Origin of the sequence: Vreelandella salicampi (assembly GCF_013415105.1) — a bacterium.
In the GTDB taxonomy this organism is placed as follows: Bacteria; Pseudomonadota; Gammaproteobacteria; order Pseudomonadales; family Halomonadaceae; genus Vreelandella; species Vreelandella salicampi.
On sequence record NZ_JACCDF010000004.1, the window covers coordinates 114,263 to 218,422 of the forward strand.

At 56.6% G+C, this 104,160-nt stretch carries 90 protein-coding genes, 4 tRNA genes and 1 pseudogene (1 of these 95 running past the window's edge); 35 read left to right on the forward strand and 60 right to left on the reverse strand.

Going from position 1 to position 104,160, the window contains the following annotated elements; genetic code table 11:
* A protein-coding gene (gene acnA, locus HZS81_RS06760) for an aconitate hydratase AcnA (RefSeq protein WP_179929797.1) crosses the window boundary here: on the forward strand, positions 1–748 show its end. 2,009 nt of this gene lie to the left of the window's left edge; only the last 748 of its 2,757 coding nucleotides appear in the window; the start codon falls outside the window, past its left edge; its stop codon occupies positions 746–748.
* 98 nt (positions 749–846) lie between these two features.
* Here the strand turns inward: acnA and HZS81_RS06765 are convergent, their stop codons facing one another.
* Positions 847–2,523, reverse strand: a complete 1,677-nt coding sequence (locus HZS81_RS06765; protein WP_179929798.1) for an NAD-dependent malic enzyme — start codon at positions 2,521–2,523, stop codon at positions 847–849.
* A gap of 224 nt (positions 2,524–2,747) precedes the next feature.
* Here HZS81_RS06765 and HZS81_RS06770 point away from each other — a divergent pair, with 224 nt between their 5' ends.
* From HZS81_RS06770 to HZS81_RS06790, 5 genes are all read left to right on the forward strand, one after another.
* The gene (locus HZS81_RS06770; protein WP_179929799.1) at positions 2,748–3,383 is read left to right on the forward strand and encodes a cyclic nucleotide-binding domain-containing protein; all 636 of its coding nucleotides are present in this window, start codon (positions 2,748–2,750) and stop codon (positions 3,381–3,383) included.
* A 90-nt stretch (positions 3,384–3,473) separates the two neighbouring features.
* Entirely contained in the window at positions 3,474–5,117 is a 1,644-nt protein-coding gene (locus tag HZS81_RS06775) for an HD domain-containing phosphohydrolase (protein ID WP_179929800.1), read from the forward strand.
* Positions 5,118–5,155: 38 nt separating this feature from the next.
* The gene (locus tag HZS81_RS06780; protein WP_179929801.1) at positions 5,156–5,929 is read left to right on the forward strand and encodes a 3',5'-cyclic-nucleotide phosphodiesterase; all 774 of its coding nucleotides are present in this window, start codon (positions 5,156–5,158) and stop codon (positions 5,927–5,929) included.
* A gap of 8 nt (positions 5,930–5,937) precedes the next feature.
* On the forward strand, positions 5,938–7,347 hold the full coding sequence (locus tag HZS81_RS06785) for a hypothetical protein (RefSeq protein ID WP_179929802.1): 1,410 nt from the start codon (positions 5,938–5,940) through the stop codon (positions 7,345–7,347).
* Positions 7,348–7,358: 11 nt separating this feature from the next.
* Entirely contained in the window at positions 7,359–11,111 is a 3,753-nt protein-coding gene (locus tag HZS81_RS06790; RefSeq protein ID WP_179929803.1) for a FecR family protein, read from the forward strand.
* A gap of 5 nt (positions 11,112–11,116) precedes the next feature.
* On the opposite strand, the gene HZS81_RS06795 is transcribed toward HZS81_RS06790, so the two are convergent.
* The 16 genes from HZS81_RS06795 to HZS81_RS06870 form a co-directional block, all read right to left on the reverse strand.
* Positions 11,117–12,124 (reverse strand): GlcNAc-transferase family protein, encoded by a 1,008-nt coding sequence (locus tag HZS81_RS06795; protein WP_179929804.1) that lies wholly within the window; start codon positions 12,122–12,124, stop codon positions 11,117–11,119.
* Positions 12,124–14,340, reverse strand: coding sequence for a CHASE2 domain-containing protein (locus HZS81_RS06800; RefSeq protein WP_338401822.1), 2,217 nt, complete (start codon positions 14,338–14,340; stop codon positions 12,124–12,126). Before HZS81_RS06800 ends, HZS81_RS06795 begins: the two co-directional genes overlap by 1 nt.
* Positions 14,341–14,498: 158 nt before the next feature.
* A complete protein-coding gene (locus tag HZS81_RS06805; protein ID WP_179929806.1) occupies positions 14,499–15,518 on the reverse strand; it encodes a tryptophan--tRNA ligase in 1,020 nt (339 codons plus the stop codon).
* 64 nt (positions 15,519–15,582) lie between these two features.
* Positions 15,583–17,970 carry a pilus assembly PilX family protein gene (locus HZS81_RS06810; protein ID WP_179929807.1) on the reverse strand — a complete coding sequence of 796 codons (2,388 nt, stop codon included), beginning with the start codon at positions 17,968–17,970 and terminating at the stop codon, positions 15,583–15,585.
* 30 nt (positions 17,971–18,000) lie between these two features.
* A complete protein-coding gene (locus HZS81_RS06815; RefSeq protein WP_179929808.1) occupies positions 18,001–18,633 on the reverse strand; it encodes a PilW family protein in 633 nt (210 codons plus the stop codon).
* A gap of 2 nt (positions 18,634–18,635) precedes the next feature.
* On the reverse strand, positions 18,636–19,094 hold the full coding sequence (gene pilV / locus HZS81_RS06820) for a type IV pilus modification protein PilV (RefSeq protein ID WP_241697402.1): 459 nt from the start codon (positions 19,092–19,094) through the stop codon (positions 18,636–18,638).
* A complete protein-coding gene (locus HZS81_RS06825) occupies positions 19,094–19,570 on the reverse strand; it encodes a GspH/FimT family pseudopilin (protein WP_179929809.1) in 477 nt (158 codons plus the stop codon). Before HZS81_RS06825 ends, pilV begins: the two co-directional genes overlap by 1 nt.
* A 115-nt stretch (positions 19,571–19,685) precedes the next feature.
* Positions 19,686–20,108: a type IV pilin protein gene (locus tag HZS81_RS06830; RefSeq protein ID WP_338401823.1), complete on the reverse strand. Its 423-nt coding sequence runs from the start codon at positions 20,106–20,108 to the stop codon at positions 19,686–19,688.
* Positions 20,109–20,172: 64 nt separating this feature from the next.
* Positions 20,173–21,192 carry a 4-hydroxy-3-methylbut-2-enyl diphosphate reductase gene (gene ispH, locus HZS81_RS06835; protein WP_179929810.1) on the reverse strand — a complete coding sequence of 340 codons (1,020 nt, stop codon included), beginning with the start codon at positions 21,190–21,192 and terminating at the stop codon, positions 20,173–20,175.
* Positions 21,193–21,256: 64 nt separating this feature from the next.
* On the reverse strand, positions 21,257–21,703 hold the full coding sequence (gene fkpB / locus HZS81_RS06840) for an FKBP-type peptidyl-prolyl cis-trans isomerase (protein ID WP_179929811.1): 447 nt from the start codon (positions 21,701–21,703) through the stop codon (positions 21,257–21,259).
* Between the two features lie 23 nt (positions 21,704–21,726).
* On the reverse strand, positions 21,727–22,221 hold the full coding sequence (lspA, locus tag HZS81_RS06845; RefSeq protein WP_179929885.1) for a signal peptidase II: 495 nt from the start codon (positions 22,219–22,221) through the stop codon (positions 21,727–21,729).
* Positions 22,222–22,288: 67 nt separating this feature from the next.
* Positions 22,289–25,120 carry an isoleucine--tRNA ligase gene (gene ileS / locus HZS81_RS06850; RefSeq protein ID WP_179929812.1) on the reverse strand — a complete coding sequence of 944 codons (2,832 nt, stop codon included), beginning with the start codon at positions 25,118–25,120 and terminating at the stop codon, positions 22,289–22,291.
* 7 nt (positions 25,121–25,127) lie between these two features.
* Complete coding sequence (gene ribF / locus HZS81_RS06855) at positions 25,128–26,177, reverse strand: bifunctional riboflavin kinase/FAD synthetase (RefSeq protein ID WP_179929813.1); 1,050 nt, start codon at positions 26,175–26,177, stop codon at positions 25,128–25,130.
* A gap of 214 nt (positions 26,178–26,391) precedes the next feature.
* Entirely contained in the window at positions 26,392–27,966 is a 1,575-nt protein-coding gene (gene murJ, locus HZS81_RS06860; RefSeq protein WP_179929814.1) for a murein biosynthesis integral membrane protein MurJ, read from the reverse strand.
* A 68-nt stretch (positions 27,967–28,034) separates the two neighbouring features.
* A complete protein-coding gene (gene rpsT / locus HZS81_RS06865) occupies positions 28,035–28,301 on the reverse strand; it encodes a 30S ribosomal protein S20 (protein ID WP_179929815.1) in 267 nt (88 codons plus the stop codon).
* Positions 28,302–28,617: 316 nt separating this feature from the next.
* The gene (locus HZS81_RS06870; RefSeq protein WP_179929816.1) at positions 28,618–29,286 is read right to left on the reverse strand and encodes a glutathione S-transferase; all 669 of its coding nucleotides are present in this window, start codon (positions 29,284–29,286) and stop codon (positions 28,618–28,620) included.
* A gap of 270 nt (positions 29,287–29,556) precedes the next feature.
* Between HZS81_RS06870 and HZS81_RS06875 the strand changes: the two genes are divergently transcribed.
* Positions 29,557–30,615 (forward strand): phytoene/squalene synthase family protein, encoded by a 1,059-nt coding sequence (locus HZS81_RS06875; RefSeq protein ID WP_179929817.1) that lies wholly within the window; start codon positions 29,557–29,559, stop codon positions 30,613–30,615.
* A gap of 90 nt (positions 30,616–30,705) precedes the next feature.
* Positions 30,706–32,883 (forward strand): cytochrome P450, encoded by a 2,178-nt coding sequence (locus tag HZS81_RS06880; protein ID WP_179929818.1) that lies wholly within the window; start codon positions 30,706–30,708, stop codon positions 32,881–32,883.
* Positions 32,884–32,890: 7 nt separating this feature from the next.
* Here HZS81_RS06880 and HZS81_RS06885 read toward each other — a convergent pair whose 3' ends face one another.
* Positions 32,891–33,112: a DUF2835 family protein gene (locus tag HZS81_RS06885; RefSeq protein WP_179929819.1), complete on the reverse strand. Its 222-nt coding sequence runs from the start codon at positions 33,110–33,112 to the stop codon at positions 32,891–32,893.
* Between the two features lie 151 nt (positions 33,113–33,263).
* On the opposite strand from HZS81_RS06885, the gene HZS81_RS06890 reads away from it, so the two are divergent.
* Positions 33,264–34,166, forward strand: coding sequence for a putative metalloprotease CJM1_0395 family protein (locus HZS81_RS06890; protein WP_241697403.1), 903 nt, complete (start codon positions 33,264–33,266; stop codon positions 34,164–34,166).
* 123 nt (positions 34,167–34,289) lie between these two features.
* Here HZS81_RS06890 and HZS81_RS06895 read toward each other — a convergent pair whose 3' ends face one another.
* From HZS81_RS06895 to HZS81_RS06915, 5 genes are all read right to left on the reverse strand, one after another.
* Positions 34,290–36,026 carry a putative bifunctional diguanylate cyclase/phosphodiesterase gene (locus HZS81_RS06895; RefSeq protein WP_179929820.1) on the reverse strand — a complete coding sequence of 579 codons (1,737 nt, stop codon included), beginning with the start codon at positions 36,024–36,026 and terminating at the stop codon, positions 34,290–34,292.
* Positions 36,027–36,096: 70 nt separating this feature from the next.
* A complete protein-coding gene (locus HZS81_RS06900) occupies positions 36,097–37,422 on the reverse strand; it encodes a sensor domain-containing diguanylate cyclase (protein WP_179929821.1) in 1,326 nt (441 codons plus the stop codon).
* A 447-nt stretch (positions 37,423–37,869) separates the two neighbouring features.
* Entirely contained in the window at positions 37,870–39,645 is a 1,776-nt protein-coding gene (locus tag HZS81_RS06905; protein ID WP_179929822.1) for a bifunctional diguanylate cyclase/phosphodiesterase, read from the reverse strand.
* A gap of 121 nt (positions 39,646–39,766) precedes the next feature.
* Positions 39,767–40,480 (reverse strand): protein-L-isoaspartate(D-aspartate) O-methyltransferase, encoded by a 714-nt coding sequence (locus HZS81_RS06910; protein WP_179929823.1) that lies wholly within the window; start codon positions 40,478–40,480, stop codon positions 39,767–39,769.
* A 107-nt stretch (positions 40,481–40,587) separates the two neighbouring features.
* Positions 40,588–42,525 carry a metallophosphoesterase family protein gene (locus tag HZS81_RS06915; protein ID WP_179929824.1) on the reverse strand — a complete coding sequence of 646 codons (1,938 nt, stop codon included), beginning with the start codon at positions 42,523–42,525 and terminating at the stop codon, positions 40,588–40,590.
* Positions 42,526–42,681: 156 nt separating this feature from the next.
* Here HZS81_RS06915 and HZS81_RS06920 point away from each other — a divergent pair, with 156 nt between their 5' ends.
* Positions 42,682–43,683 (forward strand): DUF1853 family protein, encoded by a 1,002-nt coding sequence (locus HZS81_RS06920; protein WP_241697404.1) that lies wholly within the window; start codon positions 42,682–42,684, stop codon positions 43,681–43,683.
* Between the two features lie 18 nt (positions 43,684–43,701).
* On the opposite strand, the gene proB is transcribed toward HZS81_RS06920, so the two are convergent.
* From proB to HZS81_RS06960, 8 genes are all read right to left on the reverse strand, one after another.
* Positions 43,702–44,835: a glutamate 5-kinase gene (proB, locus tag HZS81_RS06925; protein ID WP_179929825.1), complete on the reverse strand. Its 1,134-nt coding sequence runs from the start codon at positions 44,833–44,835 to the stop codon at positions 43,702–43,704.
* Positions 44,836–44,866: 31 nt separating this feature from the next.
* A complete protein-coding gene (gene cgtA, locus HZS81_RS06930) occupies positions 44,867–46,054 on the reverse strand; it encodes an Obg family GTPase CgtA (RefSeq protein ID WP_179929826.1) in 1,188 nt (395 codons plus the stop codon).
* Positions 46,055–46,195: 141 nt separating this feature from the next.
* Positions 46,196–46,453, reverse strand: coding sequence for a 50S ribosomal protein L27 (gene rpmA, locus HZS81_RS06935; protein ID WP_179929827.1), 258 nt, complete (start codon positions 46,451–46,453; stop codon positions 46,196–46,198).
* A 31-nt stretch (positions 46,454–46,484) separates the two neighbouring features.
* Positions 46,485–46,796, reverse strand: coding sequence for a 50S ribosomal protein L21 (gene rplU / locus HZS81_RS06940; RefSeq protein WP_179929828.1), 312 nt, complete (start codon positions 46,794–46,796; stop codon positions 46,485–46,487).
* Between the two features lie 208 nt (positions 46,797–47,004).
* Positions 47,005–48,288 (reverse strand): CsgG/HfaB family protein, encoded by a 1,284-nt coding sequence (locus tag HZS81_RS06945; RefSeq protein WP_179929829.1) that lies wholly within the window; start codon positions 48,286–48,288, stop codon positions 47,005–47,007.
* Complete coding sequence (locus tag HZS81_RS06950) at positions 48,288–49,679, reverse strand: DUF6844 domain-containing protein (protein ID WP_179929830.1); 1,392 nt, start codon at positions 49,677–49,679, stop codon at positions 48,288–48,290. Before HZS81_RS06950 ends, HZS81_RS06945 begins: the two co-directional genes overlap by 1 nt.
* 15 nt (positions 49,680–49,694) lie before the next feature.
* Positions 49,695–50,294, reverse strand: coding sequence for a penicillin-binding protein activator LpoB (gene lpoB / locus HZS81_RS06955; RefSeq protein WP_179929831.1), 600 nt, complete (start codon positions 50,292–50,294; stop codon positions 49,695–49,697).
* Positions 50,295–50,395: 101 nt separating this feature from the next.
* The gene (locus HZS81_RS06960) at positions 50,396–51,880 is read right to left on the reverse strand and encodes a COG3014 family protein (protein WP_206679541.1); all 1,485 of its coding nucleotides are present in this window, start codon (positions 51,878–51,880) and stop codon (positions 50,396–50,398) included.
* 324 nt (positions 51,881–52,204) lie between these two features.
* Here HZS81_RS06960 and ispB point away from each other — a divergent pair, with 324 nt between their 5' ends.
* Positions 52,205–53,209, forward strand: coding sequence for an octaprenyl diphosphate synthase (gene ispB, locus HZS81_RS06965; RefSeq protein WP_179929832.1), 1,005 nt, complete (start codon positions 52,205–52,207; stop codon positions 53,207–53,209).
* An 80-nt stretch (positions 53,210–53,289) separates the two neighbouring features.
* Positions 53,290–53,366: transfer RNA gene (locus HZS81_RS06970), tRNA-Pro, on the forward strand.
* A gap of 377 nt (positions 53,367–53,743) precedes the next feature.
* On the opposite strand, the gene HZS81_RS06975 is transcribed toward HZS81_RS06970, so the two are convergent.
* The 9 genes and pseudogenes from HZS81_RS06975 to HZS81_RS07015 all read right to left on the reverse strand — a co-directional run bounded on the left by HZS81_RS06975 (position 53,744) and on the right by HZS81_RS07015 (position 67,940).
* Positions 53,744–54,094: a hypothetical protein gene (locus tag HZS81_RS06975; RefSeq protein WP_179929833.1), complete on the reverse strand. Its 351-nt coding sequence runs from the start codon at positions 54,092–54,094 to the stop codon at positions 53,744–53,746.
* Between the two features lie 22 nt (positions 54,095–54,116).
* The gene (locus tag HZS81_RS06980) at positions 54,117–55,382 is read right to left on the reverse strand and encodes a PDDEXK-like family protein (RefSeq protein ID WP_179929834.1); all 1,266 of its coding nucleotides are present in this window, start codon (positions 55,380–55,382) and stop codon (positions 54,117–54,119) included.
* A 53-nt stretch (positions 55,383–55,435) separates the two neighbouring features.
* The gene (locus HZS81_RS18210; RefSeq protein WP_206679542.1) at positions 55,436–56,827 is read right to left on the reverse strand and encodes a restriction endonuclease subunit S; all 1,392 of its coding nucleotides are present in this window, start codon (positions 56,825–56,827) and stop codon (positions 55,436–55,438) included.
* A complete protein-coding gene (locus tag HZS81_RS06990; RefSeq protein WP_179929835.1) occupies positions 56,824–58,401 on the reverse strand; it encodes a class I SAM-dependent DNA methyltransferase in 1,578 nt (525 codons plus the stop codon). The genes HZS81_RS18210 and HZS81_RS06990 overlap by 4 nt, the downstream gene beginning before the upstream one ends.
* A gap of 18 nt (positions 58,402–58,419) precedes the next feature.
* Entirely contained in the window at positions 58,420–59,439 is a 1,020-nt protein-coding gene (locus HZS81_RS06995) for a Fic family protein (protein ID WP_338401824.1), read from the reverse strand.
* Positions 59,440–59,661: 222 nt separating this feature from the next.
* Positions 59,662–63,189, reverse strand: a complete 3,528-nt coding sequence (gene hsdR / locus HZS81_RS07000; protein WP_338401825.1) for a type I restriction-modification system endonuclease — start codon at positions 63,187–63,189, stop codon at positions 59,662–59,664.
* 190 nt (positions 63,190–63,379) lie between these two features.
* Positions 63,380–64,361: pseudogene (locus tag HZS81_RS18275) on the reverse strand (IS30 family transposase).
* Between the two features lie 294 nt (positions 64,362–64,655).
* Positions 64,656–66,860 (reverse strand): S8 family peptidase, encoded by a 2,205-nt coding sequence (locus HZS81_RS07010; protein ID WP_179929839.1) that lies wholly within the window; start codon positions 66,858–66,860, stop codon positions 64,656–64,658.
* A gap of 3 nt (positions 66,861–66,863) precedes the next feature.
* Entirely contained in the window at positions 66,864–67,940 is a 1,077-nt protein-coding gene (locus HZS81_RS07015) for an AAA family ATPase (protein WP_179929840.1), read from the reverse strand.
* Positions 67,941–68,446: 506 nt separating this feature from the next.
* Between HZS81_RS07015 and HZS81_RS07020 the strand changes: the two genes are divergently transcribed.
* From HZS81_RS07020 to HZS81_RS07035, 4 genes are all read left to right on the forward strand, one after another.
* Positions 68,447–68,638, forward strand: a complete 192-nt coding sequence (locus tag HZS81_RS07020) for a hypothetical protein (protein WP_179929841.1) — start codon at positions 68,447–68,449, stop codon at positions 68,636–68,638.
* Positions 68,639–69,552: 914 nt separating this feature from the next.
* Positions 69,553–69,780, forward strand: a complete 228-nt coding sequence (locus tag HZS81_RS07025) for a hypothetical protein (RefSeq protein ID WP_179929842.1) — start codon at positions 69,553–69,555, stop codon at positions 69,778–69,780.
* 219 nt (positions 69,781–69,999) lie between these two features.
* Positions 70,000–70,329 (forward strand): GrlR family regulatory protein, encoded by a 330-nt coding sequence (locus HZS81_RS07030; protein WP_179929843.1) that lies wholly within the window; start codon positions 70,000–70,002, stop codon positions 70,327–70,329.
* A 69-nt stretch (positions 70,330–70,398) separates the two neighbouring features.
* A complete protein-coding gene (locus HZS81_RS07035; protein WP_179929844.1) occupies positions 70,399–70,902 on the forward strand; it encodes a hypothetical protein in 504 nt (167 codons plus the stop codon).
* Positions 70,903–71,136: 234 nt separating this feature from the next.
* Here HZS81_RS07035 and HZS81_RS07040 read toward each other — a convergent pair.
* The 7 genes from HZS81_RS07040 to HZS81_RS07070 all read right to left on the reverse strand — a co-directional run bounded on the left by HZS81_RS07040 (position 71,137) and on the right by HZS81_RS07070 (position 75,835).
* Positions 71,137–71,212 (reverse strand) — tRNA-Thr (locus tag HZS81_RS07040).
* Positions 71,213–71,230: 18 nt separating this feature from the next.
* A tRNA-Gln gene (locus HZS81_RS07045) sits at positions 71,231–71,305 on the reverse strand.
* A 6-nt stretch (positions 71,306–71,311) separates the two neighbouring features.
* Positions 71,312–71,387 (reverse strand) — tRNA-Phe (locus HZS81_RS07050).
* A gap of 130 nt (positions 71,388–71,517) precedes the next feature.
* The gene (locus tag HZS81_RS07055) at positions 71,518–71,793 is read right to left on the reverse strand and encodes an oxidative damage protection protein (RefSeq protein WP_179929845.1); all 276 of its coding nucleotides are present in this window, start codon (positions 71,791–71,793) and stop codon (positions 71,518–71,520) included.
* Between the two features lie 42 nt (positions 71,794–71,835).
* Positions 71,836–72,972 (reverse strand): A/G-specific adenine glycosylase, encoded by a 1,137-nt coding sequence (gene mutY / locus HZS81_RS07060; protein ID WP_422141576.1) that lies wholly within the window; start codon positions 72,970–72,972, stop codon positions 71,836–71,838.
* A 62-nt stretch (positions 72,973–73,034) separates the two neighbouring features.
* A complete protein-coding gene (locus HZS81_RS07065) occupies positions 73,035–75,353 on the reverse strand; it encodes an AsmA family protein (RefSeq protein ID WP_179929846.1) in 2,319 nt (772 codons plus the stop codon).
* Positions 75,350–75,835 carry a GNAT family N-acetyltransferase gene (locus HZS81_RS07070; protein WP_179929847.1) on the reverse strand — a complete coding sequence of 162 codons (486 nt, stop codon included), beginning with the start codon at positions 75,833–75,835 and terminating at the stop codon, positions 75,350–75,352. The genes HZS81_RS07065 and HZS81_RS07070 overlap by 4 nt, the downstream gene beginning before the upstream one ends.
* 267 nt (positions 75,836–76,102) lie before the next feature.
* Here HZS81_RS07070 and hisB point away from each other — a divergent pair, with 267 nt between their 5' ends.
* The 4 genes from hisB to hisF are packed head-to-tail and all read left to right on the forward strand — an operon-like array spanning position 76,103 to position 78,900.
* Complete coding sequence (hisB, locus tag HZS81_RS07075; protein WP_179929848.1) at positions 76,103–76,696, forward strand: imidazoleglycerol-phosphate dehydratase HisB; 594 nt, start codon at positions 76,103–76,105, stop codon at positions 76,694–76,696.
* 10 nt (positions 76,697–76,706) lie between these two features.
* Positions 76,707–77,348 carry an imidazole glycerol phosphate synthase subunit HisH gene (hisH, locus tag HZS81_RS07080; protein ID WP_179929849.1) on the forward strand — a complete coding sequence of 214 codons (642 nt, stop codon included), beginning with the start codon at positions 76,707–76,709 and terminating at the stop codon, positions 77,346–77,348.
* Positions 77,349–77,377: 29 nt separating this feature from the next.
* Positions 77,378–78,130 (forward strand): 1-(5-phosphoribosyl)-5-[(5-phosphoribosylamino)methylideneamino]imidazole-4-carboxamide isomerase, encoded by a 753-nt coding sequence (hisA, locus tag HZS81_RS07085; RefSeq protein ID WP_179929850.1) that lies wholly within the window; start codon positions 77,378–77,380, stop codon positions 78,128–78,130.
* The gene (gene hisF, locus HZS81_RS07090) at positions 78,127–78,900 is read left to right on the forward strand and encodes an imidazole glycerol phosphate synthase subunit HisF (protein ID WP_179929851.1); all 774 of its coding nucleotides are present in this window, start codon (positions 78,127–78,129) and stop codon (positions 78,898–78,900) included. Before hisA ends, hisF begins: the two co-directional genes overlap by 4 nt.
* 14 nt (positions 78,901–78,914) lie before the next feature.
* Here hisF and HZS81_RS07095 read toward each other — a convergent pair whose 3' ends face one another.
* Positions 78,915–79,508 (reverse strand): YjaG family protein, encoded by a 594-nt coding sequence (locus HZS81_RS07095; RefSeq protein WP_179929852.1) that lies wholly within the window; start codon positions 79,506–79,508, stop codon positions 78,915–78,917.
* 123 nt (positions 79,509–79,631) lie between these two features.
* Here HZS81_RS07095 and HZS81_RS07100 point away from each other — a divergent pair, with 123 nt between their 5' ends.
* Positions 79,632–80,312: a type 1 glutamine amidotransferase gene (locus tag HZS81_RS07100; protein ID WP_179929853.1), complete on the forward strand. Its 681-nt coding sequence runs from the start codon at positions 79,632–79,634 to the stop codon at positions 80,310–80,312.
* Here the strand turns inward: HZS81_RS07100 and mnmH are convergent.
* The 4 genes from mnmH to HZS81_RS07120 form a co-directional block, all read right to left on the reverse strand.
* The gene (gene mnmH, locus HZS81_RS07105; RefSeq protein WP_179929891.1) at positions 80,286–81,431 is read right to left on the reverse strand and encodes a tRNA 2-selenouridine(34) synthase MnmH; all 1,146 of its coding nucleotides are present in this window, start codon (positions 81,429–81,431) and stop codon (positions 80,286–80,288) included. The genes HZS81_RS07100 and mnmH overlap by 27 nt on opposite strands.
* Positions 81,432–81,445: 14 nt before the next feature.
* Positions 81,446–82,483 carry a selenide, water dikinase SelD gene (selD, locus tag HZS81_RS07110; protein ID WP_179929854.1) on the reverse strand — a complete coding sequence of 346 codons (1,038 nt, stop codon included), beginning with the start codon at positions 82,481–82,483 and terminating at the stop codon, positions 81,446–81,448.
* Between the two features lie 56 nt (positions 82,484–82,539).
* The gene (gene radA, locus HZS81_RS07115) at positions 82,540–83,922 is read right to left on the reverse strand and encodes a DNA repair protein RadA (RefSeq protein WP_179929855.1); all 1,383 of its coding nucleotides are present in this window, start codon (positions 83,920–83,922) and stop codon (positions 82,540–82,542) included.
* A 175-nt stretch (positions 83,923–84,097) separates the two neighbouring features.
* Positions 84,098–84,550: a copper resistance protein NlpE N-terminal domain-containing protein gene (locus HZS81_RS07120; RefSeq protein ID WP_179929892.1), complete on the reverse strand. Its 453-nt coding sequence runs from the start codon at positions 84,548–84,550 to the stop codon at positions 84,098–84,100.
* Between the two features lie 195 nt (positions 84,551–84,745).
* Between HZS81_RS07120 and hisC the strand changes: the two genes are divergently transcribed.
* Positions 84,746–85,807 (forward strand): histidinol-phosphate transaminase, encoded by a 1,062-nt coding sequence (gene hisC, locus HZS81_RS07125; protein WP_179929856.1) that lies wholly within the window; start codon positions 84,746–84,748, stop codon positions 85,805–85,807.
* Here the strand turns inward: hisC and HZS81_RS07130 are convergent.
* A complete protein-coding gene (locus HZS81_RS07130) occupies positions 85,804–86,676 on the reverse strand; it encodes a LysR substrate-binding domain-containing protein (protein WP_179929857.1) in 873 nt (290 codons plus the stop codon). The two genes, hisC and HZS81_RS07130, sit on opposite strands and share 4 nt — an antisense overlap.
* A gap of 101 nt (positions 86,677–86,777) precedes the next feature.
* Between HZS81_RS07130 and HZS81_RS07135 the strand changes: the two genes are divergently transcribed.
* Positions 86,778–87,650, forward strand: a complete 873-nt coding sequence (locus HZS81_RS07135; RefSeq protein ID WP_179929858.1) for a DMT family transporter — start codon at positions 86,778–86,780, stop codon at positions 87,648–87,650.
* A gap of 104 nt (positions 87,651–87,754) precedes the next feature.
* A complete protein-coding gene (locus tag HZS81_RS07140) occupies positions 87,755–89,983 on the forward strand; it encodes a glycosyltransferase (RefSeq protein WP_179929859.1) in 2,229 nt (742 codons plus the stop codon).
* 17 nt (positions 89,984–90,000) lie between these two features.
* Here HZS81_RS07140 and HZS81_RS07145 read toward each other — a convergent pair whose 3' ends face one another.
* Complete coding sequence (locus tag HZS81_RS07145; RefSeq protein ID WP_179929860.1) at positions 90,001–90,948, reverse strand: GNAT family N-acetyltransferase; 948 nt, start codon at positions 90,946–90,948, stop codon at positions 90,001–90,003.
* 97 nt (positions 90,949–91,045) lie between these two features.
* Here HZS81_RS07145 and HZS81_RS07150 point away from each other — a divergent pair, with 97 nt between their 5' ends.
* On the forward strand, positions 91,046–92,008 hold the full coding sequence (locus tag HZS81_RS07150; protein WP_179929861.1) for a tetratricopeptide repeat protein: 963 nt from the start codon (positions 91,046–91,048) through the stop codon (positions 92,006–92,008).
* A 23-nt stretch (positions 92,009–92,031) separates the two neighbouring features.
* Here HZS81_RS07150 and HZS81_RS07155 read toward each other — a convergent pair whose 3' ends face one another.
* On the reverse strand, positions 92,032–93,429 hold the full coding sequence (locus tag HZS81_RS07155) for an aminotransferase-like domain-containing protein (protein ID WP_179929862.1): 1,398 nt from the start codon (positions 93,427–93,429) through the stop codon (positions 92,032–92,034).
* A gap of 98 nt (positions 93,430–93,527) precedes the next feature.
* Between HZS81_RS07155 and HZS81_RS07160 the strand changes: the two genes are divergently transcribed.
* Positions 93,528–94,133, forward strand: coding sequence for a LysE family translocator (locus HZS81_RS07160; RefSeq protein ID WP_179929863.1), 606 nt, complete (start codon positions 93,528–93,530; stop codon positions 94,131–94,133).
* Between the two features lie 26 nt (positions 94,134–94,159).
* On the opposite strand, the gene HZS81_RS07165 is transcribed toward HZS81_RS07160, so the two are convergent.
* Complete coding sequence (locus HZS81_RS07165; protein WP_179929864.1) at positions 94,160–95,317, reverse strand: MalY/PatB family protein; 1,158 nt, start codon at positions 95,315–95,317, stop codon at positions 94,160–94,162.
* A gap of 50 nt (positions 95,318–95,367) precedes the next feature.
* Here HZS81_RS07165 and HZS81_RS07170 point away from each other — a divergent pair, with 50 nt between their 5' ends.
* From HZS81_RS07170 to HZS81_RS07200, 7 genes are all read left to right on the forward strand, one after another.
* Positions 95,368–95,802, forward strand: a complete 435-nt coding sequence (locus HZS81_RS07170) for a hypothetical protein (RefSeq protein WP_179929865.1) — start codon at positions 95,368–95,370, stop codon at positions 95,800–95,802.
* 20 nt (positions 95,803–95,822) lie between these two features.
* The gene (locus tag HZS81_RS07175; protein WP_179929866.1) at positions 95,823–96,635 is read left to right on the forward strand and encodes a hypothetical protein; all 813 of its coding nucleotides are present in this window, start codon (positions 95,823–95,825) and stop codon (positions 96,633–96,635) included.
* A 118-nt stretch (positions 96,636–96,753) separates the two neighbouring features.
* Positions 96,754–97,155 (forward strand): acyl-CoA thioesterase, encoded by a 402-nt coding sequence (locus tag HZS81_RS07180; RefSeq protein WP_179929867.1) that lies wholly within the window; start codon positions 96,754–96,756, stop codon positions 97,153–97,155.
* A 34-nt stretch (positions 97,156–97,189) separates the two neighbouring features.
* Positions 97,190–97,483, forward strand: a complete 294-nt coding sequence (locus HZS81_RS07185) for a hypothetical protein (protein WP_179929868.1) — start codon at positions 97,190–97,192, stop codon at positions 97,481–97,483.
* A gap of 9 nt (positions 97,484–97,492) precedes the next feature.
* A complete protein-coding gene (locus HZS81_RS07190; protein WP_179929869.1) occupies positions 97,493–98,014 on the forward strand; it encodes a DUF501 domain-containing protein in 522 nt (173 codons plus the stop codon).
* Positions 98,015–98,052: 38 nt separating this feature from the next.
* Positions 98,053–98,595, forward strand: a complete 543-nt coding sequence (locus HZS81_RS07195; RefSeq protein ID WP_179929870.1) for an LOG family protein — start codon at positions 98,053–98,055, stop codon at positions 98,593–98,595.
* Positions 98,596–98,628: 33 nt separating this feature from the next.
* Positions 98,629–99,603, forward strand: coding sequence for an NAD(P)H-quinone oxidoreductase (locus HZS81_RS07200; RefSeq protein WP_179929871.1), 975 nt, complete (start codon positions 98,629–98,631; stop codon positions 99,601–99,603).
* 29 nt (positions 99,604–99,632) lie between these two features.
* Here HZS81_RS07200 and HZS81_RS07205 read toward each other — a convergent pair whose 3' ends face one another.
* On the reverse strand, positions 99,633–100,145 hold the full coding sequence (locus HZS81_RS07205) for a hypothetical protein (RefSeq protein WP_179929872.1): 513 nt from the start codon (positions 100,143–100,145) through the stop codon (positions 99,633–99,635).
* 80 nt (positions 100,146–100,225) lie between these two features.
* Positions 100,226–100,723: a tetratricopeptide repeat protein gene (locus HZS81_RS07210; protein WP_179929873.1), complete on the reverse strand. Its 498-nt coding sequence runs from the start codon at positions 100,721–100,723 to the stop codon at positions 100,226–100,228.
* Between the two features lie 218 nt (positions 100,724–100,941).
* Between HZS81_RS07210 and HZS81_RS07215 the strand changes: the two genes are divergently transcribed.
* The gene (locus HZS81_RS07215; RefSeq protein ID WP_179929874.1) at positions 100,942–101,973 is read left to right on the forward strand and encodes an NADP(H)-dependent aldo-keto reductase; all 1,032 of its coding nucleotides are present in this window, start codon (positions 100,942–100,944) and stop codon (positions 101,971–101,973) included.
* A 104-nt stretch (positions 101,974–102,077) separates the two neighbouring features.
* Entirely contained in the window at positions 102,078–102,863 is a 786-nt protein-coding gene (yaaA, locus tag HZS81_RS07220) for a peroxide stress protein YaaA (protein WP_179929875.1), read from the forward strand.
* A 3-nt stretch (positions 102,864–102,866) separates the two neighbouring features.
* On the opposite strand, the gene HZS81_RS07225 is transcribed toward yaaA, so the two are convergent.
* Positions 102,867–103,442 carry an isochorismatase family protein gene (locus tag HZS81_RS07225; RefSeq protein WP_179929876.1) on the reverse strand — a complete coding sequence of 192 codons (576 nt, stop codon included), beginning with the start codon at positions 103,440–103,442 and terminating at the stop codon, positions 102,867–102,869.
* 286 nt (positions 103,443–103,728) lie between these two features.
* Positions 103,729–103,926, reverse strand: a complete 198-nt coding sequence (locus HZS81_RS07230) for a hypothetical protein (protein WP_179929877.1) — start codon at positions 103,924–103,926, stop codon at positions 103,729–103,731.
* Positions 103,927–104,160 lie beyond the last annotated feature (234 nt).

The window sequence follows — 104,160 nt, forward strand, 5'->3', positions numbered from 1 at the left end:
TTTTGAAGGCATGGAACGTGAGCCCGACGCCATCGAAGACGTGAAAAATGCGCGTGTGCTAGCGATGCTGGGCGACTCGGTGACCACCGACCATATCTCGCCGGCCGGCGCCATCAAGCCCGACAGCCCGGCCGGGCGCTACCTTCAGGAGAAAGGCGTCAAGCCGGTCGATTTCAACTCCTACGGCTCGCGTCGCGGGAACCACGAAGTGATGATGCGCGGCACTTTCGCTAACGTGCGGATCAAAAACGAAATGCTCGACGGCGTGATCGGCGGCGAAACCCGCCACGTGCCAAGCGGCGAGCAAATGGCGATCTACGACGCGGCGATGAAGTACAAAGAGGAAGGCAAGCCGCTCGTCGTCATTGCTGGCAAAGAATACGGCACTGGCTCCTCGCGCGATTGGGCGGCCAAAGGCACGCGACTTCTCGGCGTGCGTGCGGTCCTCGCCGAATCGTTCGAGCGTATTCACCGCTCCAACCTGATCGGCATGGGCGTGGTACCGCTGCAGTTCCCTGAGGGCGAAAGCCGTCAAACGCTCGGTTTAACCGGCGATGAAGAAGTCTCGATTGAAGGGCTTTCCGAGCTAAGCCCGGGCGGCAACGTCAAAGTCAGAATCTTGAAAGCTGACGGCGAAGTGCACGATCTCGACGCCAAATGCCGAATCGATACCGTTAATGAGCTGGCGTACTACCGTCATGGTGGTATCCTTCATTATGTGCTGCGCAAGATGATTGGCGCAGCCTAGTCGGGTAACCGACCGATCCAATGCTTGCAGCCCCCACTACGGTGGGGGCTTTTTTTGCGCTCTTTTTTTGTAAACACTTTTTATACACACCTTTGAGATTAAAACGCGCGGCGGCGGTAAAGGCGGTACTCCGGCGACCAACAGTTGCGCTCGATAGCCTCGCGCAGCTTGGTACCATTCGTTTTTAGTGCAACGCCGTTTTGCTGCGCCTGAGCGGCGACCTCAAAGGCGATGGACGTGCTGATCTCATTAATGCGCGAAAGTGGCGGTAACAAGGCGCCTTTACCTTCTTTCACCAGCGGTGCTTCGCGCGCTAGCGCCCGAGAGGCACTCATCAGCATTTCATCGGTCACTCGCGAGGCATTAGCGGCGAGCACGCCAAGCCCAATGCCGGGGAAGATGTAGGCGTTATTACACTGCGCGATAGGGTAGGAGCGCCCGTTATGCACCACCGGCGCGAAGGGGCTACCGGTTGCCACCAGCGCCTTGCCGTCCGTCCAACGGATGACATCCTCCGGCACCGCTTCGGCGCGAGACGTGGGGTTGGAGAGCGGCATAATGACCGGGTGTTCACAGCCAGCGTGCATGGTGCGGATAACGTCTTCGGTAAAAATCCCTTGCTGACCGCACACGCCGATCAGCACGGTCGGCTTCACTTGCGCGATGGTCTCTTCCAAGGCCTGGCCGTTCCAGTCTTTTACCAACGTCGCGTCGTGGGCTAAGCGGCGCTGGAAATCGCGCTGCCATGTTTGATCCGAGGTCATCAACCCCTCGCGATCGACCATAAAGATGCGCGCGCGCGCCTCGGCTTCGCTTAAGCCTTCCGCCATCATCGATACCACTGCTTGCTCGGCGATGCCACAACCGGCTGACCCACCGCCGACAAACACCACACGCTGATCCGCGATGGTCTCTTCCCGCGCCTGGCAAGCCGCCATCAAGGTGCCAACCACAACGGATGCCGTCCCCTGCACGTCATCGTTGAAGCAACAAAGCTCGTCGCGATAGCGCTCTAACAGCGGGACCGCATTGGCTTGGGCGAAGTCTTCAAACTGCAGCAACACGTTCGGCCAACGGCGTTTTACCGCGGCCACAAAGTCGTCCATGAAAGCGTCATACTCTTCCTGACTAACCCGCTCGTGGCGCCAGCCCATATACATGGGGTCATCCAAAAGCGACTGGTTGTTGGTGCCCACGTCCAGCATGATGGGCAGCGTGTAGGCCGGGCTAATCCCCCCACAGGCGGTATACAGCGCAAGCTTACCAATCGGGATGCCCATGCCACCGATGCCCTGGTCTCCCAGACCCAAAATACGTTCGCCATCGGTGACCACGATGACCTTGACGTTGTCTTTGGTGGCACTGCGCAAAATGTCGTCCATGTACTCGCGATCCGGGTAGCCGATGAAAAGCCCCCGGTGATTGCGGTAAATATTGGAGAATTCTTGGCACGCCTTGCCCACGGTGGGGGTATAAATAATCGGCAGCATTTCTTCCAAGTGCTGAGAAACCAAGCGGAAGTAGAGCGTTTCGTTGTCATCCTGAATCGCGCGCAGGTGGATATGGCGCTCAAGATCGCTATGGCACTGCTGATACTGGCGATACGCACGCGCTAGCTGATCCTCAATGGTCTCGACCTTTTGCGGCAAGAGCCCAATCAAATTAAACTCCAGACGCTCCTGCTGGGAAAACGCGCTGCCTTTGTTGAGCAGCGGCATTTCCAACAGCGACGGGCCAGCATAAGGAATATACAGGGGACGTTTTTCGTGGGTCATGGGCACTCTCCGCTTTTTTATCTCAGATGGCTGCTGCGGTGCAATAAAACCAAGCACTTACGTTAGCATAGCCATAATGTAACACGGCCCTAAGGCAAACTCTTTACCTGTTGAGAGGACTTTGCGACCCTTTCTTGTAACATTAGATTACTCATACTTTATATTTTCTACGTACTTATACATTTTCAATCTTTTACCAACGTGCATAGCGCGATGGGGGTGATGTGCTCACAGTAGCGCTGTTTTTCTTTGCCAATATATTGTTTTGCTTAGCCTATATGGTCCGTGACATGGCGTATTTGCGCGCCATTACGATTCTTGCAGCAAGCAGCACGCTGCCTTATTTCTATTTTCAAGCGTCGCCTCTCTACTCTGCCATGGTGTGGCAGGTCGCTTTTATCGTCATCAATGCGTTTAACTTAACCGCGCTACTGCTCCAGCGGCGCCCCATTAAGCTCACTGAGCAGGAAACGTGGTTACAGCAAACCACGTTGCGCTTGCTGAAGCCCCGAAAAATGCGTCGTCTCCTCCGGCTCGCCGAAACGCATGAGATCGAAAAAGGCGAACTGCTTATCGAAAAAGGCCAAGAGCTAAATGCGCTGCTGCTTATTTTATCGGGCCATGCTCAGGTTGAAATCAACCAGCAGCAACGTGCCAACCTCTACCCGGGAGATTTTGCCGGTGAGATGAGTTTTATCAGTCACAAGCTCACCAGTGCCGACGTGGTTGCCGAAGAGCCAGTGCGCTATTTAGTCTGGCCCGCTCATACCCTTGAGCGCTTGTACTTGCGCGACCCCGACATGAAATACGCCCTGCAAGGCGCTATTGGTATGGATATGGCAAATAAGCTCGCCCGTTGATCCAAAAAACGGCCTAACGTTGGTAGTATTCCAGGCATTAACTCGATTCAGCTTATATGCTGAATAAAAATAAGTGCTATCAGGTGCCCTATGAGTCAAGCGGCTTGCGACGACGACATTACCCGTATTCGTCAACTCAACGAGATCGGCATTGCCCTTTCCTCCGAGCGTAACCATGACGCCTTGCTTGAGCGTATTCTTACCAGTGCCCGTGAATTAACCCAAGCAGACGCAGGCACGCTCTACACCGTCGACGCTGCAAAACAGCAACTCTCGTTCGCCATCGTGCAAAACGATACGCTAGGCATTCGCCTCGGGGGGCTCAGCGAGCCAGTAGGCGATCAGTTCCCCACAATTGAGTTGTATCAAAACGACGGCTCACCCAATCAACATTTGGTGGTGGCGTATACGGTGTTAAACGACTGCACCGTCAATATCGAAGACGCTTACACGGCGGAAGGCTTCGATTTCTCCGGCACACGCAAATTCGACCAGGCGACGGGGTATCGCTCGCGGGCGTTTCTCACCGTGCCCATGCACAACCACGAGGGCGATACGGTGGCGGTGCTGCAGCTTTTAAATAAGCGTACCGCCGACGGTATCGAAGGCACCTTCAGCCAGGCGGATCAACATATCGCCGAATCGCTTGCCTCGCAGGCCGCCGTTGCCATCACTAACCAACGCTTGATTGCGGAAATGCAGGCGCTGTTCGACAGTTTTACCCGCGTTATCGCCACCGCCATCGATGCCAAGTCCGCTCACACCGGCGCCCACTGCCGCCGCGTCCCTGACGCTACATTGTTGCTCGCTGAGGCGACGCACCGCTCAAGGCGCCCGGAAGTGGCCAACTTCACGCTGACGAACGACGACCGCTACGAACTCAAAACCGCCGCCTGGCTGCACGACTGCGGAAAAGTCGTCACCCCGCACCATGTCATGGAGAAGTCGACCAAGCTTGAAGGGCTGTTTGACCGCCTGCCTATGATTGAGGCGCGCTTCGCGGCCAAGCAACAAGCGCTTAACGCCGCGCAGCTGCGCGCCGAGCTCGATGCCTCCCGAAACGGTCAGCCACTGAGTGATACAAAACACGATGCTTTCGCGGCCGATCAGCAAGCCCTTCAAGCCTCTCTCAACCTAGTGCGCCGCTCCAATTCAGGCGGCGAGTTCATGCAAGATGACGATATCGAGCGACTTCACGCTATTGCGCAAGAGACATGGGAAGACGCCGAAGGCCATCAAAAGCCACTATTAACCGACGAAGAGCTCGAAAACCTGTGCATCCGCCGCGGCACGCTAAATCACGACGAGCGCAAAATCATTGAAGGGCATATGACCGCCACGCTCGATATGCTTGGCGAGCTACCGTTCCCGAAGCATTTACAGCGTGTGCCCGAATACGCAGGCGGCCATCACGAACGCATGGACGGCACCGGCTACCCCAATGGCTTAACCCGTGAACAGCTGTCGCTGCCGGCACGCATGATGGGCATTGCCGACGTTTTCGAAGCGCTCACTGCGCCGGATAGGCCTTACAAAGCGCCGATGAAGCTCTCTCAAGCGCTGACCATCATGGGGCGCATGGTCGAAGACAACCATTTGGACCCGGATTTATTCGCCGTGTTTGTCGAGGAAGGCGTGTATCTCGATTACGCCCGCCAGCACCTTGCCGATGACCAATTTGATACGGTGGATACCGCTTCGCTACCGGGGTTATACGACACATTATCCGCCTAGGTCTACGATTCACTTTTCGCAAAGATACTAACAACGCTATGCAAATACTCCCCCTTGGCGCAAGCGGCGGCCTAGAACCACAGCAAGGCACCAGCGCTTTTCACCTGCCGCCCCATACGCTTGTCGATGCAGGCACAGGGGCTTCACGGCTTAGTGACGCAGCGCTGTCGTCACTGAACAGCATTTTGCTGACGCACGCGCATCTTGACCATATCGCAAGCCTCCCGCTTCTCGTCGATACGCAGTTTGAAGCCCTTGCCGAACAACAGCGCGCCTTAAGCGTCTATGCGCTGCCGGAAGTGCTTGAAATACTTCAAACGCATATATTCAACGGGCATATTTGGCCTGATTTCACCCGTCTTCCCTCAGCGGACACACCCGTACTTCGCTTTGTGCCTATCACGTTTTGGCAACCATTTACGTTATCTGGGGAGTCGAATAGAACGCTTCAAGCGACACCGTTTCCTGTCACTCACGGCGTCCCCACCTGTGGCTACCGTATTAGCGATGGCACCACCCAGGTCGCCATCAGCGGCGATACCGGTCTGAGCGAGACAACCATTTCATCGCTTAACCGCTTAGGCGCGCTCGATCGTTTGGTTATCGAATGTGCCTTTAGCAACCACCTGGATGCGCTGGCAGAAGTCGCACACCACCTGACACCGCAACGTCTCACCGTACTACTCGATAGCCTGGATACACTGCCGGAAGAATTATGGATCACGCACTTGAAGCCCAAACAGCGTGACACTATTGCCATGGAGCTACGCCAACAGCTTCCCTCTACGCTGCGCTGGGAACTGCCATCATGAGGAACCCAATGCCGTTTAACGTCTCCCGACTCTCTTACTGCTGCCTTTTTGGCACGCTTTTGAGCGCGACGCTCGCGTCCTCTGCCTGGGGTTACCAAGCTGAACTCGAAAGTGCCCAACAAGCCCTCGCCCAAGACGATAACCAGGCCGCCTACGAGCAACTGCAAGCGCTTGAAATAGAACACAGCGGCGCCCCTGAGTTTGATTACTGGTTGGGCGTGGCCGCCCTTCGCGCGGGTGAGCCCAGTCACGCGCTGATTGCGTTGGACCGCGCGATTTTACGCCAACCCAACCACGCTGGCGCCCGCATGGAGCGGGTTGCCGCGTTACTACACCTTGACCAGCGCCGCGCTGCCGAGCGTGAAATCGAACAGCTGCAAGCGCTTTCGCCACCGCCCGAAGCACAAGAGGCCATTGCCCGGTTTCAAGCGGTGATTGAGCAGCGCCGTCAAGCGGAAAGCAGCCCGCAACACCAAGCCCGCTTAGGGGTGGATCTCGGCTATGACAGCAATCCGCAGCGGTTTCCTGACGAAATCGCCATCGACCCGCTGCAGCCTGATTTACGCCAAGTGTTTGACGAGCTTATCGAGATGGGCCTTGAACCCAATGGCGACCCATCGCAATTTGACGAACGGGTATTCAGCAGCGACGCCAGTACCTATCAGCGGCTACAAGGCAGCTACCAGGGTGTTTTCCCTATCGATGAACAGTCCCGCTGGCGTATTAGCACCACCGGCCAAGCGCAACGCTATACCGAAGAAGCAGCGCAAGATTACGATCTCACCCTCGCCCAAGCCCAAGTGGGCTATCAGCGTGATTTAGAAGCGCAACGCGTGTTGACGCTGCGCGGCTCGGCGCTACAGGGGTGGAGTGGTCAACAGCAAAGCCGCTTGCTCACCCGCTGGGGCACCGCCGCCGATCTACGCCAGCCCATCGGCTTAGACAGCGAACTCACCTGGCAGCTCGGCGCGCAGCATAACCGCTTTAGCGCTTCCAACAATGACTACAATGCAGGCCGCATTGGCGTTCAATGGAATACCAACCATTCTGATTTTCGCACCCGTTTAAGCGCGCAACTCGAACATGAATGGGCGGATGAAAGTCGCGACGGCGGTGACCTTATTCAAGTGCGCCTTGGCGCCGGCTTGGATTACCCAATTAATGACCAACATCTGATTCGCGCCGATCTCAACCACCGAGTCCGCACCTATCAAAACGACGGCTTCGCGCTCTACAACGACTTTGCTCCCACTGAGCGTCGCGACCGCATTTGGCAAGCGCGGCTGGCATGGCTTTACCAGCTCAATAGCGACTGGCTAGTGGAAGCCAGTGCCGATGCTGAACGCCGCCTCTCCTCGATCGAGTTCTTTGACACGCAGCGCTTTCAAACACAGTTAGGGCTTCGCTACCTTTTCTAATGGGGATTGTTATGGTCTGTTTTCACAAGCGCCCACTGGCTCGCTTCACCTCGCTAAGCTTGGGTAGCCTGGCGCTGCTACCCCTTCCCTCCTTTGCCGACACACCGGCCGGGCGGGTAATGTTTGTTCATGGCGACGCCTCTATCGAGCGCGACGGCGAACGCATTCCCGCCGAGCGCGGCGCGGACTTCTTCGCCGGCGATACGTTTCACACAGCGCAAGCCAGCACGCTGCAGCTGCGCTACAGCGACGGCGGCACCAAGGCCATTCGCCCGGGCAGTAGCTACACCCTTGAGCGCTACGAACTCGACGAAGACTCACCGGAAGATTCGGAACAAAGCGGTGAGCTGCTCCGCGGCGGCCTGCGCGCGATTACCGGCGCCATCGGCCGCAACGCGCCAGAAAATGTCTCGCACAGTACGCCCGTTGCCACCATGGGGATCCGCGGCACCAGCTTTCAAATGCTGCACGTACCCGAAGGCGGGAGCGACGCGCTACCCGGCGTCGGCACGGGCAGTTACCTCTACGTTGAAAGCGGCATGGTCGCCATGTCAACGGATGCGGGCGAAACCCTCATACGCCCCGGCCAAGTTTTTTTCACGCCATCAGCTAATGACGCACCCCGGTTGTTGCCTGACGGCGTAAACATCTTTGAGCAACTTGATGAAAACATGCCGCAAGGCGGCGAAGATGATAGCGACGAAGACGCGTCAGCAGAAACATCCCAAAGTGAAGCAGGTACTTCCCAAGGCAGCGATGACGAGACAGAAACGTCCCAAAGCGAAGCAAGTACCAACGATGGCGCGACAGAAACCACGGATGAGGCAGGCACGCCCCCCAATAACCAAGCCACTTCTGCCCCTCCAACGGCCTCCCCGACTCCTAGTTCAAACACCTCCACAGAAGGGACTTTTTTTGAAAATGCTGAACTCACATCCGTAGAAGACGATGGTGCAGTACAAAATACAATCAGCGAAAACCAAGCCGCAGAAGAGGCGACTGAAGCGCCCACACCAGAACCCACGGAAGAACCGACCGAAGAGCCCACTCAGGAACCCACAGAAGAACCGACCGAGGAGCCCACTCAGGAACCCACGGAAGAACCGACCGAGGAGCCCACCCAGGAACCCACGGAAGAACCGACCGAGGAGCCCACCCAGGAACCCACGGAAGAACCGACCGAGGAGCCCACTCAGGAACCCACCGAGGAACCAACCGAGGAGCCCACTCAGGAACCCACAGAAGAACCAACCGAGGAGCCCACTCAGGAACCCACGGAAGAGCCAACGGAAGAACAAGTGCTCAATGCGCGTATCGAAGAACAGCTCGGCTTCAATAACCTAGATGCACTGCGCGGGCGCGATACATCTGGGAACAATGTTTTAGGAGATGACTTCACCACAAGCTTTGTCGCCGTTGCTCTGGATCGCAACGACAGCAACCTGTCTGGCATCTCCGCTAACGCTACACGCTGGCGGGAAGACAATGGGGCAGCCTTGACGGGAATTAACCGCAGCTCTCAAGCGATCCATAGCGCAAAAAATGCCACCCCAGAACTGGCTGACAGGGTAGCGTTAAGTGAAGTGGAAAATGTTAGCCTTTACTGGGGTCGCTGGGCGGCAAGTGACTTGCGTCTTGTTGATGAAGAGGAAGGAACGTTAAGCCCACTTGAAGGTGACCTTCATTACATCGCAAGTAACGCCGTGTTAAGTAATATCAGTGAAGAGCAGCTCTCGGCGCTGTTTGCATCACCAGATGCGCTGGCAAACTCCACGATCCCATTTGACATCGCTGCCAGCACCGGGCTAAGCACCAATGGCCAGCCGCTACTGCTCGATACCGAAACTTCTCAGCTCACTATCAGCGCAGAAGATGGCGCCCTCTTTATTCGTGCCGACTTTTACCTGTCACCTGAAATTGATGCACCAGAAGACGAGCTGCCGCGCTACCACGCCAGCGGTCAGCTAGCACTGACAGAGTTTGCCGTCGCTGATGAAAACGGAAGCCGGAGCAATATTATGCTCACCGGCACCGACATCACGACCGGCAATTTCGGCGGACGTTTTGTCGGCCAAGAGAGTGCGACAGGCGCCATTGGCAACCTCTACGTTGAAGTTGCCACCGGTGATAACTACACCAGCGCCTACGGCAGCCTCGGCTTTAGCCGTGGTGAGCTGCAAACGCTTCCCCCTGCCCAGCAGCTCGGCTTCGAAAACACTGACGCCATGCTGACCCAGGGCGTGAGCGGCAGCGACGCTGGCTTTCTTGGCGGCACGGGCCAGCTCTTGCTCACCACCGGCGAAAACGGTGAGCAAGCGGTATCTCCCGATGCCACCCGCTGGAACGACAAACTGCGCTCAGCCACCCTCGATGAGGCACGCTTGCAGACCCAGGCCGGCGCCGAGCCAGCCAACTTCCAGGTGATCTCGCTTGGGGATCGCGAGGCAACTTCAGGTAGCGCCACCGCGATCTACTGGGGCCGTTGGGCCAGCGAGGACATCGCGCGCTTAAGCACAGACGGCACGGAGCTTTTAACCCCGCTGGGCAACGTGGGCGATCTCCATTATGTCGGCAGCAATCAGGTACTCGACGTGGACAACATGACAACCACCGAGGCCACTACGTTAATTGAGCAGCTAGCCAATCTCGACCCAGATACGCCTTTTGCACCTGGCAACCGCGTTGATTTTTCACTCGTCACCCCCGGCGAGCTCACTGTTAATGACGGCTCGCTAACGGTGCGCGATGACTCAACGTTCTCTCTCGCTTACCAAACGCGTGATACGATCACCCCCCTGCATGCCCAAGCTCAGTTCTATCTGGTCGATGAAACCGGCACGGTCTACCTGGCACAGTCCAGCGAGTGGCTGGAGAACTTCTTTTATGATGACGGAAGCGGCGCGCAGCGCTTGACGTTTGGCCAAGGCGGCGGCTCCATCCCCCCAGGCGTCACCCCCGTCAGCGGCGGTCACTTCTCCTCGCGCTTTACCGGCACGGATGACGGTACCGGCACTGGCGAGGTCGACGGCGTGATCGGCAACCTCTACGTCGAGATCGACGGCGGTGATCGCAGCGCTTACGGCAGCCTAGGCTTCGGGCGCGAGCCAGCACCTGAACAGTGGATTAACTTTGAGCCTACCCTCCAAAACAGTTTACTTAGTTACGGAGGCAGCGATTATATTAATGATCTTTATCAACAAAATATCTCGCCTTCGGATCAAGGGTCATACGCTTTCGGTAACGGTGAAATCGTCTGGGGGTATTGGGGAAGCGGTACAGAAATCCCTAGCAATACAGGCTTCACTGCCCCCATTCCGGCTTCTATCGCTTTCATTGCTACTTCCAATGATATCTCGGACTCTAGCTTAACGTTGAGTGATTCAGTCCTTATCGCTTTAAGCAACCAATTAACAACGAACGTGACATTTAATTGGGTCGACGGTACAGGCCTGGTGCCAAATGACGGCGGCGAGATTATCCCTATCCTAAGCGACAGCTCTATTGAGCTATCCAACGACGCCGGTGTAAGCGTTGAGATTCTATTGGATGGCTTCGGGAAGTTGAGCGGTAACAAGTTATCTGAAAACTTCTCGCTCGATAATATTTCGCTGGACGAAGTTGTATGTGGTGATAGTGGTTGCTTTGATGGCGGTACATTCAACGGCAAATATATCGGCGAAGACGCCGCCGCCATCATGAGTCTGATCGAAGCCTGGGGAGATTCGAGTAGCTATAGTGGAACAGGTCTTTTTGAGCGCGACTAATTATGCTAGGCACGAACTCTGATGGTAGGTGCTTGAGGTTTCTCGATGACAATGCCTGTGCGGTAATCAACGCCACTAAGCTCGGCGTAATCGGCCAAGGTGCGCGTGCTGCCTAAACCATACGGTTCAGGTAGCACGCCTTGAATCAACGACCGCAGCCGCTGTAATGCGCTTTGGCGGCGCTGCTGAAAACTGACGGTGCGCCGGGCTTCTAAGTCTTGGCGCCAATGATGTGACGCATAGACGTGCTTAGGCTGCTTGTACAAATGGGACAGCGGCACCCTGTCATAACGCCCGTGAAATATATCCCAGCCATGGGTGAATGCCCGCAGCGCTAGCGCCTGTTCTTCTCCATGAAAGTAAAAGTTAGCGTCGTAAGGCACTTCGTGAACAAAGCGTCCCAGCGTTAGCAGGAAACCACCGGCTATATAGCCTCCGCGCGCCACGTAGTCATAGTGTTGGTCGGGTAATGCCTGGTAGGCAACTTTGGCTTTTAACAAGGGTTGGTCAGCGGTAAACGTATCCGCGTTTTTGAACGCAAAAATACCGAGCCGCGGTATGTCGCGTAGCTTCTTAAACGGCTGGCTTTGTTCATCAAACTCAAACGGCGGAGGATAGATGCTTAAAATTGGCTTGTGACTCAGACGTGTCAGCATCTCAAACTGCTGCTCTAGGGCCGTATCCCACCCCGGATCAAGCCAAGTGTGCGAATCAATTTGCAAGTAGTAAGTTTCATCATCGAAAAGCGTTTGTGCCAAGTGACGCGCCCAACACACTCCGCGCGAGTGCAGTGGATTCACATGCAGATAACGAATTTGATCCGCATACGCCTGTTGTTCCACCCAAGCTTGCTGGCTATCAAAACTTTGATCCACGACACCGGCGACGATACGCTCTGGGTGATGCGCCGACTCAAAAAGACTCTTTAACGTAAAGCGCAACCAGGGGTCGCAAAAAGCAGCAATGCTGACAAAAAAGCGAGGTTTTGTTGACGTTTGCGTATCATGAGGCATCACTTCTCCGTATGCGTCCATACCCCGTCCCAATCGGACGGGGGTGGGTCTGCTTTGAACAGCTCAATCCGTTCAAGGTACATCTGCGTGGGAGCATCGTCCTGGTCGGGTAGCGCCTTAAAGGCACGCTCGGCGGATTCGAAATCCGCTGCATGATAAAGATCCATCGCCTGCTCGAAGGCGGTGTGCCATTCGCGCTGAGACTGGGTAAGCGATTCCCAGCGGCTAATCGGCTCTAAAATCCATAGCGGCGTGCTGCGCCCTTTCACGCGTACTTTATCGAGGCGGCGATAGCACCACCCGGGCGCTTGCTCGGTGGTGGTGTCGCTGACGATCACGCTCACGCCATAGGCTTTCGTCAGCCCTTCCAGGCGCGAGCCGAGATTGACGTTATCGCCCATCACCGTATACGCCATGCGAAAGCTTGAGCCCATGTTACCCACGCTCATCGGCCCGGTGTTGAGGCCAACGCCCATCGCCAGCGCGGGCTTGCCTTCGGCGGTAAACTCGCGGTTGATGTCTTCCAGGGCCGCTAGCATCGCGAAGGCGCCTTCAAGGGCGTGATCCGCGTGTTGCTCGTCGTGCAGCGGCGCGCCCCAGAACGCCATGATGGCATCCCCCATGTACTTATCGATGGTGCCATTGTGCTGATGAATGGCGCCGGTCAGCGGCGTCAACAGCCGGTTCATCACCTCGGTAAGCTCCGATGGCGGGATCGACTCAGAAAACGCGGTAAAGCCGCGCACGTCGGAGAACAGCACGGTGAGCTCGCGCTCTTCCCCTTCCAGACCAAAGCTTTCGCCGCTTTCGACCATATCCTCCACCAGCTGGGGCGGAATGTACTGGCCGAAGCGGTCGGCGACCCAGCGTTTCTGCTGCGTTTCACGCAGAAAGTTCATCGCCAAGTGCCATAGCATCTGCGCCACCAGCAGCAGCAATAACCCTGCAATAGGCAACGCCAGCCCCTGGAACCACGCCCAAAGATTACCGCCTACCGCTGTTGCAAGCAGTACGCCACTCACCACGAGCAAAAGCGGCGCATTTAAGTGGGGATACAGCAACACCATAAGAAGCCCAAGCGACCCCAAGCTCACCAGCTCAAAGCCCAGCACCCAGGGTGGCTGGGCTTTGATGCTCTGATGCAGCATCCCCGCCAGCAGGCTCAAGTTAATCTCCGGCCCAGGGTAAACCGCCCCGACGGGCGTTGAGCGTAGATCCATCAGCCCCGGGGCGGAGGCACCCAGAATCAGCGTTTTCCCCGCCAGCGCGCCCGGCTCAAGGCGCCCTTCCAAGACATCGGCCGCTGAATAGTAATCGAAGTGCCCACGCGGGCCGTACCAAGGCACCAGCGCCGCCCCTCGTGCATCAACCGGGACTTCGAAGCCGCCGACATCCAACGCTTCCAACTGAGAGACACCAGCACCTTCGCCAATCATTGGGGTGATTGATGGCTGCCCCAGCATGGTCAGTAGCATCGCCAGGGGCAAATTGGGGTACAGCTCGCCTTCCCATCGCTGCAGCATGGGGACACGGCGAAACACACCGTCGGCATCCACACGTGGATTATCAAAGTAGCCTGCACTCAATGCATTTTGCTGCAATACGGGCAGGTTAGCGGTAAAGCGTTCTGGCGTGGGGAAAGGGAGCGGCGTAGACTCTTCAACCCTGGCAGGCATGGGCAACTTCCCAACCGAAGGCGGGTCGCTCGGTTGGCGCGACGCCTGGAAGTAGTACCCTAGCACCACCGGGTAGTCCGCCAAGGTATCCGCCAACTGCTCGTCACCGTTAGCCGGCGGCGCCAAATCGTTTAATTGGGGGTGTTCGCGGGCAAGCTCTTCCCAGTGTTGCTGCCAAAGCGCGGTCTCCGGCTCGGCAAACACCACATCAATGCCCAAAAGCCCGGCGTCGTACTCGGTGAATAGCGTTTCCACCAGCTCCGCCACGGTAGCGCGTGGCCATGGCCACTGGCCTATTTCGTACAGGCTGCGCTCATCGATATCGATAATCGCCAATGATGGGTCGGCCTGCTCACTAAGCGTGCCGCGCACTTTCAGGTCATACGCTTGCCACTCCAGGCGTTCCAGAATGGGCAGTGGCACCCACCCCACTCTTTCCGCCAGCAACAAGAGCACAATCAGCGCACCACCGATGTATTGTAGCCAGCGCCAATAGCGGCTCTTTTGCGAAGGGTGCTGTTGAGAAGAGTCTGTCGCCACGCCAAGGGCCTCGTTACCAATGTAATGACAAACTAGCATGCACGGTGCGTTAAAACGAAAACGCCTTAATTAGCCCGGGCCTGCCGAGGAGAGCTTGTCGAAGGCCGAAGCATCGCTGCCAGACGCCCTTCGACAGGCTCAGGACGAATGGGGGCGCGTTAAATAAACCGCCCAAGGCCTACGGCATTACGCAGTTTTTCCATCGTCTCCGTCGCTTCTTCGCGGGCGCGTTCGGCGCCTTTTTGCAGCACAGCTTCAATATGGCCCGGGTCTTCCATCAGCGCGTTGTAGCGCTCACGGGGTTCGGCAAGGTGGGCGTTGAGGTATTCAAACACTTGTTTTTTCGCCTCGCCCCAGCCAATGCCGTCGGCGTACTGCACGCGCATGGCCTCGGTTTCATCGAGAGAGGCAAAAGCGGAATAGATCTGGAACAGCGTGCAAGTATCCGGGTCTTTCGGCTCGCCGGGTTCCAGCGAATTGGTTTTGATCTTGCGCACTAGCTTTTGCAGCTTCTTCTCGGAGACAAACAGCGGGATGGTGTTGTGGTAGCTCTTGGACATTTTGCGCCCGTCCAAACCGCGTAGCACTTCAACCTTCTCGTCCACCACCGCCTCCGGCAGGGTGAAGTACTGCCCCTTGTAGAGGTGGTTGAATCGCCCGGCAATATCGCGCGCCATCTCAATGTGCTGGATCTGATCGCGACCCACCGGCACTTTGTTGGCGTTAAACATGAGAATATCAGCGGCCATCAACACCGGGTAGCCGAAAAGCCCCATGGTGATGCCTTTATCCGGGTCTTGATTGCCCGCTTCTTCGTTCTCCGCCACGGCAGCCTTGTAGGCGTGGGCGCGGTTCATTAGTCCCTTGGCGCAAACGCAAGAGAGCATCCAAGTGAGCTCGGGGATTTCGCGAATATCCGATTGGCGGTAGAAGATGGCGTTATCGGTATCCAGCCCCAGCGCCAGCCAGGTCGCGGCGATCTCCAGGCGCGACTGCTGCACCTGTTTGGGGTCTTGGCATTTGATCAACGCGTGGTAGTCGGCCATAAAGTAGAACGACTGCACGCTAGGGTCTTGGCTTGCCTCAATCGCCGGCTTGATCGCGCCGACGTAGTTGCCAAGGTGAGGGGTGCCGGAGGTGGTAATGCCGGTGAGAACGCGGGTTTTGGACTGCTGCATAAGTACCTAAGCTCAAGGGAAATAAGCGCTATCATAACGCCACCGTTTCATGATGGCGAACCGCTTAGCGCCAATCAATCAGTTCCCAAACGCGCTCCTCATCACCAGAAGAATCACCTTCATCCTCGTCACCTCCGTCATCGTCATCTTCTTTTGAATCACTGCAGTCATTCTGCCAAGCATTTTTTGAATCATCATCAAGCAAGTCAAAGGCATCTTTTAGTACTTCAGCATCATGGATAAAGTCGTTACCCCCGCCCCCTTTAAACTCAATGTTAGCAGAAGTAAACTCATCACCATTACTGTAAGGCGCCACTAACAAAGCACCTATAAAGTTATCTCCACCACCACCGCTCTGATAATAATCGCCAAGCACAATCATTAACCCCTCATAAGCAGGGTTGCCCTTTATACTGGCATTACCATTCACAACCAAGATTCCCGCCCCGGTTAAGTTGTTACCTGACAAATTACCGTTTATAAATGTTATTTTTTTATCATCAGGTGTACCGAATGGATTGTTTTTTCCACCTAGGCTTCCCTGATTTTTTATATCATAACGTCCATCTTCCACTATATCAGCGGCTTGCCTTATTCTTTGTATAAAATCATCAAATTTCTCAGCATCATTGCCATTATCAAAAACACCTCCTAAAACGCCTTCGCGCGTTGTATCTGTTTCCCTTTCAGCATTATCTGCCTCGCTGCCATCGCCGTTTGCTACGGCCACATCAGGAACTAGATTCTTGCCATCGAAGGCAGCGTTGCTAGATGGTGGCTTAAAACTCGCAAGAGGGTGTACAACCGTCAAGGGCGATAGGTTAGAGAAAGAACACCAAAGGCCACCTTGCTCTTCAACATTAAATTCAGGAAGACCAAAGGCTTCATCGTAATATACATTCCCTCTCGTACCGACGTACAAGCTTCTTGAATAAATAGCGCCATAAAGGTTACTAGAGCCTAAAATATTTACATTAGAAAATGGCGCAAAAATTTCGCCGTAATAGTTTGAGTCTCCAGAAATTCTAACACCAGCACCTGCATCGTCCCCTTGGCTTGTATCATTATACAACGACACAAGCTTAATAACAGGTTCAACACTATCCGCTTGAGCATCTACAACCAGACTATCTTGGTTGCTTTCTATATCATTACTCTCTATTAGATTAAAATTCCCTCTTACCATAATTGTTAGCTGACTACCGTCTTCCACTACAAATTTTGTATTACCCGAGACTTCAAAATCTCCCTCTACTAGCATCACCAAGTTGACAGGCGAAGAAGACGTTCCAACTTGAAAGGAGCGACTTCCTGAAAGAGTAAAGTCATCAATACGAACAAAACTAACGCTATCAACCGTTTCAACTTCGACATTACTTCCTAAATAAGAACCTGTAAAACCAGACGCATCTAAGATGGCTGGCTGTGAAGCCCCACCCGTCAAAGATATATCGCCGGAAGATGACAACACAGATTCAGCCACATAATTATCGTACAGGCTTTTGACACCCAAAATATCGCAGCTTTCACTATCAGCTAATATATTTAACTCAGAACCACCGCTTCGTAATATCAAATCACCTAAAACATGATCTTCAGTATTGTGGCGTTTACCTTGTACAGACTCAGCGACAACATTACCTTTGACCTCAGAAGACCAGTTTCCAAATTCAATTTTATCATTAACGTACGCACTACCAATTACTTCAGTAGAGCTTGAAAAAATTATATCATTTGTCGAGGCAACATTGCCGTATATACGAGAATTGTTCTTAAAAAACACATCAGCATCAGCTCTACGAGTTATAAGAGGAGCATTTCTTAAATCTTGATAAAAACCAATACCATTCACCGAATGAAAGCTATTAAATTCTGTGCTGTTATCAACAGTTATGCCTTCACAGCCCACTATCCCCCTTTCATAACCCTGCTCACCCCCACCATTAAAAACTTTATACTTATATGTTGCACTGGAGCTTCGCCGAGCACTATTTCGCAAACCCTTATCACTTACAGTAATATTTACCGTTTGACTTTCTTTATCCGCATCAATATCAACTACTAAGCTTTCCAATAAGTTAGTGCGGATTTCGTTAACCTGATCTTGTGCATCAGGATCATTTTTCAAATCTTCAGGTATAAGTTCGTCTACAAATTCATGGAGAGAGCCTTGATAAAGCAAGTCTGCAATCTCATTTCCTCGCAATGATTCCGAACACTCTCTTTCCAAACACTCTTTAAGTCTCTTTTCACGATCAGCTTGGTTTTCATCACTTGCCAACGTTGACAATATACGTTCAGAGGTCATCTGTGCTTGAGCAGAGGCACGATAATTGCCCGCGAGCCGCTCGTCTATCAACGCTGAGTTCATGCCGGAAACACCAATCATCAACGAGCCGGTCAGGAGAGCAAGAACGATAACGAGTGCGGCGCCTTCCTGATGCTGTCTCATAATAAATCACCCATTTTTTTTGATACGAGATTATTTGCACTCATTAGGCTTACCCCCAGCTCCCCAAGGCGGACCACTGCAGCCGCCATCGCCGCCATCGCCGCCATCGCCGCCATCGCCGCCATCGCCGCCATCGCCGCCATCGCCGCCATCGCCGCCATCGCCGCCATCGCCGCCATCGCCGCCATCGCCGCCAAAGTATTCTGCTAGCACTTCATCACGATTCGCAACATGAAATTTAATTGGCTCACCTTCAGTTTCAATTGGAAGATTGACTTCGTAAAGGTAATCGTAATTATTTGACGACTCACTTGGATCTACTGGCCCACTAGCACACTGACCTTCTACCACATCCTTTTCAAAGCTCAGAATAGGCTGACTTTCTTCCACATCATCAATATCACATTTACATGCCTGCTCATCATCAGCCCATGTGCATTCAATGCTATAACCACTTCCGCCATCACCACTACGAACTCCATCAACAATAGAGCTTGCAAAAAATACTATTTTTTCCTGTTTGCGACTGATCTCTTCGACTTTCTGAAACGTCTGAAAGGTCGTTAAAAACAAATAGCCGGCACCGAGAATAATAATGGAACCAACCGCCATAGCGACCATTAACTCAACAAGGGTAAATCCTATTTGTCGTTGATAGAACATAACTAAGAACCAGATATATTAGGAAGGCGGAAGGTATAAGTGAATACATCATTATCTATATCACCAGGACCATCACCTAGATCAATAGTGATGGTGAAATCGCAGCTATCAGGTGGACTAACTATACCACTGGCGTCCCAATCCACATTTCGTAGTGGGTTCGAGGCATTGTCAGCCCTCCACCAGTCCTTCCACTGTTTCTCAATGCTTTCATCCTCAGACGGCAATGCCGCCTGAGGTTTAATGTTGGAACAGTTCTGTGTAGCTAGCGCTGCCCAAAACCTCTCCTGTGCATCCACGGCGGCGAGAGTGACAACCGACCGCTGATATCCAGCAGTTGCGCTTTGTAGTGCTTTAAGCTGCATGGCGGCGACACCTACGAGGCCGAGCGACAGCACCAGCAGCGCGATGAGCGCTTCAATCAGTGAAAATCCTCGTTGTCGCAACATTGACTGACCCATCAACTGCAATTCCTTTCATCACTTGGAAGGCTACGTACTCGCCCCAAAGAATTAATGCGAATGATTCGGCAGTCTTCTAACCTCGGATGGTCCAACCGAATTTCACAGTCACTACTGCCACAGTTCGTGGTTTTCCCAAGTCTCTCAAAGATAACGGTCACACCACTATTGAGGGTAATGGCATCACTGCCTGCGCCCTCTCTTTCTCTCACCACCGTATTATTTTTGTCTTCTGGCTCCACATTAAATTGCCAAGATTCACTACCTTGTTGCTCAATTGCAAAACTAACGTTGATGCGCTGTGTAATCGCCTGACTCCTTGCGTAATTCAAACCTGACAACACTTCATTGGCATCACTGGCAAGCTGCTGACGGGCAAGGAAGTTCGAAAACGACGGCACCGCTATCGTGGCGAAAATCGCCGCGATAGCCAATGTAACGAGTAACTCAATTAACGTGAAGCCGCGTTGTTTCATGGTACTCCGTCGTTGATATACCGCCACATTTGCCTTGCGGCAGGTTTCGGGTAGGAGCCCGATTTATCGGGCGAATTCCCCCACGTTCGCGCAATAAATTGCGCTCCTGCAGAGCTTACCAACACTCACTAGGGGTTCGTTGACCATCGCTGTGCAAAGCAATCGTTTTACAGCCATCTTTCACGCGGCCTGCTGGGGCTGTTGCACTGACCGTATAACTACCCGCATCGGCATCAATGCCAGCTTTTTGACCAGCAAATGCATATAAATCATTTGATTGATTGCCAAGATAGCTATTTGCCTTCGTGCAATCTTTATAGCTGTAATTATTGGTATAACAACGCTCTAAGATGCTTGCAGCTTCCATAAGCACGGTTGTGGCTTCGGCGCGCTGGCTTCGCTCCACATAGCGCGTGTAGCTGGGGTAGGCGATGGAGGCGATGATGCCGATGATCACGACTACGATCATCAGCTCGATCAGGGTGAAACCATGCTGGCGGCGCGGTAGGCCGCCGGGTAAACGAAAGAGTGAGGGCACAGCGGTGCTCCTGTTATCGGCTGCTCATACGTTTTCAGTATGTCGCAAGCCGATACACTTTGCATCAGCTGCTGGCGATTACCTGTTGACGCAGCTCACGGGGCATGGAGAAAGTGATGGTTTCTTCGCGGCCTTCTAGCTCTTCCGGTGTGGCGGCACCGAGTGACTTCAGCCGCTCGATCACGCCTTTCACTAGCACTTCGGGCGCGCTGGCCCCAGCGGTGACGCCGATGCGCTGCACGTTATCTAGCCAGCTTTCATCGATTTGCTCGGCATTGTCGATCAAATACGCCGGCGTACCCATGCTCTCGGAAAGCTCACGCAGGCGATTGGAGTTGGAGCTATTGGGGCTGCCCACCACCAGCACCAAATCGCTCTCGGCGGCTAGCTCGCGCACCGCGTCTTGGCGGTTTTGGGTGGCGTAGCAGATATCATCCGTGCGCGGGCCACTGATCTCGGGGAATTTTTCCTGTAGCGCCTCAATTACCTTGGCGGTGTCGTTCATAGAGAGCGTGGTCTGGGTCACGAACGCCAACTGCGTGGGATCTTTGACATCCAGATTGGCCGCGTCGTGCTCATCTTCGACCAGATAGATGCGGCCACCGTGGGAGGTGTCGTAGCGCCCCATGGTGCCTTCTACTTCGGGGTGCCCTTCGTGGCCAATCAGAATGCACTCTTGGCCGCGTTTGGCGTAGCGCAGCACCTCCATGTGAACTTTGGTAACTAGCGGGCAGGTGGCATCAAAAACTTTCAGCCCGCGCCGCTCGGCATCATCCTGCACCGCGCGCGAAACGCCATGGGCGGAAAAAATCACGATGACGTCATCCGGCACTTCATCCAGCTCTTCGACGAACACCGCACCGCGCTCGCGCAGTGTGTCGACCACAAAGCGGTTGTGGACGACCTCATGGCGCACGTAAATCGGCGGACCGAACACATCCAGTGCGCGATTGACGATATCGATCGCCCGGTCGACCCCGGCGCAAAAGCCGCGCGGGTTGGCCAGCTTGATCTGCACCGGGGTTTCGTTTGTCGTTTCCGGGAGCGTTTTGGAAGCTGTTTCAGTAGCTGTTTCGGAAGCCATGCTCACGCCTTGATGCCACTGCATCGCTAAAAAATGGAGAGTACCGTTACACTTAATGGCGCGTTTAATGGGTCAGCGCCGGCTTAACGTCGAGAACGTCGACCTCAAAGGTTAGGGTACGCCCTGCCAGCGGGTGGTTAAAGTCCACCTCGACCCGATCACCATCAATACTTTTGACCACGCCGGGCAATTCCGTTCCCGCTTTATCGGCAAACGAAAGCACCATGCCGAGTTCCGGCGTTTCTTCGCCGAAGTCGTCGCGCTTCAACGTCTGAATATTTTGCGGGTTATGCTGACCAAAGGCGTGCTCCGGCGTGATGGCAAAACTGTCACTCTGGCCGGCGGTCATGCCCTTGATCGGGTTTTCAAATCCCGGCGGCAAGTTACCATCGCCAAACTGAAACGTCGCCGGCGCTTTCTCTTTGGTGGAATCCACCACGGTGCCGTCTTCTAATTTCAGCGTGAAGTGCAGGGTGATTTCCATGCCTTCGTTAATCTGGTATTCGCTCATTGCTTGTACCCGTCGTTTAAAAATTAGCCTGCTGGCGATTGCTTCCTGCGCCGGCGTTCGCCGAAGAACGATTCCCAGATCAATCCAGCAGCGCCTAGGGTAATGCCGATATCGGCGACGTTGAACGCAGGGTAGTACCAGCCAGTGACGTGGAAGGAGAGAAAATCCACCACGTAGCCGTGCACTAGGCGATCATACAGGTTGCCCAGCGCCCCGCCGATGATCAGCGGCAGCGCCACCGCAAGCAACTTTTCATCCGCTTTCAGGCGCGAAAGCCACACGGTCAAACCGATACTCGCCCCGATGGCCACTAAAGCGAAAAACCAGCGCTGCCAGCCGGGGTGGCTGGCGAGAAAGCTAAACGCCGCGCCGGTGTTGTGCAGAAGTGTCAAGTTGAAAAACGGCAGCACTTCCACCGGTTGCGCGTAGCCAAGCCACGCGCTGGCGGCGTATTTAGTCACCAAATCCAGCACGATGACCGCCAGCGCCAACCATAGCCAGCGCAATGGCCGCTGCATGGGCGGCCTTTTGATATTGCCTGCCTGGCCGGTCACCGATTGAGCCTCTTTTTTACGCGACGCTTTTTCACGCATACCGGCGCGTCTCGCCGGGGCCGTCCGGCAGGTTAGTGATACAGCGACCGCATAGGTCCGGGTGTTCGGCGTGGCTGCCGACGTCTTCGCGGTGGTGCCAGCAGCGCTCGCACTTGGTGTTTTCGCTCGCCGCGACGGCGACCTTCAGGCCTTCAAGCTCGGTGGCGTCGGCGTCTTGGGCGTTGCTTAGCGGTTTGAGCGTGACTTCGCTGGTGAGCATCACAAAGCGCAGTTCATCGCCAAGCTTGGTCAGCGTCGTGTGAAGCGTGTCGTCAACGTAAAGCGTTACTTCAGCGGCGAGGCTGCCTTTGATGACTTTGGCGTTACGCGCATCTTCCAGGCGTTTGTTGACCGCATTCTTCACTTCCAGCACCTGTTCCCAGAAGGCACGGCCCATCTCGGCGCCGTCATCGAGCGTGCCAAGGCCTGAGTAATACTCCTCCAGCAGCACGCTATCGCCGCGTTTGCCTGGGATATGCTCAAAAATCTCTTCTGCGGTGAAGGAGAGAATCGGTGCGACCCAGCGGCTAAGTGCTTCGACCACGTGGTAGAGCGCGGTTTGCGCGCTGCGCCGTGCGAGCGAATCGGTTTGCGTGGTGTACTGGCGGTCTTTGATCACATCCAGATAGAAGCCGCCTAGCTCGCGGGCGCAAAAGCCGTGCACCTGCTGGTAAACGTCGAGGAAGCGGTACTCTTCATACGCGGTGTCAATGCGGCCTTGCAACTGCGCGGCGCGATCCACCACCCACTGATCCAGCGCCAGCATATCGCCAAACGCCACCTGGTCGGTGACCGGGTCGAAGCCGTTGAGGTTGGAGAGCAAAAAGCGCGCCGTGTTGCGAATACGGCGATACACATCAGCGGTACGTTTTAAGATTTCATCCGACACCGCCATCTCGCCGGAGTAGTCGGTGGAAGCGACCCACAGGCGCAGAATATCGGCGCCGAGCTTATCCATCACCTCTTGCGGCGCGACCACGTTGCCCATGGATTTGGACATCTTGCGGCCTTGGGCATCGACGGTGAAGCCGTGGGTGAGCAGCTGGCGGTACGGCGGGTGGCCGTCGATGGCACAGCCGGTCAACAGCGATGAGTGGAACCAGCCGCGGTGCTGGTCGGAGCCTTCCAGGTACAAATCTGCTCGCGGGCCGCTTTCGTGGCCGTGCGGGTGCGAACCGCGCAGTACGTGGCGGTGCGTGGTACCGGAGTCAAACCACACGTCCAGCGTGTCGGTGACTTTGTCGTAATCCGCCGCTTCCGCGCCTAAAAGCTCGGCGGGGTCGAGGCGGAACCAGGCATCAATGCCACCCTGCTCCACGCGCTTAGCGGCTTCTTCCATCAGCTCGATCGTGCGCGGATGCAGCTCGCCGGTCGTTTTATGCAGGAAAAACGGAATCGGAACGCCCCAGTTACGCTGGCGTGAGATGCACCAATCGGGGCGGTTAGCGATCATCGAGTGCAGGCGCGCCTGCCCCCAGGCCGGGGTAAACTGTGTCGCTTCGATGCCCTCAAGCGCCCGCTCGCGCAGCGTTTTACCGTCTTTACCGGCCACGTCCATGCCCACAAACCATTGCGCGGTGGCGCGGTAGATCACCGGCGTTTTGTGGCGCCAGCAGTGCATGTAGCTGTGCTCGTAGCGCTTATGGTTCATCAGCGCGCCGACTTCACGCAGCTTCTCGACGATTTGCGGGTTGGCCTTCCAGATCATCTGCCCGCCAAAGAAGGGCAAATCGTCAGCGTAAACGCCGTTACCTTGTACCGGGTTGAGCATGTCGTCAAAGCTCATACCATGGTCGCGGCAAGTGTTGAAGTCATCCACACCGTAAGAAGGCGCCGAGTGGACAATACCGGTACTGCCCACTTCCGACTCGACGTAATCGGCTAGATAGACCGGCGAAAGACGGTCATAAAACGGGTGACGGAAGTTAATCTGATCCAGTGCCTCGCCTTTCGCGGTAGCAATCACCTCGCCTTGCAGTGCAAAGCGCTCAAGGCAGCTTTCCACCAGCTCCTCGGCCAGCACCAAGAGCCGGTCACCGATATCCACCAGCGCGTAGGTGAATTCCGGATGAACGTTGAGTGCCTGGTTAGCCGGAATGGTCCATGGCGTGGTGGTCCAGATGACGATGGCGGTGGGCTTGGGCAGCTCAGAGAGACCAAACGCGGTTGCCAGCTTATCGGCATCTTCTACCGGGAAGGCGACATCGATGGCGTCTGAGGTTTTATCGGCGTACTCGACTTCGGCTTCGGCCAATGCTGAGCCGCAGTCAAAGCACCAGTTAACCGGCTTCAAACCTTTGAACACGTAGCCCGCATCGACCATATCGGCCAGCGCACGCATCTCGCCCGCCTCGTTGGCGTAATCCATCGAGCGGTAGGGGTTGTCCCAATCGCCGACCACGCCCAGGCGCACAAAGTCGGTGAGCTGGGTTTCGATCTGCGCGGCAGCATACTCACGGCACAGGCCGCGGGCTTTCTCAGGTTCCAGGTGCTTACCGTGAGTGGTTTCCACCTTATGCTCGATGGGCAAACCGTGACAGTCCCAGCCGGGCACGTAAGGGGCATCGTATCCCGCCAAGTTTTTCGACTTAACGATGATGTCTTTCAAAATCTTATTGACGGCGTGACCGATATGAATGCTGCCGTTGGCGTAAGGAGGGCCGTCGTGGAGCACAAACAGCGGCTTACCCGCGCGAGTTTCGCGCAGGCGCTCATATAGGTTCATATCTTGCCACTGCGACACTCGGCCGGGCTCCCGCTTGGGCAACATGCCGCGCATGGGGAAGTCGGTTTCAGGCAAATTTAGCGTGTGCTTATAATCCATAGTCCGGTCAGCCGTCGTTAGCATCGGCGGAGTTGCCCGCCGAGGTGGAGTCAGAAAAAGGGTTAGCGTGTGCGTTATCGGAAAACGGGCGCGGCGCTGAGGCCAGCGGCAGCGTGTCGTCAGCGCCGTGATAGTCAGCTAGGTAGCGGCGCGCGTTGGCTTGGTCGCGCTCAATCTGCGCTTTCAGCGCGTCAAAGTCATCAAACTTTACCTCTCCGCGCAACCGCGCGCAGGGGTAAACGGTGCAGCGCTTACCATAAAGGTCGCCGTCAAAGTCAAACAGGTGCACTTCGAGGGTGGGGCGTTCTGAGCCGACCGTAGGGCGAAAGCCCACGTTGGCAACGCCAGGGTAGCGCGCGCCGTCTTCCAGCTCCGCGACCACGGCAAACACGCCGCGCAGCGTTAGCGGCTGGGGCAACAGCGGCAGGTTAGCGGTGGGCACCCCGATGGTGCGCCCGAGCTGCTGGTCGCGAACCACTCGCCCACTGAGCGAGTAGGCGCGCCCCAATAGCGTTGCGGCAGCGTAAAAATTACCGCTAGCGAGCAAGGTACGCACACGGCTACTGGAGACGCGCTCATCATCCACGGTAAAGGTGCGCGTGTGCTCAACGCCAAAGCCCTGCTCGCGGCCCACGGCTTCCAGCAAGGTGAAATCGCCGCGGCGGTCGCAGCCGAAACGGAAGTCATCGCCCACAACCAGGTGCTTCACGCCCAAGCCTTCAATCAAGACTTGATCGATAAATTCGCGCCCGGTCAGGCTTCGCAAGGCATCGTTAAACGGCAGACACAGGACGCGCTCTGCGCCGTGATCCATCAATAGGCGTACTTTTTCGCGCAGGCGGGTTAGGCGCGGCGGCGCTTGCTCGCCAGCGAAGAACTCGCGCGGCTGCGGCTCGAATACCACCACCGTTAACGGTGCTTGCAGGCGCGCGGCGTGCTCGCGGCACTGCTGCAGAATCGCCTGATGGCCGCGGTGAACCCCATCGAAATTACCAATGGTGGCCACGCAGCCGCGATCCGCTGGCGTTAAGTTGTGCAGTCCTCGAATGACGCGCATGGCACCTCAGCCGTTAAAAAACGTTCGCCCAATAATTGGCGACCTACAAGCGTTAACTTCTTCAGCGAGCAGGCGCCCGATTCATCGGGCGATCCCAGTCTAATTCGCGCAATCAATTGCGCTCCTACCGCGTTATTTACCCTTCGCAGAATGAGCAAGAGATAAATTGGCCATTATACCCAACCCACCGGCGGCAATGTATGCCTGACCGGTTTTAGCTGTGCATTTTCAGATGGCGCAACCGCAAGCCAAACGCGGCGAGCCAAGCGAAGTACACCCCTGCGCCCAGCACCACTAGCGCTGCCACCCAGCTCACCCGCTGCCACAGGTCAAACTCCAGCCACGCCTGCCAGTCCGGCGCGAGCACGTAGAGCCCCACACTCATTACCACACTGCCGCCAATCAGCTGCCAGGCAAAACGCCCCCAGCCGGGTTGGAATACCAACACGCCCTGCTTACGCAGCAAATACCCCAACAGCCCCGCGTTCATAAACGCCGAGAGCGCCGTGGCCAAGGCTAACCCCGCGTGGGCCAGCGGCCAAATCAGCAGCAGGTTGAAGACCATATTGGCAACCATGGCGACAATGCCCACCTTCACCGGGGTGGCGGTATCTTGGCGAGCAAAAAAGCCTGGCGCCAACACTTTGATCAGCATAAAGGCCAAAAGCCCAAAGGCATAAGCACGCAGGCTCATGGCGGCCATCTGAATATCGTGATCGGTCATCGCGCCGTAATGAAACAGCGTGATGAGAAGCGGCTCTGCCAATACCGCAAGCGCCAGCGCCGCAGGCAGCCCCAATAACAGCACCACCCGGATGGCCCAATCGAGCATGGCGGCAAAGTGAGCATTCGACTGCTCGGCGTGACGCTTGGAGAGCGCCGGCAAAATCACCGTGCCAATGGCCACGCCAAACACACCCAGCGGCAGCTCTACCAAACGGTCAGAGTAGTAGAGCCAAGAAACACTGCCCGCCGCGAGTAGCGATGCCAGCACGGTATCGAGCAGCAGATTAATCTGCGACACCGACACGCCAAACAGCGCCGGCGCCATGAGCTTGAGAATCCGTTTTACGCCTTCGTGGGCAAAGTGCGGCCACGGCGTGGGCAAAAGCCCTAAGCGCAGCAAAAACGGCACTTGAAACGCCAGCTGCGCGACGCCGGCAATCAGCACGCCCCAGGCCAGCGCCATGGCAGGCTCGTCAAACAGCGGCATGAGTAAAAGGGCCGCGCCGATCAGCGACAGGTTCAACAGCACCGGGGTAAACGCGGGCACGGCAAAACGGTCCCAGGTATTAAGCACACTGCCGGAAAACGCGGTCAGCGAAATGAGCAGCAGGTACGGAAACGTCAATTGCAGCATATCGGCGGTGAGGGCGAGCTTTTCCGGGTCGCGGCCAAACCCTGGGGCGAACACCCACACCAACCACGGCGCGCCGAGCATGGCCAGCGCCGTAATCAGCGCCAGCACCGCAGTCAAACTGCCCGCTGTGGCGTTTAGCAGTTCACGAATTTCCTGGCGAGTGCGGCTTGTCGAATACTCCGAGAGCACCGGCACAAACGCCTGGTTAAACGCTCCCTCAGCGAACAGGCGGCGCAGAAAATTGGGGATTTTGAAGGCGACAAAAAACGCATCCGCGCCGTTACCCGCGCCCAATAGCGCGGCGATCACTACGTCGCGCGCCAAGCCCAACACCCGCGAGATCATGGTCATGGCGCTCACGATCAACCCCGAGCCCATGAGGCCACGGCGCGCGGGGGTGACTTTTTCGACTTGCGTTTCTTCGCTCATAGGCACAGGTAGACAGAGATAGGCACAAAAAAACCGGCCGCAGCCGGTTTTTTAGGGCGCCTGCCGGCTTACGCCGCCAGTGCCTTAATGCGCTTGTTCAAGCGGCTTTTCAGACGCGCGGCTTTCTTTTTAGAAAGCACGTCTTTATCTGCAATGCGGTCGATGACCGGCTGCGCCGCCTTAAACTCTTCCATCGCTTTCGCGTGGTCGCCGGTGCTGATGGCTTTGACGACACGCTTGATGTAGGTGCGGACCATGCTGCGTTGACCGGATTTCAGGACGCGACGGTTCTCGGCCTGGCGGGCGCGCTTGCGAGCTTGCTTGCTGTTCGCCACAGGGTATCTCCTTGGAGAAAAAAGGTTGCCTATTGGGCAACGGATTAACTGATTATCGCCGCCTGGGTCGTGACCTCAGCGCGACGTTTCCGTAACGTTTTCAAAGCCAGTGTTCGATTAACACTACTTTGATTTGGCAGGCTTTTTTGCCTGACCAAAATGTGCAACCGGCAACATATCAGGCTGCCCGTTCACGGGTCTTGTCTGAGAGGATGGCGTAGTCTATCACGCAGCCCCTCGCCTGACCAGCGCTTAACCGCTTGATGCGTCGGCCTACCATGGCGCTGCTTCGGGCACCGACCGGCCCAAAAAACGCCTACCCAGGCAGCGTCAGCGGGCCGACACGCTCGACTACCCGCTGCCAACCTAAATCGGCGTCAATACGCGCAACAAAGGCCGCCGTAGCGGGGTAATCCTTGAGTGACCGTGACATCGAGAGCGCTTTTAGGGGGAAGCTCATTTGCACATCGGCACCGCTTGGCCAAGCGCTAGAGAACTGCTGGCGCGTGCTCAAATGGTTTTCTATCATGGTCAGGTGCTCGGTTAACTGCGGCGCAATTAAACGCTTATTCACCGCGTCTCTAATGCCCTTGGAAATCGGTTTAACCAACCACGGCGAATGTTTCGGTAACTGAGAGAACACCAAGCGCATAGTGAGTAGCGGCATTAGCGACCCTTCGGCGTAGTGCATCCAGTAGCGGTAATTGGCCCATTCTGCGGTATCGTCAGCGCTTGGCTGACAACGCCCCTCTCCGTAGCAACTCAGCAGGTAATCGATAATCGCGCCGGATTCCGCCACGGTGATGTCGCCATCCGTGATCACCGGGGACTTGCCCAGCGGGTGTACACGCTTGAGTGAGTCAGGGGCGAGCTGCGTCTTACTATCACGCGGATAGGTGATGATTTCATACTCAAGTCCCAGCGTTTCCAGCAGCCAGAGAATGCGGTGCGAGCGGGACTTTTCCAGATAGTGAACGCGAATCATAAAGATACTCGAGGGCAGCGATCACCCCGCTGGTATCGAGCGCTTCGCTAAGTACCAACCCACCGGCGTCGAAGGTGGTGGCATCACTGCCTAATTTTACGTGAACGGAGCCGTTGCAGGTCGGTGACCAGGCCGGTACGCTTTCAATTTCGTGGCCTTGTTTATCGCCCATAACCCTTTTCACGTCAATCCCGAGAGATCGGAGGCATTCAACATGACCTGGCTTGAGCGGGACACTCACCTGCTTCCGACATCGGAGATGATGCTGCTATGAGGCCTTCCTCACTCGCCCTACAGGACCGGCTGCTGCCCGGTGTCTCGCGCACGTTTGCCCTGACCATTCCGCAGTTGCCGATGGCCCTGCGCCCGGCGATCACCAATGCCTATCTCCTGTGCCGTATTGCCGACACGGTGGAAGATAGCACCGCCATGGCGCCCGACGACAAGGACGCCCATTACCAGCGCCTGCTGGCAGGGCTGAATGACGTCAGCGCTGCGCGAAAGTTCTCTGAAGCGCTGCTCGATACCGGGCTGATACAAGATCCGCTGGAACGAGACCTTATCGACCAGACACCCGGCGTGCTGCGCGCCTTCGGCGAACTGCCGGTCGATCAACAAGCGGCATTGCAACACTGCGTCACCACTATGTGCCAGGGCATGGCCGATTTCGAACGCCTGAAGGACCCGTATGGCCTGGAAGACAGTGGCTGCCTGCGCGACTACTGTTACGTAGCGGCCGGCTGCGTTGGCGAAATGTTGACCCGCCTGTTCGCCGGCATCCATCCGCGTATCCACGAACAGCGGGAGGAATTTCGGCGCCTGTCGTTGGCCTTCGGCCAGGGGCTACAGATGACCAACATTTTGAAGGACGTTTGGGATGATCGCCAGCGCGGCATCTGCTGGCTCCCACGTGACGTCTTCGAGGCGCGTGGCATTGACCTGACACAAACACAAAACTGGCAGGACCACCCCGGCTATCGCGACGGTATTCGCTTTTTGGTGGCCGTCGCTCATCATCATCTGCGCTTGGCACAAGACTACACCCTGCGCATTCCGGCCTCTGAGGTCGGCATTCGACGATTCTGCAGCTGGTCGATTGGCATGGCGCTCGCAACGCTGCGCAAGATTGCCGATAACCCGGGCTACACAGCCAGCGGGGAAGTCAAAATCTCGCGGCGGCGCCTGGGCTTAATCGTCGCCACGAATAACCTCTCGGTAGGCAACGATACACGGCTGCGCGGTGTTTTTCGGCTAAGCCGTTATCGGCTACCCTGCGTTCAGGAACAGGAGATCGGCCCCCTGCTGGCGGGGCATGACGGGAATATATAACGACACCAACCACCTTATTCTCATTCCGGCGCGGCTTCAGTCGCCTGCGGTGTACTGCTGTCCACGCGCCCAATCAGAGGAATTCGCTTGATGACTGCTTCGAAACACACTGAGTCTACCCCTCCGCCCCCGCCCAGCCTGCCTGGCCAGCCCCTGCTCGGGAACACAATCGAGCTGCTGACCAAGGACGCCAATCGTTTTTTCAGTGAGGCATACGAGAAGCTCGGCCCCGTGTTTCAGGTCAATTACCTGTTTCGTAATTACACCATCATGGCGGGCCCGGAATCGCTGAATCACCTGCTGGAATTCCGCGAACAGGGCATGAGCCGGGAGGCTTTTTTCGGCCCGGTGGACAAACAGATCGGTGGGGTCGTGCTGCTGACGCAGCCCGTCGGTACGTATCAGAATCTGCGCAACCAAGCACGTCTCGCGTTTTCCCGTCAGCTGGCCGCGGAGTTTATTCCCGACCTGGTTAACTGTGTGGATGAGGGCCTGGATCGGCATCCGCCGGGCAGCACCGTATCGGTCATGGATCTGTGCACGCGCATCAGCTTCGATCAATACAGCCGGTTACTGTGTGGCGAAAGCCTGGACGCCTACTTTGAGACCGCCAACCGCTACGCGGTGTGGGTCATGAACATTGGCGTGAAGAAGGTGCCGGAGTGGAGCGTCCACCTGCCAGCCTACAAGAAGCTACGGCGCGATGTGATGAAGATGGCGGAAGACGTACTCACGCGTTATGAAAATCGCCCGGCAGACCATGGCATGCCCTACACGATTCTGGATGCGCTCGTCAGCGCCACAGACGATGACGGCAACCCGCTGCCGCGCAAGGATCTGATCGCCACGCTGCAATACGGCATTATCGGTACCGTGGTGTATATGAACCGCACCGTTGCCTTCCTGCTGCACGACCTGCTGTCGAACCCGGAACACTACGAACGCGTGCGCGAGGAAGTCGATGGCGCCTATGCCGACGGGCTGCCGGACAGTCTCGATCTGCGCGGTATGAGCACGCTGAACGCGGCGCTCAAGGAGTCGATGCGGCTGCACCCGGTATCCCTCGGCATGCCGTTCATGGTCGATGAACCCTTCGAATTCCACGGCTACAAGATTCCCAAGGGCCAGTTCTGCGTCTACAGCGGGGTCCCTAACCATTTCAGTGCGGATTTCTATCCAGAACCGCACCGCTTCGATCCGGACCGGTGCCGCGCACCACGCAACGAACACAAGCAACGCCGCGCCTACGCCCCTTACGGATACGGCAAACGCGTCTGCCCGGCGGGAGGGCTGGTAGAGACGTGCACGCTGGTGTCGATCAGCCGCATCATTCGCCGGCGGACGTTCGAGCGCGTACCGGCCAATGACCCGCTGCGGACCGTCCTCGCGCCGCTGCCGGCACCGGATCGCAAATTCCGTATCCGCTTTATCGACGAGCGCACCGAGCATGAGGCGGGCAAGGCAGATCACTCGCAACTGGCCGTCAACGCGCTCGATGAGCTTTTCGAAAGCGGTCGTCTGGCGAAACCCGCCATGCGCGAACGGCTGGACCATGTGACCGAACGCCGCCATGAGCCCGGTGATTACATCATCCACCATGGGGAACGCGCCGAGACATTCCATGTGCTGATTGAAGGCAACGTTGAGGTGACGTCGGAAGCGGGTGAACACTTGGCCATGTTGGAGCCGGGCAACTACTTTGGCGAAATCGGGCTACTCGGGGAAGGTCGCAGAACCGCTAACTGCCTGTCGGCGACCCGCACACTGGTACTGGAAATGACGCGGGAGGACTTCCTTACCATTGTACTTAAAGATGACCTGGTGCCCGGCGAAATCGCGGCAGCGCTGCGCCAGCGCTACCTCACCACCCGGATGCACAAAGCCCTGCCCGCGCTCACGTCAGAACGGCTGCGAGCATTAGCTGGAACCGGTTCGCTGAAACACTTCGAGGCCGACAACACCATCATTCGCCAGGGGGATGACGCCGACTGGTTTTACATTCTGCTCACCGGGACGGTTGCCGTGCTGGTCGAAGATGCGAATGGGACACAACAGGTGGCCACGCTTCAGCCTAGCGACCATTTTGGTGAAATCGGTATTCTCGAAGCAAGACCGCGAACGGCAACGGTAAGGGTTACGCCGGATGGCCCGGTGGAGACCCTGGCCATCCCGCGCGACGCCCTGTTGGAACTGGTGGAACAGGACCCGCAGGCCCGCCGGGACATTGCATCCGTTATTATGGACCGGATCCGTACAGGGGCGCCGTAACGACCCGTTAGCGCAGTGGTTTGATGCTGATAAACTTGCCTTCATCAGAGAAGGCAAGTCGGTAAGTGCCCTGCACGCCGTCACGCGTGACCACCCGGCGGATTGCCTCGGCGGGAAAAATCACCCAACGCCCATCGACACTGCGCGTGCGCACATTAGCAATGCGCCCCTCGTAGTGGGCCAAGCACTCATCAAAAGAAAGATGAAGAACAATATCAATACTATGCATTACGCTGGTTGGCCCTGTATTGACTCACTTAGTACTAATAGCGGTATATTGAATAACGATGTATTTACCCATTTTCGCTTAATTCTTGCAGTCTTCGTGCGGGTCACCGATACTTAATTTTATCCTATCGCTACGCTTCCCGGTACGGCTTATGCAAATCTCACCCGTTAGCACTCCATCGACTTACTGGTCTGTCACTGCGACCGAGAACGCGCGCACCAATGCCGCGCCGCGTGCGGGAGAAGCAACGCTTTCCCAGGCCGATCAACGCAGTATGCCGCCAGGCAATGCCGAGCATCGTGCCGCGAGCCAAAGCACTACTGCCGCTGAAGAGAGCGCTGGCAGCCGCCGTTCAACAGAACGCGCCACTGACGGCAATCAGGACGTAGCGGGTGAAAAGCGCAGCGAGGATGAAGAGCGCGAATCCGCCGTTAGCCCTGGCCCCACACGTCCTGACGGCACCCCGCTGGATGATCAGGAAATTCGCCAGCTTGATCAGCTCAAGCGTACCGACCAGGAAGTTCGCCAGCACGAACGCGCACACGAAGTGGCCGGCGGCGCTTACGCCGGTAGCGCCAGCTACGAGTATGAATCCGGCCCGGATGGCGAGCGCTATGCCGTCGCCGGCGAAGTCCCGATTGATTACGGCCCGGTGCCCGGTGACCCGCAAGCCACCATCGATAAAATGCAGACGGTCATTTCCGCCGCGATGGCGCCAGCTGAGCCCTCATCGAAGGATCGCCAAGTCGCCTCTCAAGCACGCCAATACATGCTAGAAGCCAAGCTCGAAGCGGCCATGCAGCAAAGCGAGATGAATAACGCCCGCGCTGGCGCCGAATCAAACCGCGATGAAAGCGTTGACGATGCCGGCGCGACTGCTCAGGCTGACAGTGCTCCTTCTGCCAATGAAAGCAGCGATGCCATAGCGGTTATGGCTCCAGACCCGGCAAGTGCCGCGGCGGCACAAGGCAGTTTAGCGGCCGCCTCGGTAGCTCAGCCACCTAACGCCGTTGACCCCACCGCGAACCCTGACCCTACCGCCCGCGCCGCTTAACGGGCGGGACACAAAACGGGGCGTGGCACATAAGGCGCCACGCCCCGTTTTTTATGCCTCTATTTTTCATCACTTCTGTTTTGCTCGCCCCTGTTTTGCTAATACCTGCTTTTCTCTCCGTTACTAGTGCGTTAGCGCTTTCCAATCTTCACGTGTTGGCCAATGCGTCAGCCACATCGGCAATGCTTCTGCCGGCATGGGCCTCGCGATGCCATATCCTTGCGCTAGCTCGCAGCCCAGCGCTATCAGTGCTTTGGCATGGGCGAGGGTCTCAACACCCTCCGCCAGCATCGGACGATTAAAACGATTCGCCATATAAATGACACTTTCTACAATGGCCATATCGTCTTGGTCGCTCAACATATCGCGCACAAAGCTCTGATCAATCTTGATCAAATTCACCGGCAGCTGGCGCAAATGGGTTAACGACGAAAAGCCGGTGCCAAAATCATCGATGGCAAAATTCACCCCGAGACGCTGACATTCGGCCATGGTTTCAAGCGCCGCCTGGGTATCGTGCATCGCCGCGCTCTCTAACACTTCAAGTTTAAGCATGGCAGGTGGCACATGGGGGTAGCGCGAAAGCAGCGCGGCTAAGCGCTGACTAAAATCACTCACCAGCAGATGGGTCGGGCTAATATTGACGTTAATCGGCAGGGCAATACCGTTTTTAGCCCACCGTGTTAGCTGGCGCATGGCGGTTTCTAATACCCACTCACCCAAGTCGATTTCCAGTGAAGAGGCGTCAATTACCGGCAGAAACTGCGCCGGGGGAAGCAATCCCTGCTCGGGGTGCTGCCAGCGAATCAGCGCCTCAACCCCCACCACTTCTCCGCTGCACATATCCACCTGAGGTTGGTAGTGCAGGCACAACTCGTTATTATCCAGTGCGGCAATAAAGCGCTGGCGCTGTTCGTGGCGCACTTGCAGCAAGCGGTCGTGGTCAGGGTCGAAAATGTGGAAGGTATCGCGGCCGCGCTGCTTCGCCCGGTACATCGCTTGGTTGGCATGGCGCAATAACACGTCGCCCTGGACGGCATCCTGCGGGTAAAACGTCACCCCTAAGCTCGCGGTTAAATGCACACTTTGCCCTTCGATCATCAACGGCTTGCGAATGGAGGTCAAAAGTTTATCGAAAAATGCCTCATCCACGCCGTGATGCAGCAGCAAAACAAACTCATCCCCGCCGACGCGCGCGAGCACGTCGTCACCAAACAGCAGGTGGCTAATACGCTGGGAAAATGTCGACAGCAGCGCATCCCCTACTTGAGGGCTGAGTTGATCGTTCACTTTTTTGAAGAAGTCGATATCCAGCGAACATACCGCCAGTGTGTTTTCAGTTTTCTCTGCATGCTGCATCGACTCTTGAATCAGCTGAGTCAAAAGCTGCAGATTGGGCAGGCCCGTCAATGCATCAAAATAAACTTCACGGCTCAAATGGCGCGCGTGGGAGGGAATCGCGGAAAGGTCTGCCAGCACAATCACGTGGTGGCTTACCTCTCCGTTCGCGTCGCGCACACGGTTGATCGACATCATGCCCGGATAGAACTGGCCATCGTGGCTTTGATAGCTCACTTGGCTTTTACTACGATCGCGTAGCATCAGCTCTTCGCGCATAAACCGGGTAGTCTGGGTATCGTCAAGCGGGAGAATACTAAAGGCTTCCGGCGTTTTACCCGCCACGTCTTGCAGGGTAAAGCCAGTCAGCTCGCTAAAAGCGGGGTTGATTTGGGTGACCCGGTTCTCCGCGTCGGTAATGATTATCGCCTCGTTCGCTTGGCAAAATACCGTTTGCGTCAGGTCTTCAGCTTTGGCCGGCGGTGTCGCACTATAATGGCTCTGCAGTGTCAGTTGACACATCCGTCTCGGCTCCTGTGTTGTGTTGACTCCAACGGCATCCGCTCACGCGGCATGCCAAGAAATGCGCCGATCACCATGCGTTTTCTTCTACGTTGTCGGCTTCTGCCTGCGCGCACGCCACCACGGTATCTCGACCTTGATGCTTGGCAGCGTAAAGGGCTTGGTCCACGCGGTTAATCAACATGTCTTGGGTTTCGCCGAGATGGTACTCCCCCACGCCAACACTGATCGTGATGCGCAGACCTGAAAACATACGGCTGCGCACGCGCTCGCAAATACGCTCGGCAAAGGTTTCACCCCCTGATTGCTGGGTGCTGCGCAGCAAAATAGCAAACTCCTCACCGCCCCAGCGCGCCAAAATATCGCTATCGCGCAAACAGCCTTTTATACACACCGCTAACTGCTGCAGAATTTCATCACCGACGTCATGGCCGCAGGCGTCATTGACCTGCTTAAAGTGATCAAGATCAAACATCAAAAGCACAAACGGCTGGTGAGCATGGAGGGCATCACTGACACACTGGCGTAACGCCGAATCAAAGGCGCGGCGATTATACGCGCCGGTCAAATGGTCACGCGTCGCTTGGTTCTCAAGTTCGTGCTCAATACGCTTGCGCTCGGCTATGTCGTGAAAGACCGACACAAAATGACGCACCTCGCCATCGGCATCGGTTACGGCGGTAATGGACTGCCAGAGTGGATAAATATCGCCCCACTTATTGAGGTTCCATATTTCGCCTTGCCAGTGACCGGTTTCGTGCAGTGCTTGCCACATGCGTTGATAAAACGCTTTATCGTGACGCCCGGACTTAAACAGTTTCGGCGTTTTCCCAATCACTTCCTCGCTGTGATAGCCGGTAATGTCGGTAAACGCCTGATTAACCCGCTTAATAACCATATCAGCATCGGTGATCAAGGTGGCTTGCCCGGTTTCAAAGGCAGCCGCCATTAAGCGCAGTTCGTTTTCTTGCTGACGACGGTGGGTAATGTCCTCTTTCACAGCGACAAAGTTAAGGATCTCGCCCTCAGCGCTTTTTACCGGTGTGATGGTTTGCGCTTCCCAGTAAAGCTCGCCGTTTTTGCGCCGATTTAAAATCTCCCCCTTCCAGACGTTACCGGCGTGCAGCGTCGCCCACATATCGTCGTAAACGCGATTAGGCGTCATGCCGGATTGAATCAATGCCGGCGTTTTTCCCAGCAGCTCGCCGCGAGTATAGCCGGTAATTTCCAAAAACCGCTGGTTAACGAACTCAATGCAGCCATCGGCATTGGTAATGGCCGTTGCCACCGGGCTCTGCTCGACAGCGATATAAAACTGTTCAAAACGCAGGCTCATAACGTCATCATCTGCGGCTTTGTTATCGAGATTGTTATCGTGCTGAGAGGGGGTGTGCATGGCATTACTCCTGAAACTCGTCAGCCCTCGCCCCAGTTTGCGGCGTATATAAGAGAAGCATAGCGAACCCCATACAAAAAAAGGGAGCCACTAAGACGTTTTCATCACGCAGCTTTTCAAATTATTGATACACGTCAATGGCACGCTGTCTAACTTACGTTACATCCCAAACCAACTCCCGCACCGTCGCTTGGCGCTCCATCACACCGTTAATCGCAAACCATGCCAGCGCCAGCAGTGGCAACGCCAAGACCAGCGCAAACTTGGCCCACATCGGCGTCCGACTCAAATATTTTATCAATCCCCTACCCCTTTTGATGCTGCATGTGAGTCATGCATGTCACTGATCACATTGTGCCAGCAGTATGGGGATTTTTCATTCCGGGATATTGATTCGCATCACACTATAGTCGCATGCAATTTACTTCATTAGCGCGATATTGCTTTTCAAGACGCCGCGTGACGCCCCTCGTTTTGTCGTGAAGCGGCACTGCCATCGCGCCGCTCGACAAAAAGGCTGTTGCCGGCGATCTTCTTTGCCTGATGCTTTAATGCCGACAGGTCGCTGGCGATATCCAGGGCTTCTAAACCGGCGTCGGCGGCTACCGGCTTGACCGCCACTGAGACGCTGAAAAAGGGGAAAAAACTCGCCGTTCCTTGGCGATTTTCGACCTTGATGCCGCCCTTCTCGCGGTCCACCACCTCGTAAAAGCTCGGCGCGATGGCTTCGACATGCGCTAAAATCTGGCGCGTCACATTTTCCCAGTGGGCAAGCGGTAACAGCAACATAAAGTCATCGCCGCCGATATGGCCGGTAAACCCGCCGGCACTCTCCACTTGAACCTGCAACAGCCGGGCAACCGAGATAATCACGTGATCGCCGCGAGCGTAGCCATAGGCATCGTTAAAGGCTTTAAAGTTATCCAGATCCACGTAGGCCGCTGCAAAGCCCTCCCCTGAGCTTAGGTAATCGTTTAGGGTGTCGTTGATCAAAATATTGCCGGGAAGCCCGGTCAGCGGATTGGCGTGGCGCGCTTGGCGGACCTGAATGGCGGTAATTTCGCGCAGCAGATCGACGATATTTCCCATCCCCAAATAGCCGCCGTTTTGCGTCACCACAAAATCTTCCTGCTCAATCTCGTGGCTGTCGGTTAGCCGCTGACTCAGCACTTCCAGCGGCATCTCCGCCTCGGCCACCAGCATGCGTTTATCGGCCACATCCATCACGCGGGTTTTGGCGTACAGCGCGTGACTAAAAGGATTGGTGAACAAGGCTAAAAAGCTACTGCGCCGGACAACCGCCAGCGGTTTACCGTCCTGGACTACCGCTACACAGCGAAGCTCGGGGTGGCAGCGAAAGCGCTCGGCAAGCTTGGGCACCGAACATTCAGGCGCCACGTCGGCTACCTGCCGACAAATCGTGCGCGCGTTGCGCCCGGCGATGACCTGAAGCGGTGCGGTACCCGGCAGCGGCATGGCGAGCTTAATCGGTGGCTCGCTTTTGGGGCGGGAAAAGTAAAAGCCCTGTAGCAGCGAGAGCCCCCGGTCGAGCTCCCACAGGCATAAATGCTCGGCGGCCGTTTCGACGCCTTCAGCAATCAGCTTGCAATCGAGGCTACGCGCAACCCCAATAATCGAGCGCAGAAACTCGCGCTTAGCGGGTTCTTGGTCGACGCCAGAGATAAAATGGCGATCCAGCTTGACGAAATCTGGCCGCAGCTCGGACCAGTGGCGCAAACTGGAATGGCCCGCACCTAAATCGTCCAAGGCAACGCGAAAACCCATGTCGCGGTAATGGTCCACTGCTTGGCGCATAAGTGCGTAGTCATGGATCGGCACGTGCTCGGTAAGCTCGATCACCACTCTTTCCGCGGGAATGCCTGCATCGTTAATAAAGCCAAGCGTCAGGCCCTCGCGAAAGTCGCGCTCGACGATGGTCAGCGGCATCACATTGAGAAAAAGAAAGCCGGGCAAATCCAACGCGGCGAAGCGATGAATCGCCAAACGGCGGCAGAGAATATCCAGCTCCACCAGCTTGCCCGCTTGAGTGGCCACCTCAAATAGCCGTAGCGGTGAATGCAGCGGCGAAGCCACCGGCCCGCGCACCAGCGCCTCGTAGCCGTAAATCGCCTGCTGACTGGTATCAACAATAGGCTGAAAAAGTACATCGAGCGCCTCATCGGCGATGATGCGCGTTAGCCACTGTGCTTCCTGAGCGGTCATACCTGCCATCACCTTGCGTCAGAATCCAACGCACAGCGTGCGTCATTATGGTGACAGTCACGTGACAACGCCGCTAAAACTGCTATTTCAAGTACCGCGATTCCAAGCTCCAGTGAAACGCTTACCGACTTGCCACCGGGGCACGCTTGTCGGGGTTGGTGCCGTGACGATCTTCCCAGCCAGCGACGCCCACCAAGGGCACAAAGCGCACTTGAGTAAGAGGCTCCTCGTGAAATTCATCGACCGAGACCCGCGTCACGCGGATCAGCGCCTGCTCGGTTTGCGTAGGCCCCACCGGAATTACCAGGCGCCCACCGACCGCTAACTGCTGCTTGAGCGACTCGGGCACCTCGGGGCCGCCAGCAGCCACTACGATGGCATCATAGGGCGCCTTTTCAGACCAGCCCAGAGTACCATCGGTATGAATCACCTCGACGTTATCGTAGCCAAGCACTTGGAGCACCTGGTGGGCGCTGTCGGCCAGCGTCTGGTAGCGCTCAAGCGTCACCACCTCTTCGCCGATTTCACCCAGCACGGCGGCAGCGTAGCCCGAGCCGGTACCTACCTCAAGAAGTCGGCCACCGCCGGTAAGCTGCAACGCATCCACCATGTGGGCCACGATGTAAGGCTGAGAGATGGACTGATGCTCGTTGATCGGCTGCGGCGCGTCTTCATAGGCAAAATCGCGCATGTCAGGCGGCAGAAAGGCCTCCCGCGGCACCTTGCCCATGGCATTGAGTACCACCGTTGAGGCGATGCCACGCCCGGCGATCTGGCGCTCCACCATCATTTGGCGACGGCGTGCATAAGCTCGCTGATCGCTTTCCTCTGCCATGTCGCTATCCTCGTGTCCGCTATTAATCTAAAAGGTAGTATACGCGGACCGAGAACCCCCAAATCGGTGATGTCGTGAATCAATAAGAGAGCACTCACAGACAGCACTCAGTCTGTTTTTGGCGGAGGAAACACCACGTCATCGCCACGGGCATCGAGCTGGCGAATATCCGTTGGGCGGCCCTGCTCGTCCAAGGTCACCAAGCCAATCCCGCTGGCATTCCACAGCCGTTCGCCCGCTTTAGCGCGGTCCGGGTCGCGCGGGTAGACGGCGAGCTTGCGCCGTTTGGTGAACCAGTTAAGCGGCGAGAAAGGCGCATAAAGCCAACGATTCAAACGGTCGAAAACATCCAACAGCGTATCGGGGAAGGTGTTTTTCACCCCGCTGGAGGTGATTTGCCAAAGCCTCGGCGAGTGCTGACGGTGGCGGACGATAATGTCGTAGGCAAACGAATAGTGAACATCGCCCGAGAGAATGACGTAGTTGCCCGGCGTTTTGGAGTGACGCCAAATGTGCAGGAGGACATTCGCCGCGCCACGGTGGGCCATCCAGTTTTCCGCATCCACGACCAGCGGTTTGCCCAACCAGGTAAATATCTTTTGCACGCCCTCGATCAGCTTCACCCCAAACATCGGCGCTGGCGAGACAATTACCGCACTCGGCGCGCCCAGTAGCGCCTGCTGCATTTCTATCAGCGCTTCCCAATCCATTAACCCCGAAGGGCGGTTGGGGCTTCTCTCGCTGCGCCAGCGGCGGGTGCGCGTATCCAGCACGATCAGCGCAGGCGTGCCGGGAAGGTGAAATTCCCAGCCTTGAAAGCGCTGCACGTCATCGATCAAGGCATCATGATCGCTCATGGGAAGCGCCCCCTGCGCCTGCTCAAGGCATTGGCGCACCTTCGCCACTAGCGGATTGAGCGTTTCCGGTGCGTTGCCCCAGCCCTGACAGAGCAAATAGGCCAGCAGTGCATTGCCGATAATGCGCTTAGAAAACGGATGGCCGTAGGCCGCGCGCTCCCAGTCCGCCGTGAGGTTCCAATCATCGGTCACGTCGTGATCGTCAAAAATCATCAGGGTGGGAAGGTGCGCCATCACCCGCGCACACTGCGGCAACCCTGCCACAAAGGCATCGATGATGGGCTGTTCCTGGCGATAGATAGCACTCTCCGCTGCATCCAGCGCCGGCATGTCAGGGGCGATGAGCTGCCAAGGCGTTGGCGACCAGACCAAACAGTACATCGCTAGCATTTCCGCCAGTGTCATCAAGTGATTATGCGCGTTAGCAGAGGTAAACACCGGCTTTTTTACCCCGCCGAAAAAGCGCTCACGCAGGGCGGTGTTGCTGGTCACATCGGGCAGCAGTGCTTCACGGTGGTAATACGTGTTGGTTGAACGATAAAGCGTCTGACTATCCTCAACCGTCGCCCCTTCAAGGTGCTCATCCACGAGGCCTAACCGGGCAATCAGCGCGTGTATCGCGCGCAACATCGGCCCTGCCACGTCATCCACGTAGACCTGGTCGCCGGTCATCAATAGCCATGCCGGGCGCTCGGTCGCTGCCGCGCCGCCCTGTTCTTCAAGCCAGGTATCCGCACGCACGAGGCCATCGGCGCTATCGTGGTGGGGCTTACGGCAGGAACCGTGCATCAGTTGATGGTGGCGCGAGGCAATCACCACGCTTGGCGACTCGGCTCCCGCATAACAAAGCCACGGCGCCCACTCGGCAATGCCCTGCTGCGTGCCGTTTGCTTGCGTGAGCAGCACGTCGTAGGGGATCGGCGTATCCATGGGAAGCGGCTGCGACAGCGGCAAGTCGATCAGATAAACGTAGGCATGCTCGCCGAGCGGCAAACACTGTGACGCCGCGTCTAGGCGATGACGCTGCGCCTCGCCTTCCGGCGGGGTTAACGTCAGTGTCAGCGAAACCCTGCGCGAGGCCACCAGCCACATCACCCAGCGGGTAGGCGTGATACGCCGCAGCAGCGGGCCAGCGAGGATGTCCGGCAGCGGGGCTGTCTCTGTCGCGGCTGACGCATTTGAGTGCATAGCTTTTCCTTCTGCTCGGGCCACAATCTGAGTTGATTGAACCACGAATCCACTAGGCGGTTGAAAGCCGAGGTGTTAACGATTTCAAACGGCCGACATGTTACCTTGACCGTCAATGAAGACACGCAACGATGCCATGTGACAGAAGGAGTCTTCTTGAAAACCGAGATTGCTCAATGGCCGTCGCATGGCCATACGGTCGGCCTGGAAAACGTAGCCACTGAGATGGAACATCCTGCCCTGCGGGATATCGCCTGGCTGCTCCACACCCCTGATATCGTCGTGCTACCCGATATTTCTGGCCGGCCCAGCTTAAAAGCGCTTGGGTGGGCAGATGCGCACGCACTCACCCGCTGGCTAGCGCGCCAGCGTCAGGGCGTCGAGTCGTTTTCTTGGCGCGCGCTGCGCCATTCACGGATGGGGCATTACCACGAGCGGCTGTGGCACTACGTGCTCGACCATGCGCCCGATACGCGATTGCTGGCGACCAACGTGCGTGTTTTCCAGCGGCGCAACACCCTGGGCGAGCTGGATATCCTCTACCGTACCTGCTTTGATCCCGCCCCCATTCACTTGGAAGTGGCGATCAAGTTCTACCTGGGGCTGCCCGATGGCCCGGGAGAAGAGGCGAGTCTAAGCCGCTGGATCGGGCCGGGCGGGTTGGATAGTTTGGCGCTTAAATGTCGGCACATTGCTCGTCACCAACTGCCCATCGCACGTACGCCGCCTGCTCGCAAAACGTTGGCGCACTGGCTCGCGCCGCGTGACAGCGGTGAATCCCTGCCGCCTATTCGCTCGCAGCTCGCGCTGCCCGGTGTCCTCTTTTATCCTTGGCACGCTAGGCTTTCACCCCCTAGAGGGGCAATGACGGCGCATCGGCGTGGTCTTTGGTGCTACTTACAGGATTGGCCGACACTGGCTGCCGGTTTTCCGTCCGATACGCTTGCCGCGTGGTTGGAAAAGCCGCATTGGCTCGCACCGCCAGCGCTAGCAAGCTTTCAGCCGTTACATGACGCCATCTCGCCGATTCTCGACCGCGTGATGGCCTACAGTACCCCACAGCAGGTGATGGTTTACCACCCCCACAACGGCCAGACCCAGCGTATCTTCATCGTGCCCAGCGGTTGGCCGCGCCAGATTCCCTTGCCGCCGCGCTAGCGTTAAACAACCGTCTGATCATACCACGACCAAGTTATCGCGATGGATTAGCTCGGGAGCTTCCATGTAGCCCAGGATGGCTTCAATTTGATGGCTCGGCTGGCCTGCGAGCTGGCGCGCCTCTTCAGCGCCGTAGTTCACCAGGCCTTTTGCCACCAGCGCGCCTTGCTCGTCCACGCAGGTCACCATATCGCCACGGCGGAAGCCACCCTGCACCTCACACACGCCCACGGCCAAGAGGCTTGAGCCTTTATCGCGCAGGACTTTAACCGCCCCGGCATCAAGGGTGAGCGTACCGCGCACCTGTAGCTGACCGGCCAGCCAGCGCTTACGCGCCGCGATTGGCGCCTGTTCAGGCCGCAAGAGCGTGCCCAGCCGCTCGCCTGCCATTAACCGGGTGAGTACTTCAGGCTGGCGGCCGCTGGCGATCACCGTCACCGCACCGGAGCGCGCGGCTAACTGCGCCGCGCGCACTTTAGTGCTCATACCGCCACGGCCCAGCGCACCGCCGGTACCGGCTACCGCCGCCAAGCGTGGGTCATCAGCGTGCCCGTCGGTGATCAGCTTCGCATCCGGGGTGTGACGTGGGTCGGCGTCAAACAGCCCTTCCTGGTCGGTCAGCAGGAATAGCGCATCGGCTTCGAGCAGATTGGCCACCAATGCGCCGAGGGTGTCGTTATCGCCAAAGCGAATCTCGTCGGTGACCACGGTGTCGTTTTCATTGATCACCGGCACCACGCGCATCTCCACCAGCGTACGCAACGCCGAGAGCGCGTTGAGGTAGCGCTTGCGATTGGAGAGGTCATCGTGAGTCAGCAGCACTTGTGCGGTGAGCATGCCGTGGCGGGCAAAGTGCTGCTCATAGCACTGGGTCAGCCCGTTCTGGCCGACCGCAGCAGCGGCTTGCAATTCGTGTACGGCGCTGGGGCGCACTTGCCACCCCAAGCGCACCATACCAGCGGCTACCGCACCGGAGGAGACCAGCACGACCTCAATATCGCGCTGATGCAGCGCGGCGATCTGATCAACCCAACGGCCAATCGCGGCGTCATCCAGCCCACGGCCATCATTGGTTAACAGCGCGCTGCCGATTTTGACCACCACACGCCGCGCGCCGCTTAGCGCTTCGCGACCGAGTGCCTGCTCGCTCACATCACCTCTCCATCCATCGCTAACGCCGTCATTAAGGGGCGTACTCCACTTCGACGTCGTAATCATCGTCGTCGAAGTCATCATCATCTTCATCGCGGGGCTTACGTTTGCGCCCCAGCCGCGCTTCGGTGCGTGCCACCGACTCGTCTTCCATGCGTCGACGCATCTCTTGCTCGTGGGCGTGCGCCTCTTCGTCTTCGTTCTCCAGGCGCTGCTGTTCGGTCAACCAACGGTGGGCTGACTGTACCAGAGCATCGGTGCCCTCGTTGCTGATAGCCGAAATACGAAATATCGGGCCTTCCCAGTTCAGCGCGTCGATAATCGCCTGAGCACGGGCCTCACGTTCCTCTTCCGGCAGCAGATCGAACTTGTTCAGCACCAGCCAGCGCGGGCGCTCGGCAAGTGCGGGAGAAAATTCCCCCAGCTCGTGGACGATGGCTTTGGCAGCGTCTACCGGGTTGGATTCGTCGAAAGGCGCCACATCGACCACGTGGAGCAATAGGCGCGTGCGGGTCAAGTGCTTCAAAAAGCGCAGCCCCAACCCGGCACCATCGGAGGCGCCTTCGATCAAGCCCGGCACATCGGCCATCACGAAGTGCTCGTGCAGCCCAAGCTTGACCACACCAAGGTTGGGTACCAAGGTCGTAAAGGGGTAGTTGGCGACCTTGGGCTTGGCCGCCGAGACCGAGCGAATCAGCGTCGATTTGCCCGCATTCGGCATACCGAGCAGACCGACATCGGCCATCACCTTCATTTCCAGGCGCAAGTTGCGGCGATCACCCTCGGTGCCCGGCGTGGTGCGCCGCGGCGCCCGATTGGTCGACGACTTAAAGTGAATATTGCCTAAACCGCGACGCCCCCCATCCGCCACGAGCACGACCTGACCAATCTCGGTCACATCGGCGATGACTTCGAGCGTGTCCTCGTCGATCACCGTCGTACCCACTGGGACTTTCACGTGCAGGTCTTCACCTGCCTTGCCACTCATCTGGCGCCCCATGCCCCCCTGGCCATTTTCAGCCTTATAGAAGCGCTGGTATTTGAAATCGATCAGCGTATTGAGCGCATCGTCACCAATCAGATAAACGCTGCCGCCGTGCCCGCCGTCGCCGCCATCCGGGCCGCCTTTAGGCACATACTTTTCGCGGCGAAAGCTCAGACAACCGTTGCCGCCTTTACCGGCCTCAACGATGATGGAAGCTTCATCGACAAACTGCATGGAATCTTCTCCTGGCCGCTTCCGCCGCCGATAACAACAAAACGTCTATGTGGTGCATGAAAACGTTGTACGCTAAAACACGCCCTACAGACAAAAAAGCCCCGCCATAGCGGGGCTTTTCTTTGTTCGCCGCGAATCTGCTTAGGCAGAAACGATGCTGACGAACTTACGGTTTTTCGGGCCTTTGGTTTCGAACTTCACCAACCCTTCGTCAAGCGCGAAGAGGGTGTGGTCTTTACCAATGCCAACGCCAGTGCCCGCGTGGAACTTGGTGCCGCGCTGACGCACGATGATGTTGCCCGGGGTAGCCGCTTGGCCGCCGAACAGTTTCACACCAAGGCGTTTGGATTCGGAATCGCGACCGTTACGCGTGGAGCCGGCTGCCTTTTTATGTGCCATTGCAAAATCCTCCTACTGGGGAATCAACCGCTTATGCGGAAATTCCGGTAATTTTGACTTCGGTGAACCACTGACGGTGGCCCTGACGCTTCATGCTGTGCTTACGACGACGGAACTTGATGATAGTCACTTTATCACCACGACCGTGATCGACGATTTCCGCCGATACTTTAGCGCCATCGACAAGCGGTGCGCCAACGGTAACATCATCGTCGTTACCGACTAACAGCACTTCATCAAACTCAATCGTTTCGCCGGTGGCGACTTCGATTTTTTCAAGCTTGAGCGTCTGACCTTCTTCAACGCGGTACTGCTTACCACCGCTTTTGATTACTGCGAACATGTCTCTCTCCAGGACGGATCACTGTTGCCATACTACCGCGTTAACGGCAATGACGGCGCTCATCGGCTTGGCTCTTGGTCGACCTGCGGCGAGTGGCGCCCCTTTCGGCAGCCATCTGACAGGGAGCATGATGAGCGGGTCGCGGATTATAGCGAGTTTGGCCTACTACCACAACCTCTTCACCCGCTCTCATCGTTATTATCCAAGCCTAACAAGGGTCCATTGGCAAGCAAACCCGTTCGCGTGTACCACGTAGCGCCTCGCGTTCGGCTTCACGGGTGGCGTTACCGGTGGCGTCAATGCGGCGCAACACCTGCCCATTTCCCGATACGCTGCCTTTCACCACGCGGGCATAGGCAACCTTTGGTGCCACTCGGCTAATCTCTACATCGGCTTGCCATGTTTCACGTGCGCCAAGGCGTTCCCCGTGATACGGATCTTTATAGGCTTTCCCGATATCGTAAACGGCCCAGCGCTGCCCCTGCCTTACCATGCCTTGGCCTTGGTTAAGCACCAGTTGCTCTGGCTCGCTTTCGACCACGCGCAGAGGGTAAATGACATTTAAGGCCTGAAACGTCAGCTCATCGCCCAAACGGTCATAAACCTGTTGCGAGAACCCGCCACCATTGGGTGCGTCAATGCCTAATGCGGCCAGATCTGTCGTGAGCGTATGGCTCCACATCACCTGCCCCGTAGCGGGAATGACAACGCGCGCTTCTAAGGTCGCAACGCCTTCCCCTTGTTGCGAACGCTCGCCGGTAATCGGGTTACTAACCTCTTTCATCGACATATCCAGCTCCGTCAGGCGCGCTGTCAGCAGATAATCGGCGCCTAGCTCGCGTCCGAGCATGGCTTTCTGGGCCAGCCCAGCACGGCCTGAGGCGACGAAGCGCTGCTCAGCCGTCATTGCCGTGCGCATGTCACGGTCCAGCACGTTAAAGCGCCGCGAACTGACCAGGGCTCTCACCAGCGACTGGGTTATCCGGCGTGATACCTCGCTCGGGCTTAGCGATTGCCCACTGAGCCGCAACGCGGTTGCATCCATTTCCACCGGATACACCGCTAGCCGGCGCCGATTCGACTGCGCGCCGCTGCCGGGCACACGGTAAACGGGTAGATTGACCTCCAACTGCGCCCGCTGTCCGCCGCCGGCGGCGGGGGAAACGCTGACCACGCGATAGCCGCTGATGAGGCCACGGCTTTCTACCTGGGTAGCACTGGACGTTTCCTGTTGATAGGTCACGGACGCTTCGCGCCCGCTGCTATCGCGTACCGACAACCGTTCCATCGAGCGGCGCAGCTCGCGGCTAGCGTCAACGTGCCCGCCGTGCACCTGACGCACTGCCTCACCCAGGGCGTTGAAAATGGCTTCTTCACGATTGGCGCCGGTGCCTTCCGCATTAACGGTGCGTGTTTGTACACCGGCAAACGCCGAAACACTGACACCACTCAGCACCAGCCACCCTAGCAGTAGCAGAAACAAAGAACGCATCACCACTCTCCAAAGGCGCCGGTGGAGCGTGAACTTTCAGGTACTCCGCCGGAATCCGAGCGTCCACCTGTGGTCGCTGTACCACTCTCTGGCACCGTCTCGGGCACGAGACCTTGCGCCTTTGCCGAGGTAGCGGGAGACCAGTACTTCACATAGCCAAGATAAGGGTGCCCGGTCGTGGGGTCAGTCGCACTCCACTGGCCGATGGTCTGTACGCCCTGCAAGTGCGCCTGCGATTCCGAACGCAGCACGTTATTCACCATTCGCCCCACCGCCGAGGAACTAAACTCCCGCGCGGTACCGTCGGCCCGTGTCTCGCGCACCCGCTCCTGCAGCTTGCGCCGAGCGCTCTCTTTCTGCCCTTGCACCGTCATGGTCGCGAATTGCGCCAGCCAGCCGTCTGCCATCAATTGTGCGCTTGAGCGTGCCGCTTCAAGCTCAGCGCTGATTTCAAACTCATCCATCGCACCACGCACCAATGATGGCGCACCGGTACCAAATGCCATCAACCCATAACGCCCTTGGCTATCGGCGATCGGCTGTACGCCAAAGTAGCCCAGCATCGGCTCACCGGCCTCGATTTGAGACTGCAGGCGCTGCTGAATCTGTTCCACGGGGATTGCCTGACCGGGAGCGACATCGCCAGTACGCAGCTGACGCCCAAACTCACTAAACCGGTCAGACTTGACCACGACGACGCTGACGCGACCGTTATTAACGGGACCGTCACCGCCGACTTCCTCGATCACCCCAAAAATCCCGATGCCAGAAAGCTCTCCCATCGCCTGCCACGTGGTTTCCGTGACAAATTCATCAAATAGCAGCTGTTCGCGCTCGGCGATATTAAGCTGCGGCAGGCCGCTAACATCGCCGCCAAGTTCTTCGATGACACGATTAAGGGTCTGCACCGACGCCTCCGCCAAGCGACTCGACAACGCGTCACCCAAGGCTTTAAGGCTGGTGGTATCCTCCACTTCCTGCGGCAGGCCGTTTTGCATAAAGCGATCTGCCATGCGCTTACCAACGTTGACCGAATCCTGGGCGACCAGCTCCCCCATCGCCTGCAGAAACGCCTCTTCGGTCGCAATCAACCGCGCTTGGCTAAAATCGATGCTGGTGGGGTCAGCGGCGATATCCTGACTGGTTACCACCAAGGTGCCACCGGCGGGATTGTTGGGTGACTCCCCCTGAACCCATCCCCTTTCATTCAGAAAGGCCTGGATTTTTTCATCACTTCTTGACACTTCGTCTATCGCCATGAACGGCGAAGGCGGCGTACTGGCCGCATTTTCCTGCGACTCGCGCGCCTGATCGGCGACATCCTGCGCCCAAGCCACCGATAGCGGCAGCATCCAACACGTTAAGGCAACACACTGTATGACACGTTTCATAAGACTTCCTTTTCCTTACCAGCTTACCGAGGCATCCGAACCGCGTTTAATCACCTGGGTTTCGTCTTCCCAAAGAGCAAGACCGGTTGCAAGATCGGTCAACGACAGCTGCACATAGTATTCAACCTGCTGATCGCCGCCCACTTGGCGGTTACGCTGCAGGATTTTGCCCGACAGACTTAAATCCGGCGCTTGCAGCGTGCCTTTGCGCTGCACACCGCGCTGATCGAACTCCTCTGAATCACGCAGCGATCTGGCCAGCATGTTCATTTGATCTTCAGCACCATCAATGCCTACGGCCGTTGTGGTCACGACACGCCCGGAGCGTAGCAAATCTACCCGGATCTTCTTGACCAGCTGGTCGGTATCTAAGCGCTGCATGGTGTCATTGATGATACGGCTGACCACCATCACGTAACGCCCGCCATTGGGGTTTTCGACGGCACCACTTGCCAGCATGGAATCCACGGATGCGGTCGCGGCGCGCTCGAAATCGCGATAGTCGAGCGACATGCTAACCTCACCCTGATCATTCTCCGGATCGACATAGTGCGCTGGTGTGGCACAGCCACTTAAGGTCAGCATCAACGCCGCGAACATCACTAAATACTTCATTACGTCATTTCCTTATTTCGAATACACGTTTTTACTACACGATGACAGGCAGCGCGGTGTCGCGCTGCCTATGGTTTTGGTAGTGCCGTTATGAAAGGTGCTTATCGACTAGCCACGGCGGGCGTTGCACCCAGCGTAAACTGCGCGCCGGTATGCTCACCCTGTAGGTCAATCACGGAAACCTGCGCCGGGCCTTGCTGACTCGGGCGTTTGATGTATACCAGGGTGTAAGGCCAGTCTGGCAAAGAAACTTCTCCCAGCGGGCCAGCTTGCGTGCTCAACGTCAAAGCGCCGGAGGCAGGGCGATCAAAGCGGGTCGCTTCCCAGTGATCCGGTGTCGCCTGCCAGCTGCGCAAATCCGCACGCGTGGTAGACGCGGCAAATAGCGCTGACCCTAGCTGCCCAACCGCGCCTAATTCATCGGCTGCCGATTTTTGGATCAACGCCTTAACTGCGGCAGAAGCGACAGCTCTGCCAAGCACCGCTGGAAAACGCGACTGCATTTCAGTATTCACGACCTTACCCATGGGCGAGAAGGCCTCCAGGGTAAACTGGCTTCCGTCCGCATTAATCGAAAGGGCATCCCGATTAGCGGCGCGGTCGCTGTAGCGCGGCAGTGCGATACCGGTATAGGCAGGTACCGAAGTATTGCCGTGGAAGAGCAACAGTGGAATATCAAAACGCGTTTCTTTAGCCACCGGTCCTAACCCATTTTCATACAGCACCCAAACCTGTGGGGCGAGATCTTGCCTGGACTGACGACCGGACGAGAGGGCGTCGGCAAGCTCGGCATCTTGGCGCAGAATAGTGTTGTCCGGGGCCATTTCAGCCACGCGCGAAAGTGAAACGCTGGCTTTATCCAAATCGCCGCTATCCCGGCTTGCAAGGAAAAAGAGGCCGTGAAGATAAGTGGAAGCTGGAACGATGAATTCCGAATAGACATTCCACTGAGCCGTATTGCCATAATGCTCGGAAACACTCTGCTGTAGCGCATCGCTTTCCAGGCTCTTGCTTATTGAGGCCTGCTCTGTGCCGTCGCCGTCTTTCAATGCCGCCTGCTGCGCGGCGATTTCGTCAGCAAATGATTCGACTGCTCGCCGAGTGCGATCATCGGCACGATTAAACTCGATGCGGGCGAGGTCCCGCTGCCCTTGGTGCAGGAATGACAACCCTTTATAGGTATTGACCAGAATGGTCTCAGAAAGCATCGGGGTATAATCACGCTCTGCATCATTGACCAGAACGGACATCCCACCCTCAAGAAGATTGGAAGCCAAGCCGGTGGTGTCATCGAGCTTCATGCCAACTTCGGCTTCATCGTACAGCGCAATCGCTTCATCATGCGCTCCGAGCATACGCTTGGCTTCCGCCTGGTGGAGCACTTCAAGAAGACGTTTGTCTTCTACTTTCTTCAAGCCGCCAAGCCCAGGTTTGGGCCTCATGGATTCTATTGCCGCGTTGTAATCACCCAGTACCCAGGAAGTGTTGAAGGCTTCCATCTGGCTACGCTGCTGGTAGGAAGAACAGCCAGCCAACGCCGACACGGCTGCTGCAAGCGCAACGGCCTTTACTACTCCTTTCATCATGTTCCCTTATATGTCCCTGATAGGCACCCGAGCCTTAACGTCAAGCACCCAATGTCTATATTGCCCTTCTCCAGAAGGACATCCTTGTGTTCATCCATGTTATCCGTGGTCAAGTCCCGATTGTTATCGTGCCAGGCTGTGACCAAAGGGAGCTTAGCATGCCTTCAACGTATTGCCATTCTGCAAAAGCGAACCTAGGTCAAAAGAAGGACTATTTGGCATCCCCGCAGGGCTTAATCTTGACGCCCAACAGGCGGCCCCATAGCATGACATCAACTTTATCAGGCGGCCTTGCCGTCTCCACCTGCCGCGATGAACGGATTAATGACTGCAAACGCCTCTTCAACCCCACCTGTCAGCACCTCACCTTTACCGCTGCATGCCGTGGTGGCGGATGACTTTAACGCCGTTAACCGCACCATTGTCGAGCAGCTCAACTCTAGAGTGCCGCTGGTCGCCACCATCAGCCAGTACATCATTGAAAGCGGCGGCAAACGCCTACGCCCGCTTCTTGTGCTACTTGCCGCGCGCGCGCTCGGCTATGACGGTGACAAGCACATCGCCCTGGCAACCCTGATCGAGTTCATGCATACCTCAACGCTTTTGCACGACGACGTGGTGGATGAGTCACACCTGCGCCGCGGCAAACAAACCGCCAACGACAGCTGGGGCAATGCACCGTCTGTATTAGTGGGCGATTTTCTTTACTCGCGCTCCTTTCAAATGATGGTTGATGTCGGCTCCATGCGCATTATGGCGATTCTTTCGGCCGCCACCTGCGTCATTGCCGAAGGCGAAGTGCAACAACTGACCAATATCGGCAACCCGGATATCTCTGAGGCGGACTACTTTGAGACCATCCAAGGCAAAACCGCAATGCTGTTCGAGGCGTCTTCCCACAGCGGCGCCGTACTGGCCGAGGCTTCCCCCGAGCAGGAACGCGCCCTGCAGTATTACGGGCGCTATTTAGGCCTGGCGTTCCAGCTAATCGATGACCTACTCGACTACCAAGGCGACGCCAACGCCATGGGCAAAAACGTGGGTGACGACCTCACCGAAGGCAAGCCGACGCTACCGCTAATTCACGCCATGGAAAAAGGCACTCCCGAGCAAGCCAAGCTGATTCGCCAGGCCATTCGCAAAGGCGGGCTAGAGCAACTTGATGCGGTAATGGATATCGTTAACGCCACCGGTGCTTTAACCTATACCCGCGCCCGCGCCGAAGAAATGGCCGATAAAGCCCTCGCCCAACTCGACGCCTTGCCGGCAAGCCCCTATCGCGACACAATGGCAAAACTTGCCCGCCTCGCGGTTGAGCGTAAAACGTAAATCGCGTTTTCAGGGTTGCATGCTGGCCTCTTTCACGTATAATTTGTCCGCGTTGAAGGGCGATGCCCTGAAACAAATAACGGAATATAGCTCAGCTTGGTAGAGCGCTGCCTTCGGGAGGCAGAGGTCGTAGGTTCGAATCCTGCTATTCCGACCAAAAAGATTATTAAAAACGGCCACTTAGCTAATACAGCAAGTGGCCGTTTTTTGTTGAGCTATTTATTAGGTGCCAAATAGGTTCTGCGCGTGAGGACTAATGCTTATCACTGCCCCGCGCACCAGAGTTAATCAGCAATCTTCAATAAATAGATATTTCCACTGAACACATAATCGCTCAGCATCTCAATGAGTCGTAAACATCAAAACAGTTCGAAGGCAGAATATGCTGTAAGGTACGTACACCACGTTAGCTATGTAAGATGTGGCCGGTCGGATCGTTCACGAACTCCACTAATATCTAAAAAATTGATAACCCGTGGTTATGTAGATCGGGCTTTCAAGAATTCAATAACAAGCTATTCTGACTACTTATTCTTACATTGTCGGGTTCAGGCTGCCACGTCGCTTCTCTGCTTCACTGGCTGTAAGCCACTGAATATCTGGTACGGACTTATCCATTTGAATGATGCCGCTGAGGGTATCCGTAACGCCATGGCTGGCACGGTAGCGAATCAAGACATCCAATAGCTCCATGAGCATGTATGTAAAGTCGCTGTCCTTGAGTAACGAATGATCTTCGTCTTCAAACTGCCAGGTTGCGCCGCCTACTCTGCCCTCCTCCTCGTCGGCAAAGAATATGATATTGCCTGAGACCGATGTGTCAGGGAGCAGTTGCTCAGTCAGCTGTGTCAGGCGATGTTGAGCAAAGGATGAGTCGTACTTCATGGCGCATAGCCTCTCGCATTGTTTAGGCGTCGCTGTTTTCCATCAGCGATTTAGCTTCTTTAACCAGGGTCACCTGGTGATCCACCATCTGACCGATGATGGCCTGCCGCTTCTCTTCATCCATCAGGTCGAGCACTGGTCCATTGAATTTATCAAAATTAAGAATGATCGGCTCCTGGCTGGGGGATGGGTTGTAGTAATAGCAAGCTAGCCAGTCGGTTTCCTTGTCGGCCATCGCATTACCATCGCCCAGCATCGCCTTTTTTTCAGGCCGTATTACTGGTGACCCTGACGTACCTTCGATACGCAGCCCGTAGTGAATGGCATTATAGATGTGAACATACAGGCAGAGAGTTTCACCGTTCACGGTACCAACTGGGAGCTTGATGCCCACACGTTTGCCACCTCGGCTGTCATCAAAATAGTTCTGGGAAATTTCTCTCAGGTCTTTACCGCCATAAACAGCCGGCGCTCCACCAAACGCATGAGTCAACGCGAAAGAGAGTTCCTCCCAGAACCGAAGCATCACCGCTGCTTTTGCCTTGGGGAGCGCCTTTTCTAGCGCCAACGCTGTTTCCAGGTCATCACGGTTGTTGGCGAGTTTGTCTGCGATAAGCGCTGTCATAGAGGTTCCGGCTCCGGTGATATTTTCGAGCAGACGCTGGTACTGGATAAGCGCGTAGGACAATTCCGGTTTGTGGATACTGAAGCTTGCGCAATTGTCGATCCACTGGCGGATATCTTTCTCGAAAGAAAGGCAATGTACATTCTCTTGCTCAAGGTCTTTAAGGCTGTAGGCGGAGGGCGCCTTGGCATCCAGCGTGAGATAGACAAGCACCGCCTTTTTCCGGTTTTTAGCCCGATGTTTGAGCTCTGTGTAATAGTCGTGCAGCTGCGCCTTCTGGTCACCGGCGTCAATCTTCACTTCAATGCCGATAATTAGATCTGGCGACTCCACCACGATATCCACACGTCGCTGGTCTTCGGTGGCGAGCTCTCTGGTTACGTTGGCACGCTCACTTACATCGTATGAAAGGCCCAGGATGTCGTTAACAAATGCATTTAGAAACCTGGCGCCCTCACCGTGCCGCCCGGTGGGGCTCAGCAACTCAGCGAGATATCGTGAGTGAGTGCGGTTTTCATCGCGCTGAAGGCCCAGGATCGCGAAGATATTGAAACGCTCACCGTCCCTATTGGCATTTTCTCTGCAAGTCTCGACCAGCTCGGCCAAGCGGCGAAAGCTGTCTGTCAGTTCGGCTTCGTCTTGCGATGCAGCAAGATGACTCATTCAGCTTTTCCTTACGGTAGTGAGTTACGAACTACACACTCACCGCGTGAACATCACGCGGTTGTCTGCTTGCGAGTTTTCTTTGCCGGTTTTGACGCTGCTTTCTCAGCTTTAATACGCTCCAGCAACGCCTCCGCGCTGTTGTCGCCGCTGATCAGCTCCGGGTTGTCCTTGCGCCATTGCTCGGTGAGTTCGCCTCGAAAGGCTTTTGCGAGGATGGACTGGGTGAGGTTATTGACGCGGCCCAGAGCGTTGTTGACCTGTTGTTCGATGCGGTCGGCGTGTGCGAAAAGTTGGTCTACTCGGCGGACGATTTCGGTTTGTTCTTCATAAAGAGGCTTCGGAATCGGGATTTCGAGCAGTGCTTTTTGGCCGATGTTACGCATTGACATTTGATTGCCGGTGGAGCGGTCTTGGATTTCCTTACGTCCGGTCATTGAACGAAGGAAGATGTTAACCCAAGCTTTGTCCTCATCGTCCATGTTCAAGCGAAGTACCTTATCGCTGAGCATCAGATTCTTTGTAACCTTCTGCACAATCACTGGATTACCAAGTAGATCAATTGTATTGGCTCTTGATATTAAGAAATCACCAACCTTTATTCTCCGAGATTCCAAGAACAGATTTTTTTCGGGGAGAGTCTTACTTTGCTCCTCGTCATATGTGCCCCAAGTCACAGCGCTGATCTTGATGATTCCGAATTCGTTCTCGCCGGGCGGAGTTTCAATACACTTCAGGTTTTTCCCGGCTTCAATGTTTTGAACGAGGTTCCTAAGGCTGATGTTCGCCCATCCAGTGAGCTCACTCATGCTTCGCCACTCCTCCGTCAACCGCCCACTCATCGCCGCAGCCAGCACCGACTGGCGGAAGCGTTTGAGGATTTGCGGGATGCGTTCGAGGCGGGCTTTGGTGTTTTCCACCTGGGCCAGCAGGGTGTCGAGTTTGTCGGCGATGGCTTTTTGTTCGGCAGCAGGCGGCAACGCTACTGGAAACGCTTCTACAAATGCTCGTGGGACTCGGCGGAGTCCCACGGCCCCCGTCATGCTCTCTGCACCCTGCTGCATAAAGGACTGACTTTTGATGGTCGCAAAAATCAGGGTTGGTGAGATCTCTTTGCTGGTTGGCCTAAGGACATAAAATTCCGAACTTCCAGCCCCGATCCCGCCCGGCATGTCACGCACAATCGCAGCTTTACCGTTCTCGAAACACGGAGTCACTTTGGCGAATATGATGTCGCCATCAGCAAAATTGGTATAGGACTTTTTAATTTTTCCCCACAGCTTCTCCTCGTGCTGCAAGATGCCGTGATAATCGGTCGGAGCCAGTGCCATGGGAACAAATCCAGCCACTTGATCAGCACTGGCATCATTCTTCGGATTTAGTACAACAACATCTACCAGCGAACATCGTGCCCAACTTTCTGGAGTGTGATTTATTTCCTTCACGACTCACCCTCTAGTTCTGTGACCAATGCTTCCAGTTCACCTAGCGCAGCTTTCAGTTCTCCCATCGCCTCGCCCGCTAACACATTTGGCTCTGGTAGATTGGCAGCGTCCACACTGTCACTATCTTTGAGCCAAGAGATATCCAACGAGTCGCCTTTGTGCTCGGCAATCCACTCGCGACTGAAGCAGCGCCAGCGGCTATGGATCATGCGTTCATCTACGCCTTGGTTCTCATCAGTGGCTTTGGTGGCTTCCGGCAGTTCGATCTTGTCAGAATGAAAGCTCCATTCACCCTCCTGGCGGTCGCTTTGGCCGATAGCGTTATTTCCGAAAACTGTCTCGAAGGGCTTTAAGTGCTGCTCGCCAAACGGTGTGCGCTTGCCAAAGCTGGGCATGTTGATGCGCAGATCGTAAACCCAGACGTTTTCGGTGCAGTTTTCTTCTTGGTGCTTATCCGTTGCGCTGCCTTTGGTGAAGAACAGAACGTTGGTTTTCACACCCTGGGCGTAGAAGATGCCAGTGGGCAGGCGCAGGATGGTGTGCAGGTTGCACTTGTGCATCAGGTCCCGGCGTACCTCGGTGCCTACGCCGGCTTCAAACAGCACGTTATCCGGCAGTACTACGGCGGCGCGGCCACCGGGTTTGAGATTGCGGTAGATGTGCTGCAGGAAGGCCAGCTGTTTGTTGCTGGTTTTATAGGTGAGGTCGTCGCGGGTGATGCTGGCGTCGCCACCTTTGCTGGTACCAAAGGGCGGATTGGCGAGAATAACGTCAGCCTTTTCCAGGCCCGCTCCGGTCTGACCAAGCGCGTTGCCCAAGTGCACTACGCCTTCATCGTCGCCTTCCATGCCGTGAAGCAGGCAGTTCATCAACGCTAGGCGACGGGTGCCGGGCACAAGTTCGATGCCGACAAAAGCGCGGCTTTTTTGAAAGGCCTGCTGCTGGGCGTTTAGATCGAACAGGTCGTCGGTGTGATCCTTGATGTACTGATCCGCAGCGATGAGAAAGCCCGCCGTGCCCGCTGCCGGGTCCTGAACCTTCTCGCCGGGCTGGGGTTTCAGGCAGCGCACCATGGTGTTGATCAACTCGCGGGGCGTGAAATACTGGCCTGCGCCAGACTTGGTTTCATTAGCGTTCTTTTCTAGCAGGCCTTCGTAGAGATCCCCAAGGCCGTCGCTCTGAGCGCTAAACCAGTCGATCTGATCAAGCGCGACCACCATTTGTCGTAAGTGACTAGGCTCACTCAGGCGGGTTTGCGCATCGGCGTAAATGGCGCTAATTAGTGGGTCAGTGTGTACCAGTTTGCCGTTGGCGTCGCGGCCTGTGGATAAGCAAAACAGAATGCGCTTGTAATCATTGAGCAGGTTAACGCCGTCTTTACTGTTCAGGTCTGTCCAGCGGCAGCCTTCCGGCAGTGGGTGGTTCTTCAGGGTGCCGGCTTCGGTGTTTTCGTCGACCATTTTGATGAACAGCAGCAGCACCAGCTCGGTGACATAGTCCGAGTAATTGATGCCGTCATCGCGCAGTACATCACACAGATTCCAGAGTTTTTGGACGATGTCGTTATTGGTCATGGGTACTTCCGAGTAGTGTTAGGCGCGCTCAAGGAATAGCGCCATCAGCGGTGTATTGATGTAGAAGTTGCTACGGCCGACCTTGGTTTTGTCCAGCAGGCCAATGCTGACCAGCTCATCCAGGTATTTGGTAGCGGTGATACGGCTGACGGCAAGATCCTCCATCACGAATTCGATTTTCGTATATGGGTGATTGAACAGGTTGTTCAGCAGTTCCTGCCGGTAAATTTTGGGGCATTCATCACGCATCCGGTGTTTGGTATATTGCATCAACTCGCGGATTTGACCAATCAGGTCAATGGTTTGCTGAGCGGTCTGGCTGATACCTTCCAGCATATAGAGCAGCCACGGCTCCCAGTTCCCGGTATCGCGCACTGCCTGTAATTGCCGGTAGTAATCGGCTTTGGTCTGGATCAGATAGCGGCTGAAGTACAGCACGGGCAAGTCGAGCAGGTCTTGAGCGACCAGATACAGCATGTTGATGATACGCCCGGTCCGGCCGTTGCCATCATAGAACGGGTGAACACTTTCAAACTGATGATGGATGATGGCCATTTTTACCAACGGGTCTGCATCGCACAGCTCGTCATCGTTGATGTAAGCCACCAGGTTGCTCATCAACGCTTCGATGTCCTGGGCGGACTGGGGCGGCTCATAGACGACCTCCCCAGTGGCCTGATTCTTCAATGCGGTCCCCGGTAGCTTCCGGAAACCGGCGTTGTTGTGTTCGAGCGTCTCCTGAATCAGGAGAATATCGTTAAGCCGGATCAGCCGCGACTGCCGAACGCTGCGGAACCCGGCTCGCAGGGCGGTTGCGTAATCCTGAACCTCTTTGGTTTGCGGTGAGACGCTGGCCGCGTCCGCCACGACAGCGCGATACAGATCATCCTGGGTAGTGATGATATTTTCGATTTCAGAGCTGTGCCGGGCTTCTTGCAAGGTCAGCGTGTTGATCAAGATTTCTTCATTGGGAATGGTCGCGGCTACGCCTTTCAGCTCTGCCAGGTAACGATGTGCCTCCGCCGCTTTTTTCAGCACGGAGCGCGTTTCCCACTTTTCGATGTGTTCAAGGGGTAGCGTTGGCAGCACGGAGCGTCTCTTCTTATATCATGTATAGAAAAATAGAAAATCTATATATATTGGGATAGATATGCAAAGGAAATGGCACTTTCCTTTGCATGTGAAGCAGTAAATGTATAAATAACGGCAAAATCTAGCTATTTGCTAAGGCCAATCAGCCAGAGCCCCGACACCGCTCATTTAAGCGCTCTGCTGCGGCCACATGGCATCGCCTAGCTCATCCAGCACGGTATCCAATTGGTCGCCCAGTATTTTATCCAACTGCTTTGCACCACCTTGGAAGGCGGGTAGCTGGTTGACGGTTTCGCGGTCGATAATGATCTCATGGGTCAGTTGCTTAGCTAGGCGTTCTAGCCACTTGCGCTGGGCCGATGTCCAATCGTGCTGGGTATAGATGCGGTCCATGGCTTCAGCGACGCGCTGCTCAAAGGGCTTTAGAGGCTCGCCCAGCGCAGCGCGGCGGATATGGCCAACGATACTGGCAGCAATGTCTTTATTGGTCTGGTTGCGCACGGCGGTTTGCAGATTGGCTTCCGAATAGCCGTGGTTATCCAGCAGCACTTTCACTTCCTTGAGTTGCTGGCGCGTAAGGTCGCGGGGCTTGTTGACGACCACTGCCAGGGCGGTCGATTGGTTAACCTGCTCTTTGATAAACGCGTTGAAGCTGTCCAGGTAATCCTCAGGCCGCTGGTGCACACCGTAGCTTTGGGTGGGCTCCTGGATGAGCTTGTCTTCATGGTGCGAAATCACGGGCATGTTGTCGCTGCCTGCCAGTGATTTCACTTGGCCAAGTTGATTAACCAGGCCGCTGTGCTGGGTGATGAATGCTGACGCTTCGCGCGGACCTAATTTCTGAAGGTGCTGGTGCAGATTTTTTGGCTCCACGCCCCACAGCTCTTGCAGTTCGTCCAGCTTGTCTTTCAGCGCCGGCCGGCTTTCGGCTTTGTTGTCGGCTTTGCGCAGTACACGCATGACCTTCTGACTCAGTTGGCTAAGCACTACATCAGCTTGGCTTTCGCCCAGCTGTTCGCCAGGGCTATTCAGCGCTGCTTCTAGATGGTCCTCGTCGGTCAGCTCGTCGACCAGTTGCTCCAAGGTGATATTAGGGTCTCTCACCAGGGGCTTCATGGTGTTGACCTCGGCAAGGGCGGCGTAGATATCGACCGGGTCATAAATACGGAACACGGTTTTGCCGATTTCGTCACAGCGACGGGTGGCGCGGCCAATCATTTGCTCATACAGAATGCGCGAGCGCACCCGCCGCATAAACACTAAGTGACAGATCTTGGGTACATCGATACCGGTCGTCAGCAGGTCGACGGTGACGGCAATACTGGGATAACGCTCGTTCTTGAAACGACGAATCAGCTGATCGACTTTGTCACTTTTGCCGGTAATCTTGGCAACGGCGGCTTCGTTATAGCTGCCGTTATAGAGCTCTTTAAAGGCATCATCCAGAAGGCGCTTGACCATATCAGCGTGCAGATCAGTCGCGCAGAAAATCAGCGCTTTTTCGTCGTCGAAGGGGTCTAGTTCCTGCGCCAGCTGTTCGCAGATAACCCGATTAAAATTCTCATTGATCACTCGACGGTTGAAGGCCTCAACCTCGAAGCTCAGTTCGTCTTCGAGTTCCGTGGTATCCACCTCGCCGGTCTGGGTGTTAATCACCTCGACTGGCTTACCTTTCTCAAACTGGATGCCGTTCTTGGTCAGCAGGGTTTCGTAGCGAATGGGTGGTTCGTGGTCGATCAGCCAGTCATCCGCGACGGCTTCTCTGTACGAGTAGGTGTAGACAGGTTTGCCAAAAATATCACTGGTGTGTCTGGCCGGGGTGGCCGTCAGGCCGATTTTGATGGCATCGAAGTAGTCCAGCACTCGCCGGTAACTGGAGATGTATTGACTGGCATCCCGCGTCGCCAGCTCACCTTCGGTCATTTCCTGATCCAGTGTATAGCCCCGGTGGGCTTCGTCGATAATGATGCAATCAAACTGGTCAATGGGCGGCGGCTGATCGCTCATAAAGATGCGCTTCACCATGGCCTGAACGGTGGCGACCTGCACGCGGGTTTCGGCTTCAGCGGCCATATCGCCCAGTTCAGCGACATTATAAATCTTACTCAGGGTCTGGTTCTGCTCCAGAGGCGCTTCGTTAAAAGCGTCGATGGCCTGCTGCCCAAGGGCGGTGCGGTCTACAAGAAATAAAATGCGATGGTAGCGTTCGGTTTTCAGGAAGCGGTACATCAGGCCAATGATGGTACGGGTTTTACCCGTGCCAGTTGCCATGGCAAGCAATACGGAGCGGACGTTTCGTGACAGGGCATTTTCAGTCGCCGCAATAGCCTTCTGTTGATAGTCACGCAGTTTCAGATAACCGAAGGGTTCGTTCTTAAGCAGCTTTTCTGCGTTTTCTTTATCGCGCTCCAGTAAGTCCAGCAAACCACCCGGGGTATGAAAACGTGACAGTGCGCGTCGGGTGTTACTGGGGTCCCGCACATCCCGAAACCAGGTGCCCGATTGTTCGGCCAGCTGGGGGACATAAGGTCGACCGTTACAGGAATAGACGAAAGGCACCATATAGTGGCCTTCGTCATCAGCAGGCCAGGCAATGGTGCGACCAGTAAGCTCCCAGGCACCTACCAGAGGGGCCTCGACGCGGACCCCTTTACTGTAACGTTCGGACTGATCAATTTTGCCCGCCACGTTGGTGTTTTCTTTCTTGGCTTCTACCACCGCGATGGGCGCAAGGCCCACAAACAATACGTAATCGGCTCGACCTTTTTTGCCGTTATGATTGGTGGGCCATTCGGCAATCGCGCGGTAAGTCCCTTTCTCTGGCCTTGCGCCCTTCTGGTAGGTGATTTCCTGGCTGTCTGCTTCCCAGCCGGCTTCATGCAATTGCTGGTCAATGAGAATGCGGGTGAGTTCTTCGTTCAGTACCAGGGTATCGGTGGCGGCTTTGGTTTGCTTGGCCACTTTCTGGCGCTGCTGATTAACGGTTTGTTCGCCTTGCTGCGTGAGCTGCTTTTGCAGAGCTTTGATTTTATTTTCGTAGGCAGCTTGCTGTTGCGCCAGCGCTTCTTCGTGCTGGCGGGCTTGTTTCTCTAGCGCCCGAGCTTCTTCATCCATGGCGACGGCCAGGGCTTCGTATTCAGCCTTTTCTTTCTCAACCAGTTGGCTGAGTTGCTGGCTGCTGTTTAGCTCTACGTTCGCGTTTTGCAGATCATGGCGCAGTTTTTCGATACCTGACTGCAACTGGCGTAGTTGGGCGCTGGGATCTTCCGGTGGCACGAACGGCCCCGGTTTGAATCCGGACCCTGCATTGCCAAAGGAGCGGTGGAACCAAATCGCTAACTCTCTGGCCAATTTCAATCCATCCATGGCTTCTTTATGGCGAGTGCGAAATTGGTGGGTAGCCCGGTTCCCTTCGATCCGCAGGGTATGAAAAAGCTCTCGTACCTGGGATTCAAGCCGCAGCTCGCGATTTAGCCGATAAAGAAGGTCGGCTTGGCTCGTTTGCTCATCGAAATCGATACCTGACAGCGCGGCCATGTGCTGAGCAAGCGCCTCGCCCAGTTGGCGCAGCTTGATCAACGTGGTGTTAGGGTCGCTGGCGAATGCCCCCTCGGCAGCTGAAGCCAGCTGCACAAATAGCGCGTCATGCTCGGCCAGGAAACCGAAATTTGCTGATGCTTGGTCGCTGACTCGCACAGATGGCTCCACTTCGTATGCACTTGGCATTCATTACGGAAGGCTCGGCCTTCAGCCTTCTGTTGCTAATCAATGGACTTTATCAGGGTAGCGCGAAATGATCAGCCCTAATGCGACTGAAGGGACGAGCCTATCGCGCTTTGAACTGCAGAGTGGCAAGCCTGAAAGAAGAGAGCTCTGTTTCCTGAATTCAAGTATTAAGCGCAACACCTGCGGTTTTTAGCACTCCTGAGTGCTCTCCCAAAAATACCTGTACCGGTGTTCCGTAGCCGAGCCGCTTTCGAGGCCGCTCGTTTAACTTATTGACGACTCGTCGCACCTCGGTATCCGTTACCTGTTGGAAGTACGTTTCCTTAGGAAAGTAATCCCGTATCAGGCCATTAGTGTTTTCGTTACTCCCGAGCCGTCCAGACAGTAAGGATCACAGAAGTACGTCGATGCGGACACCTTCTTAGCCACGGTTTCATGGCCAGCGAACGCCGAGCCATTGTCCAGCGTTATAGTCAGCACAGCGCCATGACGACGCTTCAGCAACCGGATCATGGCTTTCTGGGTTAATTTCGCTGAGCCCCATGGGCAAGCGCGCTGCCAGAAGGTAGCCACTGCGTCACTCGACTAACGTGACCCAGCCCGATTGCTTGAGGCCCTGGATGACGGTATCCCCCTCCCAATGTCAGATGGTGAGCCGGTCATCGACCTCAACAGGGCGGTGTTCGATGCCCACACGGTTAGGGATTTTGCCGAGGCCTGCACTCTTGGCGTGAGCACGATGCTTGCTGCGCCGCTTAGGTTGACGAAGAGATCACCACCGCGCGCCTTGTCATTCCAGACCAAGGAATAGCTCCACAGGTGACTGACTCCTATGCCGACGCACGGCGCCATGAAACCGCTAATTTGATCTAGACTCCACTCCTCCCGCAGCTGCTTGGCGACGATGTTGATCATGCTGGGTAGGCGCTTCGTCCACTTCCAGGCGGTACGCCGGCGGTCGTTGCTAAGGCGCTGAGCTAGCTCAGGCTCATAACCGTCATCAGCCGCGTTACGACGCAACTCGCGACTGATCGTGCTGTTATGAATGCCAAGATCCCTGGCGACCTGTCGCTGGCTCATACCTAGCCCAATATAAGCGTAAATCTGGTATCGTTGGTCTGGGACAGTTGTCGGTATCCCATGCTCTGCTTCACTTTGATCGGTAAAGCAGGGAGGGTACCGGCGCTGGCTCTCCTGTTTCTACCGGGTGGTTCAAAGTGCTGCGGTTATTCTATTAATCCAGGGCTGAAGCCGTTCGATACTAATAAAGTGAAAACGGACTGAACCTGCATAAGCTGGATCAATTAGATAGTATTGCACGGCATCTATGGGGTTATGTAGTGTGGGGACTCATGGCGACAAAAAAGACAGGAAAGCAAGATTATCTTAAATTAATGAAAATGCCGCCCCAAGAGGCAGCATAGATCACTCATTGCTCATTGACTTCCCAGAGATATGTCCAAGGGAATATTAACTGGCGAGAGCACCGAATAACGCTGCCTAATTTTATTATATATATCGGTCACACCCTCAGCTTTGACAGTAATCACTAAAGCGTAACCAACGTCCGGCGCCGACTGGTAATGAACATTTCTGCTTTCTTCCCTAGAAAAATATTCAATATCAAATACTGGGTCTACCAACTGCCCAGGGACAGTGAATTTTTTATTCCTATGGACACAGGTTTCCCATTTATGTGCACCATCTCTATGTTCTCGCTCAGAGCGATAATATTGTGAACCTATACCGAAGAAATCGCTGGTATCTTCCTCCAAAACACCTACTCTTGGTCTAAAGACAACACCAATCCCTGACCGCGTGTAGTTTAGTGAATGTTCAGGGTCAGTATGTGCCTGGATGCAGAATGTTGCTTTAATTTCCACTGCGCCGGTCAACACCTCGTTTGGCATAGGGATCGGGCATCGAAGATATTCCCCCTTAACCAAATTACCTTGAAATATTACGGTTGCACTTTCGTCATCACACTCTAAAACCTTAAGAGGATCTTCCTTAAACCTCCCCCAGCCCACCTCTTTTCTCATAGTGCTTTTTTTAGGATCGGCTGTATGAACCAGCAGAGATTTAAGGGCATTAGAGCTCATATCGTAGTCGGTAAGAGAAGCAATACCAGCTGCTGTCCTTAAGACCATTGGCGCGGAATAACTAGTCCCACAAACTGCATTAATACTTGCCGTCATGGGGTTAAAAACCAAAAATGGCTCTGCTTCACTACCACCGAAAGCAAGACCGTCTGGCTTTATATAGCCTGGACTTCTTCCAGGGCCCATGCAGCTATAAGGAGCTCGTGACCATTTACTCCCACTTCTATCAGAAGAACCTATCGAAAGCGCATTAACCATATCACCAGGAGGCTGTATTCTATCCGCACCTTCCACATCTCCATCATTACCTACTGCAACAGTTGCAAAAATCCCATGCCTAGAACAAAGCTGATCTAATACTGCTGTCCACGCATGCACTTCATCGTCATAGATAGGCATCCTCGGCCCAAGGCTTAGATTGACAAAGCGGTAATCACCATACTCTAACTCAGATTTTATCTTTAAGAGAACATCGTAAAGATCGGGGTCTCTCCCACTGTCCTTAGCAAGAACTCTAAAGTGATCTACTTTAGTATATGGTTGCCCTAATACTCTACTATCATCCACCCTCCCAAAAAGATAAGTCGAAGTCACCTCGTTTCCGTGGAGCAAAAAGTTTCCATAAGTCGTATCTGTATCATCCCAAACATATTCATCTGCCCATTGGCTAAGGTCGCTGGTACCCAGACCACCATCAAATATCGCTGCAACAACATCTTCATTTAATGCGGGTTCTTCCGGCAAAGACAATGACTCCGACAAGTTATTCCGCATTACTTCAGGCACCGCTGAGCGAAGTGGAGGCATAACTCTTGCTACACGAACAAATGCATGCAGAATCACACAGCTCATTACTTTTGGAGTCGCCCATACAGGAAGAAACGTAAGCTTACCAACCTGTATCATCTTTTTAACTTGTGGATCTCCACCACAATTTTTAGTATACTTTACAAAAGAATCAATGATGTCTTTTTCATCAGGCCCCGCATGGAGTACGATTTCGTACTGCTTCGGATTCTCATCATCATAATTAGAAAGTTCGCCTTTAAAACAGCTTCTGCTATCAATCCAAGATATTTCTTCTATTTCTCTAAGTTCGGATTGCTGCTTTTTATTTGCCCTCCCATCCTCAATCATAGTCCGCAACCGCCGTAAGCTACCGACACTCCCGGCGACGAATATAGAAGCGCTTACCAAATCTTTTTCCTCATCACGCTTCCGAGTAACTTTTCTTGGACGAAGGCAAACTTCCTTACTGCCAACATCTCGCAATCCAGCAGCATCAAAAATATTTACAGGGTAATAAGACTTAGCAAGGAATGCGGGATGAAGAATTAATTCAAAAACCCCTTCTCCACGGGGCTTAGCTTCAGCAGGCAAGGAATCAAACTCTTTTTCAACAGAGCGAATTTGGCCAGGTAAAATTTCCTGTATTTCAGGAAAAGAATATGGATATTTTTTAGGTCCACCACCAGTGCTAAAGCCACGCTGGCTAGACAACAATTCCCCTTTACCTAATAGCAAGTTCCTTTCAGCCATAATTCACCCTTCAGCATTTATGATTTTAGTGACAGTTGGATGACTCATTCCTGTCACTTCAGCTACTTTCCTTCTAGAAACCCCTTGCGCAACTACCTCTTTAATTCTCTTATTCCTCAACTCAAGATCACCAAGCTCGCATATTAGAACACCTAGAATTGCATCGTCATAAGCATGCTCATGCAGCACATGCTTCTTCATGGCCTGCTGACAAATTTTTTCAATGTCTGAGAAAGATTTTCCAGTCAAAAGAGGCGATATTTTCCCAGCAATTTTTTCTGAAACACCTTTGCTCTTCAAAATCTTTAAGACTATATCTTTTCCTGGATTCTGAAAGTTGATGAGTTTATCAAACCTTCGCCATACAGCCCTGTCAAGCAACTCGGGATGATTGGTAGCTGCTACCAATATTGATTGATGCGGCCATCGGTCTATAGATTGAAGAAGAACATTAACCAACCGTTTAAGCTCTCCAATATCTTTGTCATCGTCTCTTTTTTTGGCCACTGCGTCGAATTCGTCCAAGAAAAGAACGCATGGGAATGATGTAGAATATTCAAAAACACTTTTTATATTGGCCCCAGTCTTTCCCAGCAAGCTTGACATAACGGTTGACAAATCAAGCGTCACTAAAGGAAGACTTAACTTTGATGCCAGCCACGAAGCAGCAAATGTCTTCCCCACTCCTGGAGGTCCTGTGAAAATGACTTTTGAAACAGGCTCCAAACCTGCTGAAATCAATTTTTTTGAACTATTCCTCTCTTCAATAATTGAATTAAGCCCAGCATCCACTTGTTCATCCCAAAAAATATCATTGGGAAAGTTAAATTTTATTTGTTCTGAGACTAGGCTGGCGCGACTGTCGCTGTCAACAGGTGAGACGTTTTTCCTTGACACAAGCCTAGCGGGCTTAGCACTATCTGGCGCAGCCAGTAGATCAGCAAGTCTCTCTGCAACCGGATCGCCATCCTTTTTCAACTTGCTGGCTATCCTCCGCCCAAGCAGAGCAAATCCTGCGGCGTTACCATTGACGCCCTGCTTGAAAAGGTCCACAAGCTCTTTGTCATCAATATTTTGCATCTACGCCTCCAAAATGGTAACAGAGATGATAGTTTTGGAAGCCATAAGTGTCAATTTGGAAAGCTAACCTCAGAATATTGACAGCAGGAGCGCGCCTCTAGATTGATAGGCCTGTGGTTGCCCTAGGGCGGCATGAATGCTGCAATTGCCCCGCCCACCCAGCAAATACCTAAGCATAAGCGAGGCTACTGCTACTTCACACGAACCGGCCTAGGTGGCCTCCCTCGCCGACCTGTAACCTGCCAAAGGAGACTGATGGCATACCAGTAGTCTCTGGCAGCAGTAGGGCTAAATCGCTTCGCTTCTAGGAACCGGTAGACATATCGCTTACCAATCTGATGAGGTGGACAGCCAAACCAACGTCCAAACTCTTCTACACGCCGCACCTGCATACGCCGGGCTGTCTTGTCTCTTCGACAAGCGTGCTGATTAAGGGCATGGCTAATACCTGGTGGAATCATCGCGCATTCCCGATATATATAGCTCACAGTAATGGCAATGCGAGAATGCCCAAGCTCTCAGACGAGCAGACAGTCAGTGAACAACAAGACGCAGTTGTGCGTGTACTAACCAGCACCGGCGGCGCATCACGGCCCTATTTTATTGGCCTAGCAGCCGATCTCGGCTACCCAACCGGCGGTAACCCCGCCCAGGGCGTACCCGCCGCCAGGCTCTTACTGGTACCACATGATTACTGAGGGCCTGCTGTGGGTGGTCGTGGAAGCGGGACTGACGCCGGATCATGAGGATCTGGGGCTGGTGGTTTGAGCACTCTCGCGACTGACTGCCCGCAACGTTACAACCATCACCGATGCCAACTCACCGAAAAACCTGACAATCGCCGAGGCTGGGCTGGTGCTGATAGATGCCAGTGCAGGGTCGGTAAAGCTCCACCTGCCGAGTGTCGCAGACAACCAGGGCGCAGCTATCGAGCGGTTCGTACGGATGTAAAGTGGCGATACGGTCACACTGAGCCCATCCGGCGACGACACAATCGATGGTAAGGCAAACCTCACAATGTCTGCCAACGACTGGGCAGACTTGGAGGCTGGTGAAGTCGATTATTGGGTCGCCAAGACTCCGGCGAATGTCTCGGAGAAGCTGTATGCCAATCAGGCTTTGGGTGGTGTGGGGCAGAGTTGGCATGATGTCACAGCATCCAGGGACAGTGCTGTGACCTTCACAAACAGCACGGGGCGACCTATTTTCCTCTCGGCGATAATTGAGGCGACTTCTACCAACAACTACCAACAACGCTCAATGCAGTGTCTTTATCGATGGGGATATGGTTGCACAGCAAAGGGCTACAGCCGGTGGTTCAGGGAATTCAATTATAGCGATGACCACAATCATTCCCGACGGCAGCAACTATAGACTCGACATGGCTCCCAAAACGGTATCGTTCAAATGAGGGACGGCGCTAATGAGATATTTCAATACGCCAAGTGACGACATTCGAGCGATCAAAATGGGCAAGAGCATTTCATACAGAGTACCTGGGAAGAGATGACCGAAGACGAGATGTAGGTGGCGATCAATCCGCGACTGACGATAGCTGATCTCGCAATCAAAAAGCGCCGCCACCTCGAAACCGCGCGTAAGGCCGCTGAAGATGAGGGCGTCTTTAGTTAACGACATTCGCTATTCTGGCAGCCGGGATAATCGTACAGAGATACTACAGGCGCTAGAATCAGCCGATGACAGCGGCATTGATACATTCCTGCGCAGGAAAGACAGCGACAACGCTTTCCACTTCAATCACCCCGTCGCGGCCGTGCGCGCGGCAATCCGCGAGATCGGAACGCGGCGCCATGGGCTTATCAATCAGGCGGGGAACTGAGCGCGCAGATTGACGCCATCCTGGTTGACGAGCAGCTGAGTGACGAAGAGAAGCGCATGGCGCTGCAAGCGGTGGCGTGGTCGGAAGCATAACCGCCAGCGCAAAGCTCTTTAACAATATAGCCCAGAGTCAGCCCGGCACTAGTCGGGCTGCTGCCATTGTGACCACACTGCAGCCGTGTTAATTCTGGTAACGCAACCTACAAACTGGAGCAGCTACATGGACAATGGCTTATACGCCGTACACTTTCGGGCAGCGGGCGATGAAGGCACAGGGGTCGTAGCCATTAGTGATGGCTCAGTAAACGGTGGTGATCGCAGCCACTACTACCAGGGCAAACTAGAGCAGAATGGCCAAGAGACCAGGGCTACGCTGGCAGTGTCGCAGTATAATCCCGCCTACGACTCGATATTTGGCTCGGCTGGAAACTTCGAGGTCGAAGTGAGTGGCCCTTCTAGCGAAAAGGGCTTCGAGCTAACAGGAAGCATCAAGGGCAATCCAAGCCAAAAGGTCAATATCAGTGGCCACTACCTAAAGCCGCTGGTTTAGCCCTAGGCACTCAATAGCGGCCGGTTAACCACCGGCCGTTTTTAATGGTAAAGCTCTCAGGAGATCAAGATGGCAACGGCTACAAGCGCGGCAGCAGTCGTGGGTGCTTTCGCGGGTTTAGCTTCGCTTGGATGGCAGATTTTCAAGTACCTTAAGGACGGCCCGATCCTGCGCATTCGCGTCTCACAGGATATGCAGGTGATCGGCCCCGATGGCCAACTTGAAGAACAACCCTGGGCACTCGTCAATATTGCCAATGCAGGCTCTCAGCCAACGACCATTACCCACCTCTTCAGCCACAGCTACCGAGGCCGGTTTGATCGTTTGCTAAGGAAGAAGACGGCTTCCACAATGGTATTTCCCAATCCAGATCCAGGTCAATTGCCTAGCAAGCTTGCTCCCGGTGAAATCTGGACGGGCATGGTTAAGCAAGATCACCTGCAGGAGCTGCTCGAAGAGGGGAATCACCTTTTCATAGGCGTTTACCATACCTTCAGCGACCACCCCAAGACTACTAGATTGCGACTCGGTGGCAACCCCCGAGAGACGGCGGCAGCCGAGTCTCGGGCATAGCCTTTTAAGGCCTAGCTCTTTGGTTCGAGGTTGTGCCAAAGATACCGCCAAATACTTGTGTGGCAGCCCACCTCATCGGTGCCAAAGTAAGCGCGAGGCTGTGCCAAATGCGCCGCGCGTTTACACTAACTCTTGGTGTCCACATCGTAGACACTTTGTAGACACCCACAAAAAAGCCGCCCTTTAAGGCGGCTTTTAAAATTCTGTAACGTGCTGTTTTTAAACCACTTTAAGTGGTGCCGACACCAGGAGTCGAACCCGGGACCTACTGATTACAAGTCAGTTGCTCTACCAACTGAGCTATGTCGGCTACACGTAAAGTCGGCAATGGCTGGGGTACCAGGATTCGAACCTGGGAATGCCGCTACCAAAAAGCGGTGCCTTACCACTTGGCGATACCCCAGCAGTGTGGTGGCCAGAGACGGAATCGAACCGCCGACACAGGGATTTTCAATCCCTTGCTCTACCAACTGAGCTATCTGGCCGCTGCCAACGGTGCGTATTAAACTAAAAAACCTACGTTTCGTCAACACCTCTGTGAAACATTCTTTCCTTCACCCCATTTATGGACTACGCGGTAGAAACTCAGCCCAGCACTCCACTTCGCAGTGGCCATTATGCCTGGGTAGGCGGCACATACCCTTCTGCCTGGTCGGTTTCTTGGTTATCCAAGAATCGCTCCATCTGCTCCATCAGGTAGGCGCGCGCATCGGGGTCGAGCATGTTGAGGTGTTTTTCGTTAATCAAGCGCGTTTGTAGCGCTTGCCACTCTTCCCATGCTGGTTTGGAAACCGTGGCTTGTATCTCCTGGCCTTTGGCCCCCGGCAGCGGCGGGAACGGTAAGGCGTCGAGCTCTTTTTGATACTTACGGCAGAATACCGTGTTGCTCATCGTACTCTCCTTCATGTGAGATGTGAGTCGTAAAGGCCCAGCCTACGCGTGCCCTGGCGCATTCTCCAGGTCAAACGTGCGCGCTTCGGCGTGTGCTTGAGTCAGTAAGCGCTTGACCGGTGCCGCCAATCCCAGCTCAGGCGGGTCATTGAGGTCGTACCACACGCCATTTTCGCGCACGCCCGTAAGCGTTGTGCAAACCACCGGCTGCGGGGAGATTTCCAGGCGAAAGTGGCTAAACGTGTGGGTGAATACAGGCCGTGCCGGTTCGTGCTGGGGGGCGACGGTATGCATGGCTACCCAATCATCTAACGCCTGTTGGGTATCGAATTGCGGCAAACTCCATAACCCGCCCCATAAACCGCTAGGTGGGCGCTGCTCCAGCCAGACGCGGCCCTTGGCATCTTGCAACAAAAGCATGAACGTTTGCCGCGTGGGTAGTGCTTTTTTGGGCTTGGATTCCGGGTAATGCTGCACCTCGCCGTGGGCGAAGGCCAAGCAGACATCGCTGAACGGGCATGCCACACAAGCAGGCTGGCCGCGTTTGCACAGTGTCGCCCCAAAATCCATCATCGCTTGGGTGTAGTCAGCAAGGCGCTTAGCAGGCGTGTAGTAGTCAGCCAACGACCAAAGCTTGCGCTCTACCGCAGGCCTGCCCGGCCAACCGGGCACAGCGTGCAGACGCGTCAACGAGCGCTTGACATTGCCGTCCAGAATCACCGCCCGCTTGCCGGTGCTTTGGGCAATGATCGCGCCTGCAGTGGAACGGCCAATGCCGGGCAGTGCTATTAGCGCCTCTTCGCTCTCCACCGGCAGTTCGCCGCCGTGCTCAGCGAGGGCGACTTGCGCTGCCTTATGCAAATTACGCGCGCGGGCGTAATACCCAAGCCCCGTCCATAGATGCAGCACTTCGTCCTGGGGGGCACGGGCGAGCGCATCAAGCGTCGGGAAGCGCGCCATAAAGCGGTTAAAGTAATCAATTACCGTGGCGACTTGGGTTTGCTGCAACATGATTTCTGATACCCACACGCGGTATGGCGTACGCGGGGACTGCCAAGGCAAATCATGACGGCCGTGCTGATCAAACCAGGCTAAAAGCCGCTTTTGAAATTCACCCGGCGAGAGCCGCGGCGTCGGCATCGAGTCCTTTGCGGGGTGGCCTTTTACGTCTTTAGGCATAAATGGTTGACCTACAAAAAAGCGCCGACAGAATGCCGACGCCAATGGGCTTGCAAGAAGTCTCAATCGAATAGACGACGTAAGCCGTCGCGAAGTTCCTGAGTCGTTTCTTCGCCTAAACGCTCATCGATGCGCTTGAACGAGTCTTCTAGCGCGTCTTCTACGCGGCTTCCCACCTCATCACTCAAAAGCTCGGCCATATTGGCTTGAAACGCCTCACGGTCAAACCGGCACCACTCGCTTCGCGCGTCGCTGACGTGCCCGTTACAGCGCACCGGTAGCGCTACCTGCTCAAGGCGTGGATTGACCTCGCAGGCGGCATCGGCGGTACTCACCACGCGGGCTTTCGTCAGGACATCGAAACGTAGGCTGCCAAGATCGAATGCCCCGCCTCCGCGCACATCAATGCCGGGAAGCGTAATGAGTAGGTCGTCGCTTTCCAGTATGCCATCGCGAATCACAAAGGGGGCGTCAAAACGGTCAAAGCGGGTATCGCTGTGCCAGTCGCGGCGTGTGGATTCACCTTCAAACGTAGCAACAATTTCGCACATTTCCTTTGAGATATTGATGTCTAAAACGGCGCCATTACTCAGCGAGGTATTAAGCTCACCATTAAGATGGCGAATCAACTCTTCGCGGGCATTACCACGCGTTGTCAGCTCGCCATCGACATTGAGCTGGCCACGGATCGGCGAGGCATCTTCGCTAAATGTCTCCAGCAGCGGGGCGACATCAACGTTTGCAACACGGGGTTGAAATGCCCATGTCATAGGCGTTTCGCGGCTATCAAGCCGCCCCGTGGCGCTTAGCTCACCGCCATAAAAACCCGATTCAAACGCACTCAACCGATGCTCTCCGTCGTTGCCTTCAAACGTGAGCGTTGGCTTGTCGAAGGTGAGACCGGAAAGGATAAACGTCTCTAAACGAAGCGCTGCCTCCAAGGTAAGCGTTGAAAGCCAAGCCTGCGGCAAGAGCCCGCCCGCGTCATCCGCAAATGCTTTGCGTAAAAAACCAAGGCTGGCTTGTGCCTGCGCCTCGTCAGCCGGCAAGTAGCGGTCAAGATTGAACGTATCGCCTTCAAGGTCAAACGCGAGCGCGGTGCCATCCAAGGACGCAGAAAGCTCGCCAGTGAGCGTGGTTTCATCCACCACCAGCGAGAGGTTGGGCAACGCGACCTGTTGCAAATCTCCCTCCACCGGGCTGGTGAACGCCACATCACTCAACGCATCTCCGTTACGAGTGGAAAGTGCCATTCCTGCGCGGTTAAGCCACGGCCTTAAGTTAAACGACGATGCGGTCAGCTGACCTTGGTATTGAGGCGCCTCCAGCAGCTGGGTTAGCGCAAGGTTGCCTTGCACACGCAAGTCATCGGGTCCGCTCAACTCCAGAGCCTTTAACACCGCTGTCTGTGCTCCCCAATCACTGTCTAAACCAAAAGCTAGGCTTAAAGCCAACCCGCCGTCCCAGTTGTCGGCATGACGTAGGTTTGCCTCGATAACGCCTTCAGTGATCGACAGCTGTTTACTCTCCAAGCGGGCATCAATCTCAGCGGCACTAAGGTCGATTTGCTGCGGCTCGCCTTGCGGCACAAAGCGGCTATGCGTAGCGAGCTGAACATTTTCTAACACGAAGCGTTGATCGGCGAGGGCGAGTCTCATACGGGTATCGAGGGTGATATCACTGGTGGCGTCGGGCTCGCGCTCAAGTGTGGCCGCGTTTAAATTTTTATAGCGTTTGAGGGTAAACGTCGCTTTTAGCGGGAAAGAGCGCAGCGGGTTAACGTTGCTACCGGTAATGTTGAGCTTTTCTAGCTGCCACATCTCGCCCATTTGGGCATCTCTGTAATAAATGTTGGCATTTCTCATCTGCACGCTAGCGATATTAAGTACCACATCCAAACTGCCCGCTTCCGCATGAGGGCCAGCACTGGCCGGGGCTAAAGCACGCTCCGCTTGCTCACCATCTTCCATCAGGCGATCAAGCAGTGGCTCCCAGTTACCCTCGCCATCTTGATAGCGCTCTAAATTCAGCCGCATACCATCGAGTGTCAGGCCATCCACAGCGATTTCCCCGCGCAATAAGGGTGCAAACGCCACGCTCACTTCGGCACGCTCAATAGCAGCAAACGCGGCATTTTCGGTACTCTGTTCGGGTAGCCAGGCGCGCGCCTTTTCCACACTCATCCCAATACGGGGATAAAACGACCAGCTCAAGGCGCCATCTAGGGATAAGTTCAGCCCGGTTTGCTCTTCGACGACGTCGGTTAAGCGAGGCTTGAAGTCTTCTGGGTCAAGAAACGTCGTGACATACACAACCGCCGCCACGGCAACGACGGCCAGTATGCCCACGGCGGCGAGTAAAATACGTAGCAGTTGCTTCATGGTGCGTGCCATCCTTGGGGGTCAAGCTCAACAAAATCGCTGGTAGCGGGTTTACCCGGCTCAACGGCGGGCGTTGCCACCGGCCGATAGCCCAGTTTTGATAGCAGCACACGGTCCGCCAGCGGCAGCGATGCGGTTTCTATGCGTAGCACGCGGCCCTCTGCATACGCTTGCTCGGCGAGTAGCGCCATCAAGCGCGACCCCACTCCTCGGCGGCGCGTGGTTTTGCGCACGCAGAGATCCGACAGCCACCAAGCGCCATCGTCGGCCTCTTTAAGCGCGACCGCGCTCAGCAAGCGCGCATTAAAGAGCGCGCAGGCAAACGAGTGCTGAGCCTTTAAATGCTGCTCAATAAAGGTTTCGACGGTGTGAGGAGGCATCCGGTCGTCAGGCGCGTCATGGTAGATGCGTACCAAATCCAGTCGCGTTTGGGCATCCGCCTCCCAGCGGGCCCGGTCGACATGGTGCAGTGTCACCGGCATGATAAAAATCCTCTTGGCCAACGCAGTTAAGCTGCCGTTTACGCCCTGTGCATTTAGGCTCTGTTATGGAAATTTAAGCCCTGCCACAGGAGCGACTTTGCCCGCATTGTAGCGGATAGGCGGGGCAATTCACTATAATGCCAGCTTTGCCGCAGGCTGGGTGGTAAATACGGTTTCCGTTACAGGCTCTGCCTGATACATCGGCGGTGAATATGTAACCCGCCTCGGGCTCCCCTTCCACATGCGCCTTAGCGCAGGAGAAGCAACATGTCAGCGCGTATCGCCACGGTTAGCCGTGACACGCAAGAAACGCAGATCCAGGTCAGCGTGAATCTCGACGGTGAAGGCCGCCTCACTTGCGAAACCGGCGTCCCGTTTCTGGATCATATGCTCGACCAAGTCGCGCGTCACGGGATGATCGATCTCGATATCCATGCCAATGGCGACCTGCACATTGACGATCACCACACGGTGGAAGACTTAGGCATTACCCTCGGCCAGGCGTTTTCAAAAGCCATCGGCGATAAGCGTGGCATCTACCGCTACGGCCACGCCTATGTGCCGCTGGATGAGGCCCTCTCCCGCGTGGTGGTGGATTTTTCCGGCCGCCCCGGTTTGTATATGAACGCCAACTTCACCCGCGATACGATTGGCCGACTGGACACGCAGCTTTTTCAGGAATTTTTCCAGGGCTTTGTCAATCACGCTGGCGTCACGCTGCATATTGATAACCTCAAGGGGATCAACGCCCATCACCAAGCCGAGACCATCTTTAAAGCCTTTGGCCGCGCGTTGCGTATGGCGGTAGCGGAAGACCCGCTTATGGCTGGCCAAATGCCCTCGACCAAAGGCTGTTTATAAGGAGCGCTTTATGACTATTGCCGTCATCGACTACGGGATGGGCAACCTACACTCTGTGGCCAAGGCGCTGGAGCACGTGACCCATGAAAACGTCGTGATCACCCGCGACCCGCGCCGCATTCTTGGCGCCACCCGCCTGGTGCTACCCGGCCAAGGCGCGATTCGCGACTGCGTGGGCGAGCTTGAACGCACCGAGCTACGCGGATTGGTGGAAGATATACTCGCGCGCCAAGGCAAGCCACTATTAGGCATCTGCGTGGGCCAGCAGATGCTGCTGGAACACAGTGAAGAGAACGGCGGCGTTGAGTGTCTGGGCGTGTTCAAGGGTGAAGTACGCCGCTTTCCTGCCGATATGCGCGATGATCGCGACCAACGCCTGAAAGTGCCTCACATGGGCTGGAACTTGGTCGAGCAGCACCACGAGCACCCCATATGGGAAGGCATCGACAACCAAGAGCACTTCTACTTCGTGCACAGTTTTTATGTCGACGCGACCAATGACGCCGAGGTATTCGGCACCACCCAGTATGGCAAGGTGAACGCGCACGTCGCGATTGGGCGTGAATCGACCTTCGCCGTGCAGTTCCACCCGGAAAAAAGCTCCCGCGCGGGCCTGCGCCTGCTGCAGAACTTCGTCACCTGGACGCCTTAAATCATACGGACGCCTTAAAGGATCACATCATGCTAGTCATTCCCGCGATCGACTTAAAAGACGGTCAGTGCGTACGCTTGAAGCAAGGCCGCATGGAAGACGCCACCTCCTATGGCGATGACCCGGTGGCCATGGCCGCCCGCTGGGTAGACGCCGGTGCCCGTCGTCTACACTTAGTCGATCTCAACGGCGCCTTTGAAGGTAAGCCGGTGAACGGTGACGCCGTGACCGCCATCGCCCGCGCCTACCCCGACCTTCCGATTCAGATCGGCGGCGGCATCCGCAGCGCGACGACCATCGAGCACTACCTTGAGGCAGGCGTCTCCTACGTGATTATCGGCACCAAGGCGGTGAAGGAGCCCGACTTCGTGGGGGAAATGTGCCGCGCCTTCCCTGGGCATGTGATTGTCGGTCTCGACGCCAAAGACGGCTATGTCGCCACAGACGGCTGGGCCGAAGTCTCCACCATCAAAGCCACCGAGCTTGCCAAGCGCTTTGCTGACGATGGCGTCTCTTCTATTGTCTACACCGATATCGCCCGCGACGGCATGATGCAGGGCGTCAATGTTGAGGCGACGGCTCAGCTTGCCCGCCACGGCGGCTTGCCGGTCATTGCCTCGGGCGGCGTCACCAACCTCGACGACATCAAAGCGCTGTGCGAAGTCGCTGACAGCGGTATCCTCGGCGCCATTACCGGCCGCGCCATCTACGAAGGCACAATTGATGTCGCCGAGGCGCAGCGCTTAAGTGATCAACTAACGGGCGGAGGGAAGACATCATGAGCCTTGCCAAACGCATTATTCCCTGTCTCGACGTCGACGCTGGCCGTGTGGTCAAAGGCGTTAACTTTATCGGCATCCGCGATGCCGGCGACCCGGTGGAGATCGCCCAGCGCTACAACCAGCAGGGCGCCGACGAGATCACCTTTCTGGATATCACCGCGAGCCACGAAGACCGCGACACCACGGTGGAAATGGTCGAGCGCATCGCCGGCGAAGTGTTCATTCCGCTGACCGTGGGCGGCGGCATTCGCACCTGCGATGATATTCGCACCATGCTCAACGCTGGCGCGGATAAAGTCTCGATCAACACCGCGGCGGTTAATAACCCCGAGTTCGTCCGCGAGGCCTCTGAGCGTTTCGGCAGCCAATGTATCGTCGTGGCCATCGACGCTAAAAAGGTGTCCAAAGAAGGCGAAAAGCCGCGCTGGGAAATCTTCACCCACGGCGGGCGCCGCCCCACTGGGCTTGACGCGGTAAAGTGGGCGAAAAAGATGGTCGAGTTCGGGGCCGGTGAGCTGCTGTTAACCAGCATGGACCGCGACGGCACCAAAATCGGCTTCGACCTCGGCGTCACCCACGCCATTGCCGAAGCCGTTAGCGTGCCGGTGATCGCCTCGGGTGGCGTCGGCAACCTCGACCACCTAGTCGAAGGCGTGATCAAAGGCGGCGCCGACGCGGTACTCGCCGCCAGCATCTTTCACTTCGGCGAATACACCATCCCCGAAGCCAAGCGCTACATGGCCGAACGCGGTATCGAAATGCGGCTGTAAGGCCGTATTTTTCTTTACTCCTCCAGCGACAAGCCGAGGTTGCTGATGCCATCGTTGCGGCCAAGCTGGCGAATCGCTTTGATGGCGTTTTTATCCAAGGGCTCGGCAGCCGCGTCCAGCACGGCATCTTGAAAGTTGTTTTCATCCTCGGTAAGCGGGTGATCGCGGATCAAGAGGGCTAATTTTTGCGCGTCTTCCTCGCCCTCGGTGAGTTCGATAAAGGCGCGCACGCCGGCACGCGAGGTGCGGCTGACATCCAGCACGGCTTCCGGCGCTTCCCCCTGCAACGTATCGAGAATCGACGAGATCGACACGACCGCGTCCAGTGCGCGGCGAGCGCCGAAGCTATCGTCGCCCTCGGGCGGCTCGCACTCGGCCAGCTTCTCCGCTTGGCGGGCGAAGTCGATATTCGCACCGCGCACGCTCAAATGCTCCCACACCAAATCTAAAACGGCGCGCAACGTATGCACATCACCATGGCCGGTAGTCTGGGCGTAGAGGGCGTAGTTGGGTAAAAGCCGCTCACATAGCGCGGCCATAAACGCCTGCTGGGCGTGTAACGACAGCTGCTGGAGTCGCTGATAAAAGCCAAGGGGTTTTGACGCCATGAGGATATCCTGTTGCGGGTAAATATCAGTTGGGGAAAGCCTAACCGATACGGTATTGTCTCACTCCCCTGCCGCCGCGTGCGGTAGGTAAGCGTGTTATGTGCGGCCGGCAAGGAGATTACCATGCATATTCATCTGCTACAGCACGGCCCGGATTACGGCCCCGCCCGGTTAACCGACTGGTTGGCCAGCATGGGCCACAGCTACACCGTGTTTCACCTTTATGACGGCGAATTACCGCCTCGCCCAGGTGATTGCGATGCGTTGATCGTGCTCGACGGCCCGGAGGCGCTGCTCGACGCCCCGCCTACTTGGTACAAGGCCGAAGACAAGCTGATCAACCGCTTACTTGATAGTCAAAAGCCGCTGTTAGGCATAGGCCTAGGCGCTCATTATATTGCCGACGCACTCGGCGCGATAAGCGCGCTCGGCATCTACCCGGAGACCGGCTGGCACACAGTTAGCTTGGCGGACGAAAGCCCCTTCGAGCTGCCCGACACGTTCGATGCCTTTATGTGGCACCGCTACGTGTTCAGCTTACCCGATGGTGCCTTGCCCTTAGGCGGTAGTGCTGCCGCGCCGCTGCAAGGGTTTTCTTGGGACGGGGGGCGCGTAATGGGACTGTTATGCCACCTGGAGGCCTCCCAGGCTGGCGTTAAGCAGCTGATTGACACCCAGCAGGTGCCCGAGGGCCGCGACGACTACACCCAGGCCGATGCCGATATATTTGCCGAGCCTAAACGTTTCGACCGCTTGGCACCGCTGCTCGACCGGGTGTTAAGCCAATGGCTGGGGCACGCCTGAGCGCGCATGACCTTGGCGGTTCGCGGCGTGTTCAGCTTGCCAGTGCTGTGCGGCTTCCCGGCAGCTATCCCAATCACCCACGTGCAGTTCGACCACGCCGGCATCCTGCTGGCGCTTGAGGTGATAGCGATACAGCGGGTCGTAATACTCGGTCAAAAGCGGCGCCAGCCAGGCTTCGTGGGCCTGACGATCACCCCTCTCATGGGCGGCAAACGCCAGTGCTTGCAGGCGTTGTAGGCGCTGCAAACGCGCATCGCCCAAGCGTTTTTTCAACCGCGCCAGCGAGTTGGAAAGCTGCGCTTGCATGCGCTGCCAGCCTTCCTCCGGGCCAAACTGCTCGGCGTAGCCGCGCTCTAAATCGATAATGTAGTCCTGAATAAGCTGCGCTAAGCGCCAGTCGAGCGGCATTTCGATACGTATGCGCGGTGCCTTTTCCATTGCCCGCCAAAACGTCAGCGGCACATTGACGTTACCGATCTGACGCGACTCATCCTCCACCACCAGCGGCCCGGAAAGCGTTAAAAGCCGCTTCGCGAGTGTATGCTCGAAATCGATCTGCGACGGCGGCGGCTCGGGCATACGCCCAAACGCCGAGCCCTTGTGGCGGGCAAAGCCTTCCAGATCGACACCTCCCTCAAGTCGTTGGATCAGCAACGTTTTGGCGCAGCCGGTCAAGCCGCCGAGGATCAGCATTGGCTGCTCGGCGGCACTATCAATGCGCGCCATTAACGCCTGACGCAGCGCTTTCCAACCGCCGTCGATACGCGGCCTCTGAGACCCCGCATCGAAGAGCCAGGTTTGCGCAATCTGCGAGCGCAGCCCGCCGCGAAAGCAGTAGATAATGGCATCGGGATGCTTCTCGACGTAATCTAGCCAGGCTTTCACCCGGGCATCTTTTACGTCACCGCTTACCAGTTGTTCGCCCAGCGCAATCGCTGCGGCTTGGCCGTGCTTTTTATAAGCAATGCCTACCCGGCGACGCTCGTCATCGTCCATCAGCGGCAAATTGACTGCGCCAGGCAGCGCGCCTTGGGCAAACTCCACCGGTGCGCGCACATCAATCAGCGGTTTGCCCGCGCGAACCAGCGCCAGATCGGCGTCAATGCTGGGTAGGTTCAGCCGAGCTATTCGACTCACCCAATCACCTCTATCAGCGCCGGGCCTTCCTGCTTATGCAGCGTGCCAAAGGGCACCAGGTCTACCCCATGCGCTCGGCCAATACGTTCGACGTCGTCCTCCCACGCGGGATCAACGGCGATGAGCAGCCCACCGGAGGTCTGCGGGTCGCAAAGCCATTGCCAGTGCGCCTCGTCCATCGCGGGTAGGCTGTCGCCCAGCGCTTGGCGATTACGCTCACTGCCGCCCGGCACGGCGCCCTGGCGGCGGTACGTTTCCGCTTCGGAAAGCCGTGGCAGGCGGCGAAAATCAATCCGCGCCCGCACGCCGCTGGCGGCGCATATTTCGGTTAAGTGGCCAGCGAGGCCAAAGCCAGTGACATCGGTCATGGCGTTCACGCCTTTCACCTTGCTAAGCGGCACGCCAATATCGTTGGGTTTGAGCATGGTTTCCCGCGCCAAACCTTCATGGCCGGGTTGAACCAACCCGCGTTTTTCCGCGGTGGTGAGCATGCCCACGCCCAGCGGCTTGGTCAGAAAGAGCATATCCCCCGGCTTGGCGCCGCTATTCAGTTTGAGATGTTCCAAATCGATTAACCCGTTGACGGCGAGGCCGAAGATCGGCTCCGGGGCGTCAATCGAATGACCGCCCGCCAGCGCTACGCCCAGTTCGCGGCACACCGCTTGGGCGCCAGCGACCACATCACCGGCGACATCGGCGCCGAGTTTATCCAACGGCCAACCGAGGATGCTCAAGGCCATGACCGGGGTGCCGCCCATGGCGTACACGTCGCTAATGGCATTGATCGCGGCAATACGGCCAAAATCAAACGGATCATCCACGATAGGCATGAAAAAATCAGTGGTCGCGATCATCCCGCGCCCGTCGCCCAAATCGTAAACGGCGGCGTCTTCGCGACCCTCGTTACCCACAATCAGCCGATGACTGCCCGCTGGCCGGCCCGCCTTGGCCAGAATGCCGTCGAGTACATCGGGAGCGATCTTGCAGCCGCAGCCGGCCCCGTGGCTGTATTGCGTTAAGCGAATGCTGTTCATGGTGTTTCTCCTTGAGCGGGTCGGTTTATCCTCAGTCTAACGTAGTCCGCGGTGACCTACAGCGCCTCCAACGCATCCGAGAGCTTATCCACGGGAATGACCTCCATCCCCGGCAGCGCTTGTTTGGGGGCGTTAGCGCGCGGAACGATAGCGCGCTGAAAGCCGTGTTTGGCCGCCTCGGCGATGCGCTCCTGGCCGCTGGGTACCGGGCGAATCTCGCCGGAAAGCCCCACCTCACCAAACACCACCAGTTCTTTAGGCAGTGCGCGGTTTTGCAGACTCGAAACGACCGCAAGCAGCACCGCGAGATCGGCGCTGGTTTCGAGCACTTTGACGCCGCCGACCACATTCAAAAACACGTCCTGATCGCCGGTAAAAAGCCCGCCGTGGCGGTTGAGCACCGCCAGCAGCATCGCTAGGCGATTGGGGTCGAGCCCCACCGCCACGCGGCGCGGATTGCCCAGCGCGGATTCATCCACCAGCGCCTGAACTTCCACCAGAATCGGCCGCGTGCCTTCCCACACCACCATCACCAGGCTGCCCGGCGCCTGCTCTTCGTTACGGGAGAGAAAGATCGCGCTGGGGTTCTTCACCTCTTTCAGTCCCTGCTCCAGCATGGCGAACACGCCCAGCTCGTTGACCGCGCCAAAGCGATTTTTTTGCCCGCGCAGGGTGCGAAAGCGCGAATCGGCACCGCCTTCGAGCAACAACGAGGCGTCAATCATATGCTCCAGCACCTTAGGTCCGGCTAGACTGCCGTCCTTGGTGACATGGCCCACTAACAGCAACACCGTGTTGCTCTGCTTGGCAAAACGCGTCAGCGCAGCGGCGGACTCGCGCACCTGCGCCACGCCGCCGGGGGCAGAGCTAACGTCTTCCAGGTGCATGGTTTGAATCGAGTCGATCACCAGAATCTCGGGCTTTTCGCGCTCGGCCACGGCGAGAATCGTTTCGATGCTGGTTTCGGCCAGCATCTTAAGCCCTTGGGTAGGGAGCTGTAGGCGATGCGCGCGCATCGCCACTTGCGACAGCGACTCCTCGCCGGTTACGTAGAGGATACGCCGCTGCTGGGCGAGTTTGCAGGCAGTTTGAAGTAACAGCGTGGACTTGCCCGCGCCTGGATGACCGCCAAGCAGCACCGCCGAGCCGGGCACCAATCCACCGCCGAGCACGCGGTCGAACTCGCCGAAGGTGGAGCTCATGCGTGGCACTTCGCTCAAATCGACGCTGGCAAGGTCCACCACCTCGCGCGAGAGTGCGCCGGAATAGCCCGCACGCCCTGACGGTGAACCGGAGGCACTGCCGGCGCCGGGGCGCGCCGGCGCTAAGCGAACTTCCGTCAGTGTATTCCATTCCTGACAGCTACCACACTGTCCCTGCCACTTGCGGTACTCGGCGCCGCATTCGGTACATACAAAAGCGCTTTTGGCTTTAGCCACCGCTTTCTCCTTTCTTTATGGTGGTTGCCGCTCACGCAGAGCCTGTCACTCTTCGACACGCCCAGGATGATAAGTGTTAGAGCCGTTCACTCTGAGCCTGTCGAAGAATGAGATTTGGACCGCACATGCAAAAGGCGGCCGAAGCCGCCTTGTCATCCACTTTCGGGACGGTGCGTTAGGATTGGCGCTCCAACCGCAGCATTTCGCCGTTTTCAAAGCGACGACGCTCAGGATCGATCAGCTCAAGCGTTTGCGGATCAATACGCAGGAAGTAATAGATCTGGCCTTCACCATCAGGCGTTAGCTCATAGACCGTGGCATCCGGATCAGACGGCGTACCGCTTAGCACTTCCCAATTACCGGCGTAATTCTCATCGGGTGGATTTTGTGGGTGGTTACGGTAGGTTGCATTCAAGGTAAACGTGCGCGCTTCGGCTGGGTCCATCTCTTCGCCGTTCATGACGACATCAAGATCGATGCCATCACAGTTGCGGCATGGCAGCGTGCCCTGGTAGTTAGCCTCGGTACTCTCAGCGACGTCTTCTCCGCTTTGATCCATCGGGCCGGCGGCACAGCCCGCTAATAAAGCCAGCATAGCGGAACCGGCCAACAAGCTTTTTAGCGACATTGTCTTCAAATACATGGCGTCTCTCCTTTACATGCATGGATGTTGAGCGTGTACTGATCATCGCATTTATTGCGCTTAAGACAGCATACCCCCTACAAAGTGCAACGCCCACCCCAATCACCGAGCAGTGCTTGCGCTTTCCCCACCGCCAAGCGACCATGAGGGCTATCGATTCACACGCGTCAGGATACGCTCATGAGCCAATTTTGGAGCCCCGCCGTTCAAGCGCTAACGCCTTATGTGCCGGGCGAGCAGCCCGCTGAACGGGTCATCAAGCTAAACACTAACGAAAACCCCTACCCGCCTGCGCCGGGCGTGGGCAAGGTGCTACGCGAGTTCGCCACTGATCACCTACGCCTTTACCCCGACCCCACCTCACAGGCGCTTCGCGCAGCCCTGGCCGAGAGCTTCGGCGTAGAAACCCAGCAGGTATTCGCCGGAAACGGCTCGGATGAAGTGCTGGCTTTCGCCTTTCAGGCGTTTTTTTGCCACGGCGCACCGCTCGATGTGCCGACGATTACCTATAGCTTCTATCCGGTGTACGCCAAGCTTTACGGCGTTGAGTTGCGCCAGCACCCGCTCAACGAACAGTGGGAAGTCGACCTTGACGCGCTAGCCGAGGCGTCTTCGCGCAGCGGGGTGATTTTCGCCAACCCCAACGCCCCGACCGGCCACGCGCACTCGCTTGCCACACTAGAAGCGCTACTTGAGCGAGTCACCGACCGCGTCGTGCTGATTGATGAAGCCTACGTGGATTTCGGTGCTGAAAGCGCGGTCGCCCTGACTCAGCGCTACCCCAACCTACTCGTGACCGGCACGTTTTCCAAATCACGCAGCCTCGCGGGCATCCGTTTAGGCTACGCAGTGGGCTCGCGTGAGCTGATCGAAGGCCTTGAGCGGGTGAAAGACTCGTTTAATTCCTACCCGGTGGATAGCCTCGCGAACTGCGTAGGCATCGCCGCGCTTGAGGATCCCGCACACTTCGAGGCCTGCCGCGAGCGCGTGATCACCTCCCGCGAGCGCACCCGAAGCCGCCTCGAAACCTTAGGCTTTGACGTGCTGCCCTCCAAGGCCAACTTTGTGCTCGCACAGCACCCTGCGTTCGACGGCGCGCAGCTTTTCGCCGGGCTACGCGAGCGCGGCATTCTGGTGCGCCACTTTAATAAAGCGGGGCTTGAGAACTTCCTGCGCATCACCATCGGCACCGACGACGAGATGGATAGCCTGATAGAGGCGCTGGAAACGCTGATTCGCTAAACCGGCACCCACTCATTGGCTAATTGCTCACGGATCAGCTCGCCCAGGCGCCGGGCGGGCTCTGAGGGCCTGTGCGGCGCCCAGTGCAACGCCAGCTCAATCGAAGGCAGCGCGGGCAAGCCGCTGGTTTCATCCAACGGCTTAAGGGTGGGTTTCAGCATGCTGCGCGTGACCACCGCAATGGCCAATCCCGCCATGACCACCGGCGCCAAGCCACTCATGGATTGGCTGGTGTAGGCAACTCGCCACTGGCGCCCGGCATTTTGCAGCGCCTGCTCCGCGACTTCGCGAAACACATCCGCCCCCGGCGTATAAAGCGCCAACGGCAGCGGATCACTGAGAAGCGGCTGATGACTCAACCCCACGGCCCAATAAAGCGGCTCGCGGCGAATCACCTCCCCGCCCGGCGAACGACGTTGGCGGGTCACCAGCGCTACGTCCATCTCGGCGTTTTTAACCCGCTCGACCAAATCCGCGCTAGTGCCGCAAACCACTTCCAAGCCTACGCTGGGGTAAAGCTGGTGGAAGTAAGAAAACACCGACGGCAGCAGCAGCGCGTAATCTTCGGGTATTCCGAGTGTCAGCTCACCGCTGACCTGGCGCGCCTGCATATCGCGCCACGCTTCTTCATTAAGCGCTAACAGCTTGCGCGCGTGGGTAATAAGTCGCTCTCCCTCGGCGGTAAAACGCACGCGCCGCCCTTCCCGCTCGTGCAGCACGAGACCTAACTGCGCTTCCAAGCGCTTCAGCTGCATGCTCACTGTGGATTGCGTATAAGCAAGCCGTTTTGCCGCCGCCGTCACACTGCCGGTATCCGCGATGGCCACCAGTGTACGCAGCAGCGTCAGGTCAAACGTTGGCGCCCGCATTCATCATACTCCTTGATGATTTTGATCATAAATAATCGTTTTTGTGATGTGTAGAGACTGAGTATGCTGCCGGCAGGTTAACGCAATCAAGGAGAACACGGATGCAACTTGCCCACTTTATACCAGCGCGCCATCTCGGCATTCCTGCCGCGCTGATCGCGGTTGCACTGTGGAGCTCAGCGCCGCTACTGGCCGAACAGGCGCGTAGCGTTTCGCCATTAAGTCTCACAACGCTCACCTTGTTTGCCGGCGCCTTAGCGACCCTACCGCTAAGCCGTCGCACGTCGACCACCCACTTAAACCTCGGCTGGTGCTTGAGTGTATGGCTGGGTGTGCCGCTGTTGATCTTAGGCGCCGTTGGCAGCTACTTCATCGGCATGCGCATCGCGCCTGCCGCCGAGGCGGCGCTGATCACTTATACGTGGCCAGTGCTGTTTGTGCTGCTCAGCCAGTGGACGCGCCTGGGCCGCATTCGGCTAAAAAGCCTAACCGGCGCGCTGATCGCCTTTAGCGGGGCCGCGCTATTGCTGACGCCACAGGCAAACGCCATCGCCCCGCTAGCCTCACTGCCCGGTTACGGTTTTGCGCTGCTGGCCGCGCTGTGCTGGGCGCTCTATTCTTGGCTCGGCCAGGCTGCGCCCATTGCACTCACCCCGCAGCTGCCTCGCCTTCTGCTGACGGCCGCCTTCATGAGTGGCGCTGCCACCCTGTGGCTTGAAGGGAGTATCACGCTGCCGGATCAGACCGCGCTAGCGGCAGGTATCGCGCTGGGGCTGGGCCCTTTTGGTATTGCCATGGTGGCGTGGGATAAAGCGCTGCGCCAAGGGCAGGCCAGTGTCGTGGGAAGCCTCGCCTACGGCGTACCGCTGCTCGCGGCCGCACTGTTAGTAATCGCCGGCATTAGCCCGCTTGATTGGCGGTTGCCACTTGCCGCTCTGCTGGTCATCGCCGGTTGCATACAGGCGAGCCGCTAGGCCCCAGCGAATCGTGTTATCGACGGGCACGTGGTTTTTGTGGCAGTTTATCTTCCTGAAAATGCCTTGCATGCTAACCGCCACTCTTTGAGGAGACACACCGGGTGCCCCGCCAGCGATTGATCTCGTGGTTTTTCTATCTCAACCTTGCCCTGATTGCCGCCTTGCTGGGCTACAAGGCCTACCTGAATTTTTTCGAGCAAGACTTTCCCGGTGATCATGCCACTCAAGTCAGCGCCATCGAGTCGCTCCTGGCCGAGCGTGAGCAGTACCGCTTCGCGGTGTTAGGCAATATCAATAATTCGGTCGGCATTTTTGAGCGCAAGATTATTCCGCGCCTCAACCAGGAAGGATATGACTTCGTCATCTCGGCGGGCAATGCCGTCGCCAGCGGCGGCGAGGATAAATACCGCGCGCTGTTCGGCACGCTAAATTACCTGGAAATGCCTTACCTATTAACCTTTGGCCCACACGAAGAGAGTCGCCTTGGCGGCTTTCGCTTTTATGACTATTTTGGCCCTTACCACTTTAGCTTTGCCGCTGGAAAAAACCGTTTCACCTTTATTGATAGCACCGGCACCACCAGCTTCAGCTGGCAAACGCGCTGGTTAAAAGAAGTGCTCGCCGCAGGCGAACCGAATCAGTTTCTGTTCAGCGCCCATCCGTTCTACCCGGTGGATCGTTCCGGACTTTTCGGCCTGGAAGATGACGACGACTACCTAATCGACGAAACTGCACGCCAAGCGTTCACCCGCCTGATCGAACAGGCTGGCGTGGATACGGTATTCTCTTCTCAGGTACCGCTCTTTGATCGCCAGCGCCATGGCGGCAGCGACTACATCGTCACCGGTGGCGCCGGTGGGCTCGTGCTCAATGACGAAGAGAGCTATCACCACTTTGTCTCGGTTAGCGTTGAGGGCGATGAGGTTCAGGTCAGCGAGCAGCGCCTGGATATCGGTCAGCACGCCATCTGGCGCACGCTGGAGAGTTTATGGTTTTTCATCTACTCGCTGTTTTATGTCGGCTACTTAAACTTCATTCTGATTGTATCGACATTCGTTGCCATCGCACTTTGGCTATACAAGCGCATTTTCACTGACAAGGATTACTACCCCGATTTCGATATCGACCCGGACGCCGGTAGCGACACACCGTTAAACGTGGCCATGTTCACCAATAACTACCTACCCTTTATTGGCGGCGTACCGATCTCCATCGAGCGCTTAAAACGCGGCCTGACCGAGCTTAATAACACCGTGCTGGTTGTTGCTCCGCGCTATCCGCAACAGACAGCCAGTAAAGAAAACGATGTGCTGCGGCTGGCCCCGCTTTTGCCGCTGGGCAGCCACAAAGAGTTTCGTCTGGCGAATATTTTCTCTTGGCGCATGCTCAAACGCGTGCGCGCCTTTGCCCCGCAGGTGATTCACGTTCACCACCCGTTCTGGCTCGGCCGCGCCGGGCAGCTTTTGGGCCGACTATTGCGGGTGCCGGTGGTGTACACCTACCACACCCGCTTGGAACATTACGCCCATTATGTGCCGCTACCAGGGCCGCTGTTTCGCAATTTGATTTCCCACGCGCTGGTCAAGCGCTTTGCCAACGGCTGCGATGCAGTGATTGTGCCCACCAGCTCCGCCGAGGAGTACCTGCGCATCATCGGGGTGAAACAACCGATTTTTGTCCAGCCGACGGGTATCGAGTACGCAAGGTTTGCCGACACTGACAGCGCCAGGCTAGCCACTCTGCGCCAGCGCTACCGGCTTCAGGGAAAGCGCGTCCTGGTATCGATTTCACGCCTAAGTAAAGAGAAGAACATCGACTTTATGCTCGATGGGTTGGTGCTTTTACGCGATAGCAGCCCGCACAACTTTCATTTACTCCTGCTAGGCGAAGGTCATGATCGCGACCGGCTACAGGCGCGCATCGAGGCGCTAGGGCTTCGCGAGCACGTCACGCTGGTCGGTGCCGTCCCACCCGGCGAGGTGGCACACTATTGCCACTTGGCCGAGCTGTTCGTGTTCGCCTCACGTTCGGAAACCCAGGGTATGGTGGTACTCGAAGCCATGGCGGCGGGGCTACCGGTGGTGGTGATTCGCTCCAGCGGCATTGAGGATATCGTTGCCCACGGCGTCAACGGCTACAAAACCGGACCCGACCCGCAAGCCTGGAGCCAGCGTATCGACGACATTCTCAGCGATGACGCGCTTAAAGCACGGATGAGCGGACAAGCCTCAGGCTGCGCTGCCGAGCATCGCATCGAGAAGTTTGCCACCGCAGTCCTGCGTGTTTACCGCTACGTCATCGAGGCGCGACGTAAGAAGCGCGCTGGCTAGCGCTCAGGAATACAAATTTACCGCGTAGCCTTGGCGCCATTGACCCAGGCGTAAACGTCTTCGCGGTGGTAGTCGATAAACCCCGCTCGCTGGTAAAGGCGACAAGCGGGGAGGTTCGTCGCGTCAACCGACAACAGTACGCGTTCGACACCGGCCGCTTGCGCTTGGCCAAACGCCGCATTCAGCAGTTGCTCGCCTAGCCGGTAGCCACGCCAGGACGGCAACAACGCCATCAGCATCAGCTCCCAGGCATCGGCCGCTGGCCGCGGCGCCAGCAACAGAACACCAGCGGTTTCCGGCGTTTTGTCACGCCACGCCGCATGCACGACATACCAATTCGCCGCCGCGTACGCATCCTGCTGATAAAAACCGGCAATTAACGCCTCGGTACCGAGTGCCTCGCGCAGGGCGACACAATCCATGGAATCGACTTGCACGGCGCTGATTAGTGCGTGTTGCTCCTCATGTGCCAGCGTGGCCCACGGCACCAAGGTGATAGCCGGTGACGGCTTTTCGGAAAGCCGTGTTTTGGCCGGTGCGACCAGGTAGCGCAGTGGTGCAATCAGCTGCATGCCAGCACCCTCAAGCAGTACCACGCGCGTGCGCTGCTCTGGGCTAATCACCGTATGGCAAAGCGTCAAGGCGCGCTCGGCTACCCACTGCTGCGCCACGCGCAAAAGCGCCTGGGCGGTAGCGTCCTCTTCAGCGGGCTGCCACAGCTGCGCCATATTGCCCGGCAGCGGTTGCACCCAGGTCGCGCCACAGAGCATGTCGTTTTGGCCATCGCTAACGCATTCGGCGATAAAAAGCCCGGCCCAATCCGGCGCCTGCTGCGCCAGCTGAATGTCCACCGCTTCCGCCAGCGCCTGCCACCTTGACGCATCATGCGCCGCCGCTAGCCGCTGTAGCGCTTCATGGCGGCGGTGAGGCGGGCATGGGCGCACCGCGACGTGACGTGTTTGCATTTCCCTTCTCCTAGCGGTGTTTTTTGCCGCGGCGCCTTGAATCCCGGCGCCGGCGCCTGCATATCCTAGCTAAATTTCCTGTTTCCAGAGTGATCTCATGTCAATTATTGATCCGCGTACCGGTGAGGCGTTAACCGCCCCGATTGAGTCAGACGACGCTGCCAGCGCGCAAGCCTCCCCCGAGAGCGCGCCGACGGGCGGCGACGTGCGCCGCGAAGACGTCATTATTGACCTCGACGCTAGTAATATTCAGCAGGTGCTGGAGGCCTCAATGCAAGTCCCAGTGCTGTTGGACTGCTGGGCGCCGTGGTGCGAGCCATGCAAAAACCTGATGCCGGTGCTGGAAAAGCTCGCCGTCGAGTACGCCGGTGCCTTTCTCCTCGCCAAGCTCGACGTGGAAGCCAACCCGGAAATCTCCGGGCAACTCGGCGTACGCTCGGTACCCGATGTGAAGCTCGTTAGCCAAGGCGGCTTGGTGGATAGCTTCCAAGGAGCGCTGCCGGAGAAAGAGATTCGCGAGTGGCTCGGCCGTTATTTCCAAGCCCCCGCCGATGCGCCACCCTCCCCCGAAGAGCAGGCTGAAGAGTCTCTGAAGGCCGGCGACGCCGCCACGGCGCGGGAAATTTATCAGACCTTGACCAGCCAGTACCCGGAGCATTACGCCTATCAAGTCAGCCTGGCCAACGCCTTGGTGGCCGAAGGACGCAGCGATGAAGCCCACAGTGTGCTGGATAACCTGCCGCCGGAAGAGCGCGACGCAGCGCCCGCCCGTGGCGTGCGCGCCAGCATCACGTTTGGCGAGCAGGCACTTTCCCACGATGAAATTGCCGCCTTGGGTGAGCGCGACGATAGCGAAGCACAGTTCCAGCGCGCGCTGCGCCACGTCGCCGACGGTGACTACGAAACGGGCCTGGAAGCCTTGCTGGCGCTAATGAAGAGCGACCGTGCTTACGGCGACGACGCTGCGCGCAAGACGCTTTTACAGGTCTTCGACGCGCTGGGGGCCGATCATCCGCTGACCGTCGCCTATCGCCGCAAGCTGTTTGCGCTGCTTTACTAAACCGCTGCGGATTGATCGATTCCTTACAGCGTGGGGCTGACAATCGGCCCCGCCTGAAGGCAGTCGCGCAAGGTTAGCAACGCACGGCGCAACGTGTCTCGATCCCGAGCCGCTCCCAGGCATAAACGTATGGCCTGCGGAGCGACGGCATTACCCACACAAAAAGGTTCCGCACTGGTGACCAACACGCCGTGAGATTTCAGCTGTTCGCTAAAGGCCACCGCACGAAATCCCTCCGGAAGCATCAACCATAGGTTGCTGCCGCCTTTTCGTGCCTGAAGGGTAAAGCCTGTCAACACGTCAGCGGCCAGCGCCTGACGCGCTTTTAGCTCCTCATTCTGCCAAGCCAGCACCTCCCTTGCCGATGCCTGCGTTACCCAGTGACAGGCGACGTCCACCAGTAGCGGAGGCACCATCCAGTTTTGGGCGCGCAGTGCCTGAGTCAAACGCTCTAGAAGCGCCTGTGGAGTTCGCAACACGCCGATTCGCAGGCCACCGGCCAACACCTTGGCCGTGCTGAATACAAACAGCGTGCGTTCAGGTGCCAGGTGGTAAAGCGGTGTCAAACGCTCGCTAGCGGGCAAGTACTGCACCGCATCTTCCAGTAGCCAGACGTCATATTCGCGGGCGAGCGCCACAATGGCCTCGCGGCGCTCAAGACTCAGCGTCACGCCTGTGGGGTTATTTTGATCCGGCGTCAGATACAACAGACGCGGCGGCTGACGCTCGCACTGAGCTTTGAGCGCCTCAACACTCATGCCGTCATCATCGAAGGGAATACCCACCAGTTTGAGGTGCGACTGCCGCGCGGCGCTCATCAGCCCTGGGTAAGTCAAAGCATCCGCGGCCACTAGCTCCCCCGGGCGCAACAACCCTTGCAGGCTGAGTTGTACGCCGTGCTGCCCACCCTGAGTCAGCAATAATTCATCGGCCGAGAGATCAAAACCCAGGGTTGCCAACCATTCGCTGAATACCTGGCGCTGCGCCGTACTGCCCTGCGCTGGCTGGTAGCTCACGCCTCTATTGAGGGCTTCTTGGGATTGGCCGACCACGGCCAGGGCAGACGCCAAGCCTTGCTGGCGCAAGGGATGCGGTGGCGGCAGACTCAGGCTTAAATCAATGTGAGCATCGTCGTTTTCCGTTTCCACATGTGGCATCTGAAACGTCGTCGCCTCATGGCGTCCCATGACATAGGTACCGCTGCCCACCTTCGCCGTCACCCAGCCATGACGTTCGGCTTCCGCATAACCCCGCGTTACCGTGCCAATAGTCACGCCTAACGCATCCGCCAGATGCCGCTGGGGCGGCAATTTTTCGCCGGGCTGCAGCGTCGCTGCGTTAATCGCATCGCCAATCGCCGCCGCAATGGCGCGATACCGCGAGCCTGAATACGCTTCCAGGTTAGGAACCCAAATTGTCATGGTGACAATAAAACCTTTGACGTTAAATTTAGCGCGATTATGCTTTAAAAGAGCCGCAATTGCAGCCTAAAACACAAAAATTGTATGGGTACAAAAAAATGAGCAGTCAATGGGTGATACTTGGCCCCGCCGCGCTTTACATGATGTCGATGACGCTAACGCCGGGCCCTAACAACCTGATGCTAACCGCATCCGGGGCGAATTTTGGTTTCCGTCGTACGCTGCCGCACCTGTTCGGCATTGTCGGCGGCTGCTTTTTGTTGTTTGCCGGTGTGGCGATGGGGCTGGGTGTACTGTTTGAGCAGTACCCGAGCCTGCAGCAGACGCTGCGCTGGCTAGGCAGTGCCTACCTGCTTTATCTGGCGTGGAAAATTGCCACGGCGCCCCCTCCCGACCTGCGTGATGACGCCACCCGGCGCCCGCTCACTTTCTGGCAGGCCGCGCTGTTCCAGTTTGCCAACCCCAAAGCGTGGGTGATGGGGCTGGCGCTGATCGCTGGCTTTCTTCCCGCCAACGGCGACGCCTGGCTCAATGCGCTACTGCTGGTGGGATTTGCCGAACTCGTTGCCCTGCCTTGCTGCGCATTATGGGCAGCGTTCGGTAGCGTTATCGGGCAAAAAATCCGCACCGACCGCGCCTGGCGTCGCTTCAATGTCACCATGGGCGCGTTAACCGCCGCCTGTGTTTGGATGATTCTGGCATAAAAGCATCGATCCATTGCCGGGCACGATTAGCGCTTTAGCACTTGATCCATGCGCGCCAGCGCCGTATCGAGCTGTGCGGCGGTGGTGCCGAAATTAAGCCGCACAAAGCCAGGGTGGCCGAAGGCCGCGCCATCGGAGAGTGCCACCCGCGCCTCTTTTAACAGCGCTTTATGCGGCGCCTCACCTAGCCCCGCTTCACGCATATCCAGCCAAGCGAGGTAGGTCGATTCCGGCGCGTGCAGCGTTACACCGGGCCATTCGGCAACCGAATCGACCAGTCGCTCTCGATGCCCACGCAGTACGGAAAGTAGCGCTTGGCGCCAGGGTTCGCCTTCGCGGTAAGCCGCCTCGGCCGCGACTAAACCGAGCACGTTGCCATCCGGTAGTATCCCTTTGCTCGCACGCGCAAAGCGCTCGCGCAGCGCCGGGTCGGGTATCACCGCGCAGGCGGTGGTCAGCCCGGCGAGATTAAACGTCTTCGAGGGTGCCCAGAGCGTTATCGTACGCGCCGACAACTCGGGAAATGCCGCCGCCAGCGGGCGGTGTGAAGCGCCCTCGTCCAACAGCAAATCGCAGTGGAGCTCGTCGGAGACCACGTAAAGATCATGACGCTCCACCAGCGCGGCAAGCCCGGCTAGTTCCGATTCGCGCCATACCCGCCCAGTGGGATTGTGCGGTTGGCACCACAGCAAAAGGCGCGTTTTCGGCGTGATCGACGCCTCCAGCGCGTCAAGGTTTAGCTGCCAGCCGCCGCTCTCTGTCAGCACCATTGAGGCCTGCTGTGGTAGCCTGCCGGTGCGCTCGGCGACGTCGAGAAACGGCGGGTAGATCGGCGTGACCGTCAGTACGCCATCGCCTGGCTGGGTGAGTGCCATGCTCGCTAAGTGCAGCGCGGGCACGACGCCCGGCAACCACTGCTGCCATTCGGGTTGAATGCGCCAGTCGTAGTGCGCGGCACTCCAGTCGCACAGTGTCTGTTTCAACGTGGTCGGCACTTCCCCGTAGCCATAAACGCCGTGGTCCACGCGGCGGCGTAACGCCTCCACCACCGCTGGCGGTGAGTGAAAATCCATGTCCGCCACCCACAGGGGCAGTACATCGTCATCGTAGCGGTGCCATTTTTGCGACGGCCAGCCGCCTTCGGGGTGTCGCCGATCAATCGGCGTGGCAAAATCAAACGCCATAGCGGTTTCCTTCTGTTCGCGGGAGTTCTTTTTAGGGAGTTCTTTTCAGCATGCCGCAACTCGATTTCTATACCCAAGTCCGCCACGGCCTGCCGGCGCTGTTGCGCCAGTGGTTAACCATCGGCCAAGCCGATGAGGATCGCCTAGCACTGCTACTGGCCGAAACCGCGCGGGTGGCTAAGCTCGGCACGCCGGACGCCACACCCAGCGGCGCCACGTTAAAGGCGTGGAGCGAGGCGCCAACCGCGGAGGAAGTTCCGCTCTGGGCGCCGCGCACAGCCGTCTTTCTGCTCAACCAGATGCCCGCGCACCCCTCGCCACAAAGTGAGGCGGAGGCCTGCGCCTGGGCGTACTGCTGGCTGCGCAATCGCACGTTTGAAAGCCTCACAGAGGCCCAAAAGGCCCTGCCTGAGCATCTACATGCGCCATTAAGTACCGCCCTTGAGGCCGCTTGGCAAGACCAGCAAGGGTTACGGCTCGTTTAATCGCAAGATAAGGATAAATCATGACAGAGGTTCCGCTGATTTGGCAGCTGGCTAAGCTGTTGGTTTCCATTGGGTTGGTACTCGGGCTTGGTGCCGTCGCGGTGAGGGTGAGCCCGAGGGTGGCGGGGCTGTTGGCCGGCTATCCGCTTGGCACGGCGTTAGCGCTATTTTTCATCGGACTGGAAATTTCCCCGCTGTTTGCCACCCAAAGCGCCGTGCATACACTGGCGGGCTTTACCGCCACGCTGGCATTGGGTGGCGGCTATTTGCTTTGCGGCCGACAGGACGGCCTCACAGGCGTTTTAACCGGGTGCGCGGGCGGCTTAGCGGCATGGTTTGTGGTCGGCGGGGTGCTCTCGCAGTTTGAGTTTACCCGCGTCAGCGGCACGCTGATCACCCTCGTGGCCATTATCGTTTTCACCTGGCTTTATCGCCGCGTACCGGAAGTCCGCGTTAACGCCAGCGGCGTATTTTCGTGGTCGGCGCTTGCCTTTCGCGCCGGGCTTGCCACGCTGATGATCTTTATCATCACGGCGCTTGCGCACGTGGTGCCCGCTGCCTGGGCGGGCACGCTGGCGGCTTTCCCGGTGACCATGCTGCCTTTTTTGCTGATTCTGCATGCGTCTTACGGCGCTGCACCTGCGGCGACGGTGATCAAGCACTACCCGATGGGGCTTGGCGCGCTGTTAAGCTATACCCTGTGCGTTTCGCTCACCTATGAGCCGTGGGGCTTGGCCGCCGGCACTCTGGCGGGTTTTGCCGTTGCCACGCTATGGCTTGTGGGGTGGATGCGTGTGCAGCAGTGGTGGGCCAATCGGCGCCTCGCGGTCTGAGCAAAAACTTGACCAAGCGTTTGCTTGGGTGAATGCTGAGAAAGCAATACCCACTCAATGATAAAAAACAGTTTTTAAAACCCGCTTATAAAAACAGTCTATATAAACAGGAGCCGCGATGTTTACCCGTACCATTGAGCCTGCGTTCTACGATACTGACGCCTTAGGGCATATCAACAACACCCGCTTGCCGGCGTGGTTTGAGCTCGCACGCAATGACCTTTTCAGGCTTTTCACGCCGGACTTGAACCCCAAAGAGTGGCGACTAATCATGGCGCGCATGGAGATTGATTACCGCGCTGAACTGTTTTACGGCCACGATATCGAATTACGGACCTACCTGACGCGCTTAGGTAATAGCTCCTTTACCGTAACGCAAGAAGCGCGCCAGCACGGTACACTCGCTAACCTCGGCCACACGGTCTTGGTACAATACGATCATCAGGCCAAGTGCGCGATGCCCATTAAAGGTGATCTGCGTAAGGCACTTGAAGCACACCTTCACGACGCACCTGAGTGAAACATGCCCACGCAGGGCCAACGGAGAGAGCCTTATGGCGATCCGCTACAACCTCTGGATTGACCCGGATGACACCGAGCAGCATAAAGCCGTGGAAGCGGACTTGGAGCGCTACTTTATCGAGCGCTTTGCTGATTATCCGCACATCCGATTGTCCGGCGCCGACCCCTACGATTATGATGCGCCGTTCAATCGTCTCTACGAAGCGTTAATCGCCCGCGCGGCCGACTATTGCGAAAACACCTGGGGCTATGTCGCCACACCCGAACAGCTCAACCGCTGTTTCTTTCGCGCCGTGGGCCGTTCCACCAAATTTGTTCAGGACTAGCGCCACCCGATGATCATTCGTACCAACCACCCGCCTACCCCAAGTGAGCTGGAGATAATTGCCCAACAGCTTGGCCGCGCCCCGCGCGGTATCGAGGCGGTCGCCGCCATTGATGGCGAGGGCACTCCACTGGTACTTCGCATGGCGCCGATTGTCGATGGCAAGCCCTTTCCGACGCTCTACTGGCTCAGCTCCGAACGTCTCAAGGTGGCCATTTCTCACCTTGAGGCCGCTGGCGTGATCAAAGAGTTAGAACAGCGCCTGCAGGAAGACGCCGACTTTCTCGCCGCATACCACCAGAGCCATCGCGACTACGTCGATGAGCGTTGGCAGCATATGAGCGACGCGCAAAAGACCGATGTGATTCAGCGCGGCTATGAAAACGTGCTTACCGAGCGGGGTGTCGGCGGCATCACCAATTGGAACCAGGTGCGCTGCCTGCATACCCAATACGCCCATCACTTAGGTCGACATAACGCCATTGGACAGTGGATGGACGAGACCCACCAGATTGACCGCTGTCTGCCGTAATGGGGCAGCAACAGAATCACCGTTAAAGGATACGTTGCATGGCACGACTTTGCGTTTACCTCGGCTCGCGCCTCGGCAACAGCCCGGAATTTCGCCACGCCGCGATTGAACTCGGCGCGGAGCTTGCCAAACGCGGCCACACGCTAGTGTACGGCGGCGCGCGGATTGGCCTTATGGGCGAGCTGGCTAACGCGGTATTAGACGCAGGCGGCAAGGCTATCGGCGTGATGCCCGACCACCTCGTCGAGCGTGAGCAGGCCCACTTCGGCCTCACCGAGCTGATTCGCGTGCGCGATATGCACGAGCGCAAAGCCACCATGGCATCCCAAGCCGATGGGTTTATCGCCCTGCCCGGCGGCATCGGCACCTTTGAAGAACTTTTTGAAATCTGGACCTGGGGTTATTTGGGCCTGCACGACAAGCCGATGGGCCTTTTAAACATCAACGACTTCTACTCGCCGCTGCTGACCTTCTTAGATAACACGGTGAGTCATGGTTTTCTGGGCACGGCCACCCGCGAGATGCTGCTTGACGCCGAAGGGGTCAGCGACTTGCTTGACGCTATCGAAGCCCAGCTGTGACCCTGTCAAAAATGCGTTAACCGGGAGAGTGCTATGTACGCGGTAGAGTTTGTGGATCAGAACGCCTACTGGCAGAAAACTGCCACGCCGAGCGGGCCAGATGCCGATGAAGTCCGCCTACGGGTTGCTTGGGCAGGGATAAATCGCGCAGATCTCATGCAGCGTGCGGGGCACTACCCGCCACCGCCCGGCGTGACTAATATCCCGGGGCTCGAAGTCAGCGGCACTATTACGCACGTCGGCGATAACGTCACGCACCTTAAGCCCGGCGACGAAGTTTGCGCGCTGCTAGCCGGTGGCGGCTATGCCGAAGAGGTCGTGGTCGATGCGCGCCAAGTGCTGCCGCTGCCGGAAGGGATCAGCTTGCGCGAGGGCGCAGTGCTGCCGGAGGTGTTCGCGACGGCTTGGCTGAACCTGTTTATGGAAGGTGCCTTAAAGCAAGATGAGCGCGTGCTCCTTCACGCCGGTGCCAGCGGCGTTGGCACGGCGGTCATTAAGCTTTGCCACGCTTTCGGCCACCCCTGCTTTGTCACGGTCGGCAGCCAGGAAAAACTCGACGCCTGCCGCACACTCGGGGCCAGCGAAGGCTGGAATCGTCACGACGGCAGCTTTGTCGAGGCGGTAAAAGCCTGGGGCGGTGCGGATGTCATTCTTGACCCGGTTGGGGCGAGCTATCTTACCGATAACCAAAAGGTGCTCAACGCCGACGGGCGTCTAGTGCTAATCGGCATTATGGGCGGACGTAACGCCAGCTTGGACATGGGCCGAATGCTAATGAAGCGTCAGCGCTTTATCGGCTCAACTCTGCGCGCAAAATCGGTCGCCGCTAAAGGCGAGATCATGGATGCCCTCTACCAGCACGTTTGGCCGCGTATTGCCAATGGCGAGATTACGTCGCAAATCGACCGCAGCTGGCCGATCCAAGCCGTGGATGAAGCCCATGCTTATATGCAGCAAGACGCCAATACCGGCAAGATTTTGCTCGCCGTTACCGCAGATGCCGACTGATAAAGATACAAGCGCTAGACGTTCAGATATTAGGAGGCGTGCGGATTGGTCAGCGCTCGGGTGCGGGCGAAAGTTAGCTGTAATAAGCGCGCATCTTCACTCGCACGGTGACGGTGGATACCTTGTTCGCCAATAATTGCTTCTTTCGTATCGCTCCAAAGGCCAAGCTGGGCCTCATTCAGCAAAATACGTAGCGCTTCCAACCGAAACCCAGGGATAATGCCGGCATGATGAAATAGCAGCGACAGCCAGGTATTGTCATATCCCCAGCTATCGCTGTACGCCTTACCCACCGAGCTAAGCTCATCGTTGATCCAGAGCGCCACTTGGCGTACCGGATACCCTTCGCGCTGTAATCGGTCACGCGAGATGCCGTGAAGAAGCTCTGCTTTGGGGTCCCAATGCGTCCACTCCTCCAGCGGCTGGATCAAAAACGCACAACAGCTGCCATCCGCACGGGCGATACCCACCTCGATCGGATAGCTGCCACGCCCGAACCCGGACGCTTCAATATCTAGCACTGTCGGTAGCGTTTCGGGCACAGGCTTCCCCAGGTAACACGTCGTCTGGTCAAAACACGTCGCTTGGTCGTAGTCGGTTAAAGGCGCACATGCACGCTAAGCTAAGCCGTCGCGGGCGCTTGCAGTGTGGCGCGTTGATCGGCTAGGTCTTGCCAAAATGCGGCTTGTTCAGTATCCAAGGCTAAGCCTAATTCACCCTGGCGGTAGGCGCGCGCAAGTCGTTCGGCAGCAAGGTAGTGGCCAGCTTCTGCGGCTCGAGCGTACCACGTGACGGCGTACTCGTCTCGGCGCGGGTACTGCGCGCAACCGTGCTCATAAATCTTTGCAACCTGATACTGCGCTTTTAAGTCACCCGCATGTGCCGCTTCCACTACATAGCGGGCGCCTCGTGCTTTATCCTGGGGTGATGAGCTGCGATGAAACAGCATGTGCCCGTAAACAGAGAGCGCATCGGGGTGCCCCGCCTCTGCACAGCGCTTAAACAAGCGCAGGGTAAGGCGCTGAGTGCGTGGCGAACGCGGGAGTAGCCAACGGGTATGAAATAACCGGTCAGCAACGCGGTATTCAAGCCGAGTAAACAAAGATGATGCCTCTGGCATGGCAGACCACCTTGGCTGATGAGTTAACCTCGGAAAGGCCGCTACACAAATGATGATCAGCAGCCTAACCCTAAAGAATCCAGCCTATGCAGGCTGGATGGGCTGGCAAGCATACGCCTGCCGTGGCGTTGACTCAACCCCAAGGATTTGCTGCTTTGCTGGGGCCTCGCTAACATGCCCCTCATCGATGATGATTTGATCTCAAAAAGGAGAGCACGATGCAGACGCGACCCCTTGGTAGAACGGGCATGGAAGTCAGCAGGCTCTGTTTAGGCACCATGACGTTTGGCGAGCAAAACAGCGAGGCCGATGCCCATGAGCAACTTGATCGCGCCGTCGCGTTCGGTATCAATTTTATCGACACTGCCGAAATGTACCCGGTACCGCCTAAGGCGGAAACCCAGGGGCTGACCGAGCGCTATATCGGCACGTGGCTCAAGCAGCGCGGCGCCCGCGACGATGTCATTATTGCCAGCAAAGCCTCTGGGCCGGGCTTAGACCACGTTCGTGGCGGCCCCCGACTGACCCGTGATCATCTTCACCAAGCCATTGATGACAGCCTTAAACGGCTTCAGACCGATTACGTCGATCTCTACCAACTCCACTGGCCGGATCGCAACACCAACTTCTTCGGCAAGCTCGGCTATGTCCATAACGAGGATGAAGACGCTACGCCGCTAGAAGAGACGCTCTCCGCGCTAAAAGAGTTGGTGGATGCGGGCAAAGTACGTGCCATTGGCCTTTCCAACGACACGCCATGGGGCGTGATGAAATCGCTTGAGCTCGCTGATCGCCTGGGTCTACCGCGCGTCGCGTCAGTGCAAAATCCGTATAATCTGCTCAATCGCAGTTTTGAGGTGGGACTTGCGGAAGTCGCACAGCGTGAGGATGTCGGCTTGCTCGCGTATTCACCGCTTGGTTTTGGTGTGCTTTCGGGCAAATACCTCAACGGTGCCAAGCCACCCAATGGGCGCTTAACCCTTTTTGAGCGCTTTAAGCGTTACACCTCCCCCGAAGCGGAAGCCGCCACCCAAGCTTATGTTGATTTGGCCCACGAGCACGACCTTGACCCGGCCCAGATGGCGTTGGCGTTTGTGAACTCACGCAGCTTTTTGACCAGCAATATCATCGGCGCCACCACTATGGAGCAGCTGGAGACCAACCTCGCAAGCGAAAGCGTAAAACTCGACGACGACGTGCTTGAGGCAATCGACGCCATCCACCGGCGCATGCCTAACCCTTGCCCATAACATTCGCTCAGCCCCGACTATCAACCCCATAGCCCCGGTAATCGCCGGGGTTTGGTATATTGGTGCGATTCAACAGGCGTCTAACACAGACTCAGGAGTACGCCATGCTAAGCGTGATATCTCCCGCCAAAACGCTGGATTTTGAAACACCGGCAACCACCGACCAAGTGACCCAACCAGATTTTTTGCCTCAAAGCCAAGCGCTCATCGACATTTTGCGCGGTTACTCGCCGCAGCAACTGAGTGAGCTGATGGGCATTAGCGATAAGCTCGCGGGGCTAAACGCGGCGCGTTTTGCCGAGTGGCAGCCACCTTTCACGCTTGAAACGGCCAAACCGGCGGCGCAGGCTTTTCAGGGTGATGTGTATACCGGACTGGAAGCGGATACCTTCAGCGAAGAGGAGAACCGCTTCGCTCAGAAGCACTTACGTATTCTCTCGGGGCTATACGGGCTGCTGCGCCCGCTGGATCTGATTCAGGCCTACCGCTTGGAAATGGGTACTAAACTGCCTAACCCAGAGGGCAAAGATCTTTACGCTTATTGGAAACCCATGCTGACCGATGCCCTGAACGAGACCATCGTGGCAAGTGGTTCTAAAGTGCTCGTCAACCTCGCCTCGAACGAGTATTTCAAGGCGGTAGACACGAAAAAACTCGATGCCCGTGTGATCACACCGGTGTTCAAAGATGAGAAGAATGGCAAAGTGAAGATCATCAGTTTCTATGCCAAAAAAGCCCGTGGCCTCATGAGTGCCTGGATCGTCCGTCAAAAGCTCAACGACCCGGAAGGGCTGAAAGCTTTTGATGTGGCGGGATACCGTTTCGACCCTGCCTCATCCGAAGGCGACGCCCTTGTCTTCGTCCGCCGGGAAACCGACCGCCCCGTGTAAGTTCTAATTAAACGCGACCGGGCGCGCCGAGCGAGGCTTCAGAAATTGCCGGTGCGTCTGTTTGAACGTCTCGGTATCGCAGCGGTGCAGCCATTCATACGCGACCATATCCGCCGAAACCGCCACCGCTCCGTTGGCACAGGCACGTTCACGCGCTAGCTGTGCTTCGCGCTGCCGTCGACTCGCCGCCGCTTCGGTGAGCCAGTAGAGCTCATAACCTGCTTCGAGCAAACCAAGCCCTGTTTGCATGACACAAATATGCGCTTCGGTTCCGCATAGCACAATCTGCGTTTTGCCGGTGGCCGCTAATGCATCGCGAAATTCGGGCTCTTCCATCACGCTGAAGTGCACCTTCTGCCACACACGAGGCTCCCTAAGCTGCTCCAGTAGCTGCGGCGCCGTGCCACCCAGTTTTTCCGGGTTCTGCTCGGTAAGCCAAACCGGCACCTCCAGTAACTGTGCAACACCACCGAGCCAGCTCGCTTCTTTTATGGCCTGCGTACCGCCATCAATCACTGGCAGCAATCCGGCTTGAAAGTCGACCATCAGCAGTAGACTCTTTTCACGCTGTAAACGCACGCTTACACCTCATTATTGTCTTTATAGGAAGTCACACACTTGTCTAGCATAAGCGCTAAAATAGCGCGCCCCAAGTTTTCCCGACACGTCTCTTAGGGCTCACTCTATGGTGCGACCGTCTTTTTATTATGCCGCTTGCCAGCGTGTTAAGTTTTAATGAAGCGTTCGAGTCTGCAGAAACCGCAGGAGGCGGCAATAGAGGTTGAATGCCCCGGCAGGAGCCAATGTCAAAATAGCCGCTATGCTATATAGCGGTTGTCTTGACTTCATCATCAGTGCACAACGGTTACTCTTCCGCTGACTCTTCGATATTCTCTCCCATCTCTTCCATACTTTCCCCTGCGCTTTCCATGCTTTCATCAACGCTCTCACCCGCCTCCTCAGCTGGGCCTTGATCGTCATCGTTTCCGCAGGCGGCTAAGCCACTCACTAACATGGCAACCAAAGCTGCCATCATTAATCTTCTTAGCAGTTGTATGCTCATTTCCCCTCCCAGGTTAACTATTTTAGCATCGCCTTTTTAGCGTAGCGGCTACCCACGTGTTTCACCACTCACGACTCACCCTTTACCACGCACGATACACCAGTGTCCCATCACGCAAAAAAAATCCCCCCGGGCATAAGCCCGGGGGGATTTTTCGGATAAGTGCCTGACGATGACCTACTCTCGCATGGGGAGACCCCACACTACCATCGGCGCTGAGCGGTTTCACTACTG

What these genes read in the sequence shown, in the direction of transcription:
- HZS81_RS07145 (WP_179929860.1), bottom strand. Translation starts at nt 90,948, where the DNA reads ATGCAAACACGTCACGTCGCGGTGCGCCCATGCCCGCCTCACCGCCGC.
- HZS81_RS07100 (WP_179929853.1), top strand. Translation starts at nt 79,632, where the DNA reads ATGCATATTCATCTGCTACAGCACGGCCCGGATTACGGCCCCGCCCGG.
- yaaA (WP_179929875.1), top strand. Translation starts at nt 102,078, where the DNA reads ATGCTAAGCGTGATATCTCCCGCCAAAACGCTGGATTTTGAAACACCG.
- HZS81_RS07015 (WP_179929840.1), bottom strand. Translation starts at nt 67,940, where the DNA reads ATGCAAAATATTGATGACAAAGAGCTTGTGGACCTTTTCAAGCAGGGC.
- hisA (WP_179929850.1), top strand. Translation starts at nt 77,378, where the DNA reads ATGCTAGTCATTCCCGCGATCGACTTAAAAGACGGTCAGTGCGTACGC.
- HZS81_RS06870 (WP_179929816.1), bottom strand. Translation starts at nt 29,286, where the DNA reads ATGATTCGCGTTCACTATCTGGAAAAGTCCCGCTCGCACCGCATTCTC.
- HZS81_RS07170 (WP_179929865.1), top strand. Translation starts at nt 95,368, where the DNA reads ATGCCGCAACTCGATTTCTATACCCAAGTCCGCCACGGCCTGCCGGCG.
- ribF (WP_179929813.1), bottom strand. Translation starts at nt 26,177, where the DNA reads ATGCGCGTCATTCGAGGACTGCACAACTTAACGCCAGCGGATCGCGGC.
- HZS81_RS06885 (WP_179929819.1), bottom strand. Translation starts at nt 33,112, where the DNA reads ATGCATAGTATTGATATTGTTCTTCATCTTTCTTTTGATGAGTGCTTG.
- HZS81_RS07120 (WP_179929892.1), bottom strand. Translation starts at nt 84,550, where the DNA reads ATGTCGCTAAAAAGCTTGTTGGCCGGTTCCGCTATGCTGGCTTTATTA.
- ileS (WP_179929812.1), bottom strand. Translation starts at nt 25,120, where the DNA reads ATGGATTATAAGCACACGCTAAATTTGCCTGAAACCGACTTCCCCATG.
- hisB (WP_179929848.1), top strand. Translation starts at nt 76,103, where the DNA reads ATGTCAGCGCGTATCGCCACGGTTAGCCGTGACACGCAAGAAACGCAG.
- mutY (WP_422141576.1), bottom strand. Translation starts at nt 72,972, where the DNA reads ATGCCTAAAGACGTAAAAGGCCACCCCGCAAAGGACTCGATGCCGACG.
- HZS81_RS07195 (WP_179929870.1), top strand. Translation starts at nt 98,053, where the DNA reads ATGGCACGACTTTGCGTTTACCTCGGCTCGCGCCTCGGCAACAGCCCG.
- HZS81_RS06900 (WP_179929821.1), bottom strand. Translation starts at nt 37,422, where the DNA reads ATGCACACCCCCTCTCAGCACGATAACAATCTCGATAACAAAGCCGCA.
- pilV (WP_241697402.1), bottom strand. Translation starts at nt 19,094, where the DNA reads ATGGGTCAGTCAATGTTGCGACAACGAGGATTTTCACTGATTGAAGCG.
- ispH (WP_179929810.1), bottom strand. Translation starts at nt 21,192, where the DNA reads ATGGCTTCCGAAACAGCTACTGAAACAGCTTCCAAAACGCTCCCGGAA.
- HZS81_RS06765 (WP_179929798.1), bottom strand. Translation starts at nt 2,523, where the DNA reads ATGACCCACGAAAAACGTCCCCTGTATATTCCTTATGCTGGCCCGTCG.
- HZS81_RS06945 (WP_179929829.1), bottom strand. Translation starts at nt 48,288, where the DNA reads ATGCGTTCTTTGTTTCTGCTACTGCTAGGGTGGCTGGTGCTGAGTGGT.
- HZS81_RS07030 (WP_179929843.1), top strand. Translation starts at nt 70,000, where the DNA reads ATGGACAATGGCTTATACGCCGTACACTTTCGGGCAGCGGGCGATGAA.
- HZS81_RS06890 (WP_241697403.1), top strand. Translation starts at nt 33,264, where the DNA reads ATGCAAATCTCACCCGTTAGCACTCCATCGACTTACTGGTCTGTCACT.
- HZS81_RS06780 (WP_179929801.1), top strand. Translation starts at nt 5,156, where the DNA reads ATGCAAATACTCCCCCTTGGCGCAAGCGGCGGCCTAGAACCACAGCAA.
- HZS81_RS06795 (WP_179929804.1), bottom strand. Translation starts at nt 12,124, where the DNA reads ATGCCTCATGATACGCAAACGTCAACAAAACCTCGCTTTTTTGTCAGC.
- rpmA (WP_179929827.1), bottom strand. Translation starts at nt 46,453, where the DNA reads ATGGCACATAAAAAGGCAGCCGGCTCCACGCGTAACGGTCGCGATTCC.
- HZS81_RS06960 (WP_206679541.1), bottom strand. Translation starts at nt 51,880, where the DNA reads ATGATGAAAGGAGTAGTAAAGGCCGTTGCGCTTGCAGCAGCCGTGTCG.
- selD (WP_179929854.1), bottom strand. Translation starts at nt 82,483, where the DNA reads ATGAACAGCATTCGCTTAACGCAATACAGCCACGGGGCCGGCTGCGGC.
- HZS81_RS07070 (WP_179929847.1), bottom strand. Translation starts at nt 75,835, where the DNA reads ATGCCGGTGACACTGCACCATGTCGACCGGGCCCGCTGGGAGGCGGAT.
- HZS81_RS07130 (WP_179929857.1), bottom strand. Translation starts at nt 86,676, where the DNA reads ATGCGGGCGCCAACGTTTGACCTGACGCTGCTGCGTACACTGGTGGCC.
- HZS81_RS07165 (WP_179929864.1), bottom strand. Translation starts at nt 95,317, where the DNA reads ATGGCGTTTGATTTTGCCACGCCGATTGATCGGCGACACCCCGAAGGC.
- HZS81_RS07155 (WP_179929862.1), bottom strand. Translation starts at nt 93,429, where the DNA reads ATGACAATTTGGGTTCCTAACCTGGAAGCGTATTCAGGCTCGCGGTAT.
- HZS81_RS06990 (WP_179929835.1), bottom strand. Translation starts at nt 58,401, where the DNA reads ATGACCAATAACGACATCGTCCAAAAACTCTGGAATCTGTGTGATGTA.
- HZS81_RS06790 (WP_179929803.1), top strand. Translation starts at nt 7,359, where the DNA reads ATGGTCTGTTTTCACAAGCGCCCACTGGCTCGCTTCACCTCGCTAAGC.
- HZS81_RS06880 (WP_179929818.1), top strand. Translation starts at nt 30,706, where the DNA reads ATGACTGCTTCGAAACACACTGAGTCTACCCCTCCGCCCCCGCCCAGC.
- HZS81_RS07055 (WP_179929845.1), bottom strand. Translation starts at nt 71,793, where the DNA reads ATGAGCAACACGGTATTCTGCCGTAAGTATCAAAAAGAGCTCGACGCC.
- murJ (WP_179929814.1), bottom strand. Translation starts at nt 27,966, where the DNA reads ATGAGCGAAGAAACGCAAGTCGAAAAAGTCACCCCCGCGCGCCGTGGC.
- hisH (WP_179929849.1), top strand. Translation starts at nt 76,707, where the DNA reads ATGACTATTGCCGTCATCGACTACGGGATGGGCAACCTACACTCTGTG.
- rplU (WP_179929828.1), bottom strand. Translation starts at nt 46,796, where the DNA reads ATGTTCGCAGTAATCAAAAGCGGTGGTAAGCAGTACCGCGTTGAAGAA.
- HZS81_RS07135 (WP_179929858.1), top strand. Translation starts at nt 86,778, where the DNA reads ATGCAACTTGCCCACTTTATACCAGCGCGCCATCTCGGCATTCCTGCC.
- HZS81_RS06915 (WP_179929824.1), bottom strand. Translation starts at nt 42,525, where the DNA reads ATGCACTCAAATGCGTCAGCCGCGACAGAGACAGCCCCGCTGCCGGAC.
- HZS81_RS06815 (WP_179929808.1), bottom strand. Translation starts at nt 18,633, where the DNA reads ATGTTCTATCAACGACAAATAGGATTTACCCTTGTTGAGTTAATGGTC.
- HZS81_RS07190 (WP_179929869.1), top strand. Translation starts at nt 97,493, where the DNA reads ATGATCATTCGTACCAACCACCCGCCTACCCCAAGTGAGCTGGAGATA.
- HZS81_RS07095 (WP_179929852.1), bottom strand. Translation starts at nt 79,508, where the DNA reads ATGGCGTCAAAACCCCTTGGCTTTTATCAGCGACTCCAGCAGCTGTCG.
- HZS81_RS06825 (WP_179929809.1), bottom strand. Translation starts at nt 19,570, where the DNA reads ATGAAACAACGCGGCTTCACGTTAATTGAGTTACTCGTTACATTGGCT.
- HZS81_RS07230 (WP_179929877.1), bottom strand. Translation starts at nt 103,926, where the DNA reads ATGAGCATACAACTGCTAAGAAGATTAATGATGGCAGCTTTGGTTGCC.
- HZS81_RS06975 (WP_179929833.1), bottom strand. Translation starts at nt 54,094, where the DNA reads ATGAAGTACGACTCATCCTTTGCTCAACATCGCCTGACACAGCTGACT.
- HZS81_RS06785 (WP_179929802.1), top strand. Translation starts at nt 5,938, where the DNA reads ATGCCGTTTAACGTCTCCCGACTCTCTTACTGCTGCCTTTTTGGCACG.
- HZS81_RS07160 (WP_179929863.1), top strand. Translation starts at nt 93,528, where the DNA reads ATGAGCAGTCAATGGGTGATACTTGGCCCCGCCGCGCTTTACATGATG.
- lspA (WP_179929885.1), bottom strand. Translation starts at nt 22,221, where the DNA reads ATGCAGCGGCCATTGCGCTGGCTATGGTTGGCGCTGGCGGTCATCGTG.
- HZS81_RS07185 (WP_179929868.1), top strand. Translation starts at nt 97,190, where the DNA reads ATGGCGATCCGCTACAACCTCTGGATTGACCCGGATGACACCGAGCAG.
- HZS81_RS06810 (WP_179929807.1), bottom strand. Translation starts at nt 17,970, where the DNA reads ATGAGACAGCATCAGGAAGGCGCCGCACTCGTTATCGTTCTTGCTCTC.
- HZS81_RS07180 (WP_179929867.1), top strand. Translation starts at nt 96,754, where the DNA reads ATGTTTACCCGTACCATTGAGCCTGCGTTCTACGATACTGACGCCTTA.
- HZS81_RS07210 (WP_179929873.1), bottom strand. Translation starts at nt 100,723, where the DNA reads ATGCCAGAGGCATCATCTTTGTTTACTCGGCTTGAATACCGCGTTGCT.
- HZS81_RS06910 (WP_179929823.1), bottom strand. Translation starts at nt 40,480, where the DNA reads ATGGCAGAGGAAAGCGATCAGCGAGCTTATGCACGCCGTCGCCAAATG.
- HZS81_RS07065 (WP_179929846.1), bottom strand. Translation starts at nt 75,353, where the DNA reads ATGAAGCAACTGCTACGTATTTTACTCGCCGCCGTGGGCATACTGGCC.
- HZS81_RS06980 (WP_179929834.1), bottom strand. Translation starts at nt 55,382, where the DNA reads ATGAGTCATCTTGCTGCATCGCAAGACGAAGCCGAACTGACAGACAGC.
- HZS81_RS07150 (WP_179929861.1), top strand. Translation starts at nt 91,046, where the DNA reads ATGTCAATTATTGATCCGCGTACCGGTGAGGCGTTAACCGCCCCGATT.
- HZS81_RS07035 (WP_179929844.1), top strand. Translation starts at nt 70,399, where the DNA reads ATGGCAACGGCTACAAGCGCGGCAGCAGTCGTGGGTGCTTTCGCGGGT.
- HZS81_RS06950 (WP_179929830.1), bottom strand. Translation starts at nt 49,679, where the DNA reads ATGAAACGTGTCATACAGTGTGTTGCCTTAACGTGTTGGATGCTGCCG.
- HZS81_RS07200 (WP_179929871.1), top strand. Translation starts at nt 98,629, where the DNA reads ATGTACGCGGTAGAGTTTGTGGATCAGAACGCCTACTGGCAGAAAACT.
- HZS81_RS07175 (WP_179929866.1), top strand. Translation starts at nt 95,823, where the DNA reads ATGACAGAGGTTCCGCTGATTTGGCAGCTGGCTAAGCTGTTGGTTTCC.
- lpoB (WP_179929831.1), bottom strand. Translation starts at nt 50,294, where the DNA reads ATGAAGTATTTAGTGATGTTCGCGGCGTTGATGCTGACCTTAAGTGGC.
- fkpB (WP_179929811.1), bottom strand. Translation starts at nt 21,703, where the DNA reads ATGAGCGAATACCAGATTAACGAAGGCATGGAAATCACCCTGCACTTC.
- HZS81_RS07020 (WP_179929841.1), top strand. Translation starts at nt 68,447, where the DNA reads ATGCCCAAGCTCTCAGACGAGCAGACAGTCAGTGAACAACAAGACGCA.
- ispB (WP_179929832.1), top strand. Translation starts at nt 52,205, where the DNA reads ATGACTGCAAACGCCTCTTCAACCCCACCTGTCAGCACCTCACCTTTA.
- HZS81_RS06895 (WP_179929820.1), bottom strand. Translation starts at nt 36,026, where the DNA reads ATGTGTCAACTGACACTGCAGAGCCATTATAGTGCGACACCGCCGGCC.
- hisC (WP_179929856.1), top strand. Translation starts at nt 84,746, where the DNA reads ATGAGCCAATTTTGGAGCCCCGCCGTTCAAGCGCTAACGCCTTATGTG.
- HZS81_RS06905 (WP_179929822.1), bottom strand. Translation starts at nt 39,645, where the DNA reads ATGACCGCTCAGGAAGCACAGTGGCTAACGCGCATCATCGCCGATGAG.
- cgtA (WP_179929826.1), bottom strand. Translation starts at nt 46,054, where the DNA reads ATGCAGTTTGTCGATGAAGCTTCCATCATCGTTGAGGCCGGTAAAGGC.
- HZS81_RS06875 (WP_179929817.1), top strand. Translation starts at nt 29,557, where the DNA reads ATGAGGCCTTCCTCACTCGCCCTACAGGACCGGCTGCTGCCCGGTGTC.
- hisF (WP_179929851.1), top strand. Translation starts at nt 78,127, where the DNA reads ATGAGCCTTGCCAAACGCATTATTCCCTGTCTCGACGTCGACGCTGGC.
- HZS81_RS07010 (WP_179929839.1), bottom strand. Translation starts at nt 66,860, where the DNA reads ATGGCTGAAAGGAACTTGCTATTAGGTAAAGGGGAATTGTTGTCTAGC.
- HZS81_RS07215 (WP_179929874.1), top strand. Translation starts at nt 100,942, where the DNA reads ATGCAGACGCGACCCCTTGGTAGAACGGGCATGGAAGTCAGCAGGCTC.
- HZS81_RS06805 (WP_179929806.1), bottom strand. Translation starts at nt 15,518, where the DNA reads ATGCAGCAGTCCAAAACCCGCGTTCTCACCGGCATTACCACCTCCGGC.
- HZS81_RS06775 (WP_179929800.1), top strand. Translation starts at nt 3,474, where the DNA reads ATGAGTCAAGCGGCTTGCGACGACGACATTACCCGTATTCGTCAACTC.
- HZS81_RS07025 (WP_179929842.1), top strand. Translation starts at nt 69,553, where the DNA reads ATGAGGGCGTCTTTAGTTAACGACATTCGCTATTCTGGCAGCCGGGAT.